110 protein-coding genes, 5 pseudogenes and 2 riboswitches (1 of these 117 running past the window's edge) are annotated in these 115,343 nt (G+C 45.0%); of the genes and pseudogenes, 88 read left to right on the forward strand and 27 right to left on the reverse strand.

What is annotated here, in order from left to right; translation table 11 throughout:
- The first annotated feature begins 188 nt into the window (after positions 1–188).
- The 10 genes from pdhA to H1230_RS15465 all read left to right on the forward strand — a co-directional run bounded on the left by pdhA (position 189) and on the right by H1230_RS15465 (position 10,789).
- Positions 189–1,256 carry a pyruvate dehydrogenase (acetyl-transferring) E1 component subunit alpha gene (gene pdhA / locus H1230_RS15420; RefSeq protein WP_239716767.1) on the forward strand — a complete coding sequence of 356 codons (1,068 nt, stop codon included), beginning with the start codon at positions 189–191 and terminating at the stop codon, positions 1,254–1,256.
- Positions 1,257–1,271: 15 nt separating this feature from the next.
- Positions 1,272–2,249, forward strand: coding sequence for an alpha-ketoacid dehydrogenase subunit beta (locus tag H1230_RS15425; RefSeq protein ID WP_154119747.1), 978 nt, complete (start codon positions 1,272–1,274; stop codon positions 2,247–2,249).
- Between the two features lie 52 nt (positions 2,250–2,301).
- Positions 2,302–3,630, forward strand: coding sequence for a dihydrolipoamide acetyltransferase family protein (locus tag H1230_RS15430; protein WP_275591229.1), 1,329 nt, complete (start codon positions 2,302–2,304; stop codon positions 3,628–3,630).
- Positions 3,631–3,633: 3 nt separating this feature from the next.
- A complete protein-coding gene (lpdA, locus tag H1230_RS15435) occupies positions 3,634–5,046 on the forward strand; it encodes a dihydrolipoyl dehydrogenase (RefSeq protein WP_239716771.1) in 1,413 nt (470 codons plus the stop codon).
- Positions 5,047–5,284: 238 nt separating this feature from the next.
- Positions 5,285–6,259: a S66 family peptidase gene (locus H1230_RS15440; protein WP_239717358.1), complete on the forward strand. Its 975-nt coding sequence runs from the start codon at positions 5,285–5,287 to the stop codon at positions 6,257–6,259.
- 155 nt (positions 6,260–6,414) lie between these two features.
- A complete protein-coding gene (locus H1230_RS15445) occupies positions 6,415–6,828 on the forward strand; it encodes a DUF4259 domain-containing protein (protein ID WP_239716773.1) in 414 nt (137 codons plus the stop codon).
- 13 nt (positions 6,829–6,841) lie between these two features.
- Entirely contained in the window at positions 6,842–7,582 is a 741-nt protein-coding gene (locus tag H1230_RS15450) for a class I SAM-dependent methyltransferase (RefSeq protein WP_239716775.1), read from the forward strand.
- A 146-nt stretch (positions 7,583–7,728) separates the two neighbouring features.
- Positions 7,729–8,523 (forward strand): thymidylate synthase, encoded by a 795-nt coding sequence (thyA, locus tag H1230_RS15455; protein ID WP_239716777.1) that lies wholly within the window; start codon positions 7,729–7,731, stop codon positions 8,521–8,523.
- A gap of 62 nt (positions 8,524–8,585) precedes the next feature.
- Entirely contained in the window at positions 8,586–9,101 is a 516-nt protein-coding gene (locus H1230_RS15460) for a dihydrofolate reductase (RefSeq protein ID WP_239716779.1), read from the forward strand.
- Positions 9,102–9,301: 200 nt separating this feature from the next.
- The gene (locus H1230_RS15465) at positions 9,302–10,789 is read left to right on the forward strand and encodes a glutamate synthase subunit beta (RefSeq protein WP_239716781.1); all 1,488 of its coding nucleotides are present in this window, start codon (positions 9,302–9,304) and stop codon (positions 10,787–10,789) included.
- Positions 10,790–10,861: 72 nt separating this feature from the next.
- Here the strand turns inward: H1230_RS15465 and H1230_RS15470 are convergent, their stop codons facing one another.
- Together H1230_RS15470 and H1230_RS15475 are read right to left on the reverse strand one after the other, a co-directional pair.
- A complete protein-coding gene (locus H1230_RS15470) occupies positions 10,862–12,970 on the reverse strand; it encodes a methyl-accepting chemotaxis protein (protein ID WP_239716783.1) in 2,109 nt (702 codons plus the stop codon).
- Positions 12,954–13,136: a hypothetical protein gene (locus H1230_RS15475; protein ID WP_239716785.1), complete on the reverse strand. Its 183-nt coding sequence runs from the start codon at positions 13,134–13,136 to the stop codon at positions 12,954–12,956. The genes H1230_RS15470 and H1230_RS15475 overlap by 17 nt, the downstream gene beginning before the upstream one ends.
- 509 nt (positions 13,137–13,645) lie before the next feature.
- Between H1230_RS15475 and H1230_RS15480 the strand changes: the two genes are divergently transcribed.
- Positions 13,646–15,352 carry a proline--tRNA ligase gene (locus H1230_RS15480; RefSeq protein WP_239717360.1) on the forward strand — a complete coding sequence of 569 codons (1,707 nt, stop codon included), beginning with the start codon at positions 13,646–13,648 and terminating at the stop codon, positions 15,350–15,352.
- A gap of 105 nt (positions 15,353–15,457) precedes the next feature.
- Here the strand turns inward: H1230_RS15480 and H1230_RS15485 are convergent, their stop codons facing one another.
- Positions 15,458–17,458, reverse strand: a complete 2,001-nt coding sequence (locus H1230_RS15485; RefSeq protein ID WP_239716787.1) for a methyl-accepting chemotaxis protein — start codon at positions 17,456–17,458, stop codon at positions 15,458–15,460.
- Positions 17,459–17,794: 336 nt separating this feature from the next.
- Here H1230_RS15485 and H1230_RS15490 point away from each other — a divergent pair, with 336 nt between their 5' ends.
- Complete coding sequence (locus H1230_RS15490) at positions 17,795–20,053, forward strand: type IA DNA topoisomerase (RefSeq protein WP_239716789.1); 2,259 nt, start codon at positions 17,795–17,797, stop codon at positions 20,051–20,053.
- An 85-nt stretch (positions 20,054–20,138) separates the two neighbouring features.
- On the opposite strand, the gene H1230_RS15495 is transcribed toward H1230_RS15490, so the two are convergent.
- From H1230_RS15495 to H1230_RS15505, 3 genes are all read right to left on the reverse strand, one after another.
- Positions 20,139–20,897, reverse strand: coding sequence for a thioredoxin domain-containing protein (locus H1230_RS15495; protein WP_239716792.1), 759 nt, complete (start codon positions 20,895–20,897; stop codon positions 20,139–20,141).
- A 97-nt stretch (positions 20,898–20,994) separates the two neighbouring features.
- Entirely contained in the window at positions 20,995–21,753 is a 759-nt protein-coding gene (locus tag H1230_RS15500; protein WP_239716794.1) for an HAD family hydrolase, read from the reverse strand.
- A gap of 43 nt (positions 21,754–21,796) precedes the next feature.
- Positions 21,797–22,714 (reverse strand): ArsR/SmtB family transcription factor, encoded by a 918-nt coding sequence (locus tag H1230_RS15505; RefSeq protein ID WP_239716796.1) that lies wholly within the window; start codon positions 22,712–22,714, stop codon positions 21,797–21,799.
- Positions 22,715–22,853: 139 nt separating this feature from the next.
- On the opposite strand from H1230_RS15505, the gene H1230_RS15510 reads away from it, so the two are divergent.
- The 7 genes and pseudogenes from H1230_RS15510 to H1230_RS31660 all read left to right on the forward strand — a co-directional run bounded on the left by H1230_RS15510 (position 22,854) and on the right by H1230_RS31660 (position 30,712).
- Entirely contained in the window at positions 22,854–24,032 is a 1,179-nt protein-coding gene (locus H1230_RS15510) for an MFS transporter (RefSeq protein ID WP_345773424.1), read from the forward strand.
- Between the two features lie 90 nt (positions 24,033–24,122).
- Positions 24,123–24,848, forward strand: a complete 726-nt coding sequence (locus H1230_RS15515; RefSeq protein ID WP_239716798.1) for a phosphonate ABC transporter ATP-binding protein — start codon at positions 24,123–24,125, stop codon at positions 24,846–24,848.
- Between the two features lie 27 nt (positions 24,849–24,875).
- Entirely contained in the window at positions 24,876–26,159 is a 1,284-nt protein-coding gene (locus tag H1230_RS15520) for a hypothetical protein (protein ID WP_481857148.1), read from the forward strand.
- Entirely contained in the window at positions 26,152–26,850 is a 699-nt protein-coding gene (locus H1230_RS15525) for a response regulator transcription factor (protein WP_154119716.1), read from the forward strand. The genes H1230_RS15520 and H1230_RS15525 overlap by 8 nt, the downstream gene beginning before the upstream one ends.
- Positions 26,847–28,268: a sensor histidine kinase gene (locus tag H1230_RS15530; protein WP_239716802.1), complete on the forward strand. Its 1,422-nt coding sequence runs from the start codon at positions 26,847–26,849 to the stop codon at positions 28,266–28,268. The genes H1230_RS15525 and H1230_RS15530 overlap by 4 nt, the downstream gene beginning before the upstream one ends.
- 11 nt (positions 28,269–28,279) lie before the next feature.
- The gene (locus H1230_RS15535) at positions 28,280–28,858 is read left to right on the forward strand and encodes a GNAT family N-acetyltransferase (protein ID WP_239716804.1); all 579 of its coding nucleotides are present in this window, start codon (positions 28,280–28,282) and stop codon (positions 28,856–28,858) included.
- 600 nt (positions 28,859–29,458) lie between these two features.
- Positions 29,459–30,712 (forward strand): annotated as a pseudogene (locus H1230_RS31660) (ISL3 family transposase).
- A 92-nt stretch (positions 30,713–30,804) separates the two neighbouring features.
- Here the strand turns inward: H1230_RS31660 and H1230_RS15555 are convergent.
- On the reverse strand, positions 30,805–31,383 hold the full coding sequence (locus H1230_RS15555) for a hypothetical protein (protein ID WP_239716814.1): 579 nt from the start codon (positions 31,381–31,383) through the stop codon (positions 30,805–30,807).
- A gap of 90 nt (positions 31,384–31,473) precedes the next feature.
- A complete protein-coding gene (locus H1230_RS15560) occupies positions 31,474–32,658 on the reverse strand; it encodes an amidase domain-containing protein (RefSeq protein WP_239716816.1) in 1,185 nt (394 codons plus the stop codon).
- A gap of 622 nt (positions 32,659–33,280) precedes the next feature.
- Here H1230_RS15560 and H1230_RS31665 point away from each other — a divergent pair.
- From H1230_RS31665 to H1230_RS31685, 6 genes and pseudogenes are all read left to right on the forward strand, one after another.
- Positions 33,281–33,406 (forward strand): hypothetical protein, encoded by a 126-nt coding sequence (locus tag H1230_RS31665; protein WP_481857149.1) that lies wholly within the window; start codon positions 33,281–33,283, stop codon positions 33,404–33,406.
- A 69-nt stretch (positions 33,407–33,475) separates the two neighbouring features.
- Positions 33,476–33,610, forward strand: coding sequence for a hypothetical protein (locus H1230_RS31670; RefSeq protein WP_481857150.1), 135 nt, complete (start codon positions 33,476–33,478; stop codon positions 33,608–33,610).
- Between the two features lie 35 nt (positions 33,611–33,645).
- Positions 33,646–33,795, forward strand: a complete 150-nt coding sequence (locus H1230_RS31675) for a winged helix-turn-helix domain-containing protein (RefSeq protein WP_481857151.1) — start codon at positions 33,646–33,648, stop codon at positions 33,793–33,795.
- Between the two features lie 43 nt (positions 33,796–33,838).
- Positions 33,839–34,258: pseudogene (locus tag H1230_RS31680) on the forward strand (transposase); the annotation flags it as partial.
- 208 nt (positions 34,259–34,466) lie between these two features.
- A complete protein-coding gene (locus H1230_RS15570; RefSeq protein WP_239716818.1) occupies positions 34,467–34,832 on the forward strand; it encodes a hypothetical protein in 366 nt (121 codons plus the stop codon).
- An 825-nt stretch (positions 34,833–35,657) separates the two neighbouring features.
- Positions 35,658–35,798 (forward strand): transposase, encoded by a 141-nt coding sequence (locus tag H1230_RS31685; RefSeq protein ID WP_481857152.1) that lies wholly within the window; start codon positions 35,658–35,660, stop codon positions 35,796–35,798.
- 315 nt (positions 35,799–36,113) lie between these two features.
- Here the strand turns inward: H1230_RS31685 and H1230_RS15575 are convergent, their stop codons facing one another.
- Positions 36,114–37,337 carry a glucose-1-phosphate adenylyltransferase gene (locus H1230_RS15575; protein WP_239716820.1) on the reverse strand — a complete coding sequence of 408 codons (1,224 nt, stop codon included), beginning with the start codon at positions 37,335–37,337 and terminating at the stop codon, positions 36,114–36,116.
- A gap of 215 nt (positions 37,338–37,552) precedes the next feature.
- Between H1230_RS15575 and glgB the strand changes: the two genes are divergently transcribed.
- Together glgB and glgA are read left to right on the forward strand one after the other, a co-directional pair.
- Positions 37,553–39,469, forward strand: coding sequence for a 1,4-alpha-glucan branching protein GlgB (gene glgB / locus H1230_RS15580; protein WP_275591230.1), 1,917 nt, complete (start codon positions 37,553–37,555; stop codon positions 39,467–39,469).
- Positions 39,470–39,519: 50 nt separating this feature from the next.
- The gene (gene glgA, locus H1230_RS15585; protein WP_239716822.1) at positions 39,520–40,944 is read left to right on the forward strand and encodes a glycogen synthase GlgA; all 1,425 of its coding nucleotides are present in this window, start codon (positions 39,520–39,522) and stop codon (positions 40,942–40,944) included.
- 101 nt (positions 40,945–41,045) lie between these two features.
- Here the strand turns inward: glgA and H1230_RS15590 are convergent, their stop codons facing one another.
- A complete protein-coding gene (locus tag H1230_RS15590; RefSeq protein ID WP_239716824.1) occupies positions 41,046–42,791 on the reverse strand; it encodes an alpha-glycosidase in 1,746 nt (581 codons plus the stop codon).
- A gap of 344 nt (positions 42,792–43,135) precedes the next feature.
- Between H1230_RS15590 and H1230_RS15595 the strand changes: the two genes are divergently transcribed.
- From H1230_RS15595 to H1230_RS15610, 4 genes are all read left to right on the forward strand, one after another.
- Positions 43,136–43,948, forward strand: a complete 813-nt coding sequence (locus H1230_RS15595; protein ID WP_239716826.1) for a transporter substrate-binding domain-containing protein — start codon at positions 43,136–43,138, stop codon at positions 43,946–43,948.
- A 106-nt stretch (positions 43,949–44,054) separates the two neighbouring features.
- Positions 44,055–44,714 (forward strand): amino acid ABC transporter permease, encoded by a 660-nt coding sequence (locus H1230_RS15600; protein ID WP_239716828.1) that lies wholly within the window; start codon positions 44,055–44,057, stop codon positions 44,712–44,714.
- On the forward strand, positions 44,701–45,423 hold the full coding sequence (locus H1230_RS15605; RefSeq protein WP_239716830.1) for an amino acid ABC transporter ATP-binding protein: 723 nt from the start codon (positions 44,701–44,703) through the stop codon (positions 45,421–45,423). Before H1230_RS15600 ends, H1230_RS15605 begins: the two co-directional genes overlap by 14 nt.
- Before the next feature lie 107 nt (positions 45,424–45,530).
- A complete protein-coding gene (locus H1230_RS15610) occupies positions 45,531–47,060 on the forward strand; it encodes a Ppx/GppA phosphatase family protein (RefSeq protein ID WP_239716832.1) in 1,530 nt (509 codons plus the stop codon).
- Here the strand turns inward: H1230_RS15610 and ppk1 are convergent.
- Positions 47,008–49,122: a polyphosphate kinase 1 gene (ppk1, locus tag H1230_RS15615; RefSeq protein WP_239716834.1), complete on the reverse strand. Its 2,115-nt coding sequence runs from the start codon at positions 49,120–49,122 to the stop codon at positions 47,008–47,010. The two genes, H1230_RS15610 and ppk1, sit on opposite strands and share 53 nt — an antisense overlap.
- A 333-nt stretch (positions 49,123–49,455) precedes the next feature.
- On the opposite strand from ppk1, the gene H1230_RS15620 reads away from it, so the two are divergent.
- Complete coding sequence (locus H1230_RS15620; protein ID WP_239716836.1) at positions 49,456–50,127, forward strand: 3D domain-containing protein; 672 nt, start codon at positions 49,456–49,458, stop codon at positions 50,125–50,127.
- 79 nt (positions 50,128–50,206) lie between these two features.
- Here H1230_RS15620 and H1230_RS15625 read toward each other — a convergent pair whose 3' ends face one another.
- Positions 50,207–51,088 carry a polysaccharide deacetylase family protein gene (locus tag H1230_RS15625; RefSeq protein WP_239716838.1) on the reverse strand — a complete coding sequence of 294 codons (882 nt, stop codon included), beginning with the start codon at positions 51,086–51,088 and terminating at the stop codon, positions 50,207–50,209.
- 177 nt (positions 51,089–51,265) lie between these two features.
- Here H1230_RS15625 and H1230_RS15630 point away from each other — a divergent pair, with 177 nt between their 5' ends.
- The 10 genes and pseudogenes from H1230_RS15630 (at position 51,266) to mobB (ending at position 58,919) form a co-directional block, all read left to right on the forward strand.
- Entirely contained in the window at positions 51,266–52,306 is a 1,041-nt protein-coding gene (locus H1230_RS15630) for an NADH:flavin oxidoreductase/NADH oxidase (RefSeq protein ID WP_239716840.1), read from the forward strand.
- Positions 52,307–52,385: 79 nt separating this feature from the next.
- Positions 52,386–53,089, forward strand: a pseudogene (locus H1230_RS15635) (dihydroorotate dehydrogenase electron transfer subunit).
- Positions 53,082–54,014 carry a dihydroorotate dehydrogenase gene (locus H1230_RS15640; protein ID WP_239716842.1) on the forward strand — a complete coding sequence of 311 codons (933 nt, stop codon included), beginning with the start codon at positions 53,082–53,084 and terminating at the stop codon, positions 54,012–54,014. The pseudogene H1230_RS15635 and the gene H1230_RS15640 overlap by 8 nt, the downstream one beginning before the upstream one ends.
- 34 nt (positions 54,015–54,048) lie before the next feature.
- Complete coding sequence (lpdD, locus tag H1230_RS15645) at positions 54,049–54,369, forward strand: prenylated flavin chaperone LpdD (RefSeq protein ID WP_239716844.1); 321 nt, start codon at positions 54,049–54,051, stop codon at positions 54,367–54,369.
- Between the two features lie 140 nt (positions 54,370–54,509).
- On the forward strand, positions 54,510–55,178 hold the full coding sequence (locus H1230_RS15650) for a PspA/IM30 family protein (protein ID WP_239716846.1): 669 nt from the start codon (positions 54,510–54,512) through the stop codon (positions 55,176–55,178).
- A 123-nt stretch (positions 55,179–55,301) separates the two neighbouring features.
- Positions 55,302–55,706: a DUF350 domain-containing protein gene (locus H1230_RS15655; protein WP_239716848.1), complete on the forward strand. Its 405-nt coding sequence runs from the start codon at positions 55,302–55,304 to the stop codon at positions 55,704–55,706.
- A gap of 222 nt (positions 55,707–55,928) precedes the next feature.
- Positions 55,929–56,435 carry a DUF4178 domain-containing protein gene (locus H1230_RS15660; protein ID WP_239716850.1) on the forward strand — a complete coding sequence of 169 codons (507 nt, stop codon included), beginning with the start codon at positions 55,929–55,931 and terminating at the stop codon, positions 56,433–56,435.
- Between the two features lie 189 nt (positions 56,436–56,624).
- The gene (locus H1230_RS15665) at positions 56,625–56,855 is read left to right on the forward strand and encodes a BTB/POZ domain-containing protein (RefSeq protein ID WP_239716852.1); all 231 of its coding nucleotides are present in this window, start codon (positions 56,625–56,627) and stop codon (positions 56,853–56,855) included.
- A gap of 119 nt (positions 56,856–56,974) precedes the next feature.
- The gene (locus tag H1230_RS15670) at positions 56,975–58,255 is read left to right on the forward strand and encodes a molybdopterin molybdotransferase MoeA (protein ID WP_239716854.1); all 1,281 of its coding nucleotides are present in this window, start codon (positions 56,975–56,977) and stop codon (positions 58,253–58,255) included.
- A 43-nt stretch (positions 58,256–58,298) separates the two neighbouring features.
- Positions 58,299–58,919: a molybdopterin-guanine dinucleotide biosynthesis protein B gene (gene mobB / locus H1230_RS15675; protein ID WP_239716856.1), complete on the forward strand. Its 621-nt coding sequence runs from the start codon at positions 58,299–58,301 to the stop codon at positions 58,917–58,919.
- Positions 58,920–59,063: 144 nt separating this feature from the next.
- Here mobB and xerS read toward each other — a convergent pair whose 3' ends face one another.
- Complete coding sequence (xerS, locus tag H1230_RS15680; RefSeq protein ID WP_239716858.1) at positions 59,064–60,146, reverse strand: tyrosine recombinase XerS; 1,083 nt, start codon at positions 60,144–60,146, stop codon at positions 59,064–59,066.
- Positions 60,147–60,281: 135 nt separating this feature from the next.
- Here xerS and H1230_RS15685 point away from each other — a divergent pair, with 135 nt between their 5' ends.
- The 9 genes and pseudogenes from H1230_RS15685 (at position 60,282) to H1230_RS15725 (ending at position 67,536) form a co-directional block, all read left to right on the forward strand.
- Positions 60,282–61,157 carry a beta-1,6-N-acetylglucosaminyltransferase gene (locus tag H1230_RS15685; protein ID WP_239716860.1) on the forward strand — a complete coding sequence of 292 codons (876 nt, stop codon included), beginning with the start codon at positions 60,282–60,284 and terminating at the stop codon, positions 61,155–61,157.
- Positions 61,158–61,247: 90 nt separating this feature from the next.
- Positions 61,248–61,754: a GNAT family N-acetyltransferase gene (locus H1230_RS15690; protein ID WP_239716861.1), complete on the forward strand. Its 507-nt coding sequence runs from the start codon at positions 61,248–61,250 to the stop codon at positions 61,752–61,754.
- Positions 61,755–61,782: 28 nt separating this feature from the next.
- Positions 61,783–62,671: pseudogene (locus H1230_RS15695) on the forward strand (aldo/keto reductase).
- 146 nt (positions 62,672–62,817) lie between these two features.
- Positions 62,818–63,219 carry an Rrf2 family transcriptional regulator gene (locus H1230_RS15700; RefSeq protein WP_239716863.1) on the forward strand — a complete coding sequence of 134 codons (402 nt, stop codon included), beginning with the start codon at positions 62,818–62,820 and terminating at the stop codon, positions 63,217–63,219.
- A 75-nt stretch (positions 63,220–63,294) separates the two neighbouring features.
- Positions 63,295–63,948, forward strand: a complete 654-nt coding sequence (locus H1230_RS15705; RefSeq protein ID WP_239716865.1) for an MBL fold metallo-hydrolase — start codon at positions 63,295–63,297, stop codon at positions 63,946–63,948.
- A 26-nt stretch (positions 63,949–63,974) separates the two neighbouring features.
- Positions 63,975–65,081, forward strand: a complete 1,107-nt coding sequence (locus tag H1230_RS15710) for an AbrB family transcriptional regulator (RefSeq protein WP_239716867.1) — start codon at positions 63,975–63,977, stop codon at positions 65,079–65,081.
- Between the two features lie 394 nt (positions 65,082–65,475).
- Positions 65,476–66,099, forward strand: a complete 624-nt coding sequence (locus tag H1230_RS15715) for a TetR/AcrR family transcriptional regulator (protein WP_239716869.1) — start codon at positions 65,476–65,478, stop codon at positions 66,097–66,099.
- A gap of 37 nt (positions 66,100–66,136) precedes the next feature.
- Entirely contained in the window at positions 66,137–67,015 is an 879-nt protein-coding gene (locus tag H1230_RS15720) for a hypothetical protein (protein ID WP_239716870.1), read from the forward strand.
- A gap of 35 nt (positions 67,016–67,050) precedes the next feature.
- The gene (locus tag H1230_RS15725; protein ID WP_239716872.1) at positions 67,051–67,536 is read left to right on the forward strand and encodes a flavodoxin domain-containing protein; all 486 of its coding nucleotides are present in this window, start codon (positions 67,051–67,053) and stop codon (positions 67,534–67,536) included.
- Between the two features lie 145 nt (positions 67,537–67,681).
- Here the strand turns inward: H1230_RS15725 and H1230_RS15730 are convergent, their stop codons facing one another.
- Positions 67,682–68,644 (reverse strand): Gfo/Idh/MocA family protein, encoded by a 963-nt coding sequence (locus H1230_RS15730; RefSeq protein WP_239716874.1) that lies wholly within the window; start codon positions 68,642–68,644, stop codon positions 67,682–67,684.
- Between the two features lie 118 nt (positions 68,645–68,762).
- On the opposite strand from H1230_RS15730, the gene H1230_RS15735 reads away from it, so the two are divergent.
- Together H1230_RS15735 and H1230_RS15740 are read left to right on the forward strand one after the other, a co-directional pair.
- Positions 68,763–69,722, forward strand: coding sequence for a helix-turn-helix transcriptional regulator (locus H1230_RS15735; protein WP_481857153.1), 960 nt, complete (start codon positions 68,763–68,765; stop codon positions 69,720–69,722).
- 217 nt (positions 69,723–69,939) lie between these two features.
- Positions 69,940–70,944 carry an SDR family NAD(P)-dependent oxidoreductase gene (locus tag H1230_RS15740; protein WP_239716878.1) on the forward strand — a complete coding sequence of 335 codons (1,005 nt, stop codon included), beginning with the start codon at positions 69,940–69,942 and terminating at the stop codon, positions 70,942–70,944.
- A 112-nt stretch (positions 70,945–71,056) separates the two neighbouring features.
- On the opposite strand, the gene H1230_RS15745 is transcribed toward H1230_RS15740, so the two are convergent.
- Positions 71,057–72,298, reverse strand: coding sequence for an MDR family MFS transporter (locus H1230_RS15745; RefSeq protein WP_239716880.1), 1,242 nt, complete (start codon positions 72,296–72,298; stop codon positions 71,057–71,059).
- A gap of 144 nt (positions 72,299–72,442) precedes the next feature.
- On the opposite strand from H1230_RS15745, the gene H1230_RS15750 reads away from it, so the two are divergent.
- Positions 72,443–74,236 carry an ABC transporter substrate-binding protein gene (locus H1230_RS15750; protein ID WP_239716882.1) on the forward strand — a complete coding sequence of 598 codons (1,794 nt, stop codon included), beginning with the start codon at positions 72,443–72,445 and terminating at the stop codon, positions 74,234–74,236.
- Between the two features lie 94 nt (positions 74,237–74,330).
- Here the strand turns inward: H1230_RS15750 and H1230_RS15755 are convergent, their stop codons facing one another.
- Together H1230_RS15755 and H1230_RS15760 are read right to left on the reverse strand one after the other, a co-directional pair.
- Positions 74,331–74,645, reverse strand: a complete 315-nt coding sequence (locus H1230_RS15755; protein ID WP_239716884.1) for an NIPSNAP family protein — start codon at positions 74,643–74,645, stop codon at positions 74,331–74,333.
- A gap of 205 nt (positions 74,646–74,850) precedes the next feature.
- A complete protein-coding gene (locus H1230_RS15760) occupies positions 74,851–75,306 on the reverse strand; it encodes an Hsp20/alpha crystallin family protein (protein ID WP_239716886.1) in 456 nt (151 codons plus the stop codon).
- Positions 75,307–75,419: 113 nt separating this feature from the next.
- On the opposite strand from H1230_RS15760, the gene H1230_RS15765 reads away from it, so the two are divergent.
- Genes H1230_RS15765 through H1230_RS15785 form a run of 5 tightly spaced genes read left to right on the forward strand, consistent with a single transcriptional unit; the run spans position 75,420 to position 77,182 of the window.
- The gene (locus H1230_RS15765; protein WP_036687577.1) at positions 75,420–75,644 is read left to right on the forward strand and encodes a spore germination protein; all 225 of its coding nucleotides are present in this window, start codon (positions 75,420–75,422) and stop codon (positions 75,642–75,644) included.
- A 13-nt stretch (positions 75,645–75,657) separates the two neighbouring features.
- Positions 75,658–75,873: a spore germination protein GerPB gene (locus tag H1230_RS15770; RefSeq protein WP_239716888.1), complete on the forward strand. Its 216-nt coding sequence runs from the start codon at positions 75,658–75,660 to the stop codon at positions 75,871–75,873.
- 47 nt (positions 75,874–75,920) lie between these two features.
- Entirely contained in the window at positions 75,921–76,523 is a 603-nt protein-coding gene (gene gerPC, locus H1230_RS15775; RefSeq protein WP_239716890.1) for a spore germination protein GerPC, read from the forward strand.
- Positions 76,520–76,732, forward strand: coding sequence for a spore gernimation protein GerPD (locus H1230_RS15780; protein ID WP_481857154.1), 213 nt, complete (start codon positions 76,520–76,522; stop codon positions 76,730–76,732). Before gerPC ends, H1230_RS15780 begins: the two co-directional genes overlap by 4 nt.
- 3 nt (positions 76,733–76,735) lie before the next feature.
- Positions 76,736–77,182 (forward strand): hypothetical protein, encoded by a 447-nt coding sequence (locus tag H1230_RS15785; protein ID WP_239716892.1) that lies wholly within the window; start codon positions 76,736–76,738, stop codon positions 77,180–77,182.
- Here the strand turns inward: H1230_RS15785 and H1230_RS15790 are convergent.
- Positions 77,149–78,471 carry a PQQ-binding-like beta-propeller repeat protein gene (locus H1230_RS15790; RefSeq protein ID WP_239716894.1) on the reverse strand — a complete coding sequence of 441 codons (1,323 nt, stop codon included), beginning with the start codon at positions 78,469–78,471 and terminating at the stop codon, positions 77,149–77,151. The two genes, H1230_RS15785 and H1230_RS15790, sit on opposite strands and share 34 nt — an antisense overlap.
- A gap of 175 nt (positions 78,472–78,646) precedes the next feature.
- Between H1230_RS15790 and H1230_RS15795 the strand changes: the two genes are divergently transcribed.
- Entirely contained in the window at positions 78,647–78,997 is a 351-nt protein-coding gene (locus H1230_RS15795; RefSeq protein ID WP_239716896.1) for a hypothetical protein, read from the forward strand.
- 166 nt (positions 78,998–79,163) lie between these two features.
- Here the strand turns inward: H1230_RS15795 and H1230_RS15800 are convergent, their stop codons facing one another.
- From H1230_RS15800 to H1230_RS15820, 5 genes are all read right to left on the reverse strand, one after another.
- Entirely contained in the window at positions 79,164–80,057 is an 894-nt protein-coding gene (locus H1230_RS15800; RefSeq protein WP_239716898.1) for a multicopper oxidase family protein, read from the reverse strand.
- A 95-nt stretch (positions 80,058–80,152) separates the two neighbouring features.
- The gene (gene tnpC, locus H1230_RS15805; protein ID WP_239716900.1) at positions 80,153–81,730 is read right to left on the reverse strand and encodes an IS66 family transposase; all 1,578 of its coding nucleotides are present in this window, start codon (positions 81,728–81,730) and stop codon (positions 80,153–80,155) included.
- A gap of 68 nt (positions 81,731–81,798) precedes the next feature.
- Entirely contained in the window at positions 81,799–82,152 is a 354-nt protein-coding gene (gene tnpB / locus H1230_RS15810) for an IS66 family insertion sequence element accessory protein TnpB (RefSeq protein WP_239716902.1), read from the reverse strand.
- Positions 82,146–82,478 (reverse strand): IS66 family insertion sequence element accessory protein TnpA, encoded by a 333-nt coding sequence (gene tnpA, locus H1230_RS15815; protein WP_239716904.1) that lies wholly within the window; start codon positions 82,476–82,478, stop codon positions 82,146–82,148. The genes tnpB and tnpA overlap by 7 nt, the downstream gene beginning before the upstream one ends.
- A gap of 144 nt (positions 82,479–82,622) precedes the next feature.
- Positions 82,623–83,582 carry an alpha/beta hydrolase gene (locus tag H1230_RS15820; protein WP_239716906.1) on the reverse strand — a complete coding sequence of 320 codons (960 nt, stop codon included), beginning with the start codon at positions 83,580–83,582 and terminating at the stop codon, positions 82,623–82,625.
- A gap of 194 nt (positions 83,583–83,776) precedes the next feature.
- Here H1230_RS15820 and thyX point away from each other — a divergent pair, with 194 nt between their 5' ends.
- Positions 83,777–84,478 (forward strand): FAD-dependent thymidylate synthase, encoded by a 702-nt coding sequence (gene thyX / locus H1230_RS15825; protein ID WP_239716908.1) that lies wholly within the window; start codon positions 83,777–83,779, stop codon positions 84,476–84,478.
- Between the two features lie 87 nt (positions 84,479–84,565).
- On the opposite strand, the gene H1230_RS15830 is transcribed toward thyX, so the two are convergent.
- Positions 84,566–85,882 (reverse strand): APC family permease, encoded by a 1,317-nt coding sequence (locus H1230_RS15830; protein WP_239716910.1) that lies wholly within the window; start codon positions 85,880–85,882, stop codon positions 84,566–84,568.
- A 127-nt stretch (positions 85,883–86,009) separates the two neighbouring features.
- On the opposite strand from H1230_RS15830, the gene H1230_RS15835 reads away from it, so the two are divergent.
- Positions 86,010–86,921: a LysR family transcriptional regulator gene (locus H1230_RS15835; RefSeq protein WP_239716912.1), complete on the forward strand. Its 912-nt coding sequence runs from the start codon at positions 86,010–86,012 to the stop codon at positions 86,919–86,921.
- Between the two features lie 77 nt (positions 86,922–86,998).
- Positions 86,999–87,913 (forward strand): tyrosine-type recombinase/integrase, encoded by a 915-nt coding sequence (locus tag H1230_RS15840; RefSeq protein WP_275591231.1) that lies wholly within the window; start codon positions 86,999–87,001, stop codon positions 87,911–87,913.
- 239 nt (positions 87,914–88,152) lie between these two features.
- On the opposite strand, the gene H1230_RS15845 is transcribed toward H1230_RS15840, so the two are convergent.
- On the reverse strand, positions 88,153–89,079 hold the full coding sequence (locus tag H1230_RS15845) for an L-lactate dehydrogenase (protein WP_239716914.1): 927 nt from the start codon (positions 89,077–89,079) through the stop codon (positions 88,153–88,155).
- A gap of 303 nt (positions 89,080–89,382) precedes the next feature.
- On the opposite strand from H1230_RS15845, the gene bcaP reads away from it, so the two are divergent.
- From bcaP to murB, 18 genes and pseudogenes are all read left to right on the forward strand, one after another.
- On the forward strand, positions 89,383–90,768 hold the full coding sequence (gene bcaP / locus H1230_RS15850) for a branched-chain amino acid transporter BcaP (protein WP_239716916.1): 1,386 nt from the start codon (positions 89,383–89,385) through the stop codon (positions 90,766–90,768).
- 36 nt (positions 90,769–90,804) lie between these two features.
- Positions 90,805–92,094, forward strand: a complete 1,290-nt coding sequence (locus H1230_RS15855) for a beta propeller repeat protein (protein WP_239716917.1) — start codon at positions 90,805–90,807, stop codon at positions 92,092–92,094.
- Positions 92,095–92,279: 185 nt separating this feature from the next.
- Positions 92,280–92,456 (forward strand): hypothetical protein, encoded by a 177-nt coding sequence (locus tag H1230_RS15860; RefSeq protein ID WP_154119618.1) that lies wholly within the window; start codon positions 92,280–92,282, stop codon positions 92,454–92,456.
- A 212-nt stretch (positions 92,457–92,668) separates the two neighbouring features.
- Positions 92,669–93,067, forward strand: coding sequence for a DUF2500 domain-containing protein (locus H1230_RS15865; protein ID WP_239717371.1), 399 nt, complete (start codon positions 92,669–92,671; stop codon positions 93,065–93,067).
- Positions 93,068–93,198: 131 nt separating this feature from the next.
- Positions 93,199–93,485: pseudogene (locus H1230_RS15870) on the forward strand (SDR family oxidoreductase); the annotation flags it as partial.
- Positions 93,486–93,798: 313 nt separating this feature from the next.
- Complete coding sequence (locus H1230_RS15875; RefSeq protein ID WP_239716919.1) at positions 93,799–94,221, forward strand: cell wall hydrolase; 423 nt, start codon at positions 93,799–93,801, stop codon at positions 94,219–94,221.
- Positions 94,222–94,475: 254 nt separating this feature from the next.
- Positions 94,476–94,877, forward strand: a complete 402-nt coding sequence (gene gerQ / locus H1230_RS15880) for a spore coat protein GerQ (protein WP_481857177.1) — start codon at positions 94,476–94,478, stop codon at positions 94,875–94,877.
- A gap of 341 nt (positions 94,878–95,218) precedes the next feature.
- Positions 95,219–96,535, forward strand: a complete 1,317-nt coding sequence (locus H1230_RS15885; protein WP_239716921.1) for a hemolysin family protein — start codon at positions 95,219–95,221, stop codon at positions 96,533–96,535.
- Between the two features lie 185 nt (positions 96,536–96,720).
- Positions 96,721–98,670 (forward strand): ATP-binding protein, encoded by a 1,950-nt coding sequence (locus tag H1230_RS15890; protein WP_239716923.1) that lies wholly within the window; start codon positions 96,721–96,723, stop codon positions 98,668–98,670.
- Between the two features lie 49 nt (positions 98,671–98,719).
- Positions 98,720–99,475: a DsbA family protein gene (locus H1230_RS15895; protein ID WP_239716925.1), complete on the forward strand. Its 756-nt coding sequence runs from the start codon at positions 98,720–98,722 to the stop codon at positions 99,473–99,475.
- Positions 99,472–99,936 carry a disulfide oxidoreductase gene (locus tag H1230_RS15900; protein ID WP_239716927.1) on the forward strand — a complete coding sequence of 155 codons (465 nt, stop codon included), beginning with the start codon at positions 99,472–99,474 and terminating at the stop codon, positions 99,934–99,936. The genes H1230_RS15895 and H1230_RS15900 overlap by 4 nt, the downstream gene beginning before the upstream one ends.
- Positions 99,937–100,134: 198 nt before the next feature.
- Positions 100,135–100,293, forward strand: a riboswitch (cyclic di-AMP (ydaO/yuaA leader).
- A gap of 123 nt (positions 100,294–100,416) precedes the next feature.
- The gene (locus tag H1230_RS15905) at positions 100,417–102,234 is read left to right on the forward strand and encodes an APC family permease (protein WP_239716929.1); all 1,818 of its coding nucleotides are present in this window, start codon (positions 100,417–100,419) and stop codon (positions 102,232–102,234) included.
- A gap of 285 nt (positions 102,235–102,519) precedes the next feature.
- Positions 102,520–103,545, forward strand: coding sequence for an iron-hydroxamate ABC transporter substrate-binding protein (locus tag H1230_RS15910; protein ID WP_239716931.1), 1,026 nt, complete (start codon positions 102,520–102,522; stop codon positions 103,543–103,545).
- Positions 103,546–103,856: 311 nt separating this feature from the next.
- Positions 103,857–104,918, forward strand: coding sequence for a FecCD family ABC transporter permease (locus H1230_RS15915; RefSeq protein WP_239716933.1), 1,062 nt, complete (start codon positions 103,857–103,859; stop codon positions 104,916–104,918).
- Complete coding sequence (locus H1230_RS15920; RefSeq protein WP_239716935.1) at positions 104,915–105,949, forward strand: FecCD family ABC transporter permease; 1,035 nt, start codon at positions 104,915–104,917, stop codon at positions 105,947–105,949. Before H1230_RS15915 ends, H1230_RS15920 begins: the two co-directional genes overlap by 4 nt.
- Positions 105,950–106,003: 54 nt before the next feature.
- Positions 106,004–106,810 carry an ABC transporter ATP-binding protein gene (locus H1230_RS15925; protein ID WP_239716937.1) on the forward strand — a complete coding sequence of 269 codons (807 nt, stop codon included), beginning with the start codon at positions 106,004–106,006 and terminating at the stop codon, positions 106,808–106,810.
- 46 nt (positions 106,811–106,856) lie between these two features.
- Positions 106,857–107,666, forward strand: coding sequence for a (2Fe-2S)-binding protein (locus tag H1230_RS15930; RefSeq protein ID WP_239716939.1), 810 nt, complete (start codon positions 106,857–106,859; stop codon positions 107,664–107,666).
- A 271-nt stretch (positions 107,667–107,937) separates the two neighbouring features.
- Positions 107,938–108,849, forward strand: coding sequence for a UDP-N-acetylmuramate dehydrogenase (gene murB, locus H1230_RS15935; protein WP_239716941.1), 912 nt, complete (start codon positions 107,938–107,940; stop codon positions 108,847–108,849).
- Positions 108,850–108,911: 62 nt separating this feature from the next.
- On the opposite strand, the gene ymzB is transcribed toward murB, so the two are convergent.
- Entirely contained in the window at positions 108,912–109,247 is a 336-nt protein-coding gene (gene ymzB, locus H1230_RS15940) for a protein YmzB (protein ID WP_239716943.1), read from the reverse strand.
- Between the two features lie 445 nt (positions 109,248–109,692).
- A riboswitch (PreQ1 riboswitch) is annotated at positions 109,693–109,736 on the forward strand.
- Between the two features lie 207 nt (positions 109,737–109,943).
- On the opposite strand from ymzB, the gene queF reads away from it, so the two are divergent.
- The 7 genes from queF (at position 109,944) to H1230_RS15975 (ending at position 115,001) form a co-directional block, all read left to right on the forward strand.
- Positions 109,944–110,444, forward strand: coding sequence for a preQ(1) synthase (gene queF, locus H1230_RS15945; RefSeq protein WP_154119587.1), 501 nt, complete (start codon positions 109,944–109,946; stop codon positions 110,442–110,444).
- 29 nt (positions 110,445–110,473) lie between these two features.
- Positions 110,474–111,139: a 7-cyano-7-deazaguanine synthase QueC gene (queC, locus tag H1230_RS15950; RefSeq protein WP_239716945.1), complete on the forward strand. Its 666-nt coding sequence runs from the start codon at positions 110,474–110,476 to the stop codon at positions 111,137–111,139.
- Positions 111,140–111,622, forward strand: coding sequence for a 6-pyruvoyl trahydropterin synthase family protein (locus H1230_RS15955; protein ID WP_239716947.1), 483 nt, complete (start codon positions 111,140–111,142; stop codon positions 111,620–111,622). It abuts the gene before it with no gap.
- On the forward strand, positions 111,615–112,337 hold the full coding sequence (gene queE / locus H1230_RS15960; protein WP_239716949.1) for a 7-carboxy-7-deazaguanine synthase QueE: 723 nt from the start codon (positions 111,615–111,617) through the stop codon (positions 112,335–112,337). The genes H1230_RS15955 and queE overlap by 8 nt, the downstream gene beginning before the upstream one ends.
- A 164-nt stretch (positions 112,338–112,501) precedes the next feature.
- Positions 112,502–113,026 carry a cysteine hydrolase family protein gene (locus H1230_RS15965; protein WP_239716950.1) on the forward strand — a complete coding sequence of 175 codons (525 nt, stop codon included), beginning with the start codon at positions 112,502–112,504 and terminating at the stop codon, positions 113,024–113,026.
- Between the two features lie 182 nt (positions 113,027–113,208).
- Complete coding sequence (locus H1230_RS15970; RefSeq protein ID WP_239716952.1) at positions 113,209–114,123, forward strand: DMT family transporter; 915 nt, start codon at positions 113,209–113,211, stop codon at positions 114,121–114,123.
- Positions 114,124–114,155: 32 nt separating this feature from the next.
- The gene (locus H1230_RS15975; protein ID WP_239716954.1) at positions 114,156–115,001 is read left to right on the forward strand and encodes a class I SAM-dependent methyltransferase; all 846 of its coding nucleotides are present in this window, start codon (positions 114,156–114,158) and stop codon (positions 114,999–115,001) included.
- Positions 115,002–115,104: 103 nt separating this feature from the next.
- Here H1230_RS15975 and H1230_RS15980 read toward each other — a convergent pair whose 3' ends face one another.
- Positions 115,105–115,343: the end of a LysR family transcriptional regulator gene (locus H1230_RS15980; protein ID WP_239716956.1), read on the reverse strand. 649 nt of this gene lie beyond the right edge of the window; the window shows 239 of its 888 coding nt (coding positions 650–888); its start codon lies off the right edge, out of view; it ends in the stop codon at positions 115,105–115,107.

The following is a 115,343-nucleotide window of genomic DNA, read 5'->3' on the forward strand; positions in this document are numbered from 1 at the left end:
TCATATGTCATTTACTCGTCAAGAAAAATGTATTCTGTTATACAACATTCGCTCGTCTGTTATACATACAAAATATATGGAAACATAAATTTTATACGTATTCCTTTGACGAAATGGACAAAACAGGTGTATAATAATATTATAACAGAGGCAGCTGATATTCAAATATTTTTATTGAGGTGAAGATAATGAGCAAAGTTCCTTATGAAGTGTATACAGAGGATGTGGAGGCTCTTTCGGTGCTTTCCCCGGAAGGTGAAATTATCAATAAAGATAAAATGCCTGCACTTACTGACGATCAATTGAAAGAAATTATGTTCAGAATGGTGTTTACCCGTACTTGGGATGATCGCGCAGTTAATCTTGGTCGTCAAGGCCGTCTGGGTTTCTATGCACCGGTATCCGGTCAGGAAGCGACGATGGTTGGTAGTGAATTCGCCTTGGAGAAAGAAGATTTCGTATGCCCGGGTTACCGCGACATTCCGCAGCTCGTCTGGCACGGACTTCCATTATACCAGGCTTTCTTGTATTCTCGTGGCCACCAGCACGGTGGAGAAATTCCTGAAGGTGTAAATGTGCTGATGCCTCAGATTATCATTGGTGCGCAGATTTTGCACGCTACAGGGATCGCAATGGGCTACAAGCTGAAGAAACAGAAGAGCGTTGCAATTGCCTATACAGGTGATGGCGGTTCTTCCGAAGGCGATTTCTATGAAGGTATGAACTTTGCAGGACGCTTTAAACTGCCAGTTATCTTCTTTGTACAAAATAATGGTTATGCAATTACGACTCCGTTCGCCAAACAAACGGCTTCCAAATCGATCGCTCACAAAGCTATTGCAGCAGGTATTCCCGGCGTCAAAGTTGATGGTATGGATATCTTTGCAGTTATCAGTGCAGTACAAGACGCTGCTGTACGTGCTCGTAATGGCGAAGGCGCAACACTGATTGAAGCTGTGACTTACCGTTTCCGTCCACATTCCCTTTCTGACGATGCCAGTAAATATCGTTCTAAAGAAGAAGAAGGACAATGGAATGAGAAAGACCCAATCGCCCGTCTTGCCAAGTATTTGGAGAAGAAAGGCCTCTGGACCGATGAAGATACAGCACGTGTGAGAGAAGAAGCGAAAGCAACTGTGAATGAGCAGATTAAAAAAGCAGAGCAAACACCGAAAATGACCATTTCCGGTCTGATTGATACAATGTATGAAACAACTCCACAGTATCTGGAAGAGCAAAAAGCCGATTTTGAATAAGGGGGATAACAGGCAATGGCACAAATGAATATGAAAGAAGCGATCCGCGACGCAATGCGCGTTGAACTGAATCGTGACCCTAACGTTCTTATCTTCGGAGAGGATGTAGGTAATGTAGGTGGCGTATTCCGTGTAACGGAAGGGCTGCAGAAGGAGTTTGGCGAAGATCGTGTATTCGATACTCCGCTGGCTGAATCCGCAATCGGCGGTTTAGCAGTGGGTCTAGGCATACAAGGTTTCCGTCCGATTGCTGAGATTCAGTTCGTTGGTTTCATCTTTGAAGCGCTTGATCAGATCGTCATTCAGGCTGCGCGCTTGCGCTGGCGTTCAGGCGGTAAATATAATGCACCAATCGTATTCCGCACACCTTTTGGCGGCGGGGTTAAGGCAGCTGAGCTGCACACTGATTCCCTGGAAGGTCTGATCGCTCAAAGTCCAGGTATCAAAGTAGTCATTCCATCCAATCCTTATGATGCAAAAGGTCTGTTGATCGCGGCTATCCGTGACAATGACCCTGTATTCTTCATGGAGCATTTGAACTTGTATCATGCATTCCGTGCTGAAGTGCCAGAAGGCGAATATACCATTGAGCTTGGAAAAGCGAACATTGTTCGTGAAGGCACGGACGTCACCATTGTTACCTACGGCCTGATGGTACATACATCCACTAAAGCGGCCGAGCAGCTTGAAAAAGAAGGCATCAGTGTTGAGATCATCGATCTGCGCACGGTTAGTCCTATCGATATCGATACGATCATGACTTCTGTGAAGAAAACCAATCGTGTCATTGTTGTACAGGAAGCACAGAAGAGTGCAGGCGTAGCTGCTGAAGTTATCGCACAAATCAATGAAAAAGGCATACTCCATTTGGAAGCTCCAGTCCTTCGTATTGCAGGTCCTGATACTGTGTATCCGTTCGCGCAAATTGAAGATACCTGGCTCCCTAACCCTGCACGTATTATTGCAGGCGTGAAGAAAGTTATGGAATTTTAAATAATCTATCAGCATGAAGTGAATGCTTACAAAATTTTGGGAGGTTTTCGAGTTGGCAAAATTTGAGTACCGGTTCCCTGAACTAGGTGAAGGCCTGCATGAAGGCGAAATCATCAAAATGCATATCAAGGCCGGAGATAAAGTAACTGACGATGATATTGTTATGGAAGTTCAGAATGATAAAGCAGTAGTAGAAGTACCTTCTCCGGTAAACGGCACGGTGCTAGAAGTATTGACTAAGGATGGACAGGTTTGCCGTGTTGGCGACGTTGTGGCGATTATTGATGCTGAGGGCGATGTTCCTGAACAGGAAGCTCCGGCTGGAGACCACGGTTCCCAAGAGGCGGATGCCGCAAAAGGAAGCGCAGATACAACTTCTTCCCCTGCAGCAACTAGTCCAGCAGACGCTAAAGAAGGCGGAGCGGCAGTTTCAGCCGTACCAGCTCCTGACCGTGATGTTCTGGCAACACCAAGTGTCCGTAAATTTGCCCGCGATCAAAGTGTAGACATTTCGAAAGTGAATGGCAGCGGAAAAAATGGCAAAATCACTCACGAAGATGTTGAAGCCTTCTTGAGCGGTGGTTCGGCACCTGCAGCAGCAGTTACAGCAACTGAAGAAGCAGCTCCAAAAACAGAAACAAAAGCAGCAGCACCTGCACCAGCCGCTGGCAATGTTAGTCTTGAAGAAGAACGTGTGCCGTTCAAGGGCATTCGCAAAGCGATCGCTAATGCTATGGTTAAATCGGCTTACACTGCTCCACATGTTACCATCATGGATGAAGTAGACGTAACTGAACTGGTTGCCTTCCGTACCCGTATGAAGCCAGTTGCTGAGAAAAAAGGCGTTAAGGTAACCTACCTTCCGTTTATTGTCAAAGCACTCGTAGCAGCTTCCCGTCAATTCCCTGCACTTAATGCAATGATTGATGAAGAATCCAATGAAATTGTTTATAAGAAATATTACAACATCGGTATCGCTACCGATACAGATAACGGCTTGATCGTTCCAGTTATCAAGGATGCTGATCGTAAGAGCATCTGGATGATCGCCAGCAGTATCAGCGACCTGGCTTTGCGTGGACGTGATGGTAAGCTTGCATCGCATGAAATGAAAGGCAGCACGATCTCGATCAGCAACATCGGCTCTGCCGGCGGCATGTTCTTTACTCCAATCATTAATTTCCCAGAAGTGGCTATCCTCGGAACTGGCCGCATCACAGAGAAACCAGTTGTAAAGAATGGCGAAATCGTAGCGGCTCCTGTAATGGCCTTGTCCCTGAGCTTTGATCACCGAATTATTGATGGCGCAACAGCACAGAACTTCATGAATTACATCAAAATGCTGCTTGCTAATCCTGATATGCTAGTTATGGAGGTGTAACATATGGTAGTTGGAGATGCTTCACTCGATATTGATACTTTGATTATTGGTGCAGGTCCTGGTGGGTATGTGGCAGCTATTCGTGCCGCACAGCTCGGCCAGAAAGTTATAATCGTGGATAAATCGGAAGTGGGCGGCGTGTGCTTGAACCGCGGCTGTATTCCTTCCAAAGCGCTGATCTCTGCAGCACATCAATACGAATCTGCGCAGCATGGTGCAGTTTTCGGTGTTACGGCTGAGAACGTTAAGGTGGATTTCGCCAAAACTCAAGAGTTCAAGAATGGCGTTGTCAAAAGAATGACCAGCGGTGTATCTAGTCTCTTAAAAGGCAACAAAATTGAAGTGTTTAACGGTGAGTGCATGTTCATCAGCGACACGGAAGCACGTGTATTCAATGAACATGAATCTCCACGTTACCGTTTCAAGAACTGTATCATTGCGACCGGATCACGTCCGATCGAACTTAAGCCTTTCCCATTCGGTGGCCGTATTCTTTCCTCGACCGAAGCACTTGAACTTCCAGAAATTCCGAAGAGCATGATCGTTATCGGCGGTGGATACATCGGTGCTGAACTTGGCCAAATGTACTCTAAATTCGGCACTAAAGTAACGATTATTGAAGGTCTGGATACTGTTCTGCCAGGCTTCGATAAGGATATGACTCGTCTTGTTGCCAAGAACATGGCCAAGACTGGCATCGAAATCGTTACGAATGCCAAAGCTGAAAGTGCTGTACAGAATGACAAGGAAGTAACCGTGAAATACTCCGTTGGCGGCGAAGCCAAAGAAGTTACTGCGGAATACCTGCTCGTTACAGTCGGCCGTCGTCCGAACACGGATGGCGAACTAGGTCTAGATCTAATCGGTCTGGAACTTGACGAACGCGGATTGATTAAGGTTGACCATCAGGGTCGTACTAGCATTCCACATATCTATGCTATCGGGGACATTGTTCCTGGTCTGGCACTGGCTCATAAAGCTTCTTACGAAGGTAAAATCGCTGCTGAAGCGATCTCCGGACACAAATCTGTGGTTGACTACAAAGTCATCCCGGCTGTCGTGTTCACTGATCCTGAATGCTCTAGCGTAGGCTTGACTGAGAAGGAAGCGAAGGACAAAGGCTTTAAAGTGAAGAGTGGCAAGTTCCCGTTCGCTGGTAACGGCCGCGCAGTTTCTTTAAACGCTCCTGACGGCTTTATCAGACTTGTAGCTAACGAAGAGAACAATCTGGTTCTCGGCGCACAAATCGTGGGTATTGAAGCTTCCAACCTGATTGCTGAACTGGGTCTGGCGATTGAAATGGGCGCAACGCTTGAAGATATTGCTTTGACTATCCATGCCCATCCAACCCTTGGCGAAATTGTCATGGAAGCGGCTGAACTGGTAGAAGGCCATCCAATTCACGTAATGAAATAAATGCTTTTATAAGCTGTAGGAGGTTGTCCCAATGCCAGTAATGGCTAGGGGCAGCCTTTTTTGGTGACTTACTGAGAGTTGATTCCTAATATTGTGGTTGATATACTGTAAAGCAAGTTGTGTTGTAGAGATATATGGAACTTACATTCATATACTGGGAGCGATATGTTAGAAATATTGAAACATTCTATATCAGATGATGAAAGAATAAATGAATATGAGAAAAAGGATGTACATGATGCGAGCTGATAAATTACGGTTAGGTGATGAAATACGAATTATTTCGCCATCTAGAAGCTTAGCTTTAATATCGACCGAGCAAAGAGAACAGGCTAAAAGGCAACTTGAGAGCATTGGTTTTAGAATCTCATTTTCAAAAAATTCATTGGAAACTGATGAGTTTGCCTCTTCAACGATCGAATCGCGAATTGAGGATCTGCACGATGCTTTTTTGGACCCAAACGTCAAGGGCATATTAACTACCCTCGGCGGCTTTAATTGTAATCAGTTATTGAGGTACATAGATTATTCAATCATAGAATCTAACCCCAAAAGACTATGCGGATATTCTGATATTACAGCATTAAGTAATGCCATTTTTGCTAAAACTGGTCTTATCACCTATTCTGGCCCACATTTTTCTACTTTCGCAATGCTCCATGGTAATGAGTATACTGTTGAATATTTCCAGAAAATAATGCTAAGCAATGAAGAGATTATCCTTAAGGCTTCAGATCAATGGAGTGATTATGATTGGCATTTAGACCAGGAGAACCGTATATTCTCGAAGAATGAGGGGCCATACATCATTAATGCTGGACACGCGCAGGGAATTCTGATTGGTGGCAATCTATGTACATTAAATCTGCTGCAAGGAACTGAGTTTATGCCTAGCTTATTGAATTCAATACTTTTTCTAGAGGATGATTACGAGTCACTTCCCGCCACTTTTGACAGAGACTTGCAATCGCTTATTCATCTGCCTGAATTTGGAAATGTTAAAGGAATTGTGATTGGCAGATTTCAAAAAGCATCGCAAATGACCGAGAATTTATTGAGAAAAATAATAAAATCAAAAAGAGAATTACTACGAATTCCTATCATTGCGGATGTGGATTTTGGGCATACCTCACCACAGATAACCTTTCCAATTGGAGGGCGAGTATCTATAAATGCGAATGAAAAAGGAATAGAATTACTAATAGCGGAATAAGGGCTTTGGCGGAGACTAAGCATCTTTTATAGATAATCTGCAATACATAGATTATATTTACAATATGGAATATCGGCGTACAGAACAGAAGATGGAATTAGGCCAAACCACATAACATCAATAATATATAAATTAATGAAATGGAGTGTGCTGTTATGGGATCATGGGGTTATGGGATTTTTGAGAACGATGATGTATTGGATTGGAAAGCGGAATTACTGGAGACGAAGGGTTTGGATTTTATCGAGGTTACGCTTGATAATGTGATTAAAGCAGATTATATAGAAGCGGATTTATCATCAAATGGTCTGGGTGCAATCGAGATTGTCGCAGCCTTACAGGGGAAACCAGGTGTGGAAATTAGGAATAAGAACATATATGTGGAAGGCCTGGATGGATGGATTAAATTGTATGCAGGACAAGGTGAGGGCCTAGTCGAAGCCGCCAAAATAGCGGTTAAAAGAATTAAAACAGACTCAGAATTAAAGGAATTATGGGAAGATTCGGATGAATTTGCTGAGTGGCTAAAAGTGGTTAGAGAACTGGAAAGCCGACTATTGGCCATTTAGAGGAGGTCGAGCAATGACTTTTATGCCTCGAGAAAAAGCTCTGAGCTATGCCAAATATCGCTTACCTTACTCGGCAAATGCCTGTAAATACATCATTGATGCAGCAGATGTCAGTCAAGGAGTCGTTGCTGATATTGGGGCAGGCACTGGACTTTTGACACAGCATTTTGTAGGAATGGTTAGAAAGATTATTGCAATAGAACCTGAACTAGAGATGCGTAATCTGGCCATTGAATTGCTGGGGAAAAATGTGGGGATTGAGTGCATAGCTGGAACAGCGGAGAATACCACCCTTAATGCTCATTCGATTGATTTGATAGTGGCAGCGAATGCATATCATAGATTTCAACCGGAAGAGACAATTCATGAGTTTAAAAGAATTTTAAAGCCGAAGGGTATGCTAGCTGTAATCTCCTATTATGATAGCTCTAACTTTTTGCGGGATAATATGCTTATAACTGGGCTTGATGAATACCACAAACGGTTAAGTGAAACAAGGCACAAACAACCGGTTCAATACTTTTTCGGAGATTCTAAACCTGAGAGGTTTCTCTTTGAGCAAGAAATAAAGGAGTCATGGGAAGAGTATTGGGGAGCGAACAGTTCTGGTATGGAATCACCTGAAGAGGATGAGGAATGGTTCGAAGCTTTCCGTGATAAGCATCAAGAACGATTTGCTCTACTGGAAAATAACGGTCTGATAACGGTAAAATACGCTACCGAAGTATGGTTGGGTCAACCTAAGTATAATTGATTACATTCTCCACCTTATGAATCAGCAGTATGCTGCACAAATGCATGCTGCTGATTTTTTGCGGTTATGCTGTGAAGGTAAGGTTACAGAGTGTGCTAGGTCATGGTAAACTAATAAAAGAAAAAAGGATAGAGGAGCGTTGCCGTTTGCGTAAATATTTGGAGTTACTTCAGGATATATTGGATCATGGCAGTGCAAAAAGTGACCGGACAGGAACTGGTACTTACTCTGTCTTTGGTCGCCAGCTTCGGTTTGACCTGGCTGAGGGTTTTCCACTAATGACTACTAAACGTATTCATCTGAAATCAGTTGTGCATGAGTTGCTGTGGTTTCTGAAGGGCGAGACGAATACCGCTTATTTGAAGGCGAATGGTGTCTCCATCTGGGATGAGTGGGCGGATGAGAATGGTGAACTTGGACCGGTATATGGTTCACAGTGGCGGGCTTGGGAGAGTGCCGACGGTCGCCATATCGATCAGATCACGAATGTGATCGAAGCCATCAAGAACAACCCGGATTCGCGACGTCACATCGTCAGTGCCTGGAATGTTGGCGAGATTGACCAGATGAAGCTACCACCTTGCCATTTTGTATTTCAGTTTTATGTTGCAGATGGCAAACTTTCCTGTATGCTGACGATGCGTTCCGTGGACTCCTTTCTGGGGTTGCCTTTTAACATTGCTAGTTATGCACTGCTGACCCATATGGTCGCACAGCAGACAGGACTTGAGGTTGGTGAATTTATCTGGTCGGGTGGAGATGTGCACATTTATACCAATCATCTCGAACAGGTGGCAACTCAATTAACGAGAGAGCCTTATGAACTACCAAAGCTGGTTATAAGCAGAAAGCCGGATACTATTTTTGACTACAACTTCGATGACTTTGCATTTACAGATTACGTCTATCACCCGGCGATCAAAGCGCCAGTAGCGATATAGGAAGACAGGATTATCTCTTGTGAAATGTGTATTGATAAATTTCGGAGAGAGTGGGCAATGAGATGAGTATAAGCTTGATCTGGGCGATGGGCTCAAATGGTGTGATTGGTAAAGACAATGATATGCCTTGGCATTTGCCACGAGATTTTGCCTTCTTTAAAGCGGAGACATTGGGTAAAAGAATGCTAATGGGTCGCAAAACATGGGACTCCCTCGGTGGAAAGCCCCTTAAAGGCAGGACGAGCCTGGTGATGACGCGGGATACAAGCTTTGTTCCTGAGGGTGCAGTAGTTGTACGCACACTGCAGGAGGCTCTCAGCGAGGGGCAGAAGGCCGATGAACTGATGGTTATCGGTGGCGCAGAGATTTACAGGATGCTACTGCCTTATGCTGATAAGTTAATTGTGACTCAGATCGAGCAGGATTTTGCTGGAGATACGGTATTTCCTAATATTGACTGGAGTCAGTGGCAGGAGATTTCCAATAAGATGGGGATTCGTGACGATAAAAACCCGTATGATTACCGTTTTCTCGTGTATAATCGTACGGAAAAGAGAACTTCTGACACAACATGTTAAATAGTACAAAAAATCAGTAGATTAATCCATTACTGTGCAAAAGTGATGAATGCTAATATAATTAAAATTAGAAATGATAATGTATTCAAAAGTATAGAATGTACAGGTACTTAATTGCGCTGTTCACGACATGATTCTGCCGCATTATGTTACAATGTACTATACATCACATGAAGAGAACGGATGGGGGATACGTAAATATGTCTACACCTACTGGATTTATGGAGTATAAACGACAGCTCCCAGGTGATCGGGATCCTGAGCAGCGCGTTAAGGATTGGGAAGAGTTCCACCATCACTTATCCGAAGAAGAGCTTCGAACACAGGGAGCACGTTGTATGGATTGCGGAACCCCTTATTGCCATACTGGTATCGATATGGAAGGGGGCACCTCTGGTTGCCCTGTGCACAATCTGATACCGGAATGGAATAACCTGGTTTATCGCGGGTTGTGGAAGGAAGCACTAGAGCGTCTGCATAAGACGAATAATTTCCCCGAATTCACAGGCAGCATCTGTCCGGCACCTTGTGAAGGCTCATGTACGGTGGGACTGATCGGTCAGCCAGTTACGATCAAGACGATTGAATTGGCTATCATAGATAAAGGGTTCGAAGAAGGTTGGGTCGTACCTGTACCGCCAGAGAAACGTACTGGCAAGACTATTGCGATTGTGGGTTCAGGTCCTGCGGGATTGGCAGCTGCGGCGCAATTGAATAAGGCTGGACACACTGTGACTGTATATGAACGCAGTGATCGTCCAGGCGGATTATTGACTTACGGCATTCCGACCATGAAGCTGGATAAGAGAATTGTTCAGCGGCGTGTGGATCTGCTGGCTGCGGAAGGTGTTAACTTCGTAGTGAACACGGAAATCGGCAAAGATATACCTGCTCAGCAACTGGTAGATCAATTTGATGCTGTCGTGCTGTGTGGTGGAGCAACGAAGGCGCGCCGCTTCAACGTAGAGGGCAGTGAGCTTAAAGGCGTAATGTATGCGATGGATTATTTGAACGGTACGATTAAGAGCTATCTCGCTTCCAATCTTCAGGATGGCAATTATGCCTCTGCTGAAGGCAAAGATGTTATTGTTCTCGGTGGCGGAGATACGGGTTCTGACTGTGTGGCTACGGCGCTTCGTCATGGTTGCAGCAGCATCACACAGTTTGGTACACATGATAAAGCACCCCTTGAGCGTGATCCTATTGCCAATCCGTGGCCGCAATTCCCTAATGTATACACACTTGATTATGCACAACAAGAAGCCAAAGCTCTTTTTGGCGACGACCCACGTGAATTCTCTATCATGACTACCAAATTTGTCGGTGATGATGAGGGCAATTTGAAGGAGCTGCACACCGTGCAAATCCGTCGTATAGTGGATGAGACAGGTCGCAAGATCTATCAGCCGATCCCTGGCACAGAAGCTGTGTACCCAGCCCAGTTGGCGTTGATCGCAATTGGTTTCGATGGACCGGAACAGGAAATTGTTCAGGAACTGAAACTGGATACAAATCGTCGTACGAACGTGAAGGCGCGTTATGGCAAATTCAACACTAACGTAGACAAGGTATTTGCAGCTGGTGATATGCGCCGTGGGCAAAGCTTAGTAGTCTGGGCAATCAATGAAGGACGCGAAGCTGCTCGTGAAGTGGACAAATTCCTGATGGGTTCGACTGTACTCATTTAGGTGTAGCTATAAGTATAACAAAAGAATCCGTTGTAACAGCTGCTGCTGGTGCGACGGATTCTTTTGTTTTTTTTAGATCTTGAACTTGGATAGTTTATCAAGCAGTTCTTGCACCATATGAGACAGTGATTCCGATGAGGAAGAAATCTCTTCCATGGTGGCCAACTGTTCTTCTGCGGCGGCGGCGACACTACTTGAGTTCTCCATTGCATCACTAGCAATAACGGTTAGCCGTTCAACGGATGTTGAGACCTGTTGAGAGCTAGATGACATCTGCTCTGAAGCCGAGGATACTTCTTGAATTTGATCATTTACACGTTCAATTTCAGCCATTATGGACTGAAACAGCTGTCCACTTTCTACTACGATATTCACACCCTTGTTCATTTCTTCCGTTCCGACGCTCATATTAAGGATGGCATTGCCTGTTCCATCCTTAATTTCACTAATGAGTTCGGCAATTTGAGTGGCTGCCTGTTTCGTCTGATCTGCCAACTTCCGTACCTCGTCTGCAACTACTCCGAAACCTCTGCCATGTTCTCCGACCCGCGCTGCCTCAATGGCTGCATTGAGTGCCAGCAGGTTTGTTTGTTGGCTGATGGTTGTAATTAAGCCAACGATTCCGCCGATTTCTTCCGACTTCGTTCCAAGCATACGAAGAGCTTGTTCAGAATGGTCGGCAGCTTGCTTCATCGAGCCCATTTGCGAAATAGCTTCCTTAATTTTTACACTTCCTGTTCTTGTCTGACCCGAAGCGACATTTGCTGAAGCTGATGCGGTCAGCGATGATTCAGCAATCCGCTTAATGCCCAATGTCATCTCCATGATTTCCTTAACCGTATCACCGGAATGACGATATTGCGTTTCTGCACCCTGTGCAACCTCTTGAATGGCTTCAGCGATCGACTCAGAGGCTTTGCCAGTCTGCTCAGAACTGGAGGTAAGCTGCTGTGAAGTTGCCCCAACGGTCAATGCCAATTCATTTATGGAATGGAACATGGATTTCAATTTAGTGGTCATTTCGTTGAAATGGCCTGCCAATTGGCTGAACTCATCTCTCCCTTTGACCTTCAAGGTCTGTGTTAAGTCACCATCTGCCATCAGCTTCATCTTCTCACCGAATTGTGTAAGTGGCCGTACTACCCACAGGCGAATTACAAGTGTAATTAACGCACTTAGCAGCAATAACGCTCCAAGGGTGATCAGCAATGAGATCAAGCGGCTATTATTATATGTTTGATTGATAAACTTTTCGGGGATGACAGTTTCGACGTACCAATGATCTCCGTTTGCATCTACATCGAATGGTTTGATGGAGCGCATTACATGTTCACCGCCTGGGTCCTGTGTGTAAGCGATGCTTCGGTTTCCTGTTTGAAGATCAGCCCAAAGTGCGGTTTTTTCAGGAGTGTCAGCATAAGGTTTGGCTAACAAATCTGGATTAGCAGCATTAGCAGCATAGCTTCCATCTTGAGCAATAAGTGTTACATAACCGGCTTCCATCTTGAAGGCTTCTGCCTGTGTCTGCAAATCAGCTAATGGGAGCGCGGTGGCTATAATCCCTAGGAAATTCCCGTCCTTGTCCAAGATTGGAAATGTGACTGATGAGATTAGATAGGGTGTATCTGCAGTTCCATAGTTGGTCGGTTTAAGTACATTGAACTTTTTGGTTTCTTTAGGTTTTAGATAGTAATCTGCTAAACCTGGCGTACTCAGATCACCAACTGCTTTGATAGAAAACTGATCTTTATCCAAGTTAACTAATGCAACGAATCTTCCTGTGGCATCAGTGTAGGCATTGCTTTTTGCCAAAGCCTTATCGTTTCCGTCAAATGCGTTAGGTTCCCAAGCCATAATTAGTCCAGAGAGGTTAGTGTTTACCTTTAATGTACTCTGTAGTAAACCAACGACTTCATCACGAGATAATGATTGTTTTGCTTGGACTTCCTGAAGTGTAGTTGAAAGTGTTTGCAAGGTACCTCTCAAATTGACTAGTTTGGTCTGGAGGCTTTCGGAATAATCATCACCAGCTGACCAGGATTCCAACTCACTGTTCTTGACACTAACTGACCGCAATTGCTTTAAATTAAACAAGATGATAGAAGTGAATGTAATAATTAGCAACAGAACGACCATGGATACCAGTTTAGCGGATAGGGAAAGACTAGTTCGTTTTTTCATTGAGATCTACCTCCGATAGGTTATGTAGTGTGTTCTCACCTTTAACAGAGAAGCAGCCAGCAAGTAGGCCAAGCAGGGTTGGCAGCATAAAGGAGATTATCATCATTGGTTTGTGTGGTAGTCGAAAGGATACGTTGTAGGCAGTAGGTTTTTTATGATAGTTCATTGAAAGGTTCCCCCTAGTTGGAAATTAATATCTTTTCTTTCTATTTCATCATAGTAAAGTAGAGATATGAAGAAATTATATACAGAAGGAGCGTTAAATCTGTAAAATGCATGCAAATACATTTAATATTAATCTGGAAATCGTTATGTTCAGATTCCGACTTGACGTAACTAGGTGAATCATATAGATTTAATACAATATTTATATTCTAAAAGCATTGACTAAGGATTTACCGTTCAGGAATCGTCAGGAACAGAGAGGGGACTCACCGGCTGAAAGGTCCCTCAGGAGCGAGTGAAAGGTACCCTGCCTTGGAAGCTGTAGCGAGAGAGAGTATAACCGCTACCGGTATCGGCCGTTATTCGATTGAGGACTGCTAATAAACAATATTGGTGGTTGAATTAGGGTGGTATCACGACACATTCGTCCCTGACGAATGTGTCTTTTTGTGTTTTTAGGAATATGGAAGGTTTCGTTGAAGGTCATGAACATACGGGAGGTCGCTAATGATGCGCCAAAGTAAACTGTTGTTAAACACACTGCGTGAAGCTCCAGCGGAGGCAGAGACGATAAACCACCAGTTGCTGCTGCGAGCAGGGTATATCCGTCAGTTGGCTGCAGGAATTTATACATACCTGCCGCTCGGACGGCGTGTTCTGCGGAAGATTGAAAGCCTTGTACGAGAGGAAATGGACAGGGTAGGGGCTCAGGAGATCCTCATGTCCTCTTTGCAGCCTGCTGAGCTGTGGAAAGAGTCAGAGAGATATGATGTATATGGCAAGGAGTTGATGAGCCTTCAGGACCGGCATGATCGGGAATTTATACTGGGGCCTACCCATGAAGAAGTAGTAACTTCTTTAGTGCGGAATGAGATAAGCTCGTATCGAAAGCTGCCGGTTACTCTGTACCAAATTCAAACCAAGTTCCGCGATGAGCGGCGTCCACGTTCAGGGCTGCTGCGGGGCAGAGAGTTTTTGATGAAGGACGCCTATTCGTTCGATACGTCATGGGAATATCTTGATGAATCTTATTGGACAATGTTCAATGCCTATCGGCGAATATTCAGCCGTTGTGGCTTGGAGTTTCGGTCCGTCCATGCGGACTCTGGTGCTATAGGGGGTGAAGGGGGAAGCCATGAGTTTATGGCTCTTGCTGATATAGGAGAGGATACGATTGTTGCCTGTACCTCATGTGACTATGCGGCTAATTTGGAGCAGGCGGAGGCATTGGCCGATAGCATACGGGAGCCTAATCTTGAACTGCTGCCAGTCACTAAATTTCATACTCCAGACTTGCGTACTATTGATCAACTGAAGCAGGAATTACAGATTCAACCGGAGCAAGTGATCAAAACGTTAATTTATCAGGGTGGCGGGAAAATCTTTGCTGTTCTGGTTAGAGGTGATCATGAGGTTAATGAGCTCAAGGTGGGGAAATATCTTGGGATTGCTGATATTAGCTTGGCCGATTATGAATCAGTGAAGCAGGTGTCAAGGGTAGAGAGTGGATTTGTTGGACCTGTGGGACTTGCGCTTACCCTATTGGTTGATGCTGCAGTTGCTGCTATGCCACACGGTATCGCTGGAGCAGGAGAGAAAGACTATCATATCCGCAATGTTGTACCTGGACGCGATTTTGAGCTTACGCATATAGGAGATTTTCGTAATGTAACTGAGGGTGAAGCCTGTCCACACTGTGGAGAAGGCCAGCTTAAATTCAATCTGGGTATTGAGATTGGGCATGTATTTAAACTAGGTACCAAATACAGTGAGAAGCTCGGAGCAACTTATCTGGATACTTCAGGCAAGAGCCAGCCGATGATCATGGGTTGTTATGGAATCGGCATCTCACGCCTACTGGCTGCGGTTGTCGAGCAGAACCATGATGATCTGGGGATCATTTGGCCGGCGGCACTAGCACCCTATCAGGTGCACATTTTGTTAATGTCCGCTAAGGACGCTGTTCAAGTGGAACTCGCGGAAGCTTTGTATAAGCAGCTTAATGAATTGGGGGTTGAGACTCTGCTTGATGACAGGGATGAACGTCCAGGCGTTAAATTTAAAGACTCCAGTTTGATCGGTATCCCATTAACGGTCATTGTAGGCAAGGACGCTGGTGAAGGCCGGGTTGAATATATAGAACGGAGGACAAACAAAAAGGGGAATTTCGAACTTGCAGAAGCTGTTTCGCAGATTGAGAAATATATTAATAACTAGTGGATCCATATAGCATAAAAAGAAGCTTTATCAACAGTTACTTTGCTGTTGATAAAGCTCTTTTTTATTGCTTGAATAGAAATCATTATTAAAAAGTGAAGTCTATTATTCCAGATTAAAGCGTTCAATCTTGTGCTGTAGGTCTCCTGCTAATTGAGATAGCTCTGTTGAAGATGTAGAGATCTCTTCCATAGAGGCTAATTGCTGTTCGGTCGCCGCAGTAACACTTTGGAAGGAATCGTATGTGGCTTGTGAGATACTTGATATTTCTATTACCGAAGCAGCGATTTCTTCAGCACCAGCTGACATTTGTTCTGTAACAGCAGAGATGTCATGGATCTGACCATTGATTTTGGTAGTTGAATGCTCAATTCTAATGAAAGCTTCTTTAGCTTCGTCAGTCACTTTGATACCTAGTGCCACATCTGCAGAAACCCCGTTATGGATAGCATCATAGCTCTGATTAATTAGCTCAGTCATCTCCTCAATCGTATCTTGGATGTTGCCGGCAGTCGTCTTTGATTGATCGGCGAGCTTCCGCACCTCACTTGCGACAACAGCGAATCCCCTGCCATGCTCTCCGGCACGAGCGGCTTCAATTCCTGCATTTAGGGATAATAGGTTGGTCTGCACTGCTATATTAGAGATAGACGTACTCATTTGAGATACTTTGGAATTCAATGCGTTTAATTGTCCAATCAGCTCCGAGGAGTGAAGAGTGGATTTTTGAATGGCTCCCATCTGCTGACTAACTAGCTCTACCTTCTGGCTACCGGATTGCACATCCTGTTCGGTCGAACCTGAGGATTCGACGATCAGAGCTGCAGCTTCCGCAATTTTTTGAATTCCAGTGGACATTTCCTCCATTGCCCGCGATGTTTCGACCATTGCCGCCGTTTGGGTTTCAGCTCCATTTGAAGAATCTTGAACGAGCTCGGTAACGTAAACAACTGCACTTGAATTTTCTTCGGTTATCGAAGATAACTCCTGGCTTGAGGAGGCGAGTAAACTGGAGGTGTTTGAGATGTCTACAACGATTTCTCGGAGCGAATTCACCATGAGATTATAGTTCTCAGCTAGCTGTCCGATTTCATCGGTGCGGTTAATTTGTATGTGTTCATTCAGGAAGCCCTCGCTGACGCGGCGAGCGGAACGATTTAAGCTAATAATGGGTTTGGTAATGCCACGGATGTAGAAGAACATCAGAATCAGGGCCAATGCAAGTGAAATACCTAGTACAATTAATCCATTAAACAAAATTGGAGCAGAGGCATCGGAGAATTCTTGTACAGAGAGGATTCCCACAATAGTAAATCCGGAAATAGCATCGGCGCTGTAATACCCACGCATACTTTTGCCTGTATCGGGATCAGTAAAGGAAACAGGACCGTTTGTGCCTGTGCCGAGTGCGGAAATCACATTTTCAGGCACATCAACACCAGCTTTTTTAGTAGGGTGAGAAACGTAATCGTGGTTTCGGTCTACAATAAATATATATCCGTCTTTACCTAATTTGATATTATTGATCATTACTGCCAGTTTACTGAGATTCAAACTGGTATTCATCGCACCTTTGTTATCTGCTAATCTTTTGGAGATATACAAGTTGTAATTTCCTGTAGTGGTTGCTATGAAGGGTTCGATTAGTGTGTCTTCTTTAGTACTGCTGATGGAGGAAATATACCAATCTCTTTTACGTGGATCATAGTCTTGTTTACCTGGATCGGGTGACTTCATCCAAGCTCCATTTTCATTTCCTAAGCTAATTACTTCAAGCTCTGGATGCTCTTTCATGAATAAGTCAATAAGTTGCCTAGTCGCAGGATTTTTGGCGTCTATGTCCCCTGATGTTATTTGCTGGGTAAGCTGTTGTACATTTCGAGCTGCCGAAGAAACTGTCTGATCAATGGTTATTCGCAATAACTCGACACTGGAACGAGTTGAATCCTGCATTTTCAGCTCTAGTTGCTTTTTGGAACTAGAATAGGAGAAGTAACTTACTAGGACGACTGGAATGATGAGCATGATCGAGAAGATGATCATCATTTGTTTCTGCAGTGATCGGGATGCTAGAGCTTGAGTTAAGCGTTTGAATTTGTTATTCATTGTTGGAATCCCCCTAGGATAGATGATAGATATACTTAATTTTAGTAATTCTCCCTGACTTCATTAATCGGATGGTATTCATTAACTTGTTAGTTTAATTTGCTTATTTCAAATGTTAAACTATAAAAATGAAAAAAATATATATAATAACCGCAATAAATATATAAGAGATATTCTTTGTCTTTTCAGGACAAACGTTTACTTAAGAAGTAACAAAATTAGAAATTGAGCTGGCCTCTATTGAGGATTACATTAGAAAAAGTAGAGGTTGATGGTATACTAGACTACTGGACGTATTTTGGACTTTAAGAACGAAAAGGTAAGGAGCGAATTTTTTTGAAGACACTCATTATTGCGGAAAAGCCGGATATGGGGCGGAATATCGCCGCCGCAATAGAACCGCAGGCCAAGAACTACCGTTCCTATCTCGAAGGGGAGCAATACATTATCACCTGGGCTATTGGACATCTGATCGGTTTGGCTGAGCCAGAAGCTTATGATGTTAAATACAAGAAGTGGAATATTAATGATCTGCCAATCATTCCCGAGACGTTCAAGCTGGTGCCTAATGCAAGGACAATAGACCAGCTTAAGGTCATCGGTGAGCTAGCCAAACGCAGTGATCTGCTGGTGAATTCTTGTGATGCGGGGAGAGAAGGGCAACATATCTTTTCACTCATTCAAAGGCATTTGCAGCTGGTCCAGCCCGTAAAGCGGCTGTGGATTTCCGATTTAACGCCGGAGACGATCCGCAAGGGGTTTCAGGAGCTGAAGGATGGAGCAGAGTACGAGAATCTCACGAAGGCTGCCAAAGCGCGTAGCGAAGCAGACTGGTTGATCGGAATGAATGGCTCACGTGCATTCACAACGAAGCATAATGTGCTGTTGTCGGTGGGTAGAGTGCAGACTCCGGTGCTTGCTCTGATCTATGACCGTCAGAAGATCATTGAGGCATTTTCATCACTGAAGTTTTTTGAAGTGGAGGGTCAGTTCACACAGAGTGATATTACCTATAAAGGTATGTGGCAGGGAGATCGGTTAACGGATGGAGCGAAAGCGGAGGCTGTGGCTGCCAAGGTTAAAGGCAAATCGGGTCGGATTGATTCCTATGAGGTCAAAGAGACTAAAGAATATCCGAACAAGCTCTATGATTTGACGCTGCTGCAGCGGGAGGCGAATGGCAAGTACGCTTTTTCCGCCAAAAAAACGCTTGATATCGCGCAGGCGCTCTATGAGAAGCATAAGGCCATCTCGTACCCGCGGACGAACTCCAACTATGTGACGGAAGCTAATATTCCGGAAATGCACAAAACACTTTCGGCGCTGCAGGGAACGGCCTATGACGAATGGGTGAAAGGCGCGAACCGGAATCTGGTCCATAAAGGCAATAAGTTCATCTGCAACCCTACGAAGGTTGAGGATCACCATGCTATCATGCCTACGAACCGTAAACCTTCAGGTTTAAGTGCAGATGAGCAAAAGTTGTACGATTTAATCGTGCGCCGCTTTCTGTCGCAGTTCTATCCAGCCGCAGAATATAAGGTGCATACCGTTATTACCAATGTAGAGGATGAGAAGTTCAAAACTACGGTGAAAGAATTGTTGAGCCTTGGCTGGAAAGTTATCTATGCCGACCAGAAGAAGGACAAAGTGAAGCCTGCTAAAGGGAAGTCGAAGGATGACGAAGAGGAAGAGGAAATAGAGGTCAACGAACCATTTTCCATCGCTCCGACTGCAGAAATCTTTTGTAGTGATGCTGTGGTCAAAGAGAAGGATACCCAACCTCCCAAACATTTTAACGAAGGCACCTTGCTAAAAGCGATGGAAAGTGCGGGCAAGCAGATTGAGGATGAAGAGCTACGGGATGCCATGAAGGATTCCGGTCTCGGCACACCAGCCACTCGTGCAGCTACGATTGAACGGCTCAAGAATGTCGGTTACATCGAAATGCAGGGCAAAAAGATCGCACTCACTCAAAAAGGCCGGATGGTTATTGAACTTATTCGTGGGGCTGGTATTGAGCTCCTGACCTCACCGGAAATGACCGGACAATGGGAACGCCGTTTGAATGAAATTTCTAGAGGAACTGCCTCAGATGGACAATTTATGGAGAATGTCAAAAGATTCGCCTCGATGATTGTAGACAAAGTCCGAGTGCAATCCCGCGCAGCCAAAACCTCCTTTGAGGGAGAAACACCCTCCACGAAACCCGTTGCTAAAGGTGGTAGCAGTACTGCCACACCGCGTAAAGCGGCCGATAAATCGGTAACGCCGCGAAAACGTAAAGTGGACGTGGAAGTTGGTACGACTGCGCCAGACCAAGGACCAACCATCATCGGCACTTGTCCACGCCCTGGCTGTGGCGGGATGATCTTTATGGGGCGCAAGGGTTACGGCTGCTCGCATTATAAAGAAGGTTGCAAGTTTGTAATTTGGAAAGAGAATCACGGGCGAATGCTTAGTGATACACAGGTTAAAGCGATAATTGAAAAAGGTCGTACGGGGAAACTTAAGCTCACTGGTGAAGATGGATCGCCATTTGAAGGCAAGCTTGTGCTGAATAATAGGGATACGGGTCAACTGATAGTTGAGTAATTATAAACAAGCGTAGTGACACAAAAAAGCAAGTCTCCAGTGTAGTGGAGACTTGCTTTTTACATGTGGGTTCATCACAAAAAAATTAATTTGCCGCCGCAGCCAGTTGGGCATCAATTGCCGCAGTCAGTCCCTCATAGGAGGAGTCCGGCAGTAGAACACCATTGACCATAAATTTAGGCGTGCCGTTGACGCCATAGGAACCAGCGATTTTGAAATCTTCTTTAACATCGTACATGTAAGTTTGGTTCTTGAGGTCTGTCTTGAATTGGTTATAATCAATGCCGTCAATATTATCTTTAACGAATTTTAGAATGAACTTCTGCGTTGCCCAAATTTTGCCCTCATCGCCCTGATTGGCGTACAGCTTGTGAACATACTCCCAGAACTTCTCATTGCTTTGTTTGTAAATGGCTTCACCCGCACTTGCGGCAAGATAGGAATCCCGATCAATAAAAGCGAAGTTCATGAAGAAGAACTCAACCTTACCGGTATCCACATAATCCTTAATGAAGGTATCCAGATATTGTGCGGTCCATTTTTTGCAGGCAGGACATTTGAAATCTGCGAATTCAATAATTTTCACCTTGGCCTCAGTGTTGCCCAGATGCGGTTGCTTCTCATATTTTAGCCCATCCACAACAATAGTGCCCTTTACATCCGTGTAGTTAGGTAAACTGTCCAGATCGGAAGAATCGCTGTCTTTGGTGGTAGTGAAGAAGACAAATGCTGCAATCAGGATAACTACAACGACTGCTGAAAGCATGAGTATTGAGTTCTTGTTGTTCGAAACTCCCTTGGAATTCCCATTCCAGTTCCCATTCTTATTTGCTTTCTTATTCATTTGCATTCCTCCTGCGCCATATGAAAACTACTCAAGTAGTATAAACATACTGGCGGCAGAAAGCCTATGTCATTTGTAACACTAAGTCTTGAAAACTTTATCCGTGATTTTTATTCTGCTGTTGAATGGCTGTACGTATAACAGGTGGAACTTCGTTGATGGAAGAAATGGTCAAAATAGCTTGCTGCATTTCGCGCTGTAGCTCAATCAGATTGTACAGCCATTCATTTTGCTGCTTTAAATATATGCTATTGATGCCAGCAGTCACCGCAGGCAGGATGTCCGTGCGTAAGGAGTTCCCGATCATCCAGGTCCGCTTACGGTCGAAACTGCGGGAGGATAGTATGCTTTCAAGCGATTCCACATTTTTATGCTTGCGGATATAGATACGGTCATCAAAATAAACGTCAAGCTTCATCTGCTCAATCTTGCGCTGCTGGATGGTATCGTCTCCACCGGTATATAAATACAAGTCATGACCGTCTTGTTTCAGAGTATCTAGTGTTTCGACCATGCCTGGATAGGCTTCAATTTCCTGATCGTAGACGCTAAGACCAAGCTTCATTAGTTGCTGTTCCTGAAAAGATTCTGTCGGACGTCCATATTTAGCGCAGAAATAACGGTAGGTGGCAATCAGGGATTTGGGGAAATTGTCGCTGGCCAGTCCACTTGCGCTGACCGTTTCAACATCAATTTCGGTCTGTTTGCTTCTGATCTCACTGGTGGTGGGTTCAAAATCCTGAAACCAGTCGGTCATCATTTCTAAATATTGCCCCAGAATGAGATCGAAATATTTGTTGCAATGGACTAAGGTGTCGTCCAGATCAAAGATTACTTGTTGTGTTAAATATTTCATGTGGCTCACTCCTCCAATCTATATCTCTAACGTTATTTAGTTATTATAAACGAATATAGGACTCTAAGAACATCTGGAGCTCTGAGGCTCCGTCTGGACGGATACTAAAGCGTTCGTTATATTCTCCCCGCACGTGGATGCGCAGTAGGCCGGCCACCCGCAGGATCATAAGGTGGTGCATCAGCATTTCCCTGGACTGGTTCAGATCGGACTGCATTTCCGATAGTGTTTTGGGTTCATGGGCGACATAACGCAGCAGCCGGAGTCGTGTCGGGTCTGATAGTGCTTTGGTCATACGCAGCAGCATAGTAGGGGGCTCATCCTCGTTATCCAAAGGTACATCTACAGGGTACTGAACCATCACTAATGTTTTGTAGAAGCAATAAGTATTGATCGGACGATTATGTACCGTGGGCAGCAGTACAATCGTCTGCAGATCCGGAATTTCTTCATAAATAACACCATTTGAGGCGTACTCGATTAGGGCCTCGGGGTCCATCTTGCTCTCAAGCATTTTTTTCTCAGAAGCATCAGCAATCAACAGCGGCAGAATCTTGTTCTCCACATGGCGGAAATATTGATCATGCCATAATCGCAGGAGTGGAATATAGCTGGATTTAATTCGGTTGCATTCTTCAAGTGTGAAGTTGGGAAGAAACGGCAAAGTCTGCTGATAGCAGTCTTCTAATGAGGCCGCATCTAATTCGTCTAGGAATTGCAGCACCTTTATAGCTGGACCCCGACTGTAAGTCCAAGCGTAAAGCACATCATAATCGTCAAAAGGCCACTCGGAAGCCTGCAGCAGTTCCGTTACTTTCTGAGGAGGAATTCGACTTTCCAGATCGCGTATCCAGTCTGGACCGAGATCCAGGTTCGACATCCATTTCTTGGTTACATATAACATGAAACTGTCCAGCAGTTCGTAGACCGGTGATACATCAATTTTTAATTCATAGTTCATGTAAGCTTGCACCCCCTGGGAAATCCGTCACTTCTATATATTATCTCTTGTTTTGAAGAAGGTTGTCCACTATAATGTTCCGTGTTTGCCAATTGCGTTACTTATTTATAACCATTGTAGATCATAGGGGGATTCATCCGTGTCAGATAGGCATTCAACATCAGTTCATCACAACAGCAAACGGAATTACATGATTCTTATTACCGTAATTATTGCTGCAGGACTCAGCCAAGGGCTGCTGCTTCCAGTGTTGTCCATTCTTTTGGAGCAAAAAGGGGTCACGTCATCCATCAACGGGCTGAATGCAGCAGCCTTATATATTGGCTCATTTGGCATGACTTTAGTAGCCGAGCGGACACTTGGTGCCATCGGCTTCAAAAAGCTAATTGCCGCCGGGCTTAGCTTGGTATTCGTTAGTTTGCTTCTGTTTCCACTGCTGCCGGGTGTTAAGGCATGGTTCTTGCTGCGCCTGCTTGTGGGGATTGGCGATGCTGCTATTAATTATGCGGCACAGCTATGGGTGCTGCTCATGACACCATCCGAGCACCGTGGGCGTAATATTTCACTGTACGGGATGTCCTATGGTTTGGGCTTTAGCCTAGGACCACTTGGAATCAGCCTGCTGCGCTTCGGCCAAGCGGCGCCGTTTCTTGTGATTGCTGTTCTATTTCTGCTGGTACTGCTGCTGGTCGCCGCGAAGCTGCCAGATTCCCATCCAGAGAAAGTGGCGGGTGGAGAGGGGCAAGCCCGCCGGTTTGGCCGCAGCTATAGTCTCGCATGGTATGCCTTAATTCCGGCACTTTTATACGGTTATATGGAAGCAAGTCTGAACAGTAATTTTCCGGTATATGGTCTGCGCATCGGCTATACTGCTGATCAGATTGCTGCGTTGCTGCCTTTTGCAGGCATTGGAGGGTTGTTGTTGCAGCTTCCGCTCGGGATATGGAGTGATCGGTATGGGCGCCAAAAGATTCTGATTCTCTCCGGGGTCGGTGGAGGGCTGGCATTTGCCCTGCTGCCACTTGCAGCAGACAGATTCCTGCCGACATTAGTGCTGCTTATGTTCGCTGGTGGATTGGTGGGGTCATTTTTCTCATTGGGTCTCAGTTTTGCTGCAGATATCTTACCGCGTAACTTGCTTCCTGCCGCCAATGTGGTATCCTCCTTCCATTATAGTTTAGGCAGCATCCTAGGTCCGGGTGTCGGCGGCTTATTGCTGGAATATGGCTGGGGGAGTGGTGTATTTGGCTTAATGGGCCTTTTATATATCATGTTCGGCCTATTGGGGTTATTATTCTCGCCACGGCAGCGAATTTGAGGTAAGATAAGAACGAATGCTCGCATGGAATTCGATCTCGCTTTCAGAGTACACTATAGAAGTAAAGATGAGGACAGGAGAGGCTGAAAAATGATTACAGTTGAACATTTAGCCAAGGCAGTCGGGGAAGACAAGAACCCGGTTCTGCAAGATATTGGCTTTCAATTAGAAACGGGTGAACTTGTAGCACTACTGGGAGGTAGCGGAAGCGGCAAAACCACGCTACTGCGCTGTCTCGCTCTGCGAGATAAATGGGATAGAGGGAATTTCAGAGTGGATGGAACCAATATTCTGGGGAACATCTTCGGAGGTAAACGCAAGATTCGTCGGGAGTGGGCTTATCTGGAGCAGAATGCTGAGCTGAACCCCAACCGTACGGCATTGAAGAACGTGTTAATCGGCCAATCTGCTCAGACCCCATGGTGGCGTATGGTCACGGGTATGGTGCGCTCAGACGATTATATGGGAGCGATGGATGAGCTCGATGCACTAGGCCTGCTCGATAAAGCGAAGATGAAGACGAGCCAGCTTAGTGGAGGAGAACGTCAGCGTGTTGCGATTGCACGAGCGCTGACTCATGGAGCCAAGGTTATTTTGGCAGATGAGCCGGTGACCGGACTTGATCCCAAATCGGCGGATAGCGTAATGGAAACCTTGCGTAAATTATGTAAAGAAACAGGTCTAACTATTGTGACGGTACTGCCTATAGAATTGGCCGAACGTTATGCAACGCGATTGTGGGTGCTGGAGGATGGCCGGATCAAACATGATGTTAAGGGACGGCGGCTGACCTCTCAGGAGCGTATTAATCTGTGAATTACGTATATGGAAAGAGTGATGAAATTGAATATACGAAGTCTGAGGCGCCTTGCAGTCATCTCCTTGACGTTATCCGTCCTGTCGGGTTGTACTTTCATCAGTGATCCTGTTTCCAAGATGAAATTGCCGCAGCTCTCAGCAGATAAAGCTACGCTTATGGCTGCTATTAATTCATTTAATCCACCAGGCTCTTCGTTGATCCGTCCTGCCAATGATGATGATAGTTCTATCTTCACTGAGGATCTGGATAAGGATGGAGTGATGGAGACCATAGTCTTTTATGAGACACCGGACGAAGCTGTGCAGATTCATGGAATGATTCTAGCGAAGCAAGGGGATGCCTGGGTAAAGAAGCTTGTCTTCGATGGTGACGGAACGGTTCTGGAATCGGTTGATTTGAAGGATGTCACGGGCGACGGCAAGCTGGATATTATTACAGGGTATTCCCGCGGTGAAGAAAAAGGACTGGTAGTCTACAGTTATTCCAGCGGATCACTGGAAGAAGTGCTGACACTGCCTTATACGAAATATATAATTGATGATTTAAACGAAGATGGCATTGAAGATATTACGGTTGTCTCCTTTAAGCGTAATGAATTCGCGACTATAACGACATACCAATATAGCGATGGTTTCAAAGTGCTGGATAAGCTGGACGATCTCGATCCTTATTTTAATAATTATTACAATATTGTCGCAGGAAAAGTTGCGGAGGACAAAGAAGGTATCGTACTGGATGCCGCAGTGGATTCCCATTCCGCGTATACTTATATGGTTGTTATGGAGAATAACAAGCTGCGTGTAGTGATTCCTGGTGATGCCCGTACCTTTAAGGATCAACGTATCGACAGTGAAGATATTGACGGCGATGGCATCATTGAGATTGGCCTGCTTGAGCCACCGAAGGGCTGGGAGTATTTTGACCCGGAGACGATCCCTTATTTCAACTCCTATTACAAGTGGGATGGAAAAGACGGCTTGGTCTTTACATCGCAGCAATATCGTGATCCTGCGGACCGCTTCATCATCAAATTTTCTCCGGAATGGCATGGGAATCTGACAGTGGATACCAAGTCTGTTCAGAATAAATCACTGAAGTTCATCATGTCGAACACTGGAGACACGGTTGCTGAGGTTTCATTCTTTTCACCGCTGGAGTGGGATCGGGTCAAGGGTGCAGGTTGGGAGCTGCTCGGTCGTGATGCTGATAAGATTATTGGCTACCGCGGGAAGCTGGAACAGAGTACAAATGGGGGGAGCAGCAACAAGATTGCTTCACCTATCGAGAGGAAGGGAATAGATGAGTAAAGTTTTGATCCTTGAGGATGAAGAGTCCATCCGCAGTTTTATTGTAATTAACCTGAAACGCAATGGCTTTGAAGTGTTGGAGGCGGCTGACGGCAATGAAGCATTGCATAAGCTGACCACGATTCCTGATATTGATATTGCTCTGCTGGATGTAATGGTTCCAGGTATTGACGGGTTTGAGGTATGTCGACGGATACGGGAAACCAATGAACGGTTGGGTATTATTTTTCTAACGGCCAAGGTACAGGAGCAGGATAAGGTCTATGCCTTATCGGTAGGTGCTGATGATCACATCAGCAAGCCTTTCAGCCCAACGGAGCTGATTGCCCGTATTCAGTCACTGCTGCGCCGGGTAAATGTGCATCGGGAACAGTCGGCCAAAGTTTCTTTTCATTCGGGACCGTTTACACTGGATCTTATTTCCAAACAATTTAAACGCAACGGTGACGCGATCGAACTTACGCCCACTGAATTCTCACTTATCCAATTTTTCCTAGAAAAAGAAAACACACCCCTTAGCCGCGATCTGCTGCTAGATCATGTGTGGGGCAAGGAGTATATGGGCGATCCTAAGATTGTGGATGTTAACATCCGCCGTCTGCGCCAGAAGATTGAGAATAATCCGTCAGAGCCCGAATTCTTACAAACGGTATGGGGGCACGGTTACAAATGGAAAGGGCAAGGACAATGATTAAAAAGGGGATGCGCAGACAGATCGTACTGCACTATATACTTGTAGTCTCTTTAGCGCTTCTCCTGGTGGAAGTTATCTTTTTGCTTGCGATTCGAACGAATTATTACGACAGTGTATATAACAAAATCACGACGCACTTCAGTGCGGCTGAATATTTCCAGAAATATCAAATTTCGGATGAGCATGCTCCATTTCAGTTACAGGACCTGCTGGACAGGTTTACGCTGAGCAATGCAGAGCTGGAAGTGCTGACGTTAAAAGGTGATATGGTCACCAGTTCTACCGGTTTTCAGCCAGACCGCACTATTACAACCAGCGATGTTCCCGAAGCAGCAGGTGGCAGCATCGGTCGTTGGGTAGGCAAACAGCCTGGCACCAATGAGAGTGTGATGGCGGTTTCCAAAATACTGCAAATCCACGGCCGTGATGCTTATATCCTTAGGTACCTCACTTCAGTTGAAGGTATTAACGAAGACCTGCTGAATCTTACTCTGTTGTCAATTGGTATCGGAGTCGCAGTACTGGCCATAGTTGTTCTGTTCAGCTTCGGGCTGGCTAACTCTATAGTAAAGCCGCTCAATAATATTACGGCGGTCTCGGCGCAGATGGCCAAGGGCAGATTTAATACCCGTATTAAAGGAAATTACAAATATGAGATTGCTGATTTGGCGGCTACGCTTAATTATATGGCCGAGGAAATTGTGCGCAGCAATCAGACCAAGGATGACTTTATTTCCTCAATCTCGCATGAGCTTCGTACACCGCTGACCAGTATCAAAGGCTGGAGCGAGACCTTAATCTCAGGTGGATATGATCCGGAAGAAACAAAGCTTGGTATGGGGATTATCTCCAGAGAAAGCGATCGGTTGATTGGTCTGGTAGAAGAGATACTGGATTTCTCCAAGCTGCAGCAGAATGAGATGAAGCTTTCAATCGGCATTGTGAATGTTAAGGTACTGCTGCAAGAGACGATCCTTAACATTTGGGCAAAAGCAGAGAAAAAGCGGATTGTATTACTGCTTGAATGCGACGAAGCGATCTATGTCAAAGGGGATGCCAATCGGCTGAAACAAGTATTTCTAAATCTAGTTGATAATGCGGTGAAGTTTTCCCACGAAGATTCCAGCATCGTACTCACCGCACAGCGCTTTTCAGCAAGTGAGATTGCCATTATTGTTCGTGATAGTGGAATTGGTATTAGTGACGACCATATTTCCAGAGTAAGAGACCGCTTTTTTCAGGTGGATGCTTTAAATGGGGGAACTGGACTTGGACTGGCGATCTCCCAGCAGTTGGTTGAGCTTCATCATGGCAAGATTGAAATGAATAGTGAGATTGGCAAAGGAACGCAGGTCACCGTCATCTTGCCTCTAACAGATGAACTCCCCGTTTCAGTTTCAATGATAACCACTTAGGAGGCGAAGAAATGAATGTGCAGGCTTCCGGATACACTCATTCTCCGCATAGCTCAATTAGCATTATTCGCGCAGATATCGATCGAGTGGGAGATGTCCTGAAGCTGCTGCGAGAAGCAGCGTTGTGGATGGAGAGCAAGGGAATTAAGCAATGGTCACCCACTCAATTTAATGAGCTGGATATTGCCGGATACTTTAAGGATAGACAGGTTTATATGGCTTTGGATGGTGAGAATGTAGCTGGAATGTTCACCTTGCAGTTCAGTGATCCACAGTACTGGGGCAGCAGAAATGATGAATCCTACGCTTATTTGCATCGGCTGGCTGTGGCGGGTTCCTATCGCGGTGTGGGGCTCGGGCAAAGAATGCTTATAAATGCTTCTGCATGGGCTAAGGAGTTAGGCTGCACAGCACTTAGATTGGATACTGTTGCGCACAATATAAAGTTGAACCGTTATTATCAGAGCTTGGGCTTTCACTACATGGGTACGAATGATATGGGCGGGGGTCGATTAGTTAACCTGTATGAGCATTTTGAGGACAACGCTGACCATAACGAGATTATTCTCCGAGAGGACTTTAAATATTGAAAAGCTGTAGTCTCTCGCTGGATTTCTGAAGCAGTGGGTAAGGTCCTTACTTGCTTATTCCCCTGAACGAATTATATGACCGGCGCTAACTTCCCAGGCAAAGCAACGTAGCAGGTCCGTAAGTAATATCAGCCTTGTGGCTATTGACAGCGTTTTGCAAGAATATTAGGTGGTTGTTTATCCTGAGCATTAGGTGCGGGGGATTGGACGGAGAATAGTGAATGAGCTGCTGAGGATTGCTAGCCTAAAACTACCAGTGTCAGGTTCCAGAAAAACTGTCTTAAATAATTTTTTGCATGATCCTATTGTAAACTCTGTGTATTCTTATTCCGATATCTCTAAAATCACATATATGGAATTTGAAAGTCCGTATATAGAATAAAAGTGTATACAGTGGGAAGGAATACTTTTACGCTGTATACACCTTGGGCATTGGGCAAAAATATTACAATGTTCCGAATGGGGATTTTTATGGTATATATATTCGGTTCATTGCCGTAATCAGTGCTTGACGAAGTGACCAAAGGATGAATATGGAAAAACATCTGCTACTCCTGTATTTTTGTAAGTCTCACCCAACAATAAAAAAGGAATAAACAGATGCAGATCCAGTATATCAATGAAATGCTCGACATACCAGAGCTACAACTTCGTCAAATTCGGTCCATGGTTACCGATGAAATTCACATCGAAGTCATTCCACGCAGCTATAAACAATATGCCCCCTGTGCAAGTCCGACCAGAACGTCATTCGCAAGGGAAGTAATGGTATGCGGACGGTAAGGCATTTGCCAATGTTTGCGAAAAAAACATTTCTACATGTGCCTTCCATCCGGTTGTCCTGTACCACTTGCGAAGCCGGATTTGGATGGTCCTATGAATTTGTAGGACCCAAGCAGCGCTACAGTTGGCATTTTCGTTCTCATACCGTCGAACAAGCGCTGGGATCAACGGCTGCACATAGCGCCCGCATGCAGCAACTACCTGCCAGCAGCGAACAGCGCATTCATAACGAGGCTGTTCCCATGGAGTGCGAACGCATCGAGAAGCAGGTGTGGACTGAAGCAAAAGAAATGTCCAATCTGATTTTAGGTGTCGATGATTTTGCCATTCGAAAAGGTCATACGTACACTACCGGTATCCATAATCTCAAAGGTGAGACGATGCTGGACCTGCCTTCGGGTCGAAAGCTGAACGACTTGCGGGCATATGCTAACACACATCCAGAATTTCTTCAGTTGAATCCCAAAGCGGTCATCATGGTTTTAGCCCAGGTGTATGATACTTGGATCAGCGAATGCTTTCCTCATGCAATTCGCATTGCAGATCGGTTTTATGTTCACGGTTATGTGATCAACAGCGTGCAGGAGGTCCGAAAAACCATTCAGCATACACTATCACCACGGGCTGGGCTTACCTAAAAGCCCATCATCGCTTGCTTAATCCACCCGCGGAATCGCTGGAAGTGGAGAGCCGGACGCGACTGGAGATGTTGTAGAGATGTTGTTAACCTTCTCCCCGCTGCTTCGCAGCGCCTGGGAATGGAAGGAAGCATTCACGACTTGGTATGACTGTTCGCCGAGCTTTAGCATTGCCAAACTGGGATTTGAGCGTTGATGTGAGCAAGGCAAGATGATGGATCATCATCCTGCTGTTCGTAGCAGCTTAAAGACGATGCGTAGTTGGAACATTGAAATCGTAAACTATCATCAATGCCAGTGGACAAACGCAACGGTAGAAGGTCGACACAATCGCATTAAAGCCTTCTAGCGTCGTCATTTCTTTACGCAAAATCGAATCCGCTATAATGCAGGTATTCTCATTGATTGTAACCTCAATCGAATGTTGGGCTGATAGTCAAGCACTGATTTTGAGTTTGAGCCTAGGAGTTATATACCGCATGATAAAATAATTTTTAATTAAAATTTAATGCACATTAAGGAGCACTAAAACTGGTCAGAATATTGTGAAACTTCCCACACTCCATTTTTCTTTTTCATCTTAAATACAGACACTCCTACGTATTCTTTGCCTGTAGGTCTGGGATAATCACTAATCGCCTCTGACTCACCGGGAATCTCATAGTACATGGCTTCAATTGAAAATGAACCATCCGTTTCATTTCCAAGCGGCTTTAGGCTTAAAATCACCCGATTCTGATCTAGAAAAGACAATCCCAATTCTTCTTTTATACGATTCTTCTGTATCCATTTTTTTATTTTGTCCATCATTTGCTTTTGTTCTTCTGTATTGTATTGACATGCAGGAATCACCTTACTGAGTTCGTTCAAAATACTTTCAGATTCGCGTACATATTGCGGAAACAGATTTTTTAATCCAGTTATAAGTTCCGCTTTACTCTCTGACTCTTTCTTAATAACAGTATTTTCATTTCTGAGTACTTCTGCTTCGGAGGTTAATTGTTTTATTTCTGTCGATTTGGAATTTAGATTGTACCCCATTGAACCCACTGCAACGACAGCAACGATGATGCCACTAATAATCCACGTGTATTTCTTCCACATCTCAGTTCAAAACTCCCCTGTAAGTGAGTTAATTACTTCACCGCTGAAGTAAAAAATAAGATACCCCAGTGGTGAAGCAATTAATTTATTTTACTGCCCAGTATTCCATTTATTACCTGTAATATGAACAAACTGCATGTTAGAAGGGGCAGATGTTCCGCCGTAGAGTGCTTTAAGGTTTTTATCCAGTTGGTTATTGGTATGTGCACTTATATAAAGATCACCATAATTAACCACTCCATTTGCATCATTGTCTACAATCTTGGTCACGAGCAATACATGACCTGGGACATAAACATAATCACCTACTTGGATATTTGTTGGTAAACTAGATGCAGTTCCCTGCAAACCATAACTGTTATTAGTATAATTGCTGGTAACCCAATTGTAAAAATATGATGTACCTGTCCAATACCAAGTTGTAGCTTCTCCTGTGAGATTTGCCCACCAATAGCTATTCATAGGGTAAGCTTTGGTAGAGCTAACTCTTCCCCCCAAGCCATACCAAACAGATTGTGATACAAAATTCTGGCAATCTGTATCGCCATAAGTTTTGAACTGCGAAGTATTATAGTAAGCTGTTGATGTCGTTCCCGAAGAATCAGTATGTGATCTTGCGTAGCTTACCGCATTGGCCCGTTTAGTGGAATCATAACTATCAAAGTAATCCCCTGGAATAGATAGGACGCCAATACTCTCGTTCAATTCATTTGTAGTTGTAGTCTTAGACTGATCCTGAGTAGTTGTCAGATCAGAAAAATCCGTTCCATAATCATACAATTTTTTAAATTCATCGCTATAGTTATCCTCCGTAATAAGCCACTCATCATTATTTTTTGCCAAGCTAATGCTATGTTGTACTCTAGTCACTGAACTCTCATCTAGAAAGTTATAATCGATACTCTCAACAAGTGTGACTTCTACCTGTGCTTCATCCGAGTTCACATTAACAGAATTAAATTCAAAAGCATTTGTGAAATTTTTCACTTCGGTACCCGCGTTGTTCTGTTCTTCAATTAAATAATTTGTCTTGTCTGTTTCATACGATAATAGTTGAGAACCTTCTTGTGAGTCTAAATTAATTAGTTGGTTTAATTCATCTAATTTCGAGGGATCTTTTATTTTTATAGACTCTGCTAATGAATTAAAATATTTTTGTATAACTCCTTGTATTTCAACTGTATCCTGAGATGTAGAAAAATCGGTGGGGCTGGCTAATGCTACACTGGAAGACATAAATAAGAATACTAGCATCGTGCTTACAATTTTCCTCATACATATTTCCTCCTAATTTTTAATAGTTAACTAGCAACTCAACAAATTGACGAATTAATACCTGCTGGCCAGCAGACAGAATACAAATATTCCAAATAATGTATTCTGTAGAATATTATAATATCCTATTATAAAACAATCAATATTTTTTTAGAAATGGGGATATTCTATTTTATATAAAACCAGATTGGAGATTTCTTTCAATTCGGTCCATACGGGCTTTTCGATACGTTCGTACTCCACCGGAATATACATGTGCTGTATGGTACTGTAGGTAGTTGCTTGCATGCGAGCACTATATGCAGCTGTTGATCCAGCGCTTGTTCGACGTTATGGGAACGAAAAAGCCAGCTGTAGCGCTGCTTGGGTCCGACAAATTCATAGAACCATCTAAATTCGGCTTCTCAAGTGGTGCAGGACTACCAGATGGAATGCACATGCAGAAATGTTTCTTCGCAAAAACGGGCAAATGCCTTACCGTCCGAATAAAGGACGCTCGTATTGAAAATTGAGGTTAAGAGCGAATAGGGAAAACAGGAAATATATAAGACGCATCTAAGAAAATAACATACCGCGAAATGGGGTAATTATGCTGTAACCTCATCTCAAGGTGGCGATAAAAATGAAGACTACAGAAAACGAACGTTTGAATGAAGCCATGAAACGCACAGCCGATAAACGTTTCTATGAAAGATACTTGGCGGTCCGTCTTCGCCTCGAAGGCCACTCGTTTGCTCAGATTAGCTAGTTGCTGGGACGTCTTCGCCAAACGATAAGTGTCTATTGGCAAAGCTATCAAGAAGAAGGCTTGGCGGGTTTGGAAATGGATCATTCTTCCAGACATCCGCCTAAACTCACGGAGGAGCAGCGTAGACAGCTGGCGGGTATGCTGGAACACCAGCAACCCGTGGATGTGGGGTTCGAGGCCGCTATACTTAGCCGCTTCCTCTAGTGGCCGAATAGATTAAGCGAGAATTTGGCCAGGTCATGAGCGTACGTGGGATTAGTGCCATGCTCAAACGGATGGAGTTCAGTTTCACAAAAGCAACCTATTCGCTGGCCAAAGCCGACGAGATCGATCATCTGCTGTTTGAAAACGAATCGATGATACGTTCCCTATCAGGCGCTGCAATATAATTGGTTTCCGCGGGGGCGACAGCGCTAAGTACCCACGTACGGAAAGCATGAAGGTGCCAAGTTAATTGGAGCCACTAACTACGAAACTGGGCAAGTGCATCACCGGGAAGAAGAAAAAGCAGACGTAGCGGCATGGATTCGATTTCTCCTCAATCTTCAAAATGCGTATCCAAGCGGGAGAATTGCGATGATTTTGGATAATAGCCGGATTCACCATGCCGCAGAACTGCAGCCTTTTTTGAAGAAGCATCCCCACTTACATTTGGTATTTCTACCGCCGTATAGCCCGAATCTCAATCCGGTAGAAGGGTTTATGGCTATGGTTAAAAGCAGACGTAGTGAACAACGTCTTTTTTTGAGAAATTTTACCGAATCAAGCTGCATGTCGGTCAATTTTATGAAGCGAGTCAACAAGCACCCAATAGACACGGTTGATCGTCTGTTAATTAGGATTAAATCTTAATTGCGGTATATATAGACATAAATTTTTTTAATACACATTAAATGTGCTTCTTTAAGTGGCTGCAGTTTCTGAGTTCTCAGCACAGAGAATTTAGAAAACTTCGGACTATTAATCATATAATGGTTGAAGAATATACCAATTAATGATATTATATGTTTTTTAAGTAATTTTATGGAATAATAAAACTATTAAAGGGAGAAAATGAAAAATGAAAAAAAATTGGATTTCTTTTCTACTTCTATTTGTTTTAATGGTTTCATTGGGAACTGAAGCCTTTGCAGCGAACGGGGAAACCGGAGCTCCTGTTACTGGAGACACCAAATTAACATCACCAATTTCTGGTCAACATCAATATGGAAAGTTAGAGGCTGAACTCCGCAGTGGAACTTATGATGTCGATGTAACTTTAATGGAACTCACACCGACAGGATGGGTAGGCATATATATATTGACAGCAACTAATGCTAATCGCGCTGTTAGTGTCAATTATTACTTAGAAGGAGGAAAGCAGTATAGGTTACAAGTGAAGTCTCAAAGTAGCGGATGGGGTCATCTTTATAATTATATTCCTTAAAGATTAAACTCTTAGAAAATTCACAAATTAAACAGCAGTAATTACGAATTAAAAAGAATATATATACATCCAACAGGTCGCTGAAAAGCGACCTGTTAGCTTTCAAACAACCCGAAAGGAGTCATCCACATGATTTTTGTTTAGCCCTATCATTGATCCCAAAAGCGAGGATCATAAAGTATTACTATAGATCTATAGCGTAACAGCAAACCTAGAAATTTTAAAGATGCGACAGTCTACAAAATACTCCATATTTGGTTCGGTGAATCGTGATGGGCATATCAAAAGTAGCTCTTACCGACAACCCTGTGCAATCGTGATCTAAACGGATCAAAACATGAATTGAACAGCGCAAGAGCACGATGCGCAAATTTTTTGGACATCTTAATCCTGCGATAATACTCGTTTTCCCTAAATAGGACGAAAATAATCACTTGTGAATTGGATTTTCCCAAGTTACGAAGGCGTTTTTTAAAGACATGTTTTCAAAAACGCCTTCGTAACTTGTTGAAAGCCTGCTTTACCTCAGAAGGAGTTCAAGATCGGAGTACTGGGGCTTGACTAACTTTGTCAGAACACAGTCAGTCACTAAAGCTTCTCACTTCGAATTTTGGATGAATCGTAAAAGGAGTGGCCTTTCACACAGCGATGGCGGACAATCCTATGAAGAGCGTTCCCTACGGACTGGAGATGACCTTGCGAAGTCTGTTAACTATGATCCTTGAACTTCAAAAGCAAATCAAAGGCTTAGAAAAAGATTCTGGAGTTGTCAAAAACCTAACGGAAGTTCAGCTTTTGGAATCCATTCTGGGGGTTTGAACAAAGTTGGGAACGGGAATTGTCTCTCAAATTGGAGATGCTTCACAGTTCCGTCGTTCCAAGCAACTGGTAGCGTATGCTGGATTAGATCCAAGTGTCTTCAGTTCTGGGAAGTTTCTCGCAAAGCAAAACAATATTACGAAATGAGGCTTCCAAACGATTACAAAGAGCCATGTAATTGGCTGTAATATGCGGTCTACGAGGGGAGTTGAACTCTGTGCTGAGGGGCGGTATTATGATAAGGAAAAGAGTGAAGGGAAGCCCCATAACGTAGCCGTGATTGCTTGCGCCAACAAGTTACTACTTCACGTCTACGCTAAAGAAGGGGCAGGCCTACACTCTTTAACTAAAAATATCCATAAAATGGAGGGTTATTTATCACATTTTAACAATATAACAAACTTCAATGGTATTCAAAAGCCGGACTTGACATGCTATTAGCTGGTTTTCATAAAAAGATTGTCAGGATGGAAGGCCTTCGGCCCGCAGTCGCCCAGTTTTCTCATATACATCCTGAAGCAGACGGGAAGGTTGGGTGCGGATGACTGGTTTAGCAGCTACGATCTCATGAGGTCCAACAACAACAATGTTGTCTGCACTGCCTTTAATAATGGCTCCATCCTTGATGACGGCACCTTCGCCGATGATGGCATTTTCGATCTGTACACCACGGCCTATCCGTACACCCGGCATAATCACGCTCTGTTTAATCTGGGACAGCTTGCCAATCTCCACACCTCCAAAGATGACCGAACGGAATAAGCTGCCTTCCATGATGCTAAATTCGTTCACAAGGCAATCTGTTACCGGAAGTTGAACACGTGTTTTATGAACGGCAAGCTTGGGACGGCGGGCCCGGCTATACATTGGCCAACGTACATTATCGATCTGAAAGCCGTTATCAGCTTGGAGCAGATCCATGTGGGCCTCCCAGAGGCTGCTCACAGTTCCTACATCTCTCCAGTAACCTTCGAAACGGTAGGCGAACAAGTCGTCATTACTGTTAAGCATAGTTGGGATGACGTCTTTACCAAAATCATGGCTGGAAGCTGGATTTACGGCATCGCGCAGCAAATACTCCTTCAGATAGTCCCAACGAAACAGATAGATGCCCATTGAAGCTAAATTGCTCTTTGGAACCTTTGGTTTCTCCGCAAATTCGGAGATTTTAAGTTCGTCATTCACGTTCATTACACCAAAGCGGCTGGCTTCCTCCCATGGAACCTCCATAACGGAGATCGTAGCTTTAGCGCCCTTGCTGTGATGATAATCAAGCATTTTGCGGTAATCCATATGGTAAATATGATCTGCCGACAGGATTAATACATGTTCTGGATTGTGGCTGTCGATAAATTCAATGTTTTTATAAATGGCATCGGCGGTTCCCAAATAGTTCTCTCTACCTTCAATACCTGAAGGAAGCAAAGTGACTCCATGGTCTACATTGGAATTGAGCCTCCATGGCTCACCTTCTCCAATATGTTGATGCAGCGACTCAGCTGCGTACTGTGTCAATACGCCGACAGTATCAATATTGGAATTCACACAATTGCTTAGAGGAAAATCAATGATTCTATACTGTCCACCGAAAGGGACTGCAGGCTTAGCCATATTGGCGGTTAAAGGTGCCAATCTGCGCCCCTCTCCACCTGCCAATAACATGGCGATACATTCTTTTTTACTCATTTGTTATCCCTCCCATTTTTTGTCAATGCTTGTAATATAAACTTTCGACAAGCGCTTGAAACGGCATAGGTGAAATATATTGCTGTGAATCAGAAAAAATTACAGGAACCATTTCTCCAACCATAAAACATAGCTTTTCACCAGCAAATCATTTTCAAATGGTTTAGATTCGGGTAATGTAATAGGTGCATCCTATATGAAAAGGTGGTGATGAATTGGCTGAGACACCAACAACAGAAACCCTCCCGTCATCTGATGATATTTTCTTGTTTCATGAAGGCACGAATTATCGCAGCTATTCAATGCTGGGCGCGCACACTGCCGCTGAAGAAGGCATTTCCGGCGTACGCTTTACCGTGTGGGCTCCTCATGCGACATATGTAGGACTAGCAGGTAACCATAATGGCTGGGACGGAACGCAGAATATGGACTCGTTATATAAGATACCCGATTCAGGATTTTGGAGTCGTTTTTTTCCGGGGATGGAGCCGGGAACTTTTTACAAATACAGGATTGTGGCCGCAGATGGGACAAGTTTTCTAAAAGCAGATCCTTTTGCCTTCAAGGCTGAGGTTCGTCCGGCTACTGCATCCGTTGTTGCAGAGCTTGCGGGCTACCAGTGGGGAGATGCTGCTTGGCGGCGCAAGAACAAGTCTCCATACAATCAACCAGTGAATATTTACGAAATGCATTTTGGAACCTGGCGCCAGAAGGAAGACGGTGAATTCTATACCTATCAGGAACTGGGTGGACTGTTGATCCCATATTTAGTAGAAATGGGCTATACCCACGTAGAATTCATGCCACTCGCAGAGCATCCGTATGACTTATCATGGGGCTATCAAGGGACGGGTTATTTTGCCGCAACAAGTCGTTACGGTGATCCGCATGAGCTCATGTATCTGATTGATCATCTTCATCAGGCAGGCATAGGTGTGATATTGGATTGGGTTCCGGCCCATTTTGCCAAGGACGCTCATGGTCTGCGGATGTTTGACGGTTCCGCTCTTTATGAATACGCCGATCCGATGTTAGCTGAGAAGCCAGGTTGGGGTACCCTTTCGTTTGATTTCAGCAAGCCTGAAATATCCTCATTTCTAATCTCCAACGCGCTGTTCTGGTTTGATCTGTACCATATTGACGGAATGCGTGTGGATGCTGTCACGAGTATGCTGCGCCTTGACTTTGAGAAGAAGAGCCATCAATATCGTCATAATGCCAATGGCGGTTTGGAGAATCTTGAAGCCATCAGCTTTATTCAGCGGCTGAACAAGGCTATATTTCAATACTATCCCAAAGCTTTGATGATGGCTGAGGAATCGAGTGCCTGGCCTGGGGTTACTGCCCCTGTTCATGAAGGCGGGTTAGGCTTTAACTACAAATGGAATATGGGCTGGATGAACGACACACTGGGTTACATAGAACATGAATTCAGCGAGCGGCCGCATCATCATAATCTGCTGACATTCCCGATTTGTTATGCATACGCGGAGAATTATACTTTGCCTTTATCGCATGATGAGGTCGTGCATGGCAAGAAGTCACTCTTAAACAAGATGCCAGGCTCCTATGAACAGAAGTTCGCTGGACTGCGGCAGCTGCTCGGTTATCAGATGTCGCATCCTGGCAAAAAGCTGCTGTTCATGGGTAGTGAATTCGGGCAATTTATTGAGTGGAAGGATCAGGAGCAGCTGGATTGGCTGTTGCTTGAGTATGAGAGCCATCAACGTATGCTGGCCTATAGTAAAGAACTCAATAAGCTGTACCTCTCTGAAAAAGCGTTATGGGAGCTGGATCATGATCTGGAGGGCTATCAGTGGATAGACGCGGATGACAGTGGACAAAGCATTGTCTCATACATTCGTAGAGGCAAGAAGCCCGTGGATACGCTGTTATTTATTATTAACTTCCAACCGGCACAGCGTCTCAACTACCGTATTGGTGTTCCTCGTCCGGGGGCTTACGAAGAGATCTTCAGCTCTGAGCGTACAGAGTTCGGCGGCTCAGGAGTGCATAATGCTCCAATGCAGAGCAGCAAGTTGGAGTGGCATAATCAATTGAACAGCATAGAGCTGACAATACCGCCGTTAAGCTTTCTGGTACTAAAGAAAGTTGGACGTAAAGGTAAATGATAACTAATTAGCGAATTAGTAGTGAAACTGTAAATTAAGGGGGAAATTAAATGAAGGTGTTATTTGCCGCAGCTGAAGCACATCCGTTTATCAAAACGGGTGGGCTGGCTGATGTGATTGGTGCTTTGCCGAAGGCGCTAAAAAGTGCCGGAGTAGATGTTCGGGTAATCATGCCTAAATACCGTGGCATTCCAGAAAAATTCACCGCACAAATGGAGCATATCACTGAAGTCTTTGTTCCCTTGGGCTGGCGCAATCAATACTGTGGTATCGAGCGTTTAGTGTATGAGGGTATTCCGGTATATTTTGTTGACAATGAGTATTATTTCGGACGAGATGGAATTTATGGGTATATGGACGATGGAGAACGCTTTGCGTTCTTCAACCGAGCGGTGCTTGAATGTCTGGAGGCTATTGATTTCCAGCCCGATGTGCTGCATTGTCATGACTGGCACGCTGCAGTAATCCCCATGCTCCTGGAAGGTCACTACCGCCACAATCCATTTTATAGCAATATACGCACTGTGTTCACCATACACAACCTGTTGTACCAAGGGGTGTTCCCTTATGAGGTGCTGGGTGAGCTGCTTGGCTTGAACAATAGTTACTTTGCCGGGGTGGAATATTATGGAGGTATAAACTTCATGAAGGGCGGTATCGTCTATAGCGATCATATCACCACGGTCAGTCCAACCTATGCGGAAGAAATTCGCACCCCCTATTATGGTTATGGACTGGAGGGATTACTGACCTCACGAGCGGATCATCTGACCGGTATTGTCAACGGAATTGATACGAAGAGCTATAATCCGGCAACAGACCCGCAAATCTTCTCCCGATATCGCTCCAATCTGGCGAAGAAGACCGAGAACAAATTGGGTCTGCAGCAGGAATTGGGTCTACCTGTAGCTCCATATATCCCAATGATTGCGATGGTTACTCGACTGGTTGATTCCAAAGGACTGGATTTGCTGACTCGGGTGCTTGACGAACTTCTGTACTACGATGATGTTCAGTTTGTGATGCTGGGTACGGGGGATGAGGTCTATGAACGCTGGTTCCGTGAGGCAGCGTCGCGTTATCCAACGAAACTGTCGTCACAAATCCTGTTTAACGATGCATTATCCCGCAAAATATATGCAGCCAGCGATCTATTCCTCATGCCTTCGAAATTTGAGCCTTGCGGCATCAGCCAGTTGCTCGCACTGCGTTACGGCAGTATTCCGGTGGTACGGGAGACTGGTGGACTTAATGATACTGTTCATGCGTACGACGAGGAGACGGGTGAGGGCAATGGCTTTACGTTCAAAGACTACAATGCCCACGATATGATGTTTACGCTTCGCCGGGCGCTATCTTTTTACAGCAAACCTGAGCATTGGAAAAAAGTTACCAAAACTGCCTTCTCCGGTGATTACAGCTGGAATGTATCCGCACAGCAGTACATTGATATTTACGAGGGCATATTGGAATAGCAACGGATTTCAACAAGAAGTGAATCCTCAAACCCCAAACAGCAAGCCTCCAAGAAACGGAGACTTGCTGTTTGGGGTTTGGTTTCGTTGTCTATGAGTAACTACTCAAGCGTGCGGCATAATATCCGGTATCCATAAGCATCAAGGGCGATATTCATCATACCGCCTTGCGGGACAACAGGGTCACCTGTCAGCGCATCCAGCCAATCATCGGTCTCCATTGGATGACTAAGTGTGCGGGGTTCGGAGCCATTGTTCATCCAGATCGTAAAATGAATGACTTCATCCGCACGTTCATATACGATGCAGGAGTCGCTCTTATGAGCCTGCAGGATGCGGAAGCGACCTTCACGCAGTGCTTTGTTCTTTTTACGCAGTGCAATCATCATGCGGTAGAAGTCGTACAGTTCGCGGTCCTGCTTCTTCTCATCCCATTCCATACATTTACGGCAATCGGGATCTTGGTTCCCGCTCAGACCAATTTCATCGCCATAAAAAATACAGGGTGTACCCATAAAGGTGAAGAGGAAGACAACGGCCAGCTTCAGACGGCGTTTATCTTCACCTACGCAGGTGAGCAGGCGGGGCGTATCATGGCTGCCCAACAAATTAAAGACAACCTCATTCGTCTGTTGCGGATACCGCATCAGCAGAGCACCAATCCGGTGACCGAACGTTACTCCGTCCATGCCGCCGTTGAAGAACTCCAGTACCGTTCCAGAGAATGGGTAATTCATTACAGAATCAAATTGGTCTCCAAGCAGCCAGGTTAAGGAATCACTCCAAACTTCACCGACAATATAGGCCTCCGGATTGGCATTCTTCACGACTTTGCGGAAATCGCGCCAGAAATGATGGTCAACTTCATTAGCCACATCCAGCCGCCAGCCGTCTACTTTAATTTCTTTAATCCAATATTCCGCGACCTCAAGCAAATACGATTTAACCTCGGGATTTGCGGTATTGAACTTGGGCATATTGCCAAAAAATCCGAACGTGTCATACGTAGGAATACCGTCGATAATCTCGGCCGGGAAAGAGTTCATGTGGAACCAATCCTTGTAAACGGAATACTCCCCCTTCTCCAAAACATCCTGAAACGGTGGGAATTTATCGCTGCAATGATTGAATACGGCGTCGAGCATGACGCGGATACCTTTTTTGTGGCACTCCGCTATAAGCTGCTTCAATAGCTGATTGCTCCCAAAGTGCGGGTCAATCTTTTTATAGTCTACGATGTCGTATTTGTGATTGGAGGGGGAGAGGAAGAGTGGGGTGAAGTAAATAGCGTTGATGCCAAGCTCCTGCAGATCGTCCAGGTGGTCCAGTACTCCTTGCAGATCTCCTCCAAAAAAGTTATCCAGCTTCGGTGTACCGCCCCACTCCTCCGTTCCTTCCGGGTCAATAGTGGGGTCGCCTTTGGCAAATCGCTCGGTCATTATCTGATAAAAGACGGCGTCTTTAGCCCAATCAGGCACCTTGAACAAATCAATATTGTGTATGTAGGGAAATTCGTAGTAATGATTTGGCGGCTGTGGACATTCCTGGCGGATGCCATTATCCAGTAAATAGATATTCTCGGAACCTGCGCTGATGCGAAAGGTGTAGCACAAACGTTTGTATTTCGGACGAACCGCAGCTTCCCAATAATCGAACATATCATCCGAAGCCGCTTTTTCCATCATAACTTCATAATAAGTAGGGACCCAATCATATTTATCTCCGGTAAGGGCCACAACACAGTCCACATCATTGCGTTTGGTGCGAACACGCAGGTGTATAGTTTCTGTATCGTAGGCATAAGCCCACTTGTCGCGGGGAACATGGTACAAAGCTTCCAAAAGCATGACAGCACCTCCATAATGAATGTACAGAAAAAATATTAGGAGCTTAAGATGACGTGCCCAGCAAGCAATCGCATTAGCAAGTAATACCCTTGAGCGCAGCAGTATGAACCAAAGGCAGTTGCTTCTAAGAGGAAGCAAGGCTATGAAATCAGTATATACTTCTTCATGCAGTGTGTGCAAAATAGCTGATTCGGTAGAAATAAATTATCATTTCCTAAAATTACTGTTCAAAAACTGACAGAGGTTGTCACAAAAATGCCTTTGCATATTCATGCGTTGTGATTTATAATAAATCGGTCAAAGCGACAACATAGAGAACTTTAGAGAATAGGGGAGATATAGAAATGAACAAATGGGGTAAACTATCATTAGGAATGTTATTGGCGGTAGGCCTGCTTTCCGGCTGTGGTTCGAATAAGAACGATAATGAGTCTGCTGCAACCGGCAATAATAGTACTGGAACGGTCAAGACGCTTACGATGGGTACAAGCGCAGATTTCCCACCCTATGAATTTCACAAAGTAATAGATGGAAAGGATACAATCGTTGGTTTTGATATTGATATTGCCAAGGATATTGCCAAGGACATGGGCGCTGAGCTGGTAATCAAGGATTTACCTTTCAAGTCTTTGCTGAATGAGCTGTCGAGTGGACGAGTAGATATTGTTATTTCTGGCCTTAGTCCAACCGAAGATCGTAGAAAAGCCGTTGAGCTTTCAGATATTTACTATAAAGCGGATCAAGCAGTTGTGGTACGGGAAGCGGATAAAGATAAATTTGCGACAATGGATTCCTTGAAGAACGCCAAAATCGGTATTCAGACAGGTTCAATCCAGGAAGATATCGCCAAAGGTATTGAAGGTGCCAAGCTGACATCCCTAGGCAAAATTTCCGAGATCATTCTACAGCTTCAGTCAAACCGTGTAGATGCTTCCATTATGGAAGGCCCTGTTGCTAAGGCTTTTGTGAAGAATGTTCCAGGGCTTGTTGTTACAGCCGCTGTACCAGTTGTTGAAGACAACGGTTATGTTATTGGGATCAAGAAAGGCAATACTGAATTGCTTGAAAAAGTGAACGGGACGTTGGCCCACCTGATTTCGGAAGGCAAGATTGAGCAGTATGTAACAGCAGCAAGTGAACTTTCTATAAGCAAATAATTTAAGTTCGCATGTAGCAGATTGCATATAAGGGTTGTACCATACAGAAAATAGCGGTGATCCGCTGTTTTCTATTTTTTTGGAGATAGGAGGTCACGCTGAAATCATGAATATATTTAATCTAGCTTATGAATACCGGAATTTTTACTTAACTGGTCTGCAGTACACGTTGCTATTAGCTGTTATTGGTGTGTTCTGTGGATTTGTATTGGGAATCGCTGTTGCGCTTCTGAGAATGTCACGTTTATGGCCGCTGCGGTTCATTGCCACCGCTTGGGTGGAGTTCTTGCGCGGTACACCAATGCTGGTGCAGCTGTTTCTGATTCACTATGGTCTGCCTGTCTTGCATATCGAATTCACTCCAATAGAATCAGGGGCCATTACTTTATCGATCAACAGCTCCGCTTATCTGGCTGAGACCTTTCGGGCGGGTATACAGGGGGTAGACCGTGGTCAAATGGAAGCCGCCCGTTCTTTAGGGATGAGACAAGGCATGACCATGCGTTATATCATCCTGCCGCAAGCGCTGAAGAATGTGCTGCCGGCGATTGGCAACGAGTTTATTACCATTATTAAAGAATCATCCATCGTCTCCATGATTGGGGTAGCCGATCTATTATTCCAATCGCAAACGGTCACAACCATTACTTATGAAGCATTAACACCCTTACTCATTATCGCCTTTATGTATTTTGTTATGACATTCACGTTGTCCAAGATATTAGGCAGACTGGAAAGGAGGTTGAACACGGATGATCGCTGTTAAGAACCTGCATAAGCATTTCGGAAAGCTGGAAATATTGAAGGGCATTGATCTGGAGGTTAAAAAGGGCGAGGTCGTCGTAGTTATCGGCCCCAGTGGCTCTGGTAAAAGCACCCTGCTGCGCTGCTTGAATCTGCTTGAGCAGCCAACGGGTGGTGAGATTGCCTTTGAAGGTCATTCCATTACGACCAAGAAGCATGATATCAATGTGACTCGCGAGAAAATGGGGATGGTCTTCCAGCAATTCAACCTGTTCCCACACAAAACAGTGCTGCAAAATATTATGCTTGCCCCGCTCAAAGTAAAAAAACAGCAGCACAGTGAAGCAGAAAAAATTGCTGTTGAACTGCTGCGTACCGTAGGCCTAGAGGATAAAAAGGATGTTTATCCAGCCCAACTCTCCGGTGGACAGAAGCAACGGATTGCTATCGCCCGTGCGCTGGCGATGCAGCCGCATGTGATGCTCTTTGATGAACCCACCTCGGCGCTAGACCCGGAAATGGTCGGCGAGGTGCTGGAAGTTATGAAGAAGCTGGCTGAGGCTGGAATGACTATGGTTATAGTCACACACGAGATGGGATTTGCACGTGAAGTGGGTGACCGCATCCTTTTCATGGACGACGGTGTTATCGTCGAGCAGGGAACACCGGCAGAAGTATTCGGCAGTCCTAAACATGTGCGCACGAAAGATTTTTTAAGCAAGGTTCTATAATAAGAATTGAAACGGCCTCGGAGTTGATTTCCGGCGGTCGTTTTTGGTTTATAGACTCAAACCATGTATAATTAGGGGTCAAACAACCTGTAAAGGAGTACATACGCATGAGAGATGATCTTTGCCGAATAGGCATTATCGATATTGGTTCCAACTCCATCCGCCTGGTGATCTATGATACGACCTCGGAAGGAGGTTACAAAATTATAAAGGAGTGTAAGTACTCCGCTCGCTTGAGTGAAAAGATTACGAAGGAGAGCAGGCTGGAGCAGCATGACATGGAGACGATTATTCCGGTCTTGCGCCAGTTTAAGGAGATCTGCGATGAATTTGAAGTCGATAAAATCCGTGCTGGAGCTACAGCGGCGATTCGCAATGCAGCTAACTCCGCCGAGATTATTGCTTTTTTATCAGAGGCAACCTCCATCCCCATCGAAGTAATCAGCGGACATCAGGAGGCGTATTTTGGTTTCCTTGGTGTTATCAATGCCTTTGATGTAGAAGATGGTTTCGTCATCGATATTGGCGGCGGCAGTACAGAGATTACGCTTTTTCGTGGTCGGCGTTATCAACATAGTATCTCTTTCCCGTTCGGAGCTGTGAACACTAACAGTATGTTCGGCCAAGGCGGCAATTGGACTGCTGAGCAAGTACATAAACTTCAGGCTTATGTTATCGGCAGGCTGGTAGAGCATGAATGGTTGAGCACGGGCTCGGGACTACCTTTATTCGGCCTAGGAGGGACACTTCGTTCATTGGGTAAGCTGGATCAAAAAACACGGGATTATTCATTGCAAAATTCGCATGGATATACCATGCCTACGGAGACCATTGAACATTTTATGGCGACCTTGCCCTTAACGCCCTATGAGAAGCGCAAGGAGCTGGACGGGCTGTCCAAGAGCCGTGCCGATATCATCGTGTCAGGCCTAATTATTTTTCACACGGTGTATCAGTATATTGGAGCCAGCTGTTCAGTGATCAGTGGGGAGGGTTTACGGGAGGGCATGCTGCATGATCTGCTAAATCCAGAGGAGCCGGTGAGGAACAGTGCGTTGGAATATAGCCTGAATACCATCATCCGCTTTGATATCCGCACCTCGAAAAGACATCTGGATCATATTTACAAGCTGGCTCATAGTCTGTTTGAAGCCTTTACGGTAGAGGGTGATAAGGTAGAACAGGACATGTTGATCTATGTGGCCACAATGCTTCACCGCACAGGGACCAATATCAATTATTATCAATCCAAGCGGCATACACGGTACTGGTTGATGAATTCACCGATTCGCGGGCTCACGCACCGCCAGCTTATCCTCTGTGCCTTGATAGCCTCCTATAGCACAAAAAGCCGGAAGCAGAAAATGTCCAATTTGCATAAGGACATCTTGCTAGCTTCCGACGATGAGTTGATTCATAAGCTGGGTGCTCTTGTCCAACTAAGTATTGCACTGGACAGCAGCGAGATTGGTATTGTCAGCGACTTGAAGGCTGATCTGCACGGCAACAATCTCAGTCTTGAGTTGCAGGGCGCTCCAGCACTTCTAATCGGTCTGGAAGACATTGAGAACGCTCTGAAGGCGTTCAGGAGTGCTTGGTCGGTAAAGGTAAAGCTCGGTTTTCCTTCCAACGGGTAACATCCATGGCAACGAACTGGCTCCGGAAAGGGGCCTTTTTGTCGTCTGCACGTACATAATATCCATTAGCCTGCAGGAAGCTGGATTTCACATTATCTTTTAGGGACAGATCAAGAATCTTGACAATCTGTTTCCGAATATTGGTGTCATGCACTGGGCACATCAGCTCGATCCGCCGGGTAAGGTTACGTGTCATCCAGTCAGCACTTGATAGATAAACCTCTGGTTTCCCGCCATTCTCGAAATAATAAATACGCGAGTGTTCCAGAAAACGGTCAACGATACTGCGAACAGTAATTCGCTCGCTTAAGCCTTCGATTCCCGGACGCAGACAGCAAACGCCACGTACAATCAAATCTATGGAAACACCAGCCTGAGCTGAACTGTACAAATCATCAATAACCTGTTGATTCGACAGTGAATTCATCTTGGCAATGATGCGTGCAGGACGACCTGCGGCAGCATGCTCAGCCTCTCGATGCATTAAGTTCTGCAATGACTGGCTCATGTTGGTTGGTGCAACGATGAAAGAATTCCAGTCATAATTAGCAGAATAACCGGTCATCTGATTGAACAATTCTGAAGCATCAAGTCCAATGTCTGCTTGGGCGGTGAACAAGCTAAGGTCCGTATAGGCCTTGGCCGTACTGTCATTATAGTTGCCTGTACCCACATGTACGTAACGGCGTAACTCATTGCCTTCTTGGCGGACAATCAGCGTAATTTTCGCATGAGTTTTGAGACCAACCAGACCATAAACAACGTGACAGCCCGATTGCTCAAGCTTTCGTGCCCAGGCAATGTTCCGTTCTTCATCAAATCTAGCCTTCAGCTCCACTACTACCGTTACCTGCTTACCTGATTCAGCAGCGTTTGCCAGAGCGGTGATTAGTGGAGATTTGCCGCTGACCCGATAAAGAGTCATTTTAATGGCCATTACCTGCTCATCCTCGGATGCTTGAGTGATGAAGTCCGTCATTGCATCAAATGATTCATAAGGGTGGTAGACCAACACATCACGTTCGCGCAATACCTCGAAGAAATCCTCGTTCTCATCGAATTCAGCCGGATAGAGAGGTTCGATGGGCGGGTAATGCAAATAGCTGAAGCCTTTCAAACTTCCGGCAAAATTACGCAGGAAGCTCAGATCCAGCGGACCTTCAATTTCAAAAACGAAGTCTTCGATTTCAAATTCAGCCTGCAGTTGTTCCAAGGCATAGGGATGAATTCCTTTTTGTACCTCCAGACGGGCAGGAACGCCCCGCCGCCGTTTGCGCAGTTCTTTTTCGATTTCCTCCAGTAGATCCTCTGCACCTTCCTCATCGATGGTCAGATCAGAGTTGCGGGTTAACCGGAATTCACTAACAGCCACAGGTTCGTACCCACTAAAGAGAGTCTGAATGTGATGTCTGATTACATCCTCGATGAAGACAAACTGCCGTTTCTTACTGTTAGCACGGTAGGGAAGAGGGATACATCTCGGCAAGTTGGACGGAATTTGCAAAATAGCAAAATAGGGCTCGTCCTCGTGACTATTCTTGCTCGTAAGCACAACTGCCAAATAAATGAACTGGCTGTGGACGAGCGGAAAGGGCCGACTTTGATCGACAGCCATCGGTGTAAGCACTGGGTAAATGATGTCCCGGTAATACTGTTCGATAGACTGCTCCTGGGCGTGGGTCATATCCGCATAATTAACAAATACAACGCCTTCTTTATGTAAACCCCGTGAGATGCCTTGGAACGTACGGTATTGGTCGGCAATAATTTTGCTGACTCGTTTGATCAAGCGTTTATGCAGCCCTGATGGCGTATAACCCGTGAAATCTTTTTTCATGTAGCCCGCTCGGATCTGATCCTGAATCCCGGCTACACGGACACTGATGAATTCATCCAGATTGCTGGATACGATCGCCAGAAACTTGGCCCGCTCCATCAGTGGATTGTCTGGGTCTTGTGCTTCCTGCAACACGCGGCGGTTAAATTCGATCCAGCTTAAATCCCTGTTGAGGTAAGCAGTAGCTGGACTACTCTGGTTGATTTTTGTCTCTTCTGTATTCATGGACCCTCCAAGTATGATTCATTATCTAATATTCTCTATCGTATTCTATTATTCTACCTTTTGACAAAGGGGGAATTGTTAACGCTGTGTAAAATCTTTAGGGACTTTACTTGAATATTAAAAATTTATTGAACATTAGTTAACATAATTAAAATTATGTAACCTTTTATACTTTAAAATCACTAGGAAAAAGCTATATATTTCAAAATGGTAACAATTTCATGTGCATAGGTTACAAAGTTGTGATATATTTATTTTTGTAAGATTTACACAGTTCTATACCAGATTGAAGCAGTACATAGATTCAAAGCGCATAGAAACTAGGAGGTAAGCATGAAAATTAAATTCAGAACGATTAAAGCCATAGCGGCTGTTATGGGAATCAGTGCATTATTGCACGCAGTTCCTGCACAAGCAGACAGCATTCATATTGTAAAAGAAGGAAATACCTATTACTCACTGTCTAAGCAATACGGTGTCGGAATGAATGAATTGATGAAGGCAAACCCTAAAGTTGCACCCTTAAATATGTACCCTGGTCTTAAAATAACAGTTCCTGGTCAACTGGCAGCTAAGGCAGTAGCCTCTGCGAAAGTACTAACTGACAGTTCCTCGGCAATTTCAGCTAGTTTCAATGTGGAGCCTGATTCCAAAAAGGTAGAAGCATGGGGCAAGGTATTCAGCTATGACAAAACCTTGCAGGTAAAAGCTACAGCTTATTCCTCCGCAAGCAGCGAGAATGGAATATGGGGTGCGGTCGATTACTTTGGTAATGCACTGAAGCTTGGGACTATCGCCGTTGATCCTAGTGTAATTCCAATGGGCACCAAGGTATTGGTAACGGGTTATTCACACCCGGGCCTGCCTAAACTCGCTTTCGTGGCAACAGCAACTGATCAAGGAAGCGCAATAAAGGGTAACCGTATTGATATCTTTATTCCTGGAAGCCAAAGCTTTGTGTCCGATTTTGGATTTCAGTATGTACAACTATATGTAATTCAATAAAGAGACCTGAAATTCCTGCAAATTGTCTATAAAGTTGCAAAAGAAACGGAGGATGCCCTTAGTGGTGCCTCCGTTTCTTTTATTTATTTTTGGATACCTGTAGCATTTGCGGTACCGTCACAAAAGTATACCCTCGTTTACGCATAATCGTGATCACTTCAGGGAGCGCCTGAATCGTCCCTCTAAGATTACTTCCTCGTCCACCACCACCATGCTGCAGTATGATAGATCCTTTTCCGGCATGCGACAGAATGTTATTTCTTACCTGCGCCTTGGAAAGCCCCCTCCAATCCAGAGAGTCTACGTTCCAATTGACAAGCTTATAACCACGTGCTTTCGCCCACCTCAGCTGCTGCTCACTGATATCTCCATAGGGTGGCCGAATCAGCCGAGGCTTATAACCCGCCAGAGCTTGCAGGACATTTTCTGTTCTAATAATTTCGGATCTAAAATCAATCAGCGTAAGCTTTACGAATTGTGGATGATTATAAGAGTGGTTGCCGACAACGTGGCCCTCGCGAATCATTCTTGCTACTAGTTCGGGGTGTTTCTTCGCCCGGCTGCCCACAACAAAAAAAGTCGCCTTTACATGGTACTTCTTCAGAACGTCGAGTACCTGTGGGGTAAACCTTGGGTCAGGCACATCATCAAAAGTAAGAGCGATAATTTTACTACGGGGGCCTTTGGTCATAATTGTCTCGGGATATTTGCGAAGAAGCTGGCTTAGAGAGAGCCCTTTAGAATTTTTGCGGGATTGGGTAGCCGATGCAGCAGAGGAAGTACCTGCCGAAACGGCCTGTTCTTCAGGTACAGTAGAAGATTGTGTAACTTTAGAGTCCAGAGTTACTTCAGATTCCTGCAAGTCGGCTGAAGCTAGCCCTGAAGCAGAGAACGGACAGAGTAGGGCAATAATTGCGCTCCATATGATGATTTGCTTCCAACCTCTATGCCGATTATCCATCTCCTGATGCCTCCTGTTACCCCTAAATGCTGTAATTTTCTACCTTTGTTATCTCCATTGGAGACGGGAATTATGCTTGGTATCAACCTTTTCGGTTAATATTTCTTGCTGTATACTAAATATTAAGGAACAGTTGCCAGTACCACAAACTTAGGGATGGGAAGGACGGAGACAGGGATGTCGGATTTGTTTACACCTTATGAATTAAGAGGACTAACGCTAAGAAATCGGATTGTTATGCCACCGATGTGTCAGTATGCAGTGGAGAAACAGGATGGCATGCCAAACGAGTGGCATTTTGTCCATTATGTCAGCCGTGCGGTTGGAGGGACTGGCTTTATTATTGTAGAAATGACCGGTATACATCCGGATGGACGAATTACCAGGCATGACACCGGTATCTGGAGTGATGACCATATTGAGGCTTATCGTAAGATTACGGATAGTGTTCACGCTTCTGGCGCCAAGATCGCAGTTCAGTTGGGACATGCTGGCCGCAAAGCAATAGATGCCGAACCGCCTGTCGCCCCTTCCGCAATTGCCTTCGATGCTAACTCCAAGACCCCTCAGGCTCTTTCCAAGGCAGGTATCGTCGAGTTGATCGAAGCTTATGCTGAAGGGGCGCGCAGAGCGGTACAGGCCGGATTTGATACTGTGGAAATCCATGGAGCCCATGGCTACTTAATTCACCAGTTCCATTCGCCGCTGACAAATATCAGAGAGGATGAGTATGGAGCTGATCTTGCCCTTTTTGGCGAACAGGTTGTCACAGCCGTTAGAAATGTCCTGCCTGCTGATATGCCTTTGCTAATGAGAATTTCCGCTAAGGAGTATGTGAACGGGGGATATGATGAAGCCTACGCTCTGGAGATCTGCCGACGCTATAAAGACGCAGGAGTGGACATGTTCCACGTTTCTTCAGGAGGAGAAGGTCCGATTGGCTCGAATGGCGGTCCTAATGCGGGGTCTGCCTACCAAGTGAATCTTGCAGAATTTATCCGTAGTGGTTTGCAGGTCCCTGTGATTGCGGTGGGTCGTCTGGATTCGTACCCGGTGGCCCAGTCTATTATCGCTGAAGAACAAGCAGAGCTTGTTGCCGTTGGTCGCGGGATGCTAAGTGATCCTTATTGGGCTTTACATGCGGAAGAAGCGCTAGGAAGCGTACAGAACGTCCCTAAGCCTTATGAACGTGGCATATGGAATAGAAGTAGACTCTAATTTGTGTGAAGTATGTCACAGAATTTTAGTTCCTTCTAAGGCATGGTTATTAAGATTAAATTTGAAGGAGCTTGATAACGTGGCGACGGTTATAAGTAACGAGCGGCTAACAGACGGAGTATATCACCTCAGAGTGGCGGGGAATTACGGCGGTGAAATGGGTCAATTCTACATGCTGCGGGCATGGGGAGCCTATCCACTTCTTTCCAGACCGCTTAGCATACATCAAGTGAACGATGATGGTGTTGAATTTTTGTATCACGTTGTAGGTGAAGGAACAAAGATATTGGCTGAATTAAATCCCGGAGATCCTATAGGACTGGAAGGACCGTTTGGCAGTGGATTCCCTAAGGTGGAAGGTAAAGTTGCTCTTGTGGGTGGGGGATCGGGATTGCCCCGCTTTATTATTGCGCCCAAGAACTGCCCGGCTGCGATGTGTTTCTGGGCTTTAGCCGCCAGGCTTTTCGGGAGGAAGCCTTCCGCCCTCTGGCAGCTGAACTTATGGTGAATGTCGGTGGATTAATTTTAGATAGTGTTGATTTCACACAATATGATCATGTATTTGTCTGCGGACCACATCCGATGTTAAAGGCGGCACAGCTAAAGGCAATTGCTGCTGAAAGCTCAGGCAGCCAGACGAATGTCTATCTGTCGCTAGAGAACCGGATGGCCTGCGGGATTGGTGCTTGTCTTGTCTGCAGCGTATCGTGTCGTGACGGCCAACGGAAGGCTTGTGCGGACGGTCCTGTCTTTCGGTCAGAGGAGGTATTATTCCATGACTAATATGAGCGCAAGCATTGGTAATGTGTATTTCAAAAATCCGATTGTGATGGCCTCCGGAACTTTCGGCTTTGGCCGGGAATATGGCAACCTCTATGATTTATCCTGTCTAGGCGGAATTTCCGGAAAAGGTCTTACACTTCACCCTAAAGCTGGAAATCCTGGAACCCGTGTATATGAAACAGCTTCAGGTATGTTGAACAGCGTTGGACTTGAGAATCCGGGGATCGCTGCATTTTTGGAAAAAGAATGCCCACACTGGGAGACACTCGACACAGCGCGCATCGTTAATCTGGGCGGAAATACCCTTCAGGATTATGTCACGGGAGCAGAGATGATTCAGCAAGATGCGGATGCTCGTGAACGCTCAGGCAACGTTGCAGTTGATATGATCGAGCTCAATATTTCCTGCCCTAATGTAAAGGAAGGCGGAATCGCATTTGGTGTTAAGACCGTTGCTGCACAAGAGGTAGTTCGTGCTGTGAGACGAGCTACGAAGCTGCCGCTTGCCGTGAAGCTTTCTCCAAACGCAGAGGATATTGCTGTGATGGCCCAGATGTGTCAGGAGGAGGGTGCTGACGCAGTTTCACTCATTAATACAATCTCCGGTATGAAGATTGATGTCCGCCGGCGCAGCAGCGTTTTTAATAATCTGTATGCTGGATTATCTGGACCGGCGATTAAACCAGTGGCCTTGCGTATGGTGCATCAGGTTGCACAGCGAGTTACCATTCCGATCATCGGAATGGGTGGAATTACCTCTGCTACAGATATTATTGAATTTATTATGGCCGGAGCGACGGTTATTCAAGTAGGAACCTATAATTTTATGAATCTGCGGGCAGGCAGCACGCTAGTTGAAGAGCTGGAGCAGTTTATGATTCAAGAAAGCATCAGCTCATTGGACGAAATTCGCGGAATCATCTAAAGAACTAATAAAATAGAAGGGGGAAAGCTGATACATGATTCTTCCTGATGATATTGAATTATCCGCAACGGCAGTGGGCCGGGATATCCTACTGCTTATTACCGGAGGTGTTCGCCATATCGGTGCGGCAAGCACCGCCTATCTGAATGGGGAGAACGTCGAAGTATTAACCTCAGCCGTACCACACCACAAGGAACATACGATCAGCGAATCCATCGCGCTTAAAGTTGCAGCAAAGCTGCGCAAAACTGTAACCGTTGTAATGGGTATTCACTATGATGATCTGACGAAGGATGGCATCCTGGAAGTTGTGGAGATTGTAAATGCTAAAGTTGATCAATATTTAGGGCAATAATTATGAAACGGTAATGAATTCCCTGCGTAAAAGATAACAAATGAGCTTTTAACTAAGCATTGACTTACAAAGCGAGGTCAGGAAAGCAACGCTCACTTAACTTAAATGTATGTTTACAAAATTTTAGGAGGAATGTCTAGATGTCTATATTTAAAAGATTGCGCGATTTAACAATGTCCAATGTGAATGCCATTATTGACAAAGCGGAAGACCCAATAAAAATGACCGATCAGTACATCCGCGATATGGCAGAGGATTTAGAAGATGCTGAGAAAGCAGTAGCTGCTCAAATCGCTATTGAGAAGAAATTCAAGCAGCTCTATGAAGAACAGGAGGCTCTTGTTACTAAGCGCAACCAGCAGGCACATGCTGCTGCTCAGGCTGGTAATGCCGACCTTGCCCGTCGCGCACTCGAAGAGAAGAAGTCTGCTGAAGTAAAGCTCGTTGAGTACAAGAGCAGCTTTGACCAGAACAAAGCGTCTGCAGATAATCTGCGTGGTAAACTGGATGAAATGCGTAAACAGCTTACTCAGATGAAGAACAAACGTGAGACCCTTGTGGCGCGCTTCAACGCAGCCAAGGCCCAAACTGAAATTAATAAAGCGATGAGCGGATTTAGCTCCGATTCTGCATCGGCAGGACTTAAACGTATGGAAGACAAAATGCTGCAGGCCGAAGCCCAGGCTGAAGCGAGCAACGAAATGAGCTCTAGCAATAAGTCGCTGGATGATGAATTTGAGAAGCTGAATAAGGATCAGGGAGTCGAAGACGAACTGGCCGCACTGATGAAGCAATACGACAAACAATAACATACGACCTTAGCCGGAGCACGGCTGATATTCTATAGGCGAAGGGGAGACAGTAGTAACGTTTCTCCTTCGCTTTATCTATGCTTTTCTTAGTATCTAAATTGAATACACGGGGGCAAAAAAATGGATCTCCATGTCCTGGTATCCATGGTCGTATGGACGGTAAGCAGCGCTGTGCTGCTGTTTGTACTGATGTACGTGGATTCACTGTTTACCCGATATAATGATTTAGAAGAGCTAAAGGCAGGCAATATGGCGGTTACTACTAGGTTTGTGCTGAAGCTCTTAGCGCAAGCCTATATATTATCCTCATCTATTTCTGCCGCAAGCAGTCTGGGAGAAGCGCTGCTTGTCTCCGTGGTTTCCTTTCTGCTTCTATTTGCTCTAGAAAAAACAGTTCACCTCTTGCTTGGAAAATGGGGAAAGATTGAGCTGGATCACGGGACTCAGCTTGGCAAAATAGGTTATGGATTATTATCTGGCTCATTGCATATCGTAGGAGCTTTATTAATTTCGGCTTTTTTGTAAGGCTGAGCTCAAAACTAAAGTTTAAGCTTACGAAGCGAGTTTGTTCGAAGTAATTCAAGGAAGCTTACGCTCACAAACTAAGGCGTATGCTTACGAAGTAGTTTTGTACGAAGTAATTCATAGAGGACTATGCTCACAAAACTTAAGTTTATGCTTACGAAGCGAGTTTGTTCGAAGCAATTCAAGGAAGCTTACGCTCACAAACTTTTAGGAGGAACGAAATTGAGTATATGGAAACGTATTGGAAATCTATTTTCCAAGCCTGCGGCTCCAGGTGTAACAAAGAGCATGCTAAATCTGGCTCCTGGAGACATTTGTGAGGTGTCGCTTGCTTCGTATGAGGTCACCGGACGGACCCATACGAATGGACGCAATGCGGTGGTTCTAACCCTGCGTGATGGAAGTCAGATCGCCTATTTGCATATTGAGGAGCGGGAGCGGCTGCGATATGCATTATATCGAGCGATCGACGGGCGGCTAGATGATCCGGCAGAGGTGCCGACTACGCTGCAATTGGATGATTATACTTATTTCCTTGAGGAAGAATACGAAGGTTATGCTGAGGTAGTCGGTCAAACTCCTTTCATGAATGGTGGGGAGCAGCATGTATGGCAGTATCAGTCAGATGATTCCCGCCTCCTCAGGGTAGAATGGCAGAATGGACGATTTATGCTGTATGAAGGTGAGACGGTCATTCCAGCGGATGTAAAAGTCATCCGTGCTTCTTGATATGACGTTTGAACCCCAAGTGAAGAGATGAGGTGCAATCTGAGCGATTGCGCCTCTTTTATGCGTTCCAAGGGGATGAGGTATATTTCTTGCGGTATTGTGGTGTTTTTACCATATGATGGATGAAATTTGCAACTTATCTTAAGCAGAATCGTAGAATGGAATAGTAAGAAAAAGGAGGAATAAGAAATGGATACCAAGAAGGAGCAAGCTATTAGTCCTAAAGAGTTTGTCAGGAATTTGATAAAAGGCGCGACAATGGGTTCCGTGTTCGATCCGGATATGACGGAAGAGAAAGTGAAAGCTACACCGGAATTCTCAACTCGACAAGTCATAAATCATGTTACCGGGAAAGAACAACTGTCAGAACAAGAAATGGAAGAACTCAAACGGGCTGCGAAATATAACCGCTCTATTTAATAATTAGGAACCTCGAGAAGGATACCTCCCTACCCCAAGGGATGCTATCCTTTTTTTATGTTTATAGTTAGAATAGTTCTGTTGAGACAACAAGAATAGATGAATGATGGAGGTGCTATATGAATGGAAATCAGGAACCAGCAGATCATAAATTTCAGCGAAGAGCACTTCAAGTTAAAGAGGCACAAGCCAGAATAACAGAGGTTGCCAAAGTACTTGAATATGAGGATGTGGCCCTTACTCAAAGCTGCGGGCGTTATTTGGCAGAGACGGTGTTCGCACCCCACCCTTTTCCAGCTTTTAACCGTTCAGGCATGGACGGTTTTGCCTTACAAGCGGCAGATATAAAGAACTGTGGGAACGGAATTCGCGTTTGGCTAGAAATCGTGGACAATATACCATGTGGTGCTGTATCTATAGTTGAGATCACATCGGGTACAGCTGCCAGAATTATGACGGGAGCACAGGTGCCTGAAGGTGCAGATACCGTTGTTATGCTGGAAGTTACGGAGACTCGTGTAACTAAGGGAATTACATATGTTGGATTTAGTAAAAAACAGGACGCCAAACGCAACATTACGCCCCGCGGTCAGGAGCTAAGCCAGGGTGATCTTGTACTCTCTGCTGGCAGCCTGATCTCAGCTGGTGAGATTGCTGTTCTGGCAGCCTTTGGCATGCATACCGTGAAGGTGCACAGACGGCCAAAGGTTGGTATTTTTGCAACCGGTACTGAACTGTTGGAGGTGCATGAACCGCTGCAGCCTGGCAAAATCCGCAATAGCAACTCCCCTATGCTGGAAGCCCTAGTGCGTGAGGCTGGAGGGGAGCCAATCATGCTTGGAGCGATTGTGGATGACTTGGAGCTGGCTCGAGGTAAACTGAAGCAGGCACTGGAGAGCTATGATTTTGTGATCACTACAGGCGGCGTTTCAGTTGGGGATTATGATATTATGGGTGATTTGGTGCGCGAGCAAAGTGGGGACATGCTATTTAACAAGGTGACAATGCGTCCGGGAAGTGTAACTACTGCTGCTGTGCGCGAAGGTAAGCTGTTGCTAGCATTATCTGGAAATCCTGGAGCCTGCTTTGTCGGCTTTCAATTGTTCGCCCGTCCAGTAATCTGCCTGATGCAAGGCGCATCACAGCCTTTTCTGCCGGAATGGACCGCAACGCTTGGAACGGATTATCTCAAAGTGAATAACTATACCCGGTTTGTGCGTGCACGGCTGGAGATCCGTGAGGGGAGTTTGTATGCCTTTCCGGCTACACTGGATGAATCTTCGGTGATGGTGACGATCAAAGATAGTGATTGTCTGATTATTGTACCACCTGAAGAGCGGGGATTATCTGCTGGTGCGAAGGTATTAGTACTTAAGCTGCCCGGAGAAATACGAGGCTGATTATTAGAAAATATTAATTGAAGGCAGAATGGAGGAGTCAAAGATGAACCGCAGCAAAAACAACCCAGTACGCAGCAGGAGCGGCCATCGTCGTAGATACCAGAGATCTCGGCACCAAGTAAGCCAACCCGCTGTTACAAGCCAACCTGCGGTTCTTCAGATTGTTGGTTACAAAAACAGAGGCAAAACTACGCTAATCTGTGCGCTTATTCCGCTGCTACAGGAGAAAGGCTACACAGTAGCCGTTATTAAACATGATGCTCACAGCTTTGAAATCGATCATGAGGGTACGGATACCTTTCGGCAGAGAGCGGCGGGAGCATCAGCGGTTGCTATTACAGGGGGAGAAAGGACTGTTCGGATCGAAGAGTATGGCAGCAGTTTAGCAGAACTGATAGCCTCTTTTGCCAGCTACGATTTCATATTAGTTGAGGGCTTCAAGAACGTAGCCTATCCCAAAATTGTACTGATTCAACAAGAAGACGATCTAGAGCTGCTGAAAGAGTTGAATAACGTGTGGGCAACGGCTGTCTGGGCACCAATGAATAATGCGATAACCTTTCTGCCCCCAACGGGCTTCATTCAATATGACATCAACGATGTTCCAACGATTGCGGGCGATATGTGCCAACAACGCTATTATTTTCAAAATTTCATCATATGAAAAATTCACATCAGTAAAGCCAATGAATTTGCTGCTTGCTACCTAGATTCTTTTCCATAGATCGGGTAATAAGGAAGGGCGGCCTTACCATCTTGGAATCAAGAAGGCAAGCACCGCCGAATGAATTAAAAGATCAAACGAATACTAAGGCTCCAAGCGTCGTTCAATGGCTTCAGACATCGTTTTATCCGTAAGATGTGCATATATCTCAGTAGTCTCGGTAGAAGCGTGTCCAAGCTGCTCTTTCGTTTTATAGATATCATTCTGCAGATAATAATCGGTTGCAAAAGAGTGGCGAAGCTTGTGCACCGTTAGATAGGGCTTGCCGAAACGCTTGGCGTATTTAATGATCATTTCCTGAATGGCCCGTTTGGTCATCCGTTTACCTTCCTGCTGTCCGTTAGGCAGAGCGATAAATAGTGCTTTTTCCCTTTTTGGCGTTTTATAACGTGGCTGACGCAGACTTAGATACAGCGCGATATCATCCTTGGCTTGCTCCCGGAAATAAACAGGGGTCTTGAACGTTTCATCATTGTTACCTTTTCGGGTGACGTACAAAAGCTTATTGTTGACATCCACATCATCTACGTTCAGATTGACAACCTCGGAGACACGGAGACCGGAATTCAGAATCAGGCTGGCAATGCAGGCATCACGTTCACGATTTAACTGGAAGGAATAATAGGCTTGTTTGTTAGCTTCAATATCACGCCCATAGCCTTCATAGATATAGCCTACAAATTCCAGTAGCTCCTCATCCTCCAGAATTTTTCCCTTTAGCTTAGCTGCAGTATCCTTCGGCTTATGTAGACGTTTGATTTCAACCTTGGCCATAATGTTGCGTTTGAGCAGCGGGTAGAAGTTCTCATCCTCGGCAATCTGGCTCAAATAGTGAAACAAGGAGCGCAGTGCAGACAGTTTGCGGGATACAGTCACCCGCGTGTTCGTTCCTACCGTACGAGTAGTCAGATACAGCCGGTACCCAACAATATTGTCCATATGCAGAGTTTCGAGATCCAAGAGGGTTAGCTCCGTATTATTGGTGGCTACTGTCAAGCCCTCACCCCGCAGCCAGCCGAAAAAAGACTCGTAGTCCCGAATATACTCCAGCAGTGTAGAGGGGGATAGATCAGGTCGTTTGTAGTCTATAAACTGCTGCACAAACCAAGGCATGTGTGGCATCTTTAATTCTAGATTTTTACGGTCGCTGATTTTTTGAATGCTCATGAGATTCACCTTTTTCATAGTTTGCCTGTTAGCTCTATCTTATCATGTTTTGTTTCAGGTCGATCCTTCCTCTATCTAATTTGGTTAATCTATTCTATAATAATATGGAAAAAATGAGAGAAAGGATGAATGTTATTGCGAAATTTCAAAATGGCATATGTAATCCTTTGTCATAAGAATCCTGAACAGATAAATATGTTAATCAACAGCTTAAATGATGAGTTTGTTGAATTTTTTCTGCATGTGGACAAAAAAAGCAATATCGAGCATGAAATTTTACATCAAAACAATATTCATTTTGTGGAGCAGCGTATTAATGTGCATTGGGGGCATTATAGCCAGATTGAATGTATTCTGAAATGTTTTGCATTGATCCAAGAACATGGAGTATTTAACTATATACACGTCATTAGTGGACAGGATTTACCTCTCGTATCCAATGGGATTATTGTAGATTTTTTCAAGGAAAACCAGGGAAAACAGTATGTTAAGCATGTGGAATTACCGAATGAATCGGAAATGTGGGGATGTTTTTACAGAGTATCCGTATATTATCCGAAATTCATATTATCACGGCAGAAGCAGGTTACCGCACTGAGAAATCGCTATATCAATTTGATCATGTCGGTACCCAAGCTGAAGAGAAACTTAAACCTCTTGCCGGACAAGCTGTATAAAGGTTCAAATTGGATGTCAATTACTGGAGAGTGTATGAATTATATTCTGGAATTCACTAAGAATAACCCTGGATATGTGGAATTCTATAGACATTCCTTTTGTGGAGATGAAATCTTTTTTCATTCCATTATTCTGAATAGCCACTTTAAAGAGCAGGTAGTGAATGAAGTGAAAAGATACACGGACTGGACATCAGGACCGGAATTTCCCAGAACCTTGACGGTGGAGGACACTGAACGGATTCAGAATAAAGGAACAGAATGCTTCTGGGGACGGAAGTTTGATCTTGATGTGGATAGAACAATTATTAGGAAAATCTTGCAAAAGGTTTGACGATTTCAGCATAGGTAGATGCGGAATGTTGTTTAGACTGATTATTATGATAAAATGTTCTTATTCACAACATTTATAGAGGTGAACCTAATGGAGCTTGGGATTGAACTGGTTCCCAAAGAGCGGAAGCAGATAATCAGCAGACTGATGCAGTTCTATTTGTATGATTTTAGTCGTTATCTGGATCTTCATGTAGATCAAGATGGGGCCTATCCAGCGTATCCCGGACTTGAAGCCTACTGGAGCAGTGGGATTAATAAATGTCCATACGTTTTTAGAGTTGAGGGTGAAATTGCCGGGTTCGCGCTCGTTGACCGCTTGCTGCGCAATCCGGAAGGACAATATTATATGACGGAATTTTTTGTGCTGCAGAAATACCGTAGAAGCGGTATAGGCACATGGGCTGCGCACAAGCTTTTTGATATGTATCCAGGAGACTGGAAAGTTTCGCAGATTCGTGCGAATACACCTGCTCGTACTTTTTGGCATCGTGTTATTGAAGACTATACGGGTGGGACCTTCGAAGAGCGCTTTAATCCAAAGTTGGGTAATCCGAGTCAGTACTTTAGTACTTTAAGCATCAATAAAGTCAAATAAGTTAAATGTTCATCGGGAGGTATTACATATGGAGAAACGAAAATATGGCAGCACGGATATGCAAGTTAGCATACTGGGTTTTGGTGGCTCCGAGATTGGCGATCAGGATGAACAAACTGTAAACCGGCTGCTGAGTGGAGCACTCGAGGCTGGACTTAACCTTATTGATACAGCGGAATGTTACGGCCATAGTGAAGAACTGATTAGGCAAAGTACTTGCCGGTCGTCGCGATGAATATCATTTGTTCACGAAATGTGGGCATGCTGCAGGTCTCGAATTTGCTGATTGGGACCCTTTACTGCTGGAGCAAAGTATTGACCGCAGTTTGAAGCGGTTGAACACGGAGTATGTGGACGTAATCCATCTTCATAGCTGCAGCGAGGAAATCCTGCGCCGAGGTGAAGTGATTCAGGTGCTCGAGCGCGCGAAACAGGCGGGGAAAACACGGTACATAGGGTACAGTGGCGATCGCAATGATGCCTTATATGCAGTACAGACGGGACTATTTGATAGTCTGGAAACTTCGGTGAATATAGCGGACCAGGAGGTTATCCAACGGACACTTGGTGAGGCGGCACGGCGCGGAATGGGTGTAACAGCCAAACGTCCTATCGCTAATGTTGCCTGGGCATTTGAGACCATGAAGAAAGAAGAGTACCCTTATATTTATTGGAAACGTCTACAGGAGCTGAACTACAGTTTCCTTGAGGATGTGCAAAAAGGGGTTGAGATTGCGCTGCGCTTTGCGCTCAGCACACCTGGTGTTCATACGGCGATTGTAGGCACCAGAAATCCCGACCGCTGGGTCCAAAATGCCGCTCTACTTATGAAGGGCAACTTACCTCAAGAACAATATGACCAGATTCGCTCCCGCTGGCAGGAAATCGCCGGCAGTGATTGGGTAGGCCAGACGTGAGTTGGCGGTAATGAGCAAGTGTACGAAGACGTATTGCGTAATAGCAATACGTCTTTTAGCTATTAACGTATTCTCAATTGATAATGAATTTTAAGTGTGCTATAATTTGCTCATATAAATAAGTGAGAGAGGAACCTTGAGAAACCATGGCGGAACTAAAACGATTCGGATACGGTCTGCAGGCATTAGTTGTGCTGGCTTCACGTTCTGGACAATATTCCAGTACAGAAATCGCTGAGCTTATTAACGGTGAGGCGACGGCTCTTCGCAAAATCCTTTCCAGACTTACGGATGCCGGATTTATTGAAGTGAGTCAGGGTAGAGGGGGCGGGTATACGTTAGCCAGAAGACCGGAGGATATTACTTTAGCGGAGGTCTACCGTTCACTACAGGATGATGGGGCACAGTGGGAGCGGATGCTCGATACAACTGGCAACAATTTTTTTGGTAAGAAGGTGCGTGAATCCTTTGTGCAGATCATTACGGATATTCATACACAGGTAGATCATGTATTGCTTTCATATACGATTGCGGATCTAATGGAGTGATTTTTTTGGCTAAAGTGTGCTAAAATTTGCACATTTTAATAAATATGATCTTACTAAGAGAAGAGGATGGTTAGAATGAAAATTAAATGGTTTGGGCAATCGGCATTTCTGCTTACTTCACAACAGGGTACAGTGATCTTAATTGATCCGTTTGGAAGACGTTTTCTAGGATATCGTATACCTGAGCTTCGGGCGGATATTGTTGCTGTGACGCATGATCACCGTGACCACAATCAAGTTCAGGTAGTTCAAGGCCAGGTCGAGCTGGTGAATCAGCCAGAACACTACTCTATTAAAGATATAGATATTCAAGGAACTCCAACCTTTCACGATAATGTAGGGGGAGCGAAGAGAGGCAACAATATTGTTTTTGTATTCACCGTGGATGGGCTGAGAATCTGCCATACCGGTGATTTGGGGCATATTCTGACCGACGAGCAGGTAGAGAGTATTGGTAAAGTGGATGTTCTTATGCTGCCTGTAGGAGGCAAGGGAAGTACCCTTGATGGAGTCGGAGCGACAGAGGTGATGCGGCAGCTGCAGCCGACGATTGCAATACCTATGCATTACAGTACAAAAGCCTTAGGCCTCTTGGGCAGGATACTTTTTGACCGTGAAGATAAGTTTCTAAAAGTCGCCGGTTATCCTGGTACAGAGGTTAAAGAATTAAATATCTCCCAAGATTCACTTGAGGACTACCGAGGAGTAGTTACCTTTCAGTATAAATAATTAGAGGTTAGAGAAGAGGAACAGCCATGGCGACTACATTAACTTCAACCCGAAATCCTGTTAAAATCGCCTTCACCTTGCTCTGCGCACTGGCTGGAGGTGCCTTATTCATGCTTCTGCACCTGCCTATTCCTTGGCTGCTCGGACCCATGATTGCCACATTAGTAGGCTCTAATATTGGCAAAAAGTATTATGTGTGGCCAAATTCGCTTAGAAATACAGGAATGATTATTGTAGGTTATACCATAGGCTTGTCACTTACAGCCTCAGCGCTGAGGGAGATGGCCAGGCAGTTACCTTCCATGCTGCTCATGAACGTTCTATTGCTGTTGTTCTGTGCAGGCATTGCGCTTGTAGTATCCAAAATATCAGGAATAAATTACAAAACAATTCTGCTAGGCAGTATTCCCGGTGGATTGACGCAGATGCTCATCTTAGCAGAAGAAACTGAGGATATTAATCTTACCGTTGTGACCGTTATTCAGGTTATTCGGCTGATGATGATCATCGTGTGTGTACCCTTATTAATATTCAGTCCGGTATTCGGCAACAGTAGTGGAATGACGGATGTTACGCCATTACTAACAGGAACAGCGGCCACTTGGACAGGCTTATTTCCGAATATGATTCTTTTTGCGATTGCTTGCACGATTTGCGGGATACTGGGCCAAAAAATAAAATTTCCCACAGCCTATTTACTGGGTCCGGCTATTATTACGGCCATTATACAAATAAGCGGTATACATGGCCCTGCACTTCCGTTCTCCATCATTAATGCCGCTCAGCTGATGATCGGAGTCTTCGTTGGGTTGTTGCTTGATCCTCGCAAACTGTCCAATAAGCTTCAGACCATATCTCTGGCCATTGGCAGCGGGATCGTACTCATTGCAGGTTCGTATGGGCTTAGCTTACTATTCTCCTACATTGTAGCTGTTTCAGGTTCAACGGCATTACTAAGTTTAGCACCTGGAGGAATGGACCAAATGAGTTTGATTGCCCATGAAGTTCATGCAGATTTGTCTACGGTAGCTGGTTATCAATTATTTCGTACGTTTTTCATTTTCTTTGCGGTCCCGCCGTTGTTTAAGATGATATTTGGCATCAAAAAAACACAGACATCTCCATCTAGATAACATAACTTATATTATGTTAACTAGCATCGATAAATGAAAATCCTCTAGAATTTCTAAATAATATTTTGGGCTTATCTAAAAATCAGAGGTTGAGTACACGTGCAGATTGAGCGGAGGGTCGGAGGGATTCGGAAGAATCGAAGGGGTCGCCTTTAAAGCCAATTTCACCCTTTCCTCGTTGTTCAATCAGAAAATCGGGCTTTAACAGCGATCGTAAGAACCCTCCGAGCCGTAGCGGCTCTACTGACAACAGGTCAACCGCTGATTTTGGCTTTGAGCCCATATTTCGATACTTATTGTGCGAATGAGGATTGACTTCCAACTCCATAAAATGTATATTTAACACTGTTCAATACTTGAACAGTGTTAAATTACGTTAAGGGGAGGTTTATCCATGACCAAAGAAGAAAGGCAAGAGCGAGAACGAGAGGAAATGCGGATATTGATTCTCGAAACGGCCGGCCAATTGATTGCTGAGGGAGGGATAGGGAAACTGTCCATCCGCAAAATTGCCGACAAAATAGAGTACTCCCCAGGGATCATCTATCATTATTTCCAGGGCAAAGAGGATATTATCGAGCAGGTGCTGCAAAAAGGCTACCTTGATATGGTATCCGGATTGAATTCAGGGCAAGCTCGTGAGCAAATAGATCAATCACCTGAGGCGCTATTGAAACAATCTTTACGACAATTCATCAGGATGTCATTATCTGAAGGATCACAATACCGGAATGTGATGCTTAATGACTCCCCTGCTGTTTTGAGTCACACGGCAGTGCTCTTCAAGGGCGCTGCGCAGGATCGACAAGCATTAGGGATGCTCTGCCAATGTCTTCGTCAATTTGAGCAGATGTCCACCCGTGATGACATTTATGTTGAACGGACGGCACAGGTGATCTGGAGTGCAGCGTTTGGACTGATTTTGCGGATAACTGTAGAGAAGGATTTGCCGGAGGAGCAGAGAGAGGCATTGATCACTCACTATCTGGAGGCTATGCTTGCTGTTGCTACGAAGTAAGGCAAGGCATTTCGACTAGGGGCGGAGGAGGTTGGTAATGAAACATATGAGATCGGTGGCTATTCTATCTGTACTAATTAGTGTCCTTGCGGCGGTTGCTGCAGGTTATGGTCTCTTTTCAGGCAGCGGTGGCAGCGGGGCGGAATATACCTTCACATCGACATGGGGCGATGCGGTGCAGATTTATGGAACCGGTGTGTATAGTCATGAATCGGTATCTATGGCTGCCCAGGCCAAAGGTCAGGATGCTGTCACCCTAATCATGGCCATTCCGTTACTACTTGTCTCACTCATAATGACAGCTAAAGGATTAGTAAAAGGGCGGCTGCTGTTGGCTGGAACGCTTGGCTATTTTTTATATACCTATGCTTCTTACAGCTTTCTGGCGATGTACAACTCCTTGTTTCTGGTTTACGTAATGCTGCTTTCGGCTAGCTTCTTCGCCTTTATCTTAACGCTGCTGTCCTTCGATAAAGATCGGCTGCATTCCTATTTCAAAAAATCTCTTCCAGCCAAGAGGTTAGGCTCCTTTCTGTTATTTATAGCTTTTATGATTCTGATGCTGTGGCTAGGGAAAATAATAAATCCGCTGTTAAGTGGTACTGTACCGCAGGGGTTAGAGCACTACAGCACACTAGTTATTCAGGCATTGGACCTAGCGATCGTGGTACCGGTCGCCACTGTTACCGGCATTCTGCTTATCCGTAGACAGTCGATTGGGTATCTGATGGCAGCTGTTGTCATCTTCAAAGCCGTTACATTGCTTACTGCGATTACAGCTATGCTTGTAGCAATGGTCTTTGCAGGTGAGGTAGTTTCAGCGGCTGAGCTGGTGATATTTCCGCTTTTTAATGTTGGAGTCATCGTCTGCATGATTATTTTATTACGAAATGTGATTGAACCAGCAAGACAATAAACTATAGGCCAACAGGCTGAAGAGGAGCTTGTGTGATGAAGACAATTATCGTGTATACCTCGAAATATGGATGTACAGAGAAGGCAGCTTACGAATTGAAATCCCGGCTGTCAGGAGAGACTGAGGTAGTTAATCTTATGCATGCCAAAGAGCCCTCGCTTGCTCCATATGACACCGTTATCTTGGGCGGGTCCATCTATTTTGGGAAAATTCAGAAGGAAATGTCTGACTTTGCGAATAAGTACCAGCAGGAGCTTTTGATGAAGAGAGTAGGTCTATTCATCTGTGCCGGAATGAAAGGAGAACAAGTGGCACAAGAATTGACTGCAGCCTATCCAGTAGATGTGTATAATGGGGCGCTCGCCAAGGAAACATTTGGAGATGAGGTTTATGTAGAAAAGCTAACCTTACTGGACAAATTCATCCTGCGAATGGTGAAAGGGAAGAAGCACGAAGCTTCGGGTTTGTCGACGAAAACCATAGACAGCTTCGCTGAAACTATGTCAATTAAGATAGGCTGAAGTAACTTGCCAAACAAATTAGGATCAACAACCGCTCTTTTATTAAAAAAACATTATATGAAAAATTCACAATAGAAAAACAAATCACCTCCTTATCCACTTCAGTCCAAATATCAACTATCAGCTCTCTATATCCTAAACCCAATTAATAAGGATGGAGTAACACATTCCCCCAGGCTAGTCTATTTTTAATTTCAATGGCTATTTCCAAAGCCTCTATGGCGTTATTGAGAGACAGTAAGGATTCGGAACCCTCGTGCAAGCACTGAAGGGCATATTCGATACTCTGTTCATACGGATTTGCCTTTTCTAAGATGAGTACTTCTCTTCCAGATGAAGTGTATTCGTATAATGTGGATTCAATAACGCCCTTTATATCGTCACTTTCACGAAATATAAGCTTAGCATGCTCGAAGAATGCCTCATACCCAACCGTAAAGGGATAAGTCTCTGGCATTTGGGAAGAAACAAGGATCTCTGCGGACACATCCGATTGTTCAAAAAATACTCGCACCAGCGCTTCACCATCTTTACCCGCGTTTGTTCCCCAAACCGTAAACTTGTCGGCTGCTCCCAGCAGCCAGGTTAGAAAATCCAAGTCGTGGATCATCAGATTTGTAGTGATGGAGTCGAGTCCCAGGTCTCCCCACATTGGGGAGGTCTCTCTTGTTAAGCTGAAGGATAAAAGCTTTCCATATTTCTGCTGGTGTACAGACTCGTAAAGGTACCTATAGGCCGGATCAAATTTGATAAATTGGTTAATAAATATTCTTCTTCCATATTGGGCCGCTGCTTGCTGCATCTCTAGGGCATCTGCCATTTCATAGCAAACTGGTGTCTCACAGAATACATGCTTCCCGTTCTTTAGTGCTTCTATGGCGTAGTGTTTATGGAGGGGAGTGGGCAAACAAATATCAATAACATCAATGTCGGCATCAAACAATATATCAGCGATATCTGTAGTAACCTCTACTTTCAACTCCTCCTGCAGTTTCTGCAGCTTAACTTCATTCCTTCCGAAGACGACAATTCTGCCGATGTGCTTCATTTTACTAAGTAACTCAACATGATAGGCTCCAAAGCCTGTTCCCAATACACCAATGTTCATAGGTATTCGCTCCTTCCATCTTATGGATATAATGATATACTTCTAATGTTGACAACGGATTGGCAACAATTATTTGAGGCTCAGAAAGATATATAGCTGGACTACTTTGGAGGGTTCCATGGTGAGATTACATCGCTTAATTGCTATTTTGTTATTAATAGAGTCCAGGGGGAGGATGAAGGCCCATGAGCTGGCTCATGCTCTGGAGACTTCTGTCCGTTCCATTTATAGAGATATTGATGTACTGGCGGAAGCCGGGATTCCAATGGTCACTACCCCTGGTCCTCAAGGTGGGATTTCATTAATGGAGGGTTATACGCTCAATCTCAAACAACTGCACGGGGAAGAGGTCATTAATCTGTATTTAACAGGGATGGGGATGTATGCAGGAGGGGGAAACGAGACTGCTATACAGCTTAAGAATACTCTCCTGAAGCTGGAAAAGACGTTGCCCGTCAACTATCAAGCCGATGTCGAGAAGGCTAAACGCCGCTTTTATTATGATGATGCCCCTTGGTGGACTGAACGTGTTGCTGTACCGTGTCTTGAAGCAGTGCGGGTGGCAGTCTGGAACTCCCGAAAGATCATGATTCAGTACAATAAGGCAAATGGCGAGTCCTCCACGCGTAGATTACAACCCTATGGGCTTGTAGTGAAGACCATGGATTGGTATCTGGTTGCCTTTTGCGAGGAGACAAATCAACTTCGGACCTTTAAATGCGAGCGAATCACTTCAGTAAAGCTTACGAATGAACACTATTTAATCCCTGAGGAGTTCACCTTAGAGGAGTATTGGAAGGATCAGGAAAGGTCTTTTAAGCAGGTACGCAGTGAGGAAGAAGTGTACCTGGTAGTTCTCAGAACAGATAGACTAAATGCGGATTTCTTGAAAAGGTTGGAGGTTACAGAGACTGTAACGGATGGAGAGCAGCTCATGTTGACTGCGAATATGTATAGCTACGATAGGGCCTGCTCCGATGCTATGTCTATCATTAGCCAAGCCGAAATTGTGGAGCCAGTGGAATTAAGGCAGTATATTGTGGGAAAATTAACGGTGCTGCAAAAAGTGTATCATTAGCTACATTGTTCTTCAGAAAAATTGTTCAGCAACTAATAGTTTACATAGTATATATTATGTTATCTAATAAACATCAAGATAATGTTATATTCTCAGAAACGTCCATATACAATAATTCCTATAGTCCACGATGCCGATAAATAGTGTTTGCCTTAAAGTATACTTTAAGGTGTATGCTCCTTTCAGAGCTTCTAATAAGGAAATGAGGAATTTCAAAATGACAACTTCAATAAGCAATGAAGAGACTATTCAAGCCCCAATCTCCTCGGGCTTTGGTCCTCAGACAACGGCACAGGAAGTAGTTGGTGATCTTGATCTGACAGGAAAGGTAGTCATTGTTACTGGCGGGTATTCTGGCATTGGACTGGAGACTTCGCGTGTACTGGCGGATGCTGGTGCCACAGTTATTGTACCGGCGAGAACACCAGAGAAGGCTCGGGTAGCAGTGGCAGGCATATCACGGCTGGAAATGGAGGCGCTGGATCTCATGAACCCAGCTTCGATTGATGGCTTCGCTCAACGCTTCCTAGATTCAGGTAGACCGTTGCATATGCTGATTAATAGTGCTGGGATTATGGCTGCTCCGCTCTCACGAGATGCACGAGGCTACGAATCCCAGTTTGCCACGAATCATATGGGGCACTTTCAATTAACGGCTCGGCTCTGGCCCGCTTTGAGACAAGCTGGAAATGCACGGGTCATCTCGGTTTCCTCGCGGGCACATCGCTTGGGTGGGGTGGACTTTATGGACCCGAACTTTGAGCATAGAGAATACGATAAATGGCAGGCTTATGCCCAGTCTAAATCGGCAAATGTATTATTCGCCGTTGCTCTGGATACAAAAGGTAAATCACACGGCGTTCGTGCTTTCTCTGTACACCCTGGATTGATCCCTTCTTCAGAGGTAGGCCGCTTCTTAACAGAAGAAGACGTAGCTCCTAAACCTGTCGTACAGAATGAACAGGTTAAGCCTGCTGTAGAGGGAAAGGGAGAGTATCTGAAGTCAACAACACAAGGGGCAGCTACTAATGTCTGGTGTGCAGTCAGCCCACAGCTTGAAGGTCTAGGTGGTGTCTACTGCGAGGATGCCGATATTGCTGAAGCTGTTCCAGCTGACAGTATGCAGGGCACTGGGGTACGGCCATGGGCGATAAACTCTGAATATGCAGAGCAGCTCTGGCAACTGAGCGAGAAACTAACAGATGTGAAGTTCGAATTGTAAGTGCAGCAAGGATAAGAATGAGTTATCGTGTGAATATTCTTGTCTTTCAAATAAAAATAGCGGCCCAATGGGTCGCTATTTTTCTATACGATAAGCTGATTTCATTTGGCCATTACAGCTTTATTGCCGACTCACTTATAGCTGAACTTTTTTCTCTGGCAGTAAGCCTTCTATGGGCAGTAATGAGAAAAGGCAGGCCTAACGCCGTAGTTAAAGCCAACGGAATAAAGACAGCTGGACCATTTCGAGCGCCGAATTGGTCTAGCAGCAGCCCCCCGAATATGGGAGCCATGACGTTCCCGAAATTATTGAATCCAATTGTACCAAAGTACGTGCCTTTCCATTCCGGCTTGGCAATCCGGTCGATCAGCATATCCATCATGGTAAAGAGCAATACCTCCCCAATGGTGAACAACACAACGCTGAACATCAGCAGCGCAACCCCTCCAGCTACACCGAATAGCAATAGACTCAGAGCAACACAGGCATTCCCTAGAATTAAAGGAATTAGCGGTGGGAATTTACTAGCGGTGCGGACAATTGGATACTGGACTACCAGTACGGTCACTGCATTTAACGACAGCATATAGGAGAATAACTGTCTGCCATCGGAAAAGTGTGTGTTCATCGCTAAATATTGCGCCAATGTTGAACTGAAATGGCCGTAACCTAGCACGCAAAAGGTTGTGCCCAGCAGCACTGGCAAGAATACACGGTCACGTCCGGTCGTCGCCATTGCTTCGCGTAAGCGTGGAGCTTGGACTACAGAACGGGCGGGCAGGTTGGAGTGGTGAACCGAGAACTGTAAGAACAACACCAGACCATAGGCAATATAGACGATTCCGGCAATCAGAAAGGGGAAGGTAGACTTGGCAGAGCCAAGCTGCAGGCCGATGATTGGACCAAAGACCACACCCAAATTAACAGCAGCATATCTCAGGTTAAAGACCAGCAGCTTATGATCAGGTGGAGTAATATCTGACAGAAGCGCACGTGAAGTGGGTTCGAAGACAGCCCGGCATAGCCCATTCAGTGTATTGACCAGAAAGAACACCCACAAATGCTGAGCCGCAGAGAAGCCGAAAAATACACCTGCCCAGCAGAATACAGAAATCAGCATAACGGTTTTACGACCAATAATATCGGAAATATAACCCCCGTAGAAGCTGACCATGACCCCAGCCAGTGAACTGACGGCAACTGTAAAACCGGTTTGTATATGTGTTGCGCCAAGTACTTGGGTCAAATAGATGGATAAGAAGGGAATGCTCATGGAGGTTACAAGCCGTCCGAACATCGTACCGAGAATGATGGTCCAGGCTAAAGGGTGAATATGGCGCAAATGTTGACTCATAATAAAGGGGATCTCCTACTCTAAAGACTATATTTTGGGGACTGCAATTGTTGTGCTGGTTTAGGTATAATTGTAATGGTAAAAGGGGGAAATAAAAGTGTAAGGTTTACACCTTGGCCTTCACCTTTAAAGGAGCAAATGAGAATGGACAATATTACCGCTCATTTTGTACGTATGGTAGCTGCTATTAATATGCCATCCAGACTACAAGAGCCTATTCCAACAACTATTGAAGGACTGGCTGCCATTCTTTGCTGTACCCCGCGGAACGTGAAGTTTATTCTGCGCAAGCTGGAGGAACAAGCATTTATTGAGTGGCAGCCCGGGCGTGGGAGGGGTCATACCTCTCAGCTAACTTTTTTGCGGAGTGTTGAAGAAGTCTTAGAGGACAGCTTTCAGGATTTAATCAGTAAAGGAAAAATCAAGGATGCAATCGAATTGATCGGAAATGTGGAAGTGAATGAAGCCCTGAAGGAACGTTTATTAACATTATTAAATAAGCAGATGGGCTTTCGTAGCGAAGCTGAGACTACTTCAGGACTGGATGTTTTGCGTATTACCCGCAATCGCCATATGGAGAAGCTGGACCCGGCGTTGGTATATACCGCTTTTGAATCGTATTTGCTTGGACACATCTGCAGTACATTAGTCTCATATGATGCAGCCAGCCGTACGTTTCTTCCAGGACTGGCCCATATGTGGGAAGCGAATACGGAGCATACTCGTTATACTTTTTATTTGCGCAAGGGCGTACGCTTTCATCATGGCAGGAGCATGACTTCCCGAGATGTTAAAGAGACTCTACAGCGGTTGACCAACCTAAAAAGTCCAGCCTTATACCATTATCGGGATATTGCAGCGGTTGAGCTTGAGGGTGATCACCGTATCCGCTTCGAGCTGCACCGTCCGAATCTTTTTTTTCTACATTTATTCAGTTGTATTCATATGTCGATTGTTCCCTTTGATGTAGATTTCGCTCATGGAGCCGTGGGGACAGGGCCATACCAGCTAACAGATCTTAATGAAGATGTGTTAGTCCTGACTGCTTTTGATTATTACTATGGAATCCGTCCGCTGCTGGACCGGGTTGAGATTTGGTATTTGCCGGAGCTCGGCACCAATGAACGCCAATATCAGCTACCTGACGTTAATCAGGAGAATCTTCCGCCTAATGAGTGTTACAACAATAGTATTGACTACCCGGCTTTGGGCTGCCGATATATCTTGTTCAATTTCCGCAAAAAAGGGGTCCATCATCATGTTGCCTTTAGGCAAGTCTTGCGCATCCTATACAATCAAGTGGCTCTGGTTAGAGAGCTGGGCGGTAACCGCATCACGCCAGCCGACAGCCTTTTGCCTTGGAACAGCAGTCAAAGAGAGTGGGCGGAGCCTTCTTTTGAGCAGATAAAGGATCTGTTGCGGGAATGCGGATACGAGGGCGAGAGCATAACCATTGCTTTTATGGCCAAAAAAGAAGAACAAGAGGAAGCGAAATGGCTGCAAACACGTGGAGCATTAGTTGGACTGCGAATAGAGCTGCACCCACTAACTGAATATAATCAGGAGATTATACAGAACAACGCTGATTTGCTAATTGCTGAAGAAGTGCTGGAGGATGATTGGCAATGGGGAATGATCAATTATTTTAGGAATGAATCCAATTCCTTATTCTTCTTGCTACTGGACAGTCAACGGGCATTACTGTACCGCGAATTAGAACATTTCTCACAATTACCTAGAGAGGAAAGGGGAGAACTACTCAATAAAGCAGAAGAGGTGCTGCGGGATAATTATTGGATGCTGCATGGCTGTCATATTAACAAAAGAGCGCAGCTTAATCAAAGCTTGTTTGGCCTGCATGCCGGATCATTTGGTTTCCTGGATATTTCCAAGCTATGGATCAAAACAGGACTGCAAAAAGATAACACACCAAATTGAGCCTAAATGAACTACTTAATGGGATATATATTCTAAAAGAACCCTTAAGCCACTTCGAAGTTGGCTTAAGGGTTCTTTTGCATAAATAGGGGCATTACAAGACAAGGGCCTTCTTCATAAACGTGCTATCGATTCTGTCTACTAATGGTCCGTTAAGTTCTGACAATCGTTTAACTTCAATCCAGACTGGGTCTTTCTGGAAGTCTTCAAAGTTACGGTTCCTCGTCTCCAGGTCCGGATGTTCGACGACATAATAAAGACGATTGTTGCTAGCCTCTACATCTTCCCAGAAATCCGTTATGTTCATCCCGTGATTCGCAAACAGCTGAACCGTATGATCTTTGAACCTTGCCAGGATGTCCTGCATCTTGCCCGGATGGATGTGATAGGTCCGAAGTTCGTAAATCATAGCGTTTTGCCCTTCCTTCTTCTCTCAAATGAATAGCTATGCTTATCATACTTAATAAACTATGAAATTGTAAGTGGAAAAGGGGTAAAACAGGCGTGAAAAAACAGCGTATAACTTAAATTATACGCTGTTTTAGATCTAAGGCGTTTTTATAAGCCCAATAGGGCAACTGGACACTAAGATTCGTCTCTTTTTATGCGGAAAATTACAAATAACGGACATCAATATCTCTAAAACGGCCAGACAACATTTTGGGCATGCGGAGTTGTAATGAACCTTGTTTATAAGTTGCTTTGCTCTGCTCAGGATTAACAGGAAATGGAAGCTGGATAATTTCACTCTGCTCTTTACTGAGACCGTTGATCTTTATCTGCGTCCGGTTAAGCTGTACCCAAATATTCTCGGGATGGACCCGGCTGGGAATGGTGATTTTGGAAATCAGAAAGTTGTGGGTATCGACATGTTCAAAGTGCAAGCCGCTCGATTTACCATCATTATTCAAGGAAGAAGATGTGGCCTCTTTGATTATTTTTTCCACATAGCTGTCGATTTGGTTCGGGTCCAACTTCCACTGCTCCTCTAGAGCTTTAAGAGATAATTGCTTTTTGAAAAAGGGGTCCTCACTCAGCCAATCCAAAGGGTTGGATTTATTTGAACTCATAGAGACTATAACCTCCTTTGTTTTTGTTCATTGTATGGGCCCGTGACTTTTTTAGTGACACATGGGCTAATATCTACATAGAATGGCGTATCCTTCTGAAAGGAGGTGGAATCGTGGTTTCCATCATCGGCAATATTAAAATCAACAGCGTGGGCCCCAGTTCCACAGTCTTAGTAGGAAATACCGCGTCCGTTATCTTAAGCAGCAACTCGAAAATCTATGCCGGTGCCAACTCCTTCTCCATAGGTGACTCCATAGGTACAAATATTACAAATAACGCGGCCAGCAGTACTAATACGATGGATTCAGATGTGGTGGATCAGGTATCGCCGCCTTAAGGGGTGTGGTGTAATGAATCTTTCGGTATATCAGTGCATATCGATCCATAGTCTTAGCATTGGAACACTGTCTTCTTCCTCCATCCTCCAGATTGGCACTTCCGGGAAAATCAATGCCTTATCGCATAACTATCAGAACACGGGGGGTGAAACATCTTCACCGCCTGACACTACGGGTGACTCACCTCGGGTTCTTTTGCCGGCACCGGCTGAAATGTATCCCCGTTGAATTAGGGTCTCTGGCTTCGCATACAATAAACCATAGGAGGGGGTTGTATGCACCCATATTACGTTCAACAGGTTTTTAATGAGCTAAGAACGCAAGCTCAGAAGCTGCAGCAGCTTGAGAAACAGCTTGAGGAGCTGCAAAAAGATGTGGAAACTCTAAAAAATAATAAATCTGCAGCTATCGGGCCTATCAATTATCACTTTGAGCAACTGAAGATTGAAAAGCTGGAAGGCACATTAAATATAGGAATTACTCCGAATGAGGGGAATCATCTGGACGAGGCCGTAGTAAACGGTCAAACGATTGGATCACAATCACAGGACACGGAGAAACAGGCTTTATCTGAAAAAATCCGTCCGGAGTTGGCAGCTTATTTGCAGAACGAGGTTCCTGAACAGTTCGTTCGTCGGGCAAAAGAACGGAAGGCAAATATAAACCCTCAGTATATTCAAATGGTGACTCAAGACCTAGAGCAGCAAATGGACGGCCGGATCGAGGAGTATCTGAGTCAGCTTCCTGTTGTACAGGAGAATCGCGACAACATTGAAGAGGTCTGTGCATCGATCGTTTCTCAAATTAAACGGGATATCGACACAGCCGTACAGCGGCATATGGATTTGGAAGATCAACGGAAGGCGGGATTAGTGTGAAAATGCTCGTTGTGAACAAGGAACTAAACGTGGGGGCAGTAAAAGTAGTTTCGATTTCTGGCTCATCGGTATTTCTAGTTGGAGATTCCCAGACGATTCATTGTTCCTCTATTGTTGATAGTACAACGGAACAAATATCGAACGATCCAACGCAAAATAACGTGAATGCGTCTGATTCCCTTGTTCCGAATAAAGAAAAAGACGCTTAACTCATGCGCACCTCCAGTATTCAAAATGTCTATATAAATGACCTGTCGAACAGCTCGCTATTTATTTGCGGGTCTGTGGGGAACATCAAGTCTAGTTATGCCGGGAGAAAAGAAACGGCCCAGTCTAGCCAACAACAAGCCGATAACGGCGCCAGGGTTGAAGCTGTTGAAACTCTGAATGCAAGGCCATTCCTGGTTGGACTAGAAAGTGAGTGTGAGCAGGGGGAGGAAGAAGAATTTGAGATCCTAAATTCTCCCTCGGAATCGATTGTGAAAATTGAGGGGATCAAAGTACTGTCCATTTCCAGCGGGACGACCTTTCAGATCGGCAACTGTGATTTCATAGACCTGAACAGCCGCATTCGCGAGATCAAGCAGGGGATGCTCCTAATTCATAGGGAGTATGCTGATTTTCGTTATTGTAATTCCTTGGGCAGGGTGACTGCATAAATATCATATTCCGTATGAATCAATACGGTATTATTTACAACGTTTACTTTACCGTACTGCCCTGCATCGGTCTTGAGTTTGCCGAGGATTGTACCGGTAGCCACATTTATGATATAAAAGTTGCCCTTATCATCGCCTGTATAAACACCATTCCTCATTAGCTGTAGATTGAGGGCTGAACCAGCAAGGCTATCGAATGTAACGATTTTGTTATTGTAAATATTGACTTCGGTAATTTGTGTTCCCTTTTGAAAAAAAATCATTCCGTGGGTAGGCCCGGCTACCCATTTTCCAAACTCCTCGTAACTTTTGGGTGGGGTCTCAGAGGCCTGCCCCAGCGTGAAACGGTTTAGAAAAGCTTCATCCTTATCCATGTTGCTGTCTACAGAATAAACATAAGAGCCCTGAAGTGAAGTGTGTTTGTTTCCCATTCTGCTAAGGTCAGTAACGGTTTTGTAGTTTTCTTCGCCTATCACCTTACCTGTTGTAACATCTACTTTTGTTAGTGTCACTAGATAGCCGGGAACAGGCGTTATTGGGAAGGAATATGGGGCATTCGCTTGTTGCCGCAGAATGAGCTGACCATCCCGATAAGCGACAAAGGAATAAATCCCTTCGCTTCTCCACAGAATTGTACCTCTGGTAGGGTCGAGACCGAAAAACTGGGTGCGGATATTATTGACCGTGCTTTTGACTACAAGTACCTTTTTATACTGGCCGATAATACTGCCAACGTACATAGGTATTTTTTTGTTTTCCCATAATTTATGGCCTGAAACTGGATGATAGGCGGCAATACCGCCGCTCTCGTTACGGAAGTATATTGTCCCGTTCAACAACTCGGCAAATGCTCCAATTTCAATCGGGGGTTTTGCCGCTTTAACCTTCCACAGCAGCTTCCCCGTTTTGGCTTCGACTTTTACCAAGTACCCTTCATTATTGATGAGAAATACCGAGTTCCGGGTTACAATTTCTGGTGTTCCCCCGTTTCTGTAAGTCCATTTCACTGTACCTGTGGCAATATCTACAGCATGAAGGTTACCGCCCTTAGAAAAAAACAATAATCCATTTGAAAGGGGAGGGTGGTCGTTATAAAGTCCAACTTCATCTGCTTTGGTTTGCCATTTCAGCTTCAGTGTTGTTATAGATTTGCCAGTGGTAGCGCTTTTTGGTGTAGAGGAAAGAGTAGCTGCTTCCGCTGGAGTGTTGGAAGATAAATACAGACCAGTTCCCGTTGTCAGAAGAGTGGTTACAAGCAAGCTTTTTAAAATTAACCGAGAATTTTTCAAAAAAATAACCCCCAAAGTTTTCCATATTATATAGACCCATAAAATAGGAATTAGTTTCATTTTATTCCTTGTGAATTATTAGTTAACATAATAAATACTATGTTAACTAATAATTCAATTGAGCCGAAATGGGGTAATACAAGATAATTAATCATTTCAACTGGAGGTTACTACCATGGGATTTAACTTAGGTGGATTTAATTTAAAGGGTTTAATAGATACAGTAAAAGAAGGAGGGATTGGTGAGCTGTTGCAAAACCTTCCTCTTGATCAGCTTCCCCTGGACCAACTGTTGGAGAAGATACCACTTGACCAGCTATTGTCCAGCTCATTTTTGCAGAAATTCACTTCATTTGAATCACTTCAGGATATGCTGCAGCAAGGCGGATTCTCTGCCGCTTCAGTCGAGGATGTGAAGTCGCTGCCGATGGACCAATTAAATGAGCATGTTAACCAGTCCACGTCATTTGGTTCGTTTAAAGACATGCTATCAAAAGCCGCCGAATACTATACTCAGCGTAAGTGAAACTGTGGCATGATTGATTATTAAGTTGATAAATGACATGAATGCAAAAAAAGGGTAAGCGTCAAATAGCCCACACCTATTCATCAGGATGTGGGCTATTTGACGCTTACTTGGCGGCTTCCGTCCCTTAGTAACTTTCACCACCTCCTGTGATGAGGGTTTTCATTTATACATATCTAATCGTAGTAGTCATTCCTCCTAATTTGTCAGTAAAGTTATTTGCCATGTGGTGAGGAATATGGCAATGAAAGACCCAGGTTCCAGGATTATGAGCTTTAAATTCGACATCATAGGTTTCTCCGGAACCAACCAGGATCGTATTTTTTAGATACCTACTATGTGGAGCTAGAGTATTTCCATCTGTTGCTGTGACTACAAATTGCTGCCCATGCATATGAATCGGGTGGGGGTTCATCATTAAATTTCCGAGTCGTATTCGCACGAGATCACCGTATCGAACTTCCAATGGTGTCGTATATGGGAAACATCGACCATTCATCGTAAAGAAATTAAACATATCTGAGTAAGGGTCCAAATCGTAGATTCCTTCTTTCACTTCACCTTTCATTAAATCCTTGACCTTAAATTCTTGGAGCATGATAAAGTAATCCCGCTGAATTTTGGTTCCATATTCATTCGGGGCAGCGATGATGAATGCCCCCCCTAATCCCATCATCTCTTGTTTTACCGAATGAAAATGAGTGTGGTACATATGTGTACCGGGAGGGTTTACGATTTTGAAATGGTAGTCAAAATAAGATCCCGGTTGAATTTTTGGAGACGGTTCGGCATCTGGCACTCCATCCATAACATTAGGTACATCTAAACCATGCCAATGTACGCTTGTGGGTTCCGAAAGTTTATTGTGTACTCGGATCTGTACATAATCGCCAGGAAAAACGATGATTGTGGGTCCCGGAGAACTGCCGTTATAACCAAAAGCGTTAATGAGCAAACCAGGTAACAACTCTTGTTTTACAGGTTCGGCAACAAGTTCAAAATATTTGACTCCATTCCTTTCGATAAAAGGCAAGTTTGGTAAATCTGGAGTGATAACCATATTACAATCCCCCCTCTCTTTAGATATGTATTCAAAGTAAACGTAAAATAGCCTCCACCTTTGACATCAAGTTGAGGGCTGTTTTGCTGTATCATTTAAGACTTAAACACCCGGCAAGCCGTAGGCAACGTTGATGACCATGGCAGCAGGCTGTCCAGCACTTCGAGATCGTTAAGATCAGATAGCTGCGGTAGCTGCTCGAATAGGTACTTTAAGTATTGGAACGGGTTTAGTCCGTTTTCCTTTGCGGTCTCAATCACGCTGTAGATGACTGCGCTGGCCTTGGCACCGCGAGGCGTATTGGCAAACAGCCAGTTTTTCCGCCCGATGACGAATGGCTTAATCGACCGTTCGCTTCGGTTATTATCAAGCTCCAGCCGACCATCCTTTAGAAACGCCGTCAGCTTCTCCCACTGGTTCATGCTGTAAGCAATCGCTTGGCCAAGCAGGCTCTTCGGCAGCGTACGGGACCGCTGCTGCTTCAGCCATGCCAAATAAGCATCCAAAATCGGGCGGCTTCGCTCCATTCGAATGTTGTAACGTTCTTCCGGCGCTGCATCCTTCAGTTCGCGCTCAATGGCAAATAACTCATTGCAGAACTGAAGCCCCTGCTTGGACGCCGTTTCCGCTTTGTCCGAAGAAGGCGGCAAAGCCTTCAATGCCTCGTCGAACTTGCGGCGCGCGTGCGCCCAGCATCCAACGAGCGTGACGCCCTTCACCTTGTGGTAGCCGGCATAGCCGTCCACATGAAGATAGCCGCTGAACCCGTTAAGATAATCCCGCGGATTCTCGCCGCCTCGCGTTGGACGGTAGTCGTACAGAACGATCGGCGGGCCCATTCGACCCGTACGATACAGCCATAGATAGGACTGGGATTCTGCGGATTTACCCGGTTCGCGCAGCACCTGCAGCGTTGTCTCGTCGGCATGCAGGACATCTTGCTTCAAAAGATGCGTCTTCATTTGCTGGGTCAGCAGCGTTAGCCAGTGCTCCGCACCATAGATCATCCAATTGGCAAGTGTCTGACGGGATAGAGTCAGTCCCATGCGTACGAATTGCTGCTCCTGCCGGTAGAGCGGCTGGCTGTCCACATACTTCTGGCTCATGACATGCGCCATGATGGACGGCGAAGCCAGGCTGCCCGGGTAGACAGGCTTGGGCATTGGAGCCGTGACGATCGGCGTACGAATATCCTCGCGCTCACAATGGCGGCATGCATACACTTTCCGTACATTGCGAATGACCTTCACTTGAGCTGGAATGATTGCAATTTCATTGCGCGTTTCAGTACTCATCTCATGCAGCTCACCACCGCAGCACGTGCGGATTTGCTCTAACGCAGGCAGCTCGTAGACGACTGTTTCAATGGGGAGCTGCTCAAGCTTGGTTTCGCGGCTTGCCGACTTTTTGCGGCTATACGTGATCGTCTCAACGTCCGGCTCCTGCAATTCAGGTGTCGCCAGGACTTCGGCTTCGTTGAACAGATCGAGCTCCATCTGATCTGGGTTCGTCCTTTCACTCGAAGCGCCAAAGCGCTTCTGCTGCGCGAGACGGAACTGCTCTTCGTACCATTTGAGCTTGGCCGTCAACTCGGCGTTTTGCTGCTCGAGCTTGGCAATGGCAGCTTCGTAATTTTCGGTTGTAGGGTTTGTCACTTCCGTTAAATTTTCCATGTTTACATGTATTCGAAAGCCGTCCGAGACAACCTGCTCACAGGTATGTCGATTCGGCGAACTTTGGTTTAAATGACGGTCTGAGCTGTAACATGCGGGTGAGCTTGCCGCTGAGTCAGCGAAAGTCCGTCGAGCAGCCAGCGCAGCTCTCGATGGGAAATGGTGAGCGGAGTGCTGCCGCCGGTCGGCCATTGGAACGTACCGCATTCAAGCCGACGATAGAATAACCAGAAGCCATTATGCTCCCAGTAGAGGATTTTGAGCTTGTTGCGCTCGCGATTGCAGAATACGAACAAGCACGGCGCGAACGGATTCAAGCCGAAGCCTTCTTGCACTAAGGCAGCTAATCCGTCAATGGATTTGCGCAGATCGGTCGCACCCGTGGCGAGATAGACATGCGAGATGTTTGGCAGCGTCAGCATGGGGATTCCAAGGCGTGAACGATTTTGCGAAGCAAATGAGGATCGAAGTCTTGATGGAGCTCGATACTAGCTTGCCCGATCCGGACGATGAGGGAAGAAGCGTTGATGATGGCAGCACTGGGCGGATCGGCGACGGTGATCGGCAGCCAGTTCGTTGAATGCGTAGATGACGAAGAGGAATCTTGTTTCAATTTGCGGAGCCAATATTTCAATGATTCTTTCGAGCGCTGATTGGCGGCGCACCACGCAGACATGGTGAGACCGCTGGCTTTGTAATCTGCCACACGGATTGTCCATTCATGGCGGCGTTTGTCTCTGTTGGTCATGCGGCAACCTCCTGTTAATGAGTTGCCTTCATTTTCTCATGGATGATTGGGCTGTTGAAGGTGTGCTGGGTTTGACGCTTACAAAAAAGGTAGCCAGATGGCTACCTTTTTTGCATGCTCGATTTGAGATCCATATGAGATTCGTTACTCAGATGCATCTTGTAACCATTCAGTAGCCAGCTTAATGGCACCTTTTTTGGCGTTGGTCTCAGCCAGCACATTCAGCATCACGAAATCATGAATGATCCCTTGGAAACGCACGGCTTTCACAGGTACTCCTGCTTCAAGCAATTTGGCGGCATAGGCTTCGCCTTCGTCACGCAATACGTCAGCTTCGGCAGTAATGACCAAAGCTTCAGGCAAATCTCGCAGTTGATCAAGGCTAGCACGTAGCGGAGAAGCTGTAATCTGTGCACGTTGTTGCGGATCGGTTGTGTATTGATCCCAGAACCATTTCATCCCTTCGCGCTGCAGGAAATATCCTTCAGCGAACTGATGATAGGATTCAGTATCAAATGAGGCATCGGTCACCGGATAGAACAACAGCTGTTTGGAGATTTTTGGGCCGCTGCGTTCTTTGGCCATTAGGGTAATTGCTGCGGCCATATTCCCACCGACACTGTCTCCGCCAACAGTTAGCTTGTTAGGATCAAGGCGATTCTCCGGTCCTTTTTCAGCAACCCACTCCAACACGGCATAGATTTCTTCGATAGCGGTCGGATATTTGGCTTCTGGTGATAGACTATAATTGGGAAACACGATTGCTGCTTCAGCACCCACAGCCAATTCGCGGATTAAGCGATCATGCGTATGGGCATTACCGAACACCCAGCCTGCACCATGGATATAGATGATAACTGGAAGGACTGATGATATAGAATTCTGAGGGCGAACAATCCGCACGGAAACCTCGCCGCTCGGACCACCAGGGATCATCAAATCTTCGATTTCAGCCTCTGGTTTATCAATTTCACCGGACTGGACGGTATCAACGACTTCACGACCTTTAGCAGGACCTAGGTCAGATAGAAACGGGGGTTTGGCATTATCATCAGCAAATTTCTGCGCTGCGTCTTCAAGCACAATCTTAGTATTTTTGGGCATATTTATCGTCTCCTTTGTAATATCATAGTCAAGTTCCCTCTCTTCAAGACATAACCAACTAGGAGCAACCTGAAACGAATGATACAAATTGTAACGAAGATCTAGCCTATGAAGTTATATACATGGAAGGTGATAATAGGTAAAATAATGGAAGTTGATAAACATTACCTACTAAGAACGCGGAGGGGTTAAATTTGAATTCTATTCAAGTATTAGATAAAGGATATGTACGGCTTGTAAATCATCTGGGATCTGATCTAACCATAGCTAATGCAGCAAGAGTGTCCTATGCGAAGGAATCCAATGAACTTACTGATCGTGATATAAAGTTAATCCAATTTCTTGCTCGTGAAGGGCATACTTCTCCGTTTCGGCATGTGTTGTTACAATATGAAATCTATGCTCCCCTAATGGTCGCACGACAATGGTGGAAGTATGTCATTGGATCTGCTCATTTTGAGGGAACTGGAGACAGTCTAGACGCATGGAATGAATCCAGCAGACGATATATAACAGAGGAACCCACTTTTTATATCCCTGGGGCTGAACAATGGAGGGGGAAACCTGCAAACAGTAAGCAAGGCAGTGGGGAGGTAGTCGAATGGGAACTAGGTCATAAGCATACCAAAGAATTGATGGACTACATAGAGCTTGGTGTAAAGAAATACGAAGCTGCATTAGAAGACGGGATTTGTGCCGAGCAAGCGAGACTATTCTTACCTTCATATGGTTTATATGTTAGATGGTACTGGACAGCATCCTTGCAGTCGGTAAGTCATTTTCTTAATCAGCGTTTAGCTCATGATGCCCAGCGAGAAATACAAGATTATGCAAAAGCTATATTAGAGCTGACTAAACCTATATTTCCTTACGGGATTGATGAATTGTTGAATTAATTGCAAACATTATGCAAAAACCGCAGAAGCGCTCTTTTACAGAGTCTCCTGCGGTTATTTGTATTTATTATGCTGTTCAATAAACAGTTACAGTACCTTTCGCTCAATCTCATTTATTCCAGTCGTCGGAACCTCTTGTCCAGAGCTCATTTGTTTGTTGTTGAAGAAGACAATCAAGATAAAGAATAAGGTGATGAGCAGCGGATAACCAATCGCCCAACCTGTGAAAGGAAATACGGCTGCTGTCGCCAGAAAAGAAATCCAGCTGATCGTTACGCCTAAGCGGCTACCTTTTAATAAGCGAATGCCGGCTGCGCAGCCACCCATATAAGTCAGAATAAAAGTGGCATTAGGGAACTGGATCAAAGTGGTGATGGAGAGAAATCCGCTCCCATAGAGGAACAATACACTCACAAAGCATATTAACAGGAAGCCAATCGCACCGGTGGGCGTATGGTAGCGTTTGGACAGCTTGCCCATCCACTTCGGTGCATATTCTTGACGGGCTAAGGCAAAAGCGACGCGTGAAGCGGCACCCGTATAGGCAATAATAGTGGCTGTACAGATGAAGAGCCCGGTAACTCCGGCAATGAATCCGCCCCAAGCCCCGAGTGGTTGGCTGATAATCCAGACGAGCGAAGTGCTAGATCCACCCTTCAGGTAGCTTTGTGTTCCTACTGTAGCCAGAGCAGATAAGAAATACAGAATGCCAACAATGATGGCTGCAATAGTGACGCCTGTAACTGCTGCGCGCTGCGGGTCCTTGAACTCTTCTGAGAGGTGGGAGACCGCTTCCCAGCCGATAAAGCACCAGAACAAAATCGCCGCCGCCCGTCCGACACTCATCCAGCCGTGAGGTGCAAATGGGGTGAAATGTTGAACCTCCATCCGGGGAAGCGCTGCGGCAAACGCGAAGACCAGCACGGCAACGATGGCGATAACAACGGCAATCTGTACTTTTCCCGCGACCTGCATCCCGATCCAGTTCGTAAGGAGTCCAATGGCCAGCATGGCAGCAGCTATGGCGATTCTTGCGCTATCTCCCCAGCCCATGGCGGCTGTCATATAACCCGCTCCGGTCAATGCAGCCACAGGTCCGCCGATAGGGACGGACATCAGGAAGAACCAGCCCACTAAGGCTCCAGCTCTTGGACCAAAAGCGAGGGTAACGAAATGGGAAACACCTCCGGCATTCGGAAACTTGGCGGATAGCAGCCCCATCGATAAGGCCATCGGCAGGATCAGCAGCGTCATGAATCCCCAAGCCAACAGCGAAGCAGGACCAGCCATTTCAGCAGCCAGACCGGGGACGATCAGCACTCCCGATCCGAGCACAGCACCGATGTAGAGGGCAATGGCCTGTGGCAGACCAATATTTCTCTGTAGACCATTTATTTCCTTCATATATCTGTAATCCAACTTTCCTTGTGTTTTAGTATAGATTAACAGATAATAGACCCATTGGAAAAACGGAATTATCGAATCGCATCCATTCAAAATTCCGATGGGTGCACATCGTCAGGAGGATCTTATGGAATCACGACATCTATTCACCTTTTTGGTGGTAGTTGAAGTAGGCAGCTTCACGCGTGCAGCACAGAAGCTGGACTATGCCCAGTCAAGTATAACCGCGCAGATTCAAGCTTTGGAGGCGGAGCTGGGTCAGCCTTTATTTGATCGGATCAGCAAAAAAATCACACTCACCGATGCCGGGCGGCGACTGCTGCCCTATGCCCAGGAAATCTCCAAGATGCATGCATTGGCACAGGATGCCTTACGCTTTGACAGTGAACTGTCCGGAACACTGCGAATTGGAGCACCTGAATCTCTGGCTGCTTTTCGCTTGCCGGGGATTATTAAAGAATTTCGTGGGCGTTATCCGCAGGTGCAGATCATCCTCAAGCCAGGCGCTTGCTGGGAACTGACTGATTTCATTCGTTCTGGTGAACTGGATCTGGTGTTATTGTTACAACCGGAAACAGAATACAAGGATATTCATATAGAGACACTCATTCATGAGGAGATGGCCCTGGTAGCACCGCTCCTGCATCCACTGCATAACCTTAAACAGGTAGAGCCGCATCATCTCAAAGGAGAAACTATCCTGCATACAGAGACAGGCTGTTCTTATCGCATTTTATTCGAACGTTATCTAAATCATCATGGCGTGTTTCCAGACCCTAAGCTGGAATTCTGGAGCATTGAGGCGATTAAGCAATGTGTAATGGCTGGGCTCGGCATCTCATTTCTGCCACTTGTAACGGTTAGAAATGAACTAGTTGAGGGCAAGTTGGTTAAATTGAACTGGAATGATGAATCGCAGCGGGTCGCTACACAAGTAGCTTATCATCATAAGAAATGGATGTCTCCGGCGCTTTCTGAATTTTTGCATACGGTACAAAAGCATGCAGCAGAGTGGAGAGAAGAACCGACGATCTGCTGAACATACGGATTGGGTTGAATTTCTAAAGCTAATCTATGATACAATAGGTTGTCGAAAACCAAGGGGAGGCCAAAGTCGTGAATGACTGGATAGAAGACTACGAGGAAGAGCGTGAAGCCTTTCTAATCTGGATGAAGGATGCCGGCTACACCCCTTATACGCAAAAATCCTATCTTGCTGATATCAGACAATTCCTGTCCAGCCTGGGTGGTAAAAAGCTGGAAGCAGTCAAAAAGCTGCATGTCGTATCATATCTGACCTCTGTCCGTGAAAGCGGGGTAAGCGATGCCACTCGGAACCGGAAGCATGCTTCGGTCAGCTGTTTTTTCAAGGCGTTGATTGAGCTTGAACTTTACTCCGTCAATCCGGCAGCCGGGATCAAGAAATCCAAAACAGATAAAAATCGTGAGCCAGTCTATTTAGATGAGAGTGACCTGCAGCGGTTTTTGTCGGCTGTGGAGGGTAAATATAAAGACCGCAATTTGGCAGTCTTTTTACTTATGTCCTACATGGGGCTGCGGGTTGGTGAAGTTCATACGCTGAATATGAATGACTATAATGTAGAAAGACGTTCGCTTCGCGTGTTTGGGAAGGGGCGTAAATGGCGGAATGTTCCGGTGCCGGAGGACGTTGCTCCTTTTCTGGATCAAGCGTTGGAAGCACGTCTAGACCCTTGGCGCAGTAAAGAAGAAGCGATGTTTATTTCACAAAAAGGGCGCCGACTCTCGATTCGCGGGATTCAGCAGATTGCTGCGCAAACCTTTGAGCGCTTCCAAGCACAAATTCCTGATGCTCATCGGCGACCCTACTCCAGCCATAAGCTGCGTCATTCATTTGCCACGATGCTGCTGCGCAAAGGGGCGGATCTGCGCACGGTACAGGAGCTGCTTGGACATTCTTCAATCCAGACTACCACCGTATACACACATATCACAAGTCGGGAGAAAGAAGAGGCTATGTCAAGGCTGCAAATTCGTATTCCGGAGGTGTGAGCAAACGCAATTTTCTCCTGTGGAGTTGCTGCAGCCAGCGTCGTTCCAAGGATATAGAAATCAAATCCATTGGCAGGGTAAGTTGATCCATGTTATATTTATGTTAAGGAATTCCGTCCTTTTCGTAATGGTGGTAACCCTCCATTCTACCTGAAGGACGGTTTTTTGGGTCTGCTGTTTACAAAAAAAAGCAGCCCTCCGTCATTTTTAATGACATTCAGGACTGCCCTTGATGGGTGTTACAATTCTAGTGTGGCAATCTGCTCCTTAAGCATCTCCGCGGATTGCTGGAACAGCGCTTGCTCATCCTTACTGAGTGGCAGATCCAGCACCTCGCGTACACCGGAGCGGTCTACAACGCAGGGTGCACCAAGAAAGACATCTGAAACTCCGTTATAGTTATTTAACAATGTGGAAACATTTAGAACAGCCCCTTCATTGTTCAATATTGCAACAACGATCCGATCCAAGGCCAGTGCAATTGCATAAGAGGTTGAACCTTTGGCATTGATAATTTCATAAGCGGCTTTCTTGGTATCTTCAAAAATATCATTGCGCTCTGCTTCATCAAAACCAAGGTCAATCCCGGCTACATTAGCTAAACTCCAGACTGGCAGTTCTGAATCGCCATGTTCTCCGATAATTTGTCCGTGAATGCTGCGCGGGTCAATTTCCTTATGAAGACCGATCAAGTAACGGAAGCGGGCACTATCCAGCACCGTACCGGAACCGATAACGCGTCTGCGGTCGAAGCCGCTTATTTTTAAGGTAGCATAGGACAAAATATCAACAGGGTTCGTTGCAATCAACAGAATGGCTTGCTGATTATATTTGGTTATTTTTTTGATGATATCTTCAAAAATCGAAATATTCTTCTTCAAAAGATCAATCCGGGTTTCACCCGGCTTCTGGGAAGCGCCAGCGGTTACAATTATAATATCTGCATCCCGGCAATCTTCATAGGTACCTGCCCATAGCTTTACTCCACCAACAAAAGGCATACCATGATTCATATCCAGTGCTTCACCCAATGCCTTCTGATGGTTGACATCTATTAAGACTAATTCAGGCATGCGTTTGCGCAATAACAGAGTATAAGCGGTAGTTGCTCCGACTGCACCAGTACCGATAACTACGACGCGATTAGGCTTGAATGAGGGGGCCATAAGTAATATCTCCTCTAAAATTCGAATTTTTGGTGACCAATCTTATCCAGCTTAGCTACCTTTAGTGTTTTCAAGCGAAGTCCTTTTAATTCATTACCCTGAAACACACTAAGCAAACTATATATTGCAGAAATGTGATTAAGATGTTTAGCATTTCCTGTAAATACGATAATTATGAATATAGTATATTCCGCTGGATTGCTTGCCACCACGTGTTCAAGAGGGAGCAAATATTGCTGCCAGCATTAACAATATCCCTCTAACAGATAGCAATACATAACTTTGACAGGAGAGAATGAAAGCATGGATTTATTTCGCAAAAAACCGCTCAGTGCCCCTATAAGCACTGAAGCAAACAACCTTAGTAAGACACTGGGTGCATTTGATCTCACGACACTGGGTGTTGGCGCCATTATCGGCACGGGGATCTTTGTAATGACAGGGGTCGCAGCTGCAGAGCATGCCGGACCTGGGCTAGTACTTTCCTTCGTTCTAGCCGGTTTTGCCTGCGTGCTCTCGGCGCTTTGTTATTCCGAGTTTGCCTCTACACTACCGGTATCCGGCAGTGCGTATGCCTATAGTTATGTGGCCTTCGGCGAACTCTTGGCTTGGATACTTGGCTGGGACCTTGTGCTGGAATATGGAGTTGCAGCGGCGGCCGTCAGCAGTGGATGGTCTGGATATTTTCAAGGCCTGCTGGACGGCTTTGGTCTTCATTTGCCCACAGCCCTATCCGGGGCGTATAATGCGGACAAAGGCACCATCATTAATTTGCCGGCAGTAATCATAATTTTACTTATTTCCTACTTACTTACCCGGGGAATCAAAGAAACGGCCCGGTTTAATACAATTATGGTCGTTATCAAGCTGTCTGTGGTCCTACTGTTTATCGTCACCGGTGTTTTCTATGTGAAGCCGGAGAATTGGACACCCTTTATGCCATTTGGTTTTCATGGTGTTGTTAACGGGGCAGCTACTGTGTTTTTTGCCTATATAGGCTTTGATGCCATTTCTACCGCTGCCGAAGAGGTGAAGCGGCCTCAGCGTGATCTGCCGATTGGAATCATCTCCTCTCTTGCGATTTGTACAGTGCTATACATTGCTGTATCGCTCGTATTGACTGGTATTGTTCCTTATCAATTATTAAATGTAACTGATCCCGTTTCATTTGCTCTTCGTTATGTAGATCAGAATATGATCGCCGGCCTTATATCAGTTGGTGCAATTGCCGGGATGACTACGGTTTTACTGGTTCTGCTATTCGGACAGTCCCGCCTGCTGTTTGCTATTTCACGGGATGGATTGTTGCCGCAAGCCTTATCTAAGATAAGCGCTAAGACCCATACCCCAGTTCGAAGTACATGGATGGTAGGGGGTATTATTGCGCTATTGACCGGATTTGTGCCGCTGGATCGGCTGGCGAATCTCACAAGTATTGGCACCTTATTTGCTTTTTTAGTAGTATCTTTGGGTATTATTGCCTTGCGCTATACGCATCCAAACTTAAAAAGAGGCTTTACTGTGCCTTGGGTTCCCTTTATCCCACTGCTTAGTGCGGCGGCTTGCGGGTATTTGATGTATAATCTGGGAAGTGAAACTTGGACGGGATTCTTTATCTGGTTGTTCATCGGAATGCTGATCTATGCATTTTATGGTTATCGCAGCAGTAAGCTGAATAAGAACAACTAAGAATCAACAATTCTAGATAAGAGAGGAGAGAGAACATTGTCAACCGCAACTATAGGCTGGAGGGCTCTGAGAATTCTTTTTATGGTACTCTTAACCACACTGATACTCTCGGCATGTTCCTCTCCTCCACCGGAGCCTTCTCAGCCACCACAGCCAACTGAAGCTCCGGAAGTGGGACAGACGATTACGGTGATTACTCCGGATGCCAAGAATGTGGACAGCGATAACGTCACGAAATACCAAATTCAGACCCGACTTACGGATTTCCAGCTTCTGAGCACTTCCGAAGGACTAGCTTGGGGAGTAACGAAAAATGAGCTTCGCATGTACATGACCCAGAATAACGGGAAGACCTGGACTAATATTTCTCCGGCTGCTAACGTGCAGTTTCTTTCAAATCCTGTATATGGAAAAGAAATCTTTTTCACAGATCCTAGCAATGGGTGGATTATACGCAGTTCCTTCGGGTTGACGGAGACGATTGTGCTTCGCACTAAAGATGGGGGACAAAGCTGGAAAATATCTTCATTAGCCGATGCGAATACGATCTCCTCCATTTATTTTCTTTCACCAACGCATGGATGGCTAATGACTTCTTGGGATTCTTCTTCTACTAAAGAGAGTAAAGCGCTCTATTCAACGGTTGACGGTGGAGCGACCTGGAAAGCGGTCATGCAGAACGAACAATATAATCCAAATCTCCAGAACAAAGCGATTCCCATGGCGGGAGTAACTACTGGAATGGTGTTTAAGGATAGAACCCATGGCTTTGTATCGCTGCAGACTGGTGCTCTGCCCAAAGTCTATCTGACGAAAGACGGTGGCGTGACCTGGCGTTTAGGCCCTGCTTTCTTAGTGAATGAACGATTCGAGAGCTGTGACAGAGTCATCACTGGCCAGCCTGAATTCTTCGATGGAGGCAAGGTCACAGGGTGGATGGCTGTGGGCTGTCAAAAGGATAAGGATAACAGTATTAGCTACCATGGTTATTTTACGGCGGATGGGGGGGAGAATTGGCAATTCCGATCCTTTAACCTCACTAGCCGGACAGGCATCAATCGCCATATTGCTCCAACGTTCCTGGATTCCGAGACCGGTTGGACCTTGAATGAGAGTACACTTTACTACACAACTACCCAGGGGCAAATGTGGAAGGCGCTTCCGGCCAGTAGTGTACTGCAGTCCAAGCTACTCGAATATCCGGAAATTGTGAAGCTGCAATTTTTCTCTGCTAAGGTAGGCTGGCTTCTGATTGAGAAAAAAGAGGATAAACGGTCCATATTGCTGCAAACCACGAATGGTGGGCTCAGCTGGAGGGTGATGTAATAAAAAACAAGCAGAAGCTGTACTTTGTGTCGTTTCTGCTTGTCCACAATATAAGTAAAAATCTTATTTAAAATTTTCTTTAAAAATGTGAAAAAAATCACATGACAAATGGATTTTAGTGTGATATATTTAACACATGGAACAAGTTCATTATTTCACAAACTAATATCCGAATGGGAGAGATTATGATGACAACTTTTGAAACGGATTATATGACTAAAAACTTGCTGCAATTGTGCTACAACTGTGCTGATGCTCATCTGTGTGAAACTGAAGAACAATGCAAAGCTTGTTGGGCTGAAAATGGCATGATGCCAGAGCAAGATGAAACCAAACAGTTACTAGACCTTGTTCATGCTTAATCTGACTACTAAAATGTATGATTAAAGACCACATGTTTTCTTGAACCTAAGAAATCGTAGTGGTCTTTTTGTGTTCTACAAATTCCATGAATATTCACTAGATTGTTTATTTTTGATGCTGTCTGAACGGGGAGAGGCATATACATGTACTGTAGTGTCCATATGTAAAAGATATGGGCTGAATAAGGGTGATAAGGAGGGAAGTCATGGGAATGGGCCCGGATTCTTCATGGATGTTTGATTTTTCCGGAACGGTGCTCCCGATCTTTCTTGCTGTGATGATTGGTATTATCGCTGTATCTTCAGGCAGAGGCTTGCTTCAGTGGAGCCGTAACAACAGCTCGCCCATGCTAACTATTCCTGCCTGCATCGTCAGTAAACGCAGTGAGGTACGGCAGCAGCAGCTTCAAGAAGAGGGGGGATCAAGCCGTACAAGCACAACTTATTATTTGACATTCGAAGTGGATAATGGAACTCGAGTCGAATTCAAAGTAGAGGGTAACGAGTATGGTATGAGTGCAGAAGGAGATCGAGGGGTACTGTCTTATCAAGGGACTCGGTATCATGGATTTCAAAGGCATCCCCACTATTCTTCAGCAGATCAGCTCTGAAGTCTGTATTTGTAATACCATATTTTGATTGTGCAATCCCCTTGATTCCAGTTAGTGGAACAAGGGGATATTTATTTTATTAGGAATTATCACTGAAAATGGGAGTGAGCTTATGATGTATTTATCGCTTGTATGCAGCTTCCAAGGGGGCCATCTCCGCGCTGACCCATGCAATGGCGATCACACTGGGGAAAGACGGAATAACCCTTAATAATATCAGTCCAGAATGGATTGAAACAGAGAACTATAATGACCTTCGGGAAATAGACCATACACAACATCCGTCAGGACGTGTCGGCAAAACGCAGGATATTGCCCTTGCATGTCTTTATCTGAGCGCTCCGGACAATCACTTTGTAATGGGCACAGAGATTGTGATTGATGGGGGATGACACGCAAAATGATTTACGAACCTTAAAGCACGAATGAAATTTAAGTGAGGACTGTCACCACTTAGGCGAATGCACATACAATACAGCGTGCAGTAAAGAGGAAATTTACTTGCCTATATAAGTTGAAGTAGAAAACTTAGCAAAAGGCAAAAGTAACGGAGGGGAATTTTGGAACTGTAGGAGCGATAGCGACCGCCCACAAGCTTTCCGTAGGAAAGCTCGCATCGTAAGCATAAGCTGTCTCCGGAAGTCCAAACATTCACCACAATTACGATTAAAGCCGATTCAGGAAAATCTTAAGTTCAACTTATGTAGGAACAATTACAAGGAGGAGACAGTGTGGCCGTCATCAAAGCGAACTCGGAAGAAGTGAAGGTGCTTGCGCGGCTGATGCGAGCAGAAGCCGAAGAGGATGGAGACTCTGGTATGCTGATGGTCGGCAATGTCGGCGTCAACCGTATTCTTGGTAATTGCCTGGATTTTAATAACATCCGGAACATGAACGATATGGTATTCCAAAGTCCAGGAGGTTTCGAAGCACCGCAGAAGGCATATTTCTATCAACGGGCACGGGAGTCTGATATTCGACTGGCTAAGCGTGTGATCGCGGGTGAGAGAACCTGGCCTGCATCCAATGCCCTTTGGTTCTTCCGACCCGTCGGAGACTGTCCAGCTACATGGTATGACCAGCAGAATACCGGTCGCTTCAAAGCTCATTGTTTCTTTACTCCGACTGTTGCGGATTGCCCAGCGGTATATTAGGCAACGTAACTATTCAGCCATGCAGAGACAGACACTTCTTCTGAAAAGGGTGTCTGTCATAAAAGTAATGTTTGTACTAGTAAAGTCTTTAGGAGCAACTGCTCCACAATACTTTTAGGAGGTTTTAGTAAATGATAGCTCAACCTTATCGACCAGTTACTTACACTATTGGTACAATGTCTTCAAATAACATGCCTGGAACGAGCGGAATGGGTGGAATGAATGGAATGTCGGGGATGGGTGGAACGAGTGGAATGCAAGGGATGCCAGGGATGCCAGGAATGGGTGGAATGTCGGGGATGGGTAGTGTACCCCCTCCAGTGAGCAGCGGAGCTCCGATGACCCCAACCGGAACGGTCGTTCCAACAACAGCTCCTGTCTTTGAGCAATCTTACATTGAGAACATTTTTCGCCTGAATCTTGGCAAAGTAGGCACATTCTATTTTACCTATGAGAATAACAAGGATTGGAATGCCAAAATCTATAAGGGAAAGCTGGAGGCTGCGGGTCGTGACCACATTATTATCAGTGACCCGGCAACCGGACAGCGCATTGTCTTACTTATGATTTATTTCGATTATGCTACCTTTGATGAACCTCTTACTTATCAGTATCCAGGTACAATCGGCAATCCTCCAACTCGGAATTTTCGTTAATATCTTAAGTCTCCCAAACCTGTGAGGTGCGGGGGACTTCTTTTTTGTAACTCATCTATAACAGACTCAACAGTAAAGAGGGGAAAGTCGAGGATATTAGAGCTATCAGCAGTATGTGTACCTAACCGTTATTTTTCAACAGGACAGGCATGCTTGCGATTTCAGTCAATATATTAATATAATAAAGTATATATTTGTATCCGTGATTCTAGTCAGGAGCTGAAGGCATTGGGAAATTGATACTGAAAGGAATAACTGATGAGTTGCAAGCTGTCATTCTAAGTAAACGAAGGAGGTGGGCCTATCCGCCCGATGTGGAAGACGGTGGATAGGAGTATACATTGAGCGACCCTTTACCCGGTATATTAAACGTAAGTCTGATTATTTTATTGGTGCTTTTGAATGGATTTTTTGTTTCGGTCGAGTATGCGATGGTGAAGGTACGTAGCGGTCGTATCAATTCCCTGATTGAGGAAGGCAGTAAAAGAGCATTAGCGGCAAGAAATATCGTACATCATCTGGATGCCTATCTATCAGCCTGTCAGCTGGGGATTACGTTAGCTTCGCTTGCACTAGGTTGGCTAGGAGAACCAGCCATTGCAACGATTGTAGGTCCTATTGTGGCCGGATTAGGTCTTGGCGAGAGCTCTGTTTATGTTATTTCCCTAATTATCGCTTTTATGTTCATTACAGTTCTGCATATTGTGCTCGGTGAACTTGCACCTAAGACCATTGCAGTGAACAAAGCAGAAGCAGTTCTTCTTCTAACAGCGGGTCCAATGAATGTGTTTTATAAGCTAATGTATCCGTTTATTTGGATCGTGAATAGTATGGCGCGCGGTTTGCTTCGTATCTTCCATCTTGCGCCAGCCTCAGAGCTGGGAATCGCACACACAGAGGAAGAAATTCGTATTCTAATGCAGGAAAGCAACAAGAGCGGACTGATTGATAATACCGAAATGGCTTTGGTTGATAACATTTTTGAATTTGTAGATACAATGGCCAGAGAGATTATGATTCCGCGTACTGAAATGATTTGTCTCAATAATCATCTTTCGGCGGAAGAGAATCTGGAAATTGCGTATGAAGGAATGCGGACACGTTACCCTGTTTGCGATGGCGACAAGGACCATATTTTGGGCTTTATTCATATCAAGGATTTAATTAGGGATAACGCCCCGATATATATCGAACTGCTGCGTCCTATCCTTACTGTTCCGGAATCGATTCAGATCAGTGCTCTGCTAAAAGTAATGCAGCGAGCAAAGACGCAGATTGCCATACTGATCGACGAATATGGTGGAACCTCCGGAATGGTGACACTGGAAGATATTATGGAGGAAATTGTTGGCGAAATTCAAGACGAATTCGATGAGGAACGCGCGGGTGTGGAGAAGTTGGCGGAGGATGAATTCTCCATCGACGGGTTGATGCTGATTGAGGAAATCAATGATCTTCTGGGTCTAAATATGGAGACCGATGATTATGATACTTTAGGCGGTTGGCTGTATTCGAAGCTAGAGGTTAATCCGCCACAAAAAGGCCAATCTGTAGAATTTGACAGCCATCTGTTCATCGTAGATGAAATGGACAGTAAACGGATTTCCCGGATTAAACTGCTGAAGATTCAGATGCTAACTGAAGAAGCTGGTGCATAAGACAGTAAGGTATGGTGCCTCGAATGGGCGCTATGCCTTTTTTTGTGCGCAGGTTGGAAAAAGGTTCCTGTTTGTGTTCACCTCATTTGAGCCAAAGATCCGATTCTTGTCGTTTCACCTTGGGTAATGGGTAGGTAAAGCTATTTGTCAGTATCTTTTTTATGAGGAGAAGGGAGAGGGAACACATGCCACCGCATCAAGGTCATTATAATGACTTGCTTGTTTTCCTTTCTATTATTATAGCGTTATTATCCTGTTTCACGGCTTTGGATCTGGCTGAACGCCTTGTCAGAGGGAGAAGAGGGCATCCATATATTTTACTAACGTCCAGCATTCTTGGAATCGGTCTGTGGAGTATGCATTTTATTGGTATGCTAGCTATGGAAATGAATTTGATTGTCAATTATCACCTTCCACTAATGATGTTCACATTATTGATTCCTATCACTGTATCCTACGTACTACTCACTTTAATAAATAATCCTCGTACTCGCAGCAAGCCTTATCTAGTTACTGGAGGTCTGCTGTTTACTTCAGGCATTCTATTTATGCATTACATTGGAATATTCGCAATGAAAATGTCTGCACGATACGAACAGAATGTATTTTATGCGCTCCTTTCCATACTTTTTGCGCTTGTGGTGCCCATTGTTATGGTGTTCTTTAAACAAAAGTGGCTTAAAAATGTCTATAATATGTTTTCCTTCCAAAAGATTCTGTTAGCTCTGTTGCTGACAGGATCATTAGCAGCAATGCATTATACTGCCATGGCAGGCGCTTCCTTCGTGGTGACAGATAATGTGAATTATAACGGAAGAGCACCGTTGTTGAATGATTCCTTGCTGGGCTTCCTGGTGGGTGGCGCCTTCTTGATCATTGTAGTAATAGTGTTGGTTCTCCTTTACAGAGAGCGTCAGCAGGTGCTGACCTCGGCCAGATTTAATGAACAACGTTATATGGCGCTATTCGAGTTCAGTCCGGATATGGTGATTTGTATTGATCCAGTTCATCAAAATATAGTGAGTGCAAATCCAACCGTACATGAAACAACGGGTTATAGTAGAGAGGATCTGCTGGAATCTAAGAATATCATAGATGGCAAACAAGATAGGTTGGCTGTTAAAGCTGCAATTGACTTGGCTTTTCAAGGACATTCCAGTAAATTGGAGCATTCCATAAGAACAAAAGCGGGCAGAAGATTGTATTGTAGCTCAACAGTATTTCCGCTAGTTGCCGACAATCAAAACCTTGTATATATAATCTCTAAAGATGTGACTGAACTCATGCAGTTCCAGCAGGAGCTGGTTATCGCCAAGGTAGCAGCAGAAAGCGCAGTCCGGATGAAAAGTGAGTTTCTGGCTACAATGAGTCACGAAATTCGTACGCCTCTTAATGGAATTCTTGGGATTAATCAGTTGCTTGCAGATGATTTAACAGCCCCTGAGCATCTGGAAATGTTAAAAGTACAGGCTGAAAGCAGTGTAGCTTTACTTAATGTCATCAATGATATTTTAGACTTATCCGGCTTGGAAGCAGATTCCTTGCGCCTGTACAGAGAGCCTTTTCAATTATCCCAATTGATGGAGCAATGTATCGAGATGTTCCAAGGGTTTGCGCGTGATAAAGATTTGAGTCTGTTACTATTTGTAGATCCTGTTATTTCTGACCTGCTGGTTGGTGATCGTGCTCGCATTCGTCAGATCCTGGTTCATTTAATCGGCAACGCTGTTAAGTTCACTTCCTCTGGAGCTGTAACGATCACTGTGAAATCCTGTAGTACTGACAGTAAGTCAGTTTGTCTGCAATTCCGAGTCAGTGATACAGGCATTGGTATTGATCCTGATAAGCTGCATCTGCTGTTTAAGCCGTTTACCCAACTGGATGCTTCACATAATCGCAAATATCCAGGAACCGGATTGGGCTTGGCCATATGCAAAAAGCTGGTTGAACTGATGGATGGGGTAATTTGGGTGGAACCTGCAGCAGGAGGTGGCACCGAGTTTACATTTAGAATTATGCTCGAATCCATAGATGAATATGTGGGCCCAATGTTGCGCAAGAAGACTGAACCGCCGGGAGAGCAGTTGAACTCTGAAGTATTGAGGTTTGCTAAGAAGAGTCCTTTAACTATATAATTCAAATTAAAACTACGCCCGTCCTGCATAGGACAGAAAGGAATTTTCCTTGAGCAAACCTAAAAAACACAGCCCCCCGATTCCTCAATTGAGTAAACAGGAGAAGAACCGGAAAGAACAGGAACAGCAGAAGCAAAAAACAAGGATCCTTATTGTTAGCGCAGTGGCTTTAGTGGTCGTTATATTTGTGGTCTTATTTATGATTGCTTCTAAGGATACTTCTTCAAAGGCGGCTACTGCAGAACCAGTCAGCTTCAATTACAGTGATCTCCCTAGACTCGGTGAAGAAGATGCTCCGGTGAAAATTGTAGAATTTGGAGACTTCAAATGTCCAGCATGTGCACAATTTTCTGGTGTAATTAAACCGCAAATTGTTCAAGAGTATGTAGACAAGGGTAAAGCTGCCTTATACTTTGTGAATATGGCCTTTATCGGGCCGGATTCGGAGACAGCATCGTTAGCTGCATTATCTGTATATCATCAAAGTAATGATGAATTCTGGAAGTACTATGACGCTATTTATGCAAACCAAGGCAAGGAAGATATAGAGTGGGCAACCGCTGATTTCCTTGTTAGCTTAGCAGAGAAGCAAAAGCTAACGATTGATTATGATCTTTTGCGTAAGGACATTGAAAATCGTACGTATGCGGATGAATTGAACAGAGATATTAAGGTGGCAAGTGACACTTCCGTCACCAATACGCCGACCCTCTTTATTAATGGAGTTAAATCAGAGACACCGTTTAATATTGAGGCTATTTCTGCAGACATTGATGCCGCAACTAAAGTGGTGGAAGTAAAGTGACGAGATTCTCTTCTTTTTGCCGTCGTAACTGTCTCTATCTGGCCTGGTTCGTTTCTTTAATTGCTGTTGCGGGCAGCCTCTACTTGAGTGAGGTCCTGAAATACGAGCCCTGCAAGCTCTGCTGGTTCCAGCGTATCTTTATGTATCCACAGCTAATACTGCTTGGAATTGCTACCTTTCGAGGAGATAAAAAGATTATTCCTTATGTGTTGCCTCTAAGTTTGATTGGTGGGAGTATCTCTATATATCATTATGCAGAGCAAAAGATTCCTGCACTCAGCAAAATAATACCTTGTACGATCGGAGTACCCTGCAATAAGGATTATTTGAATTTTTTCGGCTTCATTACAATCCCCTTGCTAGCTTTGATTGCCTTCGTGTTGATTGCTGTTTTACTGTGGACTGGACGTGAGAGTAATGAAGCGGAGACAGAAGAAGAGGTTGAAATCTCAACATACTAAGTATTGCTTGACGAACTGTCACATATATTAGAAAAAAAATCATAAACACGCGGGACATTGGGATAATAGAAGCTAATGAAAGAAAGTGCTGTGTCAGATCTCATATTTGCGCAATTTGGATGTTTTTTCATTATTTTTTCATTTCTTTCACGACTTTACTGTAAGGTCTTTGTAGACTATTATTAGACCTTGTGAGAAGTTGAATATGCGCTGAATTTTCCGAAGGAAAAACGGGGGAACCAAACTTGACCCTTAGGGTCAAAGGGGTGAATCGGAACAGGTCAACATGACTGAACTGTAGGGCTTTCCACAGCCCGAATCCGCCAGCTAACCTCGTAAGCAAAGGTGGGATAATGACCATGCATAAGCATGCGGATCATTTCCGTATGCTTATTTTTGTGCCTACATTTATGAAATCCACCAAGAAAACGGCGCACGGTAATACCGTTTCAACTCACAAAGAGAGGAACTGTTTCTACAATGGTAAGCAAGGTAAAACGACTATTGATCGGGCGTCCGATGAAGTCGAACGAACTCGATCATGAAAAGTTATCCAAGGTGAAAGCACTGGCTGTTCTGTCTTCAGATGCGCTATCGTCTGTGGCCTACGGAACGGAACAAATTTTGATTGTGCTGGTGGCAGCAGGATTCACAGCCATTTGGTACTCATTGCCAATTGCACTAGCCGTATTGGGTCTGCTGGCCATACTTATTTTTTCATACAAGCAGACAATCTTTGCTTATCCTCAAGGCGGTGGTGCCTACATCGTAGCTAAAAGTAATCTGGGCATTTCGACAGGTCTCTTAGCGGGCGGTTCCCTGCTTGTAGATTACATCCTAACAGTCGCGGTAAGCGCCTCGGCCGGAACAGATGCGATTACATCGGCCTTTCCAAATCTTCATAATCATTCTGTTCTGATCGCAGTAACCGTTATTTTTCTACTAACTATAGTCAACTTACGCGGAGTGACAGAATCAGCTTCATTTATTGCCATTCCGGTTTATTTGTTTGTCGTCTCCATTTTTGTGCTAATTATTAGTGGATTTATTAAATATGCTACAGGCGGTGCTCATGCCAATATTCCAGAGATGGGTACTGTAGTGTCTAATGTCAGCCTGTTTCTATTGCTTAAAGCTTTTAGCTCCGGTTGTTCAGCACTGACTGGGGTAGAGGCTGTATCGAATGCCATCCCAAATTTCAAAGCCCCTGCGGATAAAAATGCAGCCAAGACGTTGATGATGATGGGAATTATCTTGGGTTCTATGTTTACAGGGATTACACTCTTGGCTTACTGGTATGGAATTATGCCGGACGAGAAAGCTACCGTTATTTCTCAAATTGCTGAATCAACCTTTGGACGTGGCGGATTATACTTTTTCATTCAAGGCATCACCGCGGTAATCTTGTTCTTGGCCGCAAATACAGCTTACTCTGCCTTTCCGTTACTTGCCTTTATGTTCGCAAAAGACAAATACCTGCCGCATGCTTTTATGGTTCGCGGTGACCGCCTAGGCTTTTCCAATGGTATAATTTTTCTCGGTGTGTTGTCAGCCGTGCTTGTAGCTGCATTTCACGGAGATACAGGGGGATTGATTCCTTTGTATGCTGTTGGGGTTTTTATTCCATTCACGTTATCACAACTGGGTATGATGGTGCACTGGTTTAAGTTGAAGCCACAGGGTTGGCATGGGAAGTTCGCCGTCAATACTGTAGGCATGTTGACCACCTTAACGATTACTCTAATTTTTATCATCACTAAATTCACGAGTATATGGATGATTTTTCTTTTCCTACCTGCAGTTATGTTCGTATTTTATCGGATTCATCAACATTATTTGAATACTGCTGACCAGCTTCGTATTTGCATGGATACAGAAAAACCTTGCATCAAGGGAAGCACAGTTGTTGTTCCAGTATCAGGTGTAACAAGAGCCGTGCTGCACTCACTCAGTTATGCCAAATCGCTAACAGATAATGTAGTTGCTGTTTATGTAGGTTTTGATGAAGAAGATATTCAAAAGATGGAGCTTAAGTGGAAGGAATGGGACCCAGGTGTACGTCTGATTGTTCTTCGTTCCCGTTACCGCAGCGTTATCCGTCCGCTGATAAAGTTTATTGATACAGTAGAATGGAAGACAGCTACAACAGATCATATTACGATCCTGATCCCGCAGTTTATTACAAAGCACTGGTGGCAAGCTATATTGCATAATCAGACGAGTATCTTCATCCGCACTTATCTTATGAATCAAAAAGATATTGTTGTGGCAACAGTTCCTTATCATCTAAACAAATAAGCTTGTTTACCCGAGCGGTTAGTTCCAGAAGTAATGGAACTAGCCGCTTTTTGCGTATGATTAGGGTCGTAAGAGCTGTTATTCTATTTTTCCAACTTACCCAATTTGCTTACGCTTACATTAGTTTATTTAGTTAACTTTCAGTTGAGAAAAGAAAGTAATTATTCACATATTTAAATATTTATGTTGACATAGAGAATGAGAATCAATATCATTTAAGGAAGTGAGGCGAAGGCAAATACACCTTTGACCAACAATGCAGATACATAATAGGAGGGTATTTTAATGTTTTCGTTTAAGAAAAAGAAATTGGGAAGCATGAAACTAGCAATTTGCGGACTAATGGTGATGGTATTGTTCTTATCCGCCTGCGGTAATAATAATGCTGGAAATTCAGCAAATAGTGGAGCAGAGGTTTCTGCAGCGCCTACAGCAGAGGCTACAACAGCCCCAGCAGAAACAAAAGCACCAGCTGTAGAGAAGACTGTAACGGACTCCATGGGACATAAGGTTATTATTCCAGCTAATCCACAACGGGTTCTGGGATCGTATCTGGAAGATTACTTGGTAACACTCGGTGTGACACCGGTAGCGCAATGGTCAGTTCCTAACGGTATCCAGGATTATTTAGCTGCTGATTTAAAGGATGTCCCAAAGATCAGCTACGATCTTCCTTTGGAAGCAGTAACGAGCTTTACCCCCGATTTAATTCTCATTCAATCGGAGTCTGAAGTTCAAAACGGACTGTACGATCAATTGAACAAAATTGCCCCTACGTATGTAGTGGGAGATGCACTTAGCAAGGACTGGCGTAAAGCGCTGCTCACAATCGGCGAGATTCTGAATAAGACTCCAGAGGCAGAGCAGGCCATTAAAGATTACGATCAGAAGGCAGCCGACGCAAAAGAAAAGCTTTCTGGAGCAATTGGTAAAGAATCCGCAGCAATTCTCTGGCTTGTGCAGAAAAACTTCTATATTGTAGATGAAACCCGCAGCAGTGGCGCGGTGTTGTATACAGATCTTGGGGTAACGCTTCCTAACCTTGTAACAGAAATTCCTGAAGGAACAAGAGCTACCTGGAATCCTATTTCTCTAGAAAAACTCGCTGAGTTGACAGCAGATCATATCTTCCTGGTGAATAGTGATAAGACAGAAGGAGCGGCTATTCTGGATAGTGCAATCTGGAAGGGCATTCCAGCCGTCAAAGCTGGCAATGTACATGAGCTTAGCTCAACAAGCAGTTGGCTTTACAGCGGTGCCACTGCAGGCTCCCAGACTATAGACGATGTATTGGCCAGTCTAGTGAAATAAGAAATACTCGTTCTTACAGCCGGATGTGACTAGTTCATGACGGGTACAAGATGTGTGCAGATTAGTGTATCTCCGGATACACTGACCTGCACCTTTTTTTGAAATATAAGAATTTATATGTTTCACGCCATTATTTATCCTTATATTTCTCGAAGAAACGGGCGCTGTCCATGTAAAGGACGGCGAAGCCGTTTCATCTTGAAAGATAAGAAATTCTGCGCCTCCATTGTACATAATAGATATTTTTGCGATAATGAGAATGATAGTTGTTATCAATTGGAAGTTTGTAACTCATTATAAGGAGACGACTCATGGTCCCATCCCCAGAATCAACACACAAAATTAAGAAAACTGTAGTAAACAAGCCTTTAAGATCACATCCAGTGGCGGCAATGAGCATCCTTGTACTCGGTCTTGTCGCCATCGTCTTTGGTCTCGCGCTCTCCGTCTCTGTTGGTGCAGCAGATATTAAGCTGGCAACCGTATGGGAAGCTGTATTTCGCTTTAATCCTCAGCTACAGCAGCATCAAGTGATTAGAGAATTGCGAATTCCACGCGCTTTAGCAGGGGCTCTAGTTGGCGCTTGCTTTGCTGTAGCAGGGGCTATTATGCAGGGGATGACCCGTAACCCACTTGCCGATTCTGGTCTGCTAGGTTTGAATGCTGGAGCAGGGGTAGCGTTGGCCGTCGCTTTTGCTTTTGCACCGTCGCTTTCTTTTATTTATCTCATGCTATACTGCTTTATCGGCGCTGCTACAGCGGCCCTGATCGTCTTCGGAATCGGATCACTATCCTATAATGGTCTCACACCTTTACGTCTGACACTTGCCGGCGCTGCAGTTAGTGCGTTGCTGCTTGCTATTAGTCAGGGTGTAGCGATTCTCTTCAATCTTTCACAGGACGTAGCTTTTTGGTTAGCCGGTGGAATGGGAGGGACAACCTGGATTCAGTTAAAGATAATGTTTCCATTTGTTGCGGTGGCTCTTATCGCTGCAATGATGTTATCACGTTCCATTACACTGCTTAGCTTAGGAAGGGATGTGGCAGCTGGGCTGGGGCAGCGAACACGGCTGGTACAAACCGCCGGAATGGTTATTGTCGTCATTCTTGCCGGAACTGCAGTATCTGTAGTGGGGCCGGTTGCTTTTATAGGACTCATTATTCCGCATGTGGTGCGTTACCTGGTCGGAGTTGACTATCGCTGGATCATTCCTTGCTCAGCAGTTCTCGGCAGCTTGTTAATTGTATTTGCAGATATTGCTGCCAGAATGATTAATGCACCGTATGAAACACCCTTAGGAGCTTTAATCGCGTTGATCGGCGTTCCCTTTTTTATTTATTTAGCGAGTAAACGCAAGGGAGAGCTATCATGAGCAAAATAGTACTCTCTCCATATGAAAGGCAGCGCCGAACTCGAGGAATTACCGTGTTGTCGTCGCTTGGAATCCTAATCATAGCCGTTTTTATCATCAGTATGAATACCGGGTTTATGCGATTGTCACCGCTGGATGTATTACATACTTTAACAGGCGAAGGAACTCATCAGCAGAAGCTTATTCTTTTTGATTTCCGGCTGCCGAGAATAGTGATTTCGTTACTGGTAGGGGCGGGCTTTGCAGTGTCCGGCTGTATCCTGCAAAGCCTGTCGCGCAATGCTCTCGCTGAGCCTGGAACATTGGGAATAAACGCCGGAGCAGGATTTGCTGTAATTATCTATATCTCATTCTTTCCAGCGTCAACAGCAGGTTCTGTATTCTTACTGCCATTATTGGCCTTAGCGGGTGCGGGCCTTACGGCAACTCTCATTTATTTCCTGTCCTACCGGAAGGAAGACGGACTGTCGCCCACAAGACTTATTCTTATCGGGATTGCGGTATCCGCCGGAATCTACGCTTTTCAGCTAATCTTGTCACTCCGACTTGATCCGCGAAATTACCAGTTTGTTGCTACTTGGATTGCCGGCAAGATTTGGGGCGGAGACTGGAGATTCGTACTTGCTCTGCTGCCGTGGTTGTTAATTCTGCTTCCATTCTCCTTCTACAAGGCCCGGGTGCTTAATGTGCTGAATCTGGGGGATCAGACCTCGGCAGGACTCGGAACACCAGTAGAGAAAGAACGGATACTGCTCTTAGCAGCGGCAGTCGCGCTTGCAGGCTCCTGCGTAGCCGTAAGCGGAGGAATTGGCTTCGTAGGCTTGATTGCACCGCATCTGGCACGCAGGCTGGTAGGTCCGCGGCATCAAGTATTGCTGCCGTCCTGTGCCTTGATCGGCGCTTTGCTGCTGCTTACGGCTGATACGATTGGACGTTGGGTCCTGCAGCCTGCAGAAATACCAACAGGCATTGTAGTAGCAATCATCGGAGCACCTTACTTTCTTTACCTATTGGCCAAATCCAAGGCCTAGCAGCAGCTATATCAGAGGAGTGCAAGCTCCATAAAACTTTTGAGGAGTGAAGTTATGTCGGAACGATTGAATACAGAAGAGTTGAGTATTGGTTACGCGGAAGCCATGATTGTCAAAGGCCTTAATCTCACCCTTCCTACAGGGAAAATAACGGCACTTGTTGGTGCTAACGGCTCTGGGAAATCGACCATTCTCAAAACGATGGCACGGATCATGAAGCCAAAGAGTGGTACTGTCATGCTGGATGGGAAATCGATCCATACACTATCTACAAAAGAGGTGGCTCGACAATTGGCGATTTTGCCGCAGAATCCCACGGCTCCTGATGGCCTGACTGTTTCTGAGCTGGTCAGCTACGGCCGCTACCCGCATCAAAAAGGCTTCGGTACGATGACTCCGGAGGATCGAAATATCATCGCTTCTGCAATCACCGTTACCGGCATGGATGAATTCCAAGATCGTCCGATTGACCGCCTCTCCGGAGGGCAGCGGCAGCGTGCTTGGATAGCTATGGCTCTGGCCCAGCAGACTGATATTTTGTTTCTGGACGAGCCGACTACATTTCTGGATATGGCTCATCAGCTGGAAGTGCTTCAACTGCTGCAAAAGCTGAATGAAGAGGAAGGCCGTACGATTATTATGGTTGTTCATGATTTGAATCACGCTTCCCGCTACGCGCAACATATGGTAGCGATCAAATCAGGCAATGTCATTAGTGAAGGCTCACCTGTTGAAGTAATGACTCCAGCGGTATTGCGCGAAGTATTCGGGATCGAAGCTGATATTATTCCTGATCCGCGTACAGGAGTTCCGCTCTGCCTGCCTTATGAGCTTGCGGCCTATAAAGCTGTAGGAATGTAGCTTAAGCTCTGACAGCCGCAATAGCATGAAGACCGGAGGGCCTTAGATGAATGAAACACAACTGAAAGATTTAAGCTCTAAATTTGATCTACATACTACTCCACCTGAGGGAACCCTGCATTCTTTCGTGGCTCTAGAGCTGACAAATGAAGAGAATATGAGAGCTTTTGTGGGGACTTATCGACCCTTGATGAAGGCTTTGGATGATCGAGCAGTTGCGGCTTATTTTGCCAATTGGTTATCCACGTTAGCGCTTGCGGTGCAATACTCTCTGACTTTCTATCTATCTGTTCCGGTTATAAATTTGTCAAATCTACAAATTCATCTTATACCTGCTAATGGTTACTGCCGGGTTGCCTTTTCTTTGAAGGGCTGGCGGATGACTGAAGCTCCTATTGATGAGGTGGGTCGTGAAGCGTGGAGAGATGAAGTTCTTGTCCTTTTTTACCGTGATACGATGGCACCTTTATTGAATAAAATGGCTGAGGTTGGCGGGTTGCCGATGAGTGAAGTATGGGGTCAGTTACCGACAAAGTTCAATTATTATATTGAGATTCTGGCAAAAGAAATGGGTGACCCTTCTTTGGTCCACCGTTTATATCAAGATTATCAGTATCTCGTCAAAGATGTGCCAGCTGAAGTATTCGGGATCTCAAGAAATCCCTTTCAGGTACTTGTGCGCACAATCGAAGATATCGCTGATCCTGATAAAAATGTACAGATGCGCAACCGCTGCTGCCTGTACTACCGCACAGATGGGGGAAGCTATTGTTACACTTGTCCCCGTCTGAAAGAGGAAGAGAGAGCCGCTCGTAGAACGAATTACCGCGAACAGACAGCTTCGGCTAAAGAATAGGTTTAATTTAAGCAGAAGCTTTATAATAATAATTGAATTTCAACAACGAACAGGCTCCCGCCATTGACAAGGGAGCCTGTTCGTTGTTAAAGTTGTGGTTGCCTACAACTGATTTAAGCTGTGATAATTGCAGACGTATATGCTTCATATAGATTATATAAGGTAAGATCAAAGGAAGAAGTAGAGTATGGATTATAGTCTGTAATCATTATTGTTGATAAGATAAGGCAGTCAAGAATAGTATTTTCACATCATTAAAGGAGCATGAAAGATGAATATTAGCACAGTTCAAAATGATCTACAGCACATTGTTACTGCGGGAACCGTGAAGATTCATGAAGCTCTTAAGGATCACGTGTTTACCAAAATGGGTGGGCAGGCTGATATACTGGTAACTCCCGCCACATATGAAGAATTGCAACAGGTTGTTACATATGCCCATCAACATCTCATTCCGCTTACGGTTCTTGGAAATGGTTCGAATGTGATTATTCGGGATGGGGGCATACGCGGAATCGTTCTGCAAACCTCTGATTTAATGGAGATGGGGATACGCGGAGATTACCTGTATGCCCAGAGCGGTGCTACAATTATTGATGTCTCGCGTTATGCATTGGAGCAGGAGTTATCAGGGCTTGAGTTTGCCTGTGGTATCCCTGGAACTGTGGGAGGCGCTCTGTACATGAATGCAGGTGCCTATGGTGGTGAAGTCAAGGATGTTCTGCATAGTGCGCTGGCTATTAACAAAGCAGGTCAAATAGTCACGCTTCAAGGTGACGAGCTGCAGTGGGGGTATAGACAAAGTGTATTTGCCAGCGGGGAGTTTATTGTCCTAGAAGCCCGGTTTGTCTTGAAGCCTGCTACGGCGGTAGGCATTAAGTCCACAATGGATGATTTGACCTACAAGCGCGAATCGAAGCAACCCCTGGAATATCCCTCCTGTGGGAGTGTCTTTAAACGACCGCCAGGGCGGTACGCAGGTCAATTAATTCAGGAAAGCGGTTTGCAAGGGACAAGAATGGGCGGAGCAGAAGTATCGAAGAAACATGCTGGATTTATCGTTAATACGGATAACGCAACAGCCAGCGATTATATTGGACTTATCCAGCATGTAAGAGCAATAGTGAAGGATAAATTTGGTATTGAGCTGGAGACCGAAGTAGAAATTATTGGCGAAGAGTAAATAAGCGAGGCTACAGGTAACTCCACACCTGCGGCCTCGCTTATTTTTTTATGCTTTGAAAGTTACGTTAATGAGAGGGCATATTTAGCTCTATCAGTCTTTAACTCGACTTTATCCTTACGGATGCTCTCAATATGCAGTCCTGCGACGGCAATTTCGTAATTGTGCTGTGGTAGTGGCACTAACTCATTATCCCCATTCAGTGTACTACCTGAACCTCTTAAGATCAGCGCACTGCCAAGATATTCATCGATAACAGCCTCTGCATTCCGATAATCAACAGACTCTAGGTTAAAATGGATAGTATCCAGGTCGTCGAGCTCCTGCTTTTCAAGTACAACGGTTTCGTTCACATGGTCATTAAGCCAATCCAAAAGTTGCTGTTCGATCTGTTCCATATCGTGATCCCATCCTTCAAGGAGATAAGTAGCTTTAAGTTACCTTACCCCTTTACGTGAAATTGAATCCATATTATTGCAGTGATGATTCACTATACTCAGGAATTTGCTTGAAGTGAGGTCATTTTCATCTATAGGTAAAGGTGGTTTATCCAAGATGACCAGGATCATTCAACCTACGGAAGGTAAAATAATAATTAATGGCATGAATATTTTATTGCATAAATAGAATTATACCCCCAATTGGCGTTATTTTTGAGCTTCCGATCCTAATACCTCTGTGGATTGCCGGTCTTTCATTATGGATCGCTAGGATCGGTGAAGATTAAGCAAGATGATTCCAGAGGCTTAAGCTTGTCATGAGCCCTTCCGCCATGGTATAGTTCAAGACGCAATAGCTTTATTTTAAACATACAGAAGTAAGAAGATTTCTGCGTGAAGTGACGCAGGAGAGGTTCGCAAACTCCCTCTATAAAAAACTAAGACCGCTATTTTGCTATAGGGGAGTCTCCGGTATGGGGATTCCGAGAAGTAGAGGCATTACGCCTTTGCTTTATTTCCTATTTCGCTGCATCTAAATAAAATGCCGACCTTATAGGACGGTACTGCGGTTTTTAGTAGAGTCAGGTTTTCGAAATCTCGTTCTTCTTTCCAGTTCCGGCGATTAGCCGAAGGAAAAGAGAGGGGTTTTTTGTCATGTCAGATGGAAGATTAAAAGAGGAAATGCCAGAAGTTACTTTACTGGGCAACCAGGGAACGTCATACAAGTTCGGTTATGATCCAGAGATTCTGGAAGTGTTCGATAATAAGCACCCCGGTCGGGATTATTTTGTTAAATTTAACTGCCCTGAATTCACAAGTCTGTGCCCTGTAACCGGTCAACCGGATTTTGGTACCATGTATATTTCGTATATTCCGGAGCAAAAAATGGTGGAATCCAAATCGCTGAAGCTCTATCTGTTCAGTTTCCGCAACCATGGCGACTTTCATGAGGATTGTGTCAACATCATTATGAATGATCTGATTGCTCTAATGGAACCGCGTTATATTGAAGTATGGGGAAAATTCACACCACGAGGCGGCATTTCGATTGATCCTTATTGTAATTGGGGACGACCTGGAACAAAGTATGAGTCGATGGCGGAGCATCGCTTGATCAATCATGACCTGTATCCGGAAAAAGTCGGCAATCGCTAATTCCCAAGAAATGAGAAGGAGATAATCTAATGATGAACAAAAAAGCACTCGTCGTATTCAGCGGCGGACAAGATAGCACAACCTGTTTAATCTGGGCGCTGCAGCAATTTGAGGAAGTTCAGGTAGTGACCTTTAATTATAACCAGCGTCATGCCGCTGAGATCGAAGTGGCCACTGAGATTGCCGCGAAGTTTAACGTGAAGCAGCATATTCTGGATTTGGCTCTGCTTAATCAACTGGCACCGAACGCGTTAACCCGTGATGATATAGAGATTGCCGCAGGCGAAGGGGACGAGCTTCCCAGCACGTTCGTGGATGGACGCAACCTCTTGTTTTTATCCTTTGCGGCCATTCTAGCTAAACAGCTGGGTTATGCTCATATTGTGACGGGGGTATGCCAAACAGATTTCAGTGGTTATCCGGATTGCCGCGATGTATTTGTAAAGTCACTGAATGTTACGCTGAACCTGTCCATGGACTATGAGTTCGCAATTCATACCCCACTGATGTGGCTGGATAAAAAAGAAACATGGAAAATGGCCGATGAACTAGGCTATTTTGATTATGTCCGTGAGCATACCTTGACCTGTTATAACGGAATCATTGGCAGCGGCTGTGGAACCTGTCCGGCCTGTCTGCTGCGCAGCAGAGGCCTCGAGCAGTATGAGGCGGAAAGAAAGAAGGTTAGCTCTTAAATGCTTAATGAGGTTTCAGTATGTAAAATCTTCACCTTTGATTCCGCGCATCAGTTGGTCGGACATAAGGGCAAATGCAGCAATCTGCACGGCCACACCTATAAACTAGAACTTGTTCTGAAGGGCATCCCCCTGGTGGAGGAAGGCCATTCCGATGAAGGTTTTGTCATTGATTTCGGTGATATCAAAAATAGTGTCCAGCAGAGTCTAATTGACCACCTAGATCACGCATTTCTGGCCATGGGCAATGAACCTGTACTGGAAACTTTAATGAATACAGGCTCGAAGGTAGCATTGCTGTCGTTTCGTACTACGGTAGAGAATATGTCCTGTTATATCGCTAATAACCTGAAGCAAGCCGGATTGCCGCTGTATTCTGTGAAGCTATGGGAGACGCCAACCTCGTGGGCAGAAGTCCTGGCTGCGGACATTCCAGATGAGGGGCCTTCCTACCGCCTGTATGGAGGCTGTGATTGTGAGTAAGATTCCCGTAATTGAAATGTTCGGGCCGACCATTCAGGGCGAAGGCGCAGTAATCGGAGTGAAGACAATGTTTGTCCGTACCTACGGCTGTGATTATCACTGCAGCTGGTGTGATTCTGCTTTTACCTGGGATGGTTCAGCGAAGGCTAAAGTACGGATGCTGGAACCAGCTGAGATTATGGCGGAGCTGCTGGAGCTTGCTGGGGACAACTTTAACTGTGTGACCATTTCTGGAGGCAACCCAGCTTTAATTGGCGAGGGTATGGGGGAGTTTATAAGCATGCTTCACGCTCGAGGTCTTCAAGCCGCCATTGAAACGCAAGGCAGCAGATGGCAGGAATGGTTCTATGAGGTTGACGTTCTGACGATCAGCCCCAAACCTCCAAGCTCGGGAATGTCGACGAATTGGGATGTGCTGGACAGCATCATGAATAAGCTAAGCGCGCGCAACAAAGCCACCCAAAGCTTGAAGGTCGTTGTATTCGATGATATGGATTATGAGTATGCCAAAAGCATACACCAGAGGTATCCCTTAGTACCGCTCTTTCTCCAGCCTGGTAATGAAGATGTCACAGAAGAGGGTGATATCTCGGGTAGGTTGCTGGAAAGGCTGGAGTGGTTATTCAATAAAGTTATAGTTGATAAAGAGATGAATCTGGCGCGTGTGCTTCCACAACTGCACGCACTGATCTGGCATAATAAAAGAGGCAAGTAAGTTATTCAGAAACAGGTACTATCCATATATGGATGGTACCTGTTTCTGCTTGTTCAGACAAACGCAGAAGACAGATCAAATTTTCAAATGACCAGCAAACCCACATTCTGCTATAATCTTCTTTATGGAAATATTTATAGATGACTGAGAGGGGGATTTAATTAATGAGTGGAAAAACTGCACTATTACTTATTGACGTACAGGAGGCGATGTTCTCCTATCCTGATCTTAAGCTGCATGATGAGGAAGGCGTGATGGTACGAATAGTTTCGCTTCTGAATAAGGCTCGGTCGGCAGGTACGCCAGTTGTTTATATTCAGCATACAGAAGATGAGGAGTATACCAAAGGTTTAGCCACCTGGCAGATTAGCAGCCGCATCACTCCGCTGGAAGGGGATCTGATTATTGAGAAGCCGACCTGGGATGCCTTTCACCGCACGGCACTGCATGAGGAGCTGCAGCGGCTGGGTATTACGGATCTCGTGATAGCCGGGATGCAGAGTGAGTTCTGTCTTGATACCACCACCCGACGCGCGTACAGTCTCGGTTACACATGTGTATTGGTTAAGGATGCGCACAGCACTTTTGATAATGCGAACTTAACGGGTGGAGACATTGTGAAACATCATAATGCGGTGTTGGGAGGGAGATTTGCGGCATTGCTTGCGGAGAGTGAGGTGTCCTTCTAATTGAATATGGTAACAGGGTATATGAATAGCAGTTATATCAATAAGTGCTGAAACGAGTGCCGTCCATAAAGGACGGTACTCGTTTCTTTTTGGATGTTTTTTATGAAAAAGGGCTGCAATTTTCGGCGGTCTGCGTTACATTTACATATGTGACTTTATGATACGGAAAGGACACTACTCCTATGAATCGAAAAACCGCGCCCGTCCCCGTTCCGTTGCTGATGATTATTGGGATTGTGGCTGTATCTTTTTCTTCCATCTTTATTAAATGGTCGGCGGCTCCGGCATCTGTGCAGGGAATGTACAGGTTGCTGTTTACTTCACTGTTGATGCTGCCATTCGCCCGGCCTTATAGTGGAGCCGCTTTTGCCCTGCGTAAGAAGGACTGGGTTATGCTTGGATTATCCGGTACCATGCTGGCACTGCACTTTTTGCTATGGATGGGTTCGTTGAAGTATACTTCTGTGGCCAGCTCGACGATGATTATGGCTTTGGAGCCTGTGTTTATTATGCTGGGCGCCTATTTTTTGTATAAGGAAAGGACCGCTATATCGGCACTCCTCGGCATGGCTATAGCCATTGGCGGTGTACTTTTTATCGGCTGGGGAGATGTGGGTATCTCTGCTGATAATCTTAAAGGCGATCTTTTATCTATCGGAGGAACAGCTGCAGTAGCGGTACATATGTTAATCGGCCAAAAGTTGGTAGTACGCATGCCCTCGTACTTATATAGCTTAATCGTATTCTTGTCGGCTGTTATCGTCTTTGCCGTCTATAATCTGTTCATGGGTGTTCCCTTCTTTAATTATCCAGCGAGGGATTGGGGAATATTTGTACTGCTGGCTGTAGTTCCAACCGTATTCGGGCATATTCTCTTTAACTGGTTGCTGCAGTACGTCTCAGCTACAACGGTATCCATGAATATTTTAGGAGAGCCGGTAGGAGCGAGTATTCTAGCCTACTTACTGCTGGGTGAACAACTAAGAGCGCTACAGTGGGCCGGTGGGGTCTTGGTGATGTTCGGACTCGCTGTTTATTTGTACGGAGGACGGAAGAAAGCGGCGAAGGCGTCTGCGAATCTTCAGAACGTTTCATAACAGATATTTATATAATAAAGGGGTCAACGTTAATGGAAGAACAGGATAAAGAACAGGAAACAAATTTGGTTAACAATTCAAGTCCAACAAGTGAGGAACTGTGGAACGAAGACACGTATACGGCTTGGACAAGCCGCTTTGGAACACCGACTGAGGCCGCAGCGAAGCTGGTGAAAGATCCGATTGGCAGACTCTACCCGCTTGCCTCCTATTTGGGCGAGGTGAACGGCAAAAAAATAATGAACCTTATGGGCTCCAATGGCATGAAAGCGGTGGCGCTCGGCCTGCTGGGTGCTGAGGTGAGTGTGGCAGACTTTTCCGAGGCCAATGCTCGCTATGCAGCTGATCTGGCGCAGGAAGCAGGAGTTCAGCTTTCCTATATCGTGTCAGATGTGCTCAAGCTGCCGGAAGAGATTATAGACGGATCGTATGATATTGTGTTTGCTGAGCAGGGGATTGTGCACTATTTTACCGATCTCACTCCTTTTATGAATACTGTTTATCGGTTGCTTGCTTTTGGAGGAAAGTTTATTCTGCGTGATTTCCATCCAATTACAACCAAGCTGATCTCCTCTAAGGGATCGACAGCAAAGGTGCGAAAGCATAAAGTGACTGGTGATTATTTCGATACAACGCTGCAAGAAAAGAAAGTATCTTACTCCAAATATTTGCCTGCAACAGGGGGGGATTCAGAGTCAGCAGAGCATAGTGTCGTGTTCTGGCGTCGCTGGACGCTTGGTGAAATCGTGACAGCAGCAGCGTCCAGCGGACTAGTCATCAGCAAGTTGGTAGAGGAACCCAATTTATCCTCAGATGTGTATGATAAGGGGATTCCTAAGACATTTACATTAGTAGCAGGGAAACCTTCGCGATTATAAAAAGAATGATCATCACCGGACGATTTATGCTATGTTCTGTTAAAGAGCTGGCTAGGTCGTACCGGTTTTTTTGAAATATAAGAATTTATAAGTATCATCTTGTTCATCTGGAATCTGTTAATAGATCTGCAAAAGCCTGCTGAACTGGTGTAAGCGTGTGGTCTTTCCGCCAGGCCAGTACAAAACCACTATTCTCCGGCAAAATTCCTGGCAGCGTAGTAAACTTTAACTGGCCAAGCGCTAGTTCAGCTTCAATTCCTGCTCTAGAATAGATGCCAATAGTTCCCCCTTCACGGATAATCCCTTTAACGGTTGGCGGAGAATTTAACTCGGCGCGGTTCC

Origin of the sequence: Paenibacillus sp. 19GGS1-52 (assembly GCF_022369515.1) — a bacterium.
In the GTDB taxonomy this organism is placed as follows: domain Bacteria; phylum Bacillota; class Bacilli; order Paenibacillales; family Paenibacillaceae; genus Paenibacillus_AQ.

Excerpts from the sequence above, each read along its gene's own strand:
- H1230_RS15710 (WP_239716867.1), top strand. The coding sequence starts at position 63,975 with ATGGCGACTACATTAACTTCAACCCGAAATCCTGTTAAAATCGCCTTC.
- H1230_RS15690 (WP_239716861.1), top strand. The coding sequence starts at position 61,248 with ATGGAGCTTGGGATTGAACTGGTTCCCAAAGAGCGGAAGCAGATAATC.
- H1230_RS15620 (WP_239716836.1), top strand. The coding sequence starts at position 49,456 with ATGAAAATTAAATTCAGAACGATTAAAGCCATAGCGGCTGTTATGGGA.
- H1230_RS15475 (WP_239716785.1), bottom strand. The coding sequence starts at position 13,136 with ATGAACTATCATAAAAAACCTACTGCCTACAACGTATCCTTTCGACTA.
- H1230_RS15555 (WP_239716814.1), bottom strand. The coding sequence starts at position 31,383 with ATGTGGAAGAAATACACGTGGATTATTAGTGGCATCATCGTTGCTGTC.
- H1230_RS15975 (WP_239716954.1), top strand. The coding sequence starts at position 114,156 with ATGGAAGAACAGGATAAAGAACAGGAAACAAATTTGGTTAACAATTCA.
- H1230_RS15845 (WP_239716914.1), bottom strand. The coding sequence starts at position 89,079 with ATGGCCCCCTCATTCAAGCCTAATCGCGTCGTAGTTATCGGTACTGGT.
- glgA (WP_239716822.1), top strand. The coding sequence starts at position 39,520 with ATGAAGGTGTTATTTGCCGCAGCTGAAGCACATCCGTTTATCAAAACG.
- mobB (WP_239716856.1), top strand. The coding sequence starts at position 58,299 with ATGAACCGCAGCAAAAACAACCCAGTACGCAGCAGGAGCGGCCATCGT.
- H1230_RS15505 (WP_239716796.1), bottom strand. The coding sequence starts at position 22,714 with ATGAACTATGAATTAAAAATTGATGTATCACCGGTCTACGAACTGCTG.
- H1230_RS15485 (WP_239716787.1), bottom strand. The coding sequence starts at position 17,458 with ATGAATAACAAATTCAAACGCTTAACTCAAGCTCTAGCATCCCGATCA.
- H1230_RS15730 (WP_239716874.1), bottom strand. The coding sequence starts at position 68,644 with ATGAACATTGGTGTATTGGGAACAGGCTTTGGAGCCTATCATGTTGAG.
- H1230_RS15800 (WP_239716898.1), bottom strand. The coding sequence starts at position 80,057 with ATGGTTATCACTCCAGATTTACCAAACTTGCCTTTTATCGAAAGGAAT.
- H1230_RS15535 (WP_239716804.1), top strand. The coding sequence starts at position 28,280 with ATGAATGTGCAGGCTTCCGGATACACTCATTCTCCGCATAGCTCAATT.
- ppk1 (WP_239716834.1), bottom strand. The coding sequence starts at position 49,122 with ATGAATACAGAAGAGACAAAAATCAACCAGAGTAGTCCAGCTACTGCT.
- H1230_RS15640 (WP_239716842.1), top strand. The coding sequence starts at position 53,082 with ATGACTAATATGAGCGCAAGCATTGGTAATGTGTATTTCAAAAATCCG.
- H1230_RS15500 (WP_239716794.1), bottom strand. The coding sequence starts at position 21,753 with ATGAAATATTTAACACAACAAGTAATCTTTGATCTGGACGACACCTTA.
- H1230_RS15920 (WP_239716935.1), top strand. The coding sequence starts at position 104,915 with ATGAGCAAAATAGTACTCTCTCCATATGAAAGGCAGCGCCGAACTCGA.
- H1230_RS15450 (WP_239716775.1), top strand. The coding sequence starts at position 6,842 with ATGACTTTTATGCCTCGAGAAAAAGCTCTGAGCTATGCCAAATATCGC.
- lpdA (WP_239716771.1), top strand. The coding sequence starts at position 3,634 with ATGGTAGTTGGAGATGCTTCACTCGATATTGATACTTTGATTATTGGT.
- lpdD (WP_239716844.1), top strand. The coding sequence starts at position 54,049 with ATGATTCTTCCTGATGATATTGAATTATCCGCAACGGCAGTGGGCCGG.
- H1230_RS31675 (WP_481857151.1), top strand. The coding sequence starts at position 33,646 with ATGAGCGTACGTGGGATTAGTGCCATGCTCAAACGGATGGAGTTCAGT.
- H1230_RS15425 (WP_154119747.1), top strand. The coding sequence starts at position 1,272 with ATGGCACAAATGAATATGAAAGAAGCGATCCGCGACGCAATGCGCGTT.
- H1230_RS15795 (WP_239716896.1), top strand. The coding sequence starts at position 78,647 with ATGGGATTTAACTTAGGTGGATTTAATTTAAAGGGTTTAATAGATACA.
- queF (WP_154119587.1), top strand. The coding sequence starts at position 109,944 with ATGTCAGATGGAAGATTAAAAGAGGAAATGCCAGAAGTTACTTTACTG.
- H1230_RS15445 (WP_239716773.1), top strand. The coding sequence starts at position 6,415 with ATGGGATCATGGGGTTATGGGATTTTTGAGAACGATGATGTATTGGAT.
- H1230_RS15625 (WP_239716838.1), bottom strand. The coding sequence starts at position 51,088 with ATGGATAATCGGCATAGAGGTTGGAAGCAAATCATCATATGGAGCGCA.
- H1230_RS15750 (WP_239716882.1), top strand. The coding sequence starts at position 72,443 with ATGGACAATATTACCGCTCATTTTGTACGTATGGTAGCTGCTATTAAT.
- queC (WP_239716945.1), top strand. The coding sequence starts at position 110,474 with ATGATGAACAAAAAAGCACTCGTCGTATTCAGCGGCGGACAAGATAGC.
- H1230_RS15530 (WP_239716802.1), top strand. The coding sequence starts at position 26,847 with ATGATTAAAAAGGGGATGCGCAGACAGATCGTACTGCACTATATACTT.
- H1230_RS15905 (WP_239716929.1), top strand. The coding sequence starts at position 100,417 with ATGGTAAGCAAGGTAAAACGACTATTGATCGGGCGTCCGATGAAGTCG.
- H1230_RS15925 (WP_239716937.1), top strand. The coding sequence starts at position 106,004 with ATGTCGGAACGATTGAATACAGAAGAGTTGAGTATTGGTTACGCGGAA.
- H1230_RS15740 (WP_239716878.1), top strand. The coding sequence starts at position 69,940 with ATGACAACTTCAATAAGCAATGAAGAGACTATTCAAGCCCCAATCTCC.
- H1230_RS15830 (WP_239716910.1), bottom strand. The coding sequence starts at position 85,882 with ATGAAGGAAATAAATGGTCTACAGAGAAATATTGGTCTGCCACAGGCC.
- H1230_RS15965 (WP_239716950.1), top strand. The coding sequence starts at position 112,502 with ATGAGTGGAAAAACTGCACTATTACTTATTGACGTACAGGAGGCGATG.
- H1230_RS15595 (WP_239716826.1), top strand. The coding sequence starts at position 43,136 with ATGAACAAATGGGGTAAACTATCATTAGGAATGTTATTGGCGGTAGGC.
- H1230_RS15760 (WP_239716886.1), bottom strand. The coding sequence starts at position 75,306 with ATGAGTTCAAATAAATCCAACCCTTTGGATTGGCTGAGTGAGGACCCC.
- H1230_RS15525 (WP_154119716.1), top strand. The coding sequence starts at position 26,152 with ATGAGTAAAGTTTTGATCCTTGAGGATGAAGAGTCCATCCGCAGTTTT.
- H1230_RS15665 (WP_239716852.1), top strand. The coding sequence starts at position 56,625 with ATGGATACCAAGAAGGAGCAAGCTATTAGTCCTAAAGAGTTTGTCAGG.
- H1230_RS15865 (WP_239717371.1), top strand. The coding sequence starts at position 92,669 with ATGGGCCCGGATTCTTCATGGATGTTTGATTTTTCCGGAACGGTGCTC.
- H1230_RS15735 (WP_481857153.1), top strand. The coding sequence starts at position 68,763 with ATGGTGAGATTACATCGCTTAATTGCTATTTTGTTATTAATAGAGTCC.
- H1230_RS15970 (WP_239716952.1), top strand. The coding sequence starts at position 113,209 with ATGAATCGAAAAACCGCGCCCGTCCCCGTTCCGTTGCTGATGATTATT.
- H1230_RS15600 (WP_239716828.1), top strand. The coding sequence starts at position 44,055 with ATGAATATATTTAATCTAGCTTATGAATACCGGAATTTTTACTTAACT.
- murB (WP_239716941.1), top strand. The coding sequence starts at position 107,938 with ATGAATATTAGCACAGTTCAAAATGATCTACAGCACATTGTTACTGCG.
- H1230_RS15770 (WP_239716888.1), top strand. The coding sequence starts at position 75,658 with ATGAATCTTTCGGTATATCAGTGCATATCGATCCATAGTCTTAGCATT.
- gerQ (WP_481857177.1), top strand. The coding sequence starts at position 94,476 with ATGCAAGGGATGCCAGGGATGCCAGGAATGGGTGGAATGTCGGGGATG.
- ymzB (WP_239716943.1), bottom strand. The coding sequence starts at position 109,247 with ATGGAACAGATCGAACAGCAACTTTTGGATTGGCTTAATGACCATGTG.
- H1230_RS15655 (WP_239716848.1), top strand. The coding sequence starts at position 55,302 with ATGGATCTCCATGTCCTGGTATCCATGGTCGTATGGACGGTAAGCAGC.
- H1230_RS15560 (WP_239716816.1), bottom strand. The coding sequence starts at position 32,658 with ATGAGGAAAATTGTAAGCACGATGCTAGTATTCTTATTTATGTCTTCC.
- H1230_RS15650 (WP_239716846.1), top strand. The coding sequence starts at position 54,510 with ATGTCTATATTTAAAAGATTGCGCGATTTAACAATGTCCAATGTGAAT.
- H1230_RS15725 (WP_239716872.1), top strand. The coding sequence starts at position 67,051 with ATGAAGACAATTATCGTGTATACCTCGAAATATGGATGTACAGAGAAG.
- H1230_RS15720 (WP_239716870.1), top strand. The coding sequence starts at position 66,137 with ATGAAACATATGAGATCGGTGGCTATTCTATCTGTACTAATTAGTGTC.
- H1230_RS15575 (WP_239716820.1), bottom strand. The coding sequence starts at position 37,337 with ATGAGTAAAAAAGAATGTATCGCCATGTTATTGGCAGGTGGAGAGGGG.
- H1230_RS15470 (WP_239716783.1), bottom strand. The coding sequence starts at position 12,970 with ATGAAAAAACGAACTAGTCTTTCCCTATCCGCTAAACTGGTATCCATG.
- xerS (WP_239716858.1), bottom strand. The coding sequence starts at position 60,146 with ATGAGCATTCAAAAAATCAGCGACCGTAAAAATCTAGAATTAAAGATG.
- H1230_RS15835 (WP_239716912.1), top strand. The coding sequence starts at position 86,010 with ATGGAATCACGACATCTATTCACCTTTTTGGTGGTAGTTGAAGTAGGC.
- H1230_RS15910 (WP_239716931.1), top strand. The coding sequence starts at position 102,520 with ATGTTTTCGTTTAAGAAAAAGAAATTGGGAAGCATGAAACTAGCAATT.
- tnpA (WP_239716904.1), bottom strand. The coding sequence starts at position 82,478 with ATGACCAACAGAGACAAACGCCGCCATGAATGGACAATCCGTGTGGCA.
- H1230_RS15480 (WP_239717360.1), top strand. The coding sequence starts at position 13,646 with ATGCGCCAAAGTAAACTGTTGTTAAACACACTGCGTGAAGCTCCAGCG.
- H1230_RS15590 (WP_239716824.1), bottom strand. The coding sequence starts at position 42,791 with ATGCTTTTGGAAGCTTTGTACCATGTTCCCCGCGACAAGTGGGCTTAT.
- H1230_RS15460 (WP_239716779.1), top strand. The coding sequence starts at position 8,586 with ATGAGTATAAGCTTGATCTGGGCGATGGGCTCAAATGGTGTGATTGGT.
- gerPC (WP_239716890.1), top strand. The coding sequence starts at position 75,921 with ATGCACCCATATTACGTTCAACAGGTTTTTAATGAGCTAAGAACGCAA.
- H1230_RS15755 (WP_239716884.1), bottom strand. The coding sequence starts at position 74,645 with ATGATTTACGAACTTCGGACCTATCACATCCATCCGGGCAAGATGCAG.
- H1230_RS15465 (WP_239716781.1), top strand. The coding sequence starts at position 9,302 with ATGTCTACACCTACTGGATTTATGGAGTATAAACGACAGCTCCCAGGT.
- H1230_RS15705 (WP_239716865.1), top strand. The coding sequence starts at position 63,295 with ATGAAAATTAAATGGTTTGGGCAATCGGCATTTCTGCTTACTTCACAA.
- H1230_RS15955 (WP_239716947.1), top strand. The coding sequence starts at position 111,140 with ATGCTTAATGAGGTTTCAGTATGTAAAATCTTCACCTTTGATTCCGCG.
- H1230_RS15860 (WP_154119618.1), top strand. The coding sequence starts at position 92,280 with ATGATGACAACTTTTGAAACGGATTATATGACTAAAAACTTGCTGCAA.
- H1230_RS15820 (WP_239716906.1), bottom strand. The coding sequence starts at position 83,582 with ATGCCCAAAAATACTAAGATTGTGCTTGAAGACGCAGCGCAGAAATTT.
- tnpC (WP_239716900.1), bottom strand. The coding sequence starts at position 81,730 with ATGGAAAATTTAACGGAAGTGACAAACCCTACAACCGAAAATTACGAA.
- H1230_RS15915 (WP_239716933.1), top strand. The coding sequence starts at position 103,857 with ATGGTCCCATCCCCAGAATCAACACACAAAATTAAGAAAACTGTAGTA.
- H1230_RS31665 (WP_481857149.1), top strand. The coding sequence starts at position 33,281 with ATGAAGACTACAGAAAACGAACGTTTGAATGAAGCCATGAAACGCACA.
- H1230_RS15570 (WP_239716818.1), top strand. The coding sequence starts at position 34,467 with ATGAAAAAAAATTGGATTTCTTTTCTACTTCTATTTGTTTTAATGGTT.
- H1230_RS15745 (WP_239716880.1), bottom strand. The coding sequence starts at position 72,298 with ATGAGTCAACATTTGCGCCATATTCACCCTTTAGCCTGGACCATCATT.
- H1230_RS15890 (WP_239716923.1), top strand. The coding sequence starts at position 96,721 with ATGCCACCGCATCAAGGTCATTATAATGACTTGCTTGTTTTCCTTTCT.
- pdhA (WP_239716767.1), top strand. The coding sequence starts at position 189 with ATGAGCAAAGTTCCTTATGAAGTGTATACAGAGGATGTGGAGGCTCTT.
- H1230_RS15610 (WP_239716832.1), top strand. The coding sequence starts at position 45,531 with ATGAGAGATGATCTTTGCCGAATAGGCATTATCGATATTGGTTCCAAC.
- H1230_RS15785 (WP_239716892.1), top strand. The coding sequence starts at position 76,736 with ATGCGCACCTCCAGTATTCAAAATGTCTATATAAATGACCTGTCGAAC.
- H1230_RS15515 (WP_239716798.1), top strand. The coding sequence starts at position 24,123 with ATGATTACAGTTGAACATTTAGCCAAGGCAGTCGGGGAAGACAAGAAC.
- H1230_RS15700 (WP_239716863.1), top strand. The coding sequence starts at position 62,818 with ATGGCGGAACTAAAACGATTCGGATACGGTCTGCAGGCATTAGTTGTG.
- H1230_RS15495 (WP_239716792.1), bottom strand. The coding sequence starts at position 20,897 with ATGAATAAGAAAGCAAATAAGAATGGGAACTGGAATGGGAATTCCAAG.
- H1230_RS15715 (WP_239716869.1), top strand. The coding sequence starts at position 65,476 with ATGACCAAAGAAGAAAGGCAAGAGCGAGAACGAGAGGAAATGCGGATA.
- H1230_RS15605 (WP_239716830.1), top strand. The coding sequence starts at position 44,701 with ATGATCGCTGTTAAGAACCTGCATAAGCATTTCGGAAAGCTGGAAATA.
- H1230_RS15630 (WP_239716840.1), top strand. The coding sequence starts at position 51,266 with ATGTCGGATTTGTTTACACCTTATGAATTAAGAGGACTAACGCTAAGA.
- H1230_RS15930 (WP_239716939.1), top strand. The coding sequence starts at position 106,857 with ATGAATGAAACACAACTGAAAGATTTAAGCTCTAAATTTGATCTACAT.
- bcaP (WP_239716916.1), top strand. The coding sequence starts at position 89,383 with ATGGATTTATTTCGCAAAAAACCGCTCAGTGCCCCTATAAGCACTGAA.
- H1230_RS15670 (WP_239716854.1), top strand. The coding sequence starts at position 56,975 with ATGAATGGAAATCAGGAACCAGCAGATCATAAATTTCAGCGAAGAGCA.
- H1230_RS15440 (WP_239717358.1), top strand. The coding sequence starts at position 5,285 with ATGCGAGCTGATAAATTACGGTTAGGTGATGAAATACGAATTATTTCG.
- tnpB (WP_239716902.1), bottom strand. The coding sequence starts at position 82,152 with ATGCTGACGCTGCCAAACATCTCGCATGTCTATCTCGCCACGGGTGCG.